This window comes from Paenibacillus sp. 2TAB23 (assembly GCF_052115165.1).
Lineage (GTDB): Bacteria > Bacillota > Bacilli > Paenibacillales > Paenibacillaceae > Pristimantibacillus.
In genome coordinates this window covers 1-115,343 of sequence record NZ_JBFRGD010000020.1, presented here as the reverse complement: position 1 = coordinate 115,343, position 115,343 = coordinate 1, and the positions used below count along the sequence as shown (strand labels likewise).

At 49.1% G+C, this 115,343-nt stretch carries 105 protein-coding genes (1 of these 105 running past the window's edge); 23 read left to right on the top strand and 82 right to left on the bottom strand.

Translation table 11 applies throughout. The annotated features are described in order from the left end of the window. From AB4Z29_RS24395 to nfsA, 13 genes are all read right to left on the bottom strand, one after another. Positions 1–672, bottom strand: partial view of an FtsX-like permease family protein gene (locus AB4Z29_RS24395; RefSeq protein ID WP_441945586.1) — the beginning only. Its footprint begins 2,208 nt before the window's first position; only the first 672 of its 2,880 coding nucleotides appear in the window; the start codon lies at positions 670–672; the stop codon falls past the left edge of the window. Positions 673–729: 57 nt separating this feature from the next. Then, positions 730–1,764 carry an efflux RND transporter periplasmic adaptor subunit gene (locus AB4Z29_RS24390; protein WP_441945585.1) on the bottom strand — a complete coding sequence of 345 codons (1,035 nt, stop codon included), beginning with the start codon at positions 1,762–1,764 and terminating at the stop codon, positions 730–732. Then, positions 1,739–2,431 (bottom strand): ABC transporter ATP-binding protein, encoded by a 693-nt coding sequence (locus AB4Z29_RS24385; RefSeq protein WP_441945584.1) that lies wholly within the window; start codon positions 2,429–2,431, stop codon positions 1,739–1,741. The genes AB4Z29_RS24390 and AB4Z29_RS24385 overlap by 26 nt, the downstream gene beginning before the upstream one ends. A 143-nt stretch (positions 2,432–2,574) precedes the next feature. Further along, positions 2,575–3,522 (bottom strand): AEC family transporter, encoded by a 948-nt coding sequence (locus AB4Z29_RS24380; RefSeq protein WP_441945583.1) that lies wholly within the window; start codon positions 3,520–3,522, stop codon positions 2,575–2,577. A 199-nt stretch (positions 3,523–3,721) separates the two neighbouring features. Next, complete coding sequence (gene cysK / locus AB4Z29_RS24375; RefSeq protein WP_441945582.1) at positions 3,722–4,666, bottom strand: cysteine synthase A; 945 nt, start codon at positions 4,664–4,666, stop codon at positions 3,722–3,724. Positions 4,667–4,740: 74 nt separating this feature from the next. Further along, a complete protein-coding gene (locus AB4Z29_RS24370) occupies positions 4,741–6,624 on the bottom strand; it encodes an ABC transporter ATP-binding protein (RefSeq protein WP_441945581.1) in 1,884 nt (627 codons plus the stop codon). Beyond that, entirely contained in the window at positions 6,599–8,362 is a 1,764-nt protein-coding gene (locus AB4Z29_RS24365; RefSeq protein ID WP_441945580.1) for an ABC transporter ATP-binding protein, read from the bottom strand. The genes AB4Z29_RS24370 and AB4Z29_RS24365 overlap by 26 nt, the downstream gene beginning before the upstream one ends. Before the next feature lie 33 nt (positions 8,363–8,395). Then, entirely contained in the window at positions 8,396–10,222 is a 1,827-nt protein-coding gene (locus AB4Z29_RS24360; RefSeq protein WP_441945579.1) for an ABC transporter ATP-binding protein, read from the bottom strand. Beyond that, a complete protein-coding gene (locus tag AB4Z29_RS24355; protein WP_441945578.1) occupies positions 10,219–10,809 on the bottom strand; it encodes a PadR family transcriptional regulator in 591 nt (196 codons plus the stop codon). Before AB4Z29_RS24355 ends, AB4Z29_RS24360 begins: the two co-directional genes overlap by 4 nt. A gap of 213 nt (positions 10,810–11,022) precedes the next feature. Further along, on the bottom strand, positions 11,023–11,997 hold the full coding sequence (locus AB4Z29_RS24350; RefSeq protein WP_441945577.1) for an aldo/keto reductase family protein: 975 nt from the start codon (positions 11,995–11,997) through the stop codon (positions 11,023–11,025). A gap of 202 nt (positions 11,998–12,199) precedes the next feature. Next, on the bottom strand, positions 12,200–13,570 hold the full coding sequence (locus tag AB4Z29_RS24345; RefSeq protein ID WP_441945576.1) for an LLM class flavin-dependent oxidoreductase: 1,371 nt from the start codon (positions 13,568–13,570) through the stop codon (positions 12,200–12,202). Positions 13,571–13,726: 156 nt separating this feature from the next. Beyond that, on the bottom strand, positions 13,727–13,891 hold the full coding sequence (locus AB4Z29_RS24340) for a hypothetical protein (RefSeq protein ID WP_441945575.1): 165 nt from the start codon (positions 13,889–13,891) through the stop codon (positions 13,727–13,729). 98 nt (positions 13,892–13,989) lie between these two features. Further along, positions 13,990–14,742, bottom strand: coding sequence for an oxygen-insensitive NADPH nitroreductase (nfsA, locus tag AB4Z29_RS24335; RefSeq protein WP_441945574.1), 753 nt, complete (start codon positions 14,740–14,742; stop codon positions 13,990–13,992). A 290-nt stretch (positions 14,743–15,032) separates the two neighbouring features. Between nfsA and AB4Z29_RS24330 the strand changes: the two genes are divergently transcribed. Beyond that, entirely contained in the window at positions 15,033–16,181 is a 1,149-nt protein-coding gene (locus AB4Z29_RS24330) for an NAD(P)-binding domain-containing protein (RefSeq protein ID WP_441945573.1), read from the top strand. A 351-nt stretch (positions 16,182–16,532) separates the two neighbouring features. Here AB4Z29_RS24330 and AB4Z29_RS24325 read toward each other — a convergent pair whose 3' ends face one another. The 18 genes from AB4Z29_RS24325 to AB4Z29_RS24240 all read right to left on the bottom strand — a co-directional run bounded on the left by AB4Z29_RS24325 (position 16,533) and on the right by AB4Z29_RS24240 (position 39,941). Then, complete coding sequence (locus AB4Z29_RS24325; protein ID WP_441945572.1) at positions 16,533–17,918, bottom strand: ABC transporter substrate-binding protein; 1,386 nt, start codon at positions 17,916–17,918, stop codon at positions 16,533–16,535. Between the two features lie 79 nt (positions 17,919–17,997). Next, positions 17,998–19,320 (bottom strand): LLM class flavin-dependent oxidoreductase, encoded by a 1,323-nt coding sequence (locus AB4Z29_RS24320; RefSeq protein ID WP_441945571.1) that lies wholly within the window; start codon positions 19,318–19,320, stop codon positions 17,998–18,000. Positions 19,321–19,346: 26 nt separating this feature from the next. Continuing rightward, positions 19,347–20,717: an ABC transporter substrate-binding protein gene (locus AB4Z29_RS24315; protein ID WP_441945570.1), complete on the bottom strand. Its 1,371-nt coding sequence runs from the start codon at positions 20,715–20,717 to the stop codon at positions 19,347–19,349. Between the two features lie 43 nt (positions 20,718–20,760). Then, complete coding sequence (locus AB4Z29_RS24310; RefSeq protein ID WP_441945569.1) at positions 20,761–22,077, bottom strand: LLM class flavin-dependent oxidoreductase; 1,317 nt, start codon at positions 22,075–22,077, stop codon at positions 20,761–20,763. Continuing rightward, positions 22,074–23,411, bottom strand: coding sequence for an LLM class flavin-dependent oxidoreductase (locus AB4Z29_RS24305; RefSeq protein WP_441945568.1), 1,338 nt, complete (start codon positions 23,409–23,411; stop codon positions 22,074–22,076). The genes AB4Z29_RS24310 and AB4Z29_RS24305 overlap by 4 nt, the downstream gene beginning before the upstream one ends. Before the next feature lie 216 nt (positions 23,412–23,627). Beyond that, a complete protein-coding gene (locus tag AB4Z29_RS24300) occupies positions 23,628–24,602 on the bottom strand; it encodes a carbohydrate ABC transporter permease (RefSeq protein ID WP_441945567.1) in 975 nt (324 codons plus the stop codon). A 22-nt stretch (positions 24,603–24,624) separates the two neighbouring features. After that, complete coding sequence (locus tag AB4Z29_RS24295) at positions 24,625–25,491, bottom strand: carbohydrate ABC transporter permease (protein ID WP_441945566.1); 867 nt, start codon at positions 25,489–25,491, stop codon at positions 24,625–24,627. Next, entirely contained in the window at positions 25,488–27,758 is a 2,271-nt protein-coding gene (locus tag AB4Z29_RS24290; RefSeq protein WP_441945565.1) for a DUF5696 domain-containing protein, read from the bottom strand. The genes AB4Z29_RS24295 and AB4Z29_RS24290 overlap by 4 nt, the downstream gene beginning before the upstream one ends. Next, positions 27,755–29,911: a YIP1 family protein gene (locus AB4Z29_RS24285; protein WP_441945564.1), complete on the bottom strand. Its 2,157-nt coding sequence runs from the start codon at positions 29,909–29,911 to the stop codon at positions 27,755–27,757. Before AB4Z29_RS24285 ends, AB4Z29_RS24290 begins: the two co-directional genes overlap by 4 nt. A gap of 16 nt (positions 29,912–29,927) precedes the next feature. Further along, a complete protein-coding gene (locus tag AB4Z29_RS24280; protein ID WP_441945563.1) occupies positions 29,928–30,737 on the bottom strand; it encodes a carbohydrate ABC transporter permease in 810 nt (269 codons plus the stop codon). A gap of 42 nt (positions 30,738–30,779) precedes the next feature. Beyond that, on the bottom strand, positions 30,780–31,676 hold the full coding sequence (locus AB4Z29_RS24275; RefSeq protein ID WP_441945562.1) for a carbohydrate ABC transporter permease: 897 nt from the start codon (positions 31,674–31,676) through the stop codon (positions 30,780–30,782). After that, a complete protein-coding gene (locus tag AB4Z29_RS24270; RefSeq protein WP_441945561.1) occupies positions 31,666–34,623 on the bottom strand; it encodes an extracellular solute-binding protein in 2,958 nt (985 codons plus the stop codon). The genes AB4Z29_RS24275 and AB4Z29_RS24270 overlap by 11 nt, the downstream gene beginning before the upstream one ends. A 36-nt stretch (positions 34,624–34,659) precedes the next feature. Further along, a complete protein-coding gene (locus AB4Z29_RS24265) occupies positions 34,660–35,769 on the bottom strand; it encodes an ABC transporter ATP-binding protein (RefSeq protein ID WP_441945560.1) in 1,110 nt (369 codons plus the stop codon). A gap of 99 nt (positions 35,770–35,868) precedes the next feature. Continuing rightward, positions 35,869–36,837, bottom strand: coding sequence for an aldo/keto reductase (locus AB4Z29_RS24260; RefSeq protein WP_441945559.1), 969 nt, complete (start codon positions 36,835–36,837; stop codon positions 35,869–35,871). A gap of 104 nt (positions 36,838–36,941) precedes the next feature. Then, on the bottom strand, positions 36,942–37,250 hold the full coding sequence (locus AB4Z29_RS24255; RefSeq protein ID WP_441945558.1) for a hypothetical protein: 309 nt from the start codon (positions 37,248–37,250) through the stop codon (positions 36,942–36,944). A 39-nt stretch (positions 37,251–37,289) separates the two neighbouring features. Beyond that, the gene (locus AB4Z29_RS24250; protein ID WP_441945557.1) at positions 37,290–37,475 is read right to left on the bottom strand and encodes a YezD family protein; all 186 of its coding nucleotides are present in this window, start codon (positions 37,473–37,475) and stop codon (positions 37,290–37,292) included. A 352-nt stretch (positions 37,476–37,827) separates the two neighbouring features. Further along, positions 37,828–39,312: a methyl-accepting chemotaxis protein gene (locus AB4Z29_RS24245; RefSeq protein WP_441945556.1), complete on the bottom strand. Its 1,485-nt coding sequence runs from the start codon at positions 39,310–39,312 to the stop codon at positions 37,828–37,830. A gap of 50 nt (positions 39,313–39,362) precedes the next feature. Beyond that, positions 39,363–39,941: a GNAT family N-acetyltransferase gene (locus tag AB4Z29_RS24240; protein WP_441945555.1), complete on the bottom strand. Its 579-nt coding sequence runs from the start codon at positions 39,939–39,941 to the stop codon at positions 39,363–39,365. A 309-nt stretch (positions 39,942–40,250) separates the two neighbouring features. Between AB4Z29_RS24240 and AB4Z29_RS24235 the strand changes: the two genes are divergently transcribed. Continuing rightward, on the top strand, positions 40,251–40,607 hold the full coding sequence (locus AB4Z29_RS24235) for a YtxH domain-containing protein (protein ID WP_441945554.1): 357 nt from the start codon (positions 40,251–40,253) through the stop codon (positions 40,605–40,607). Between the two features lie 4 nt (positions 40,608–40,611). Further along, on the top strand, positions 40,612–40,752 hold the full coding sequence (locus AB4Z29_RS24230; protein ID WP_441945553.1) for a hypothetical protein: 141 nt from the start codon (positions 40,612–40,614) through the stop codon (positions 40,750–40,752). Between the two features lie 77 nt (positions 40,753–40,829). Here AB4Z29_RS24230 and AB4Z29_RS24225 read toward each other — a convergent pair whose 3' ends face one another. The 3 genes from AB4Z29_RS24225 to AB4Z29_RS24215 are packed head-to-tail and all read right to left on the bottom strand — an operon-like array spanning position 40,830 to position 42,516. Beyond that, positions 40,830–41,612 (bottom strand): sigma-70 family RNA polymerase sigma factor, encoded by a 783-nt coding sequence (locus tag AB4Z29_RS24225; protein WP_441945552.1) that lies wholly within the window; start codon positions 41,610–41,612, stop codon positions 40,830–40,832. Continuing rightward, positions 41,609–42,049, bottom strand: coding sequence for an anti-sigma B factor RsbW (rsbW, locus tag AB4Z29_RS24220; RefSeq protein ID WP_441945551.1), 441 nt, complete (start codon positions 42,047–42,049; stop codon positions 41,609–41,611). The genes AB4Z29_RS24225 and rsbW overlap by 4 nt, the downstream gene beginning before the upstream one ends. A 38-nt stretch (positions 42,050–42,087) precedes the next feature. Further along, on the bottom strand, positions 42,088–42,516 hold the full coding sequence (locus AB4Z29_RS24215) for a DUF948 domain-containing protein (RefSeq protein ID WP_441945550.1): 429 nt from the start codon (positions 42,514–42,516) through the stop codon (positions 42,088–42,090). Between the two features lie 172 nt (positions 42,517–42,688). On the opposite strand from AB4Z29_RS24215, the gene AB4Z29_RS24210 reads away from it, so the two are divergent. Together AB4Z29_RS24210 and AB4Z29_RS24205 are read left to right on the top strand one after the other, a co-directional pair. Continuing rightward, positions 42,689–45,448, top strand: a complete 2,760-nt coding sequence (locus AB4Z29_RS24210) for a response regulator (RefSeq protein ID WP_441945549.1) — start codon at positions 42,689–42,691, stop codon at positions 45,446–45,448. Beyond that, positions 45,445–46,311 (top strand): CheR family methyltransferase, encoded by an 867-nt coding sequence (locus AB4Z29_RS24205; protein WP_441945548.1) that lies wholly within the window; start codon positions 45,445–45,447, stop codon positions 46,309–46,311. The genes AB4Z29_RS24210 and AB4Z29_RS24205 overlap by 4 nt, the downstream gene beginning before the upstream one ends. Before the next feature lie 82 nt (positions 46,312–46,393). Here AB4Z29_RS24205 and AB4Z29_RS24200 read toward each other — a convergent pair whose 3' ends face one another. The 6 genes from AB4Z29_RS24200 to AB4Z29_RS24175 all read right to left on the bottom strand — a co-directional run bounded on the left by AB4Z29_RS24200 (position 46,394) and on the right by AB4Z29_RS24175 (position 49,894). Next, on the bottom strand, positions 46,394–46,831 hold the full coding sequence (locus AB4Z29_RS24200) for an ATP-binding protein (RefSeq protein ID WP_441945547.1): 438 nt from the start codon (positions 46,829–46,831) through the stop codon (positions 46,394–46,396). Then, positions 46,828–47,160 (bottom strand): STAS domain-containing protein, encoded by a 333-nt coding sequence (locus AB4Z29_RS24195; RefSeq protein ID WP_441945546.1) that lies wholly within the window; start codon positions 47,158–47,160, stop codon positions 46,828–46,830. The genes AB4Z29_RS24200 and AB4Z29_RS24195 overlap by 4 nt, the downstream gene beginning before the upstream one ends. Before the next feature lie 80 nt (positions 47,161–47,240). Then, positions 47,241–47,855, bottom strand: coding sequence for a hypothetical protein (locus AB4Z29_RS24190; protein ID WP_441945545.1), 615 nt, complete (start codon positions 47,853–47,855; stop codon positions 47,241–47,243). Positions 47,856–47,979: 124 nt separating this feature from the next. Next, positions 47,980–49,122: a PP2C family protein-serine/threonine phosphatase gene (locus AB4Z29_RS24185; RefSeq protein WP_441945544.1), complete on the bottom strand. Its 1,143-nt coding sequence runs from the start codon at positions 49,120–49,122 to the stop codon at positions 47,980–47,982. 149 nt (positions 49,123–49,271) lie between these two features. Continuing rightward, positions 49,272–49,670, bottom strand: coding sequence for a general stress protein (locus AB4Z29_RS24180; RefSeq protein ID WP_183559488.1), 399 nt, complete (start codon positions 49,668–49,670; stop codon positions 49,272–49,274). A 59-nt stretch (positions 49,671–49,729) separates the two neighbouring features. After that, entirely contained in the window at positions 49,730–49,894 is a 165-nt protein-coding gene (locus AB4Z29_RS24175; protein ID WP_138755342.1) for a DUF1328 domain-containing protein, read from the bottom strand. A gap of 220 nt (positions 49,895–50,114) precedes the next feature. Between AB4Z29_RS24175 and AB4Z29_RS24170 the strand changes: the two genes are divergently transcribed. The 6 genes from AB4Z29_RS24170 to AB4Z29_RS24145 all read left to right on the top strand — a co-directional run bounded on the left by AB4Z29_RS24170 (position 50,115) and on the right by AB4Z29_RS24145 (position 55,269). Next, the gene (locus AB4Z29_RS24170) at positions 50,115–50,996 is read left to right on the top strand and encodes an alpha/beta fold hydrolase (RefSeq protein ID WP_441945543.1); all 882 of its coding nucleotides are present in this window, start codon (positions 50,115–50,117) and stop codon (positions 50,994–50,996) included. A 109-nt stretch (positions 50,997–51,105) separates the two neighbouring features. After that, positions 51,106–51,276 carry a hypothetical protein gene (locus AB4Z29_RS24165; protein WP_441945542.1) on the top strand — a complete coding sequence of 57 codons (171 nt, stop codon included), beginning with the start codon at positions 51,106–51,108 and terminating at the stop codon, positions 51,274–51,276. A gap of 165 nt (positions 51,277–51,441) precedes the next feature. Then, complete coding sequence (locus tag AB4Z29_RS24160) at positions 51,442–52,119, top strand: GntR family transcriptional regulator (protein WP_441945541.1); 678 nt, start codon at positions 51,442–51,444, stop codon at positions 52,117–52,119. A 21-nt stretch (positions 52,120–52,140) separates the two neighbouring features. Then, positions 52,141–53,232, top strand: a complete 1,092-nt coding sequence (gene uxuA, locus AB4Z29_RS24155; protein WP_441945540.1) for a mannonate dehydratase — start codon at positions 52,141–52,143, stop codon at positions 53,230–53,232. After that, positions 53,229–54,083 carry an SDR family oxidoreductase gene (locus AB4Z29_RS24150; RefSeq protein ID WP_441945539.1) on the top strand — a complete coding sequence of 285 codons (855 nt, stop codon included), beginning with the start codon at positions 53,229–53,231 and terminating at the stop codon, positions 54,081–54,083. The genes uxuA and AB4Z29_RS24150 overlap by 4 nt, the downstream gene beginning before the upstream one ends. Before the next feature lie 220 nt (positions 54,084–54,303). Then, positions 54,304–55,269 carry a serine hydrolase domain-containing protein gene (locus tag AB4Z29_RS24145; RefSeq protein ID WP_441945538.1) on the top strand — a complete coding sequence of 322 codons (966 nt, stop codon included), beginning with the start codon at positions 54,304–54,306 and terminating at the stop codon, positions 55,267–55,269. Between the two features lie 14 nt (positions 55,270–55,283). On the opposite strand, the gene AB4Z29_RS24140 is transcribed toward AB4Z29_RS24145, so the two are convergent. Further along, positions 55,284–55,571, bottom strand: coding sequence for a 4a-hydroxytetrahydrobiopterin dehydratase (locus tag AB4Z29_RS24140; protein WP_441945537.1), 288 nt, complete (start codon positions 55,569–55,571; stop codon positions 55,284–55,286). 112 nt (positions 55,572–55,683) lie between these two features. Between AB4Z29_RS24140 and AB4Z29_RS24135 the strand changes: the two genes are divergently transcribed. Next, a complete protein-coding gene (locus AB4Z29_RS24135; protein WP_441945536.1) occupies positions 55,684–56,169 on the top strand; it encodes a YfbM family protein in 486 nt (161 codons plus the stop codon). Positions 56,170–56,208: 39 nt separating this feature from the next. Then, a complete protein-coding gene (locus AB4Z29_RS24130; protein WP_441945535.1) occupies positions 56,209–56,721 on the top strand; it encodes a hypothetical protein in 513 nt (170 codons plus the stop codon). Between the two features lie 11 nt (positions 56,722–56,732). On the opposite strand, the gene AB4Z29_RS24125 is transcribed toward AB4Z29_RS24130, so the two are convergent. Then, positions 56,733–57,089 (bottom strand): DUF3221 domain-containing protein, encoded by a 357-nt coding sequence (locus AB4Z29_RS24125; RefSeq protein WP_441945534.1) that lies wholly within the window; start codon positions 57,087–57,089, stop codon positions 56,733–56,735. Between the two features lie 143 nt (positions 57,090–57,232). Between AB4Z29_RS24125 and AB4Z29_RS24120 the strand changes: the two genes are divergently transcribed. Next, positions 57,233–57,757: a hypothetical protein gene (locus AB4Z29_RS24120; RefSeq protein ID WP_441945533.1), complete on the top strand. Its 525-nt coding sequence runs from the start codon at positions 57,233–57,235 to the stop codon at positions 57,755–57,757. On the opposite strand, the gene AB4Z29_RS24115 is transcribed toward AB4Z29_RS24120, so the two are convergent. Then, a complete protein-coding gene (locus tag AB4Z29_RS24115) occupies positions 57,754–58,317 on the bottom strand; it encodes a nucleotidyltransferase family protein (protein WP_441945532.1) in 564 nt (187 codons plus the stop codon). The two genes, AB4Z29_RS24120 and AB4Z29_RS24115, sit on opposite strands and share 4 nt — an antisense overlap. Positions 58,318–58,624: 307 nt before the next feature. On the opposite strand from AB4Z29_RS24115, the gene AB4Z29_RS24110 reads away from it, so the two are divergent. Next, positions 58,625–59,170 (top strand): TraR/DksA C4-type zinc finger protein, encoded by a 546-nt coding sequence (locus AB4Z29_RS24110; protein ID WP_441945531.1) that lies wholly within the window; start codon positions 58,625–58,627, stop codon positions 59,168–59,170. Positions 59,171–59,477: 307 nt separating this feature from the next. On the opposite strand, the gene AB4Z29_RS24105 is transcribed toward AB4Z29_RS24110, so the two are convergent. Beyond that, positions 59,478–60,008, bottom strand: a complete 531-nt coding sequence (locus AB4Z29_RS24105; protein ID WP_441945530.1) for a hypothetical protein — start codon at positions 60,006–60,008, stop codon at positions 59,478–59,480. 526 nt (positions 60,009–60,534) lie between these two features. Between AB4Z29_RS24105 and AB4Z29_RS24100 the strand changes: the two genes are divergently transcribed. Beyond that, positions 60,535–61,554 (top strand): Leu/Phe/Val dehydrogenase, encoded by a 1,020-nt coding sequence (locus AB4Z29_RS24100; RefSeq protein ID WP_441945619.1) that lies wholly within the window; start codon positions 60,535–60,537, stop codon positions 61,552–61,554. Positions 61,555–61,762: 208 nt separating this feature from the next. On the opposite strand, the gene AB4Z29_RS24095 is transcribed toward AB4Z29_RS24100, so the two are convergent. After that, positions 61,763–62,635: an SDR family oxidoreductase gene (locus AB4Z29_RS24095; protein WP_441945529.1), complete on the bottom strand. Its 873-nt coding sequence runs from the start codon at positions 62,633–62,635 to the stop codon at positions 61,763–61,765. A 169-nt stretch (positions 62,636–62,804) separates the two neighbouring features. On the opposite strand from AB4Z29_RS24095, the gene AB4Z29_RS24090 reads away from it, so the two are divergent. Beyond that, positions 62,805–63,209, top strand: coding sequence for a winged helix-turn-helix transcriptional regulator (locus tag AB4Z29_RS24090; RefSeq protein WP_441945528.1), 405 nt, complete (start codon positions 62,805–62,807; stop codon positions 63,207–63,209). A gap of 157 nt (positions 63,210–63,366) precedes the next feature. Continuing rightward, positions 63,367–63,624 (top strand): hypothetical protein, encoded by a 258-nt coding sequence (locus tag AB4Z29_RS24085; protein WP_441945527.1) that lies wholly within the window; start codon positions 63,367–63,369, stop codon positions 63,622–63,624. A 172-nt stretch (positions 63,625–63,796) separates the two neighbouring features. Here AB4Z29_RS24085 and AB4Z29_RS24080 read toward each other — a convergent pair whose 3' ends face one another. From AB4Z29_RS24080 to AB4Z29_RS23960, 25 genes are all read right to left on the bottom strand, one after another. Continuing rightward, positions 63,797–65,044 carry a M20 metallopeptidase family protein gene (locus tag AB4Z29_RS24080; protein ID WP_441945526.1) on the bottom strand — a complete coding sequence of 416 codons (1,248 nt, stop codon included), beginning with the start codon at positions 65,042–65,044 and terminating at the stop codon, positions 63,797–63,799. A gap of 4 nt (positions 65,045–65,048) precedes the next feature. Beyond that, positions 65,049–66,383, bottom strand: a complete 1,335-nt coding sequence (locus AB4Z29_RS24075; RefSeq protein WP_441945525.1) for an LLM class flavin-dependent oxidoreductase — start codon at positions 66,381–66,383, stop codon at positions 65,049–65,051. Positions 66,384–66,429: 46 nt separating this feature from the next. Continuing rightward, positions 66,430–66,966: a GNAT family N-acetyltransferase gene (locus AB4Z29_RS24070; protein WP_441945524.1), complete on the bottom strand. Its 537-nt coding sequence runs from the start codon at positions 66,964–66,966 to the stop codon at positions 66,430–66,432. Positions 66,967–67,012: 46 nt separating this feature from the next. Then, on the bottom strand, positions 67,013–67,507 hold the full coding sequence (locus AB4Z29_RS24065) for a DinB family protein (RefSeq protein ID WP_441945523.1): 495 nt from the start codon (positions 67,505–67,507) through the stop codon (positions 67,013–67,015). Positions 67,508–67,546: 39 nt separating this feature from the next. Next, on the bottom strand, positions 67,547–68,710 hold the full coding sequence (gene solA, locus AB4Z29_RS24060) for an N-methyl-L-tryptophan oxidase (protein ID WP_441945522.1): 1,164 nt from the start codon (positions 68,708–68,710) through the stop codon (positions 67,547–67,549). Next, a complete protein-coding gene (locus AB4Z29_RS24055; RefSeq protein ID WP_441945521.1) occupies positions 68,667–69,857 on the bottom strand; it encodes an amidohydrolase in 1,191 nt (396 codons plus the stop codon). Before AB4Z29_RS24055 ends, solA begins: the two co-directional genes overlap by 44 nt. Continuing rightward, positions 69,854–70,864, bottom strand: a complete 1,011-nt coding sequence (locus AB4Z29_RS24050; protein ID WP_441945520.1) for an LLM class flavin-dependent oxidoreductase — start codon at positions 70,862–70,864, stop codon at positions 69,854–69,856. The genes AB4Z29_RS24055 and AB4Z29_RS24050 overlap by 4 nt, the downstream gene beginning before the upstream one ends. A 21-nt stretch (positions 70,865–70,885) precedes the next feature. Beyond that, a complete protein-coding gene (locus tag AB4Z29_RS24045; RefSeq protein WP_441945519.1) occupies positions 70,886–71,638 on the bottom strand; it encodes an amino acid ABC transporter ATP-binding protein in 753 nt (250 codons plus the stop codon). Then, positions 71,635–72,345: an amino acid ABC transporter permease gene (locus AB4Z29_RS24040; protein ID WP_441945518.1), complete on the bottom strand. Its 711-nt coding sequence runs from the start codon at positions 72,343–72,345 to the stop codon at positions 71,635–71,637. Before AB4Z29_RS24040 ends, AB4Z29_RS24045 begins: the two co-directional genes overlap by 4 nt. Continuing rightward, entirely contained in the window at positions 72,335–73,129 is a 795-nt protein-coding gene (locus tag AB4Z29_RS24035) for an amino acid ABC transporter permease (protein WP_441945517.1), read from the bottom strand. The genes AB4Z29_RS24040 and AB4Z29_RS24035 overlap by 11 nt, the downstream gene beginning before the upstream one ends. Positions 73,130–73,157: 28 nt before the next feature. Continuing rightward, the gene (locus AB4Z29_RS24030; RefSeq protein WP_441945516.1) at positions 73,158–73,988 is read right to left on the bottom strand and encodes a transporter substrate-binding domain-containing protein; all 831 of its coding nucleotides are present in this window, start codon (positions 73,986–73,988) and stop codon (positions 73,158–73,160) included. Between the two features lie 301 nt (positions 73,989–74,289). Then, on the bottom strand, positions 74,290–75,192 hold the full coding sequence (locus tag AB4Z29_RS24025) for a LysR family transcriptional regulator (RefSeq protein WP_441945618.1): 903 nt from the start codon (positions 75,190–75,192) through the stop codon (positions 74,290–74,292). A gap of 187 nt (positions 75,193–75,379) precedes the next feature. Further along, positions 75,380–75,913, bottom strand: a complete 534-nt coding sequence (locus AB4Z29_RS24020) for a DoxX family protein (RefSeq protein WP_441945515.1) — start codon at positions 75,911–75,913, stop codon at positions 75,380–75,382. A gap of 24 nt (positions 75,914–75,937) precedes the next feature. After that, entirely contained in the window at positions 75,938–76,852 is a 915-nt protein-coding gene (locus AB4Z29_RS24015) for an L-lactate dehydrogenase (protein WP_441945514.1), read from the bottom strand. A gap of 2 nt (positions 76,853–76,854) precedes the next feature. Continuing rightward, positions 76,855–77,637, bottom strand: a complete 783-nt coding sequence (locus tag AB4Z29_RS24010; protein WP_441945513.1) for a formate/nitrite transporter family protein — start codon at positions 77,635–77,637, stop codon at positions 76,855–76,857. 282 nt (positions 77,638–77,919) lie between these two features. Next, on the bottom strand, positions 77,920–78,207 hold the full coding sequence (locus AB4Z29_RS24005) for a HesB/YadR/YfhF family protein (RefSeq protein WP_441945512.1): 288 nt from the start codon (positions 78,205–78,207) through the stop codon (positions 77,920–77,922). Positions 78,208–78,413: 206 nt separating this feature from the next. Beyond that, positions 78,414–80,669, bottom strand: a complete 2,256-nt coding sequence (locus AB4Z29_RS24000) for an FAD-dependent oxidoreductase (RefSeq protein ID WP_441945511.1) — start codon at positions 80,667–80,669, stop codon at positions 78,414–78,416. An 8-nt stretch (positions 80,670–80,677) separates the two neighbouring features. Further along, on the bottom strand, positions 80,678–81,508 hold the full coding sequence (locus AB4Z29_RS23995; protein WP_441945510.1) for a carbohydrate ABC transporter permease: 831 nt from the start codon (positions 81,506–81,508) through the stop codon (positions 80,678–80,680). A gap of 12 nt (positions 81,509–81,520) precedes the next feature. Further along, complete coding sequence (locus AB4Z29_RS23990; protein ID WP_441945509.1) at positions 81,521–82,402, bottom strand: carbohydrate ABC transporter permease; 882 nt, start codon at positions 82,400–82,402, stop codon at positions 81,521–81,523. Between the two features lie 959 nt (positions 82,403–83,361). Next, the gene (locus AB4Z29_RS23985) at positions 83,362–83,976 is read right to left on the bottom strand and encodes a TetR/AcrR family transcriptional regulator (protein WP_441945508.1); all 615 of its coding nucleotides are present in this window, start codon (positions 83,974–83,976) and stop codon (positions 83,362–83,364) included. Positions 83,977–83,995: 19 nt separating this feature from the next. Then, positions 83,996–85,351, bottom strand: a complete 1,356-nt coding sequence (locus tag AB4Z29_RS23980; RefSeq protein ID WP_441945507.1) for an MATE family efflux transporter — start codon at positions 85,349–85,351, stop codon at positions 83,996–83,998. Between the two features lie 180 nt (positions 85,352–85,531). Continuing rightward, the gene (locus tag AB4Z29_RS23975) at positions 85,532–87,313 is read right to left on the bottom strand and encodes a sensor histidine kinase (RefSeq protein ID WP_441945506.1); all 1,782 of its coding nucleotides are present in this window, start codon (positions 87,311–87,313) and stop codon (positions 85,532–85,534) included. An 80-nt stretch (positions 87,314–87,393) separates the two neighbouring features. Then, positions 87,394–88,719, bottom strand: coding sequence for an ABC transporter substrate-binding protein (locus AB4Z29_RS23970; protein WP_441945617.1), 1,326 nt, complete (start codon positions 88,717–88,719; stop codon positions 87,394–87,396). Between the two features lie 162 nt (positions 88,720–88,881). Next, a complete protein-coding gene (locus tag AB4Z29_RS23965) occupies positions 88,882–89,628 on the bottom strand; it encodes a response regulator (RefSeq protein ID WP_441945505.1) in 747 nt (248 codons plus the stop codon). Between the two features lie 124 nt (positions 89,629–89,752). Then, the gene (locus AB4Z29_RS23960; RefSeq protein WP_441945504.1) at positions 89,753–90,694 is read right to left on the bottom strand and encodes a VanW family protein; all 942 of its coding nucleotides are present in this window, start codon (positions 90,692–90,694) and stop codon (positions 89,753–89,755) included. 168 nt (positions 90,695–90,862) lie between these two features. On the opposite strand from AB4Z29_RS23960, the gene AB4Z29_RS23955 reads away from it, so the two are divergent. Further along, complete coding sequence (locus AB4Z29_RS23955) at positions 90,863–92,053, top strand: hypothetical protein (RefSeq protein WP_441945503.1); 1,191 nt, start codon at positions 90,863–90,865, stop codon at positions 92,051–92,053. A 103-nt stretch (positions 92,054–92,156) separates the two neighbouring features. Here the strand turns inward: AB4Z29_RS23955 and AB4Z29_RS23950 are convergent, their stop codons facing one another. Further along, complete coding sequence (locus AB4Z29_RS23950) at positions 92,157–93,578, bottom strand: aminotransferase-like domain-containing protein (protein WP_441945502.1); 1,422 nt, start codon at positions 93,576–93,578, stop codon at positions 92,157–92,159. Between the two features lie 111 nt (positions 93,579–93,689). On the opposite strand from AB4Z29_RS23950, the gene blaOXA reads away from it, so the two are divergent. Next, positions 93,690–94,490, top strand: coding sequence for a class D beta-lactamase (blaOXA, locus tag AB4Z29_RS23945; RefSeq protein ID WP_441945616.1), 801 nt, complete (start codon positions 93,690–93,692; stop codon positions 94,488–94,490). A gap of 341 nt (positions 94,491–94,831) precedes the next feature. On the opposite strand, the gene AB4Z29_RS23940 is transcribed toward blaOXA, so the two are convergent. Beyond that, positions 94,832–96,121, bottom strand: coding sequence for an FAD-binding protein (locus AB4Z29_RS23940; protein ID WP_441945501.1), 1,290 nt, complete (start codon positions 96,119–96,121; stop codon positions 94,832–94,834). Positions 96,122–96,299: 178 nt separating this feature from the next. Continuing rightward, positions 96,300–96,521, bottom strand: a complete 222-nt coding sequence (locus AB4Z29_RS23935) for a hypothetical protein (protein ID WP_441945500.1) — start codon at positions 96,519–96,521, stop codon at positions 96,300–96,302. A 210-nt stretch (positions 96,522–96,731) separates the two neighbouring features. On the opposite strand from AB4Z29_RS23935, the gene AB4Z29_RS23930 reads away from it, so the two are divergent. Next, on the top strand, positions 96,732–97,514 hold the full coding sequence (locus AB4Z29_RS23930) for an alpha/beta fold hydrolase (protein WP_441945499.1): 783 nt from the start codon (positions 96,732–96,734) through the stop codon (positions 97,512–97,514). A 340-nt stretch (positions 97,515–97,854) separates the two neighbouring features. Here the strand turns inward: AB4Z29_RS23930 and AB4Z29_RS23925 are convergent, their stop codons facing one another. From AB4Z29_RS23925 to AB4Z29_RS23900, 6 genes are all read right to left on the bottom strand, one after another. Next, positions 97,855–98,601, bottom strand: coding sequence for a methyltransferase domain-containing protein (locus tag AB4Z29_RS23925; protein ID WP_441945498.1), 747 nt, complete (start codon positions 98,599–98,601; stop codon positions 97,855–97,857). A 378-nt stretch (positions 98,602–98,979) separates the two neighbouring features. Next, positions 98,980–104,172: a discoidin domain-containing protein gene (locus tag AB4Z29_RS23920; protein ID WP_441945497.1), complete on the bottom strand. Its 5,193-nt coding sequence runs from the start codon at positions 104,170–104,172 to the stop codon at positions 98,980–98,982. Positions 104,173–104,267: 95 nt separating this feature from the next. Then, positions 104,268–105,314, bottom strand: coding sequence for a glycoside hydrolase family 130 protein (locus AB4Z29_RS23915; RefSeq protein WP_441945496.1), 1,047 nt, complete (start codon positions 105,312–105,314; stop codon positions 104,268–104,270). A gap of 31 nt (positions 105,315–105,345) precedes the next feature. Further along, a complete protein-coding gene (locus tag AB4Z29_RS23910; protein WP_441945495.1) occupies positions 105,346–106,878 on the bottom strand; it encodes a DUF3502 domain-containing protein in 1,533 nt (510 codons plus the stop codon). A 75-nt stretch (positions 106,879–106,953) separates the two neighbouring features. Further along, the gene (locus AB4Z29_RS23905; RefSeq protein WP_441945494.1) at positions 106,954–107,838 is read right to left on the bottom strand and encodes a carbohydrate ABC transporter permease; all 885 of its coding nucleotides are present in this window, start codon (positions 107,836–107,838) and stop codon (positions 106,954–106,956) included. Between the two features lie 10 nt (positions 107,839–107,848). Continuing rightward, complete coding sequence (locus AB4Z29_RS23900; RefSeq protein WP_441945493.1) at positions 107,849–108,787, bottom strand: ABC transporter permease; 939 nt, start codon at positions 108,785–108,787, stop codon at positions 107,849–107,851. Positions 108,788–109,074: 287 nt separating this feature from the next. Here AB4Z29_RS23900 and AB4Z29_RS23895 point away from each other — a divergent pair, with 287 nt between their 5' ends. Continuing rightward, positions 109,075–111,414, top strand: coding sequence for a helix-turn-helix domain-containing protein (locus AB4Z29_RS23895; protein ID WP_441945492.1), 2,340 nt, complete (start codon positions 109,075–109,077; stop codon positions 111,412–111,414). A gap of 171 nt (positions 111,415–111,585) precedes the next feature. Next, complete coding sequence (locus AB4Z29_RS23890) at positions 111,586–111,771, top strand: transposase (protein WP_441945615.1); 186 nt, start codon at positions 111,586–111,588, stop codon at positions 111,769–111,771. Positions 111,772–112,042: 271 nt separating this feature from the next. Here the strand turns inward: AB4Z29_RS23890 and AB4Z29_RS23885 are convergent, their stop codons facing one another. The 3 genes from AB4Z29_RS23885 to AB4Z29_RS23875 all read right to left on the bottom strand — a co-directional run bounded on the left by AB4Z29_RS23885 (position 112,043) and on the right by AB4Z29_RS23875 (position 115,070). Further along, entirely contained in the window at positions 112,043–112,525 is a 483-nt protein-coding gene (locus AB4Z29_RS23885; RefSeq protein WP_441945491.1) for a peptide ABC transporter substrate-binding protein, read from the bottom strand. 588 nt (positions 112,526–113,113) lie between these two features. Beyond that, positions 113,114–113,830, bottom strand: a complete 717-nt coding sequence (locus AB4Z29_RS23880) for a hypothetical protein (RefSeq protein ID WP_441945490.1) — start codon at positions 113,828–113,830, stop codon at positions 113,114–113,116. A gap of 658 nt (positions 113,831–114,488) precedes the next feature. Continuing rightward, positions 114,489–115,070, bottom strand: coding sequence for a GNAT family N-acetyltransferase (locus tag AB4Z29_RS23875; protein ID WP_441945489.1), 582 nt, complete (start codon positions 115,068–115,070; stop codon positions 114,489–114,491). Between the last annotated feature and the right edge of the window lie 273 nt (positions 115,071–115,343).

Genomic DNA, 115,343 nt, shown 5'->3' with positions numbered 1-115,343 from the left:
GAAGCTCCCGCTTAGCTCGCTTAAGTCCGTATCCCTGAAATAGGGATCATCATCCAGCGTTTTTTGGAATACGCCTACCGGCTTGAATTTTATTTCCCCGGCAATTTTATCGTCATCGACAGCAAACGCCAAGTCCAGCACCGTTTTGAACTGAATCAATCCGCGCTCCGTTACGAGCACCTCGTATACACCGTCAACAGGCTGCTGCTCCGCGGGCATTCTTCCGTCAATGAGCTTAATATGCTCCTCCAGTCCGGAGAATGAACGAAGCGACATCGTTTTAAGCGATTTTTTGGAATCGGGCTCGGGATCATTCTCCGGTCTAATCTTCATCGACTTTGATTGAAAATCTACGACAAGCTCCTGTACGGGAATTTGAAAGCCGGCTTGCGCTTGCTCGTGAATGTATCGATCCACCTTCGTATAGATCGCATTCATTTTCTCCGGCGTTTCTTTCGTGTAAAACAATTTATTGTATTGGTTTCCAGGATATACGTTCCTTTTTGTCTGCATGGTCTCCAGGTCCTTAACCAGCATCCGTGATAAAATGGCTTCCGAATAGATCGGCATGCTGCTGACGAGCGCAACGGAGAGAACCAAGCCGATGAACAAGCTTGTCACTAACCACTTGTTTTGAACCATTTTACGTATAATCATGACAAACAAAGCCACTTCACAACCTCCCAAGCTTAACGGCTGAAGATAAGCAATCGGCAAAATCCGTTATCATTATTGAAGCACGACGATTGCGCCTTCCTCTAGGCCCTTCGTTATTTCCATTTCAGTCGAGCCTTTAATCCCCGTCTCAACATCGATTTCGCGGATTTTATTGCCCTCCTCAAGCGTTCTGACGAACGTTCTGCCTAAGAAGCTGCGCACGCCGCTGCGCGGTATTTTCAATATATCGTCTCGCTGCTGCAAAATGATTTTGACATCGGTAAATGCACCAATTGCTGCATCGCTTGGCAATTTAGCCACTTCGATAAACAGTGTTTTGGAATATCGCTCCTTCAGCTGTTCATTTAAAGTAGTCGGTGCTGAAGACGGCGTCTGCACAACCTTCCCTTGTACCTCCTGCGAGCCAAAGGTAACGATTGCCGGATAGCCAACGTCTACGCCGCTAATTTCCGATCCAGACTCGACCCTAAGCGCAACACGAAGCTTCGAAGGATCCGATATAATGACGAGTGTCTGATAGGCTTCTACAAAATCGCCTTCCTCCAAATCCTCGACAAAGGTTACCTGCCCATTCATTCCTGCAACCAGCTGCTTGCTATTAAAGGTTTCCATGAGCCTTGCCAGCTTTAAATCCTCAATTTCCATTTGAAGCTTCGCAATTTGGATCGCATCGTCGTCAGCACCCGACTTCGCTTGCTTCAATGCCAGCTTCGCCCTTGCAACCGACAGCTGCTGCTCCTTTAATTGAATATCCAGTCCGTCCACGTTCAGTTGAACGAGCACATCGCCCTTTTTCACCTGCGCCCCGGAAGCGACCAGCATCTTCGCGATCCGTCCGCCTTGACCGGTAAACTGCGCGATCTCCGATTTCGTTGATTCAAGGCTTCCGCTGCCTTTAATCTCTTGCGTTATCGTGCCCTTCTCTACCGTTACCGTTCGATAATTCTCTTGCGCGGGCTTGACGAGCGGGGGCTTTAGCGATTCCTCCTCTGCGGGAAGCAGCGAGCAGCCTGTAAGTGAAGCGCCAAGGAGCAGCGCGAATGACCAGCCGAGCAGCGGCTTAAGCTTTTGCGGCAATTTGTCCATCCTCCAATTCATAAACATGGTCAACGATTTCCATAATAGCGGAGTCATGCGTCGTCATAATGATAGTCATTCCAGCCGTTTCTACCAAATCTCGAAATACTTTCATAATTTGCAAGCCCGTTCGAGTATCGAGCTCGGCTGTCGGCTCATCGGCAAGCAGCAGCTTCGGCTTATGGGCAATCGCTCTTGCGATGGCGGTTCTTTGCTGCTCTCCGCCTGAAAGCTCGAAGGGACGATGATGCATGCGTCCTTTCAATCCGACCTGCTCCAACGCTTGAATGGCTGCCTCTTTGCGGCCGTTCGCCGGCATGCCGGAAACGCGTAATATGAATTCCACATTCTCATAGGCGGACATGAGAGGAATAAGCGCAAAGGATTGGAAGATAAGCCCCATCTCCATGCGGCGTACCTGATCTCTCTCTTGATTCGACATCGCTGTCAGGTCACGTCCGGCAAACGTGATTTTCCCCTCGGTCGGTCGATCAAGCGCGCTTAGCAGATTGATTAGCGTCGTTTTCCCAGAGCCTGACCTTCCTTTAAACGCGATTAGCTTCCCCGAGGGAATGGATAAGTCTACTCCCTTTAAAACGGTGACTGCGGCGCTTCCCCGGCCAAACGTTCTTTTTAAAGCGCTTGCATGAATCATATCATGCGTCGTTGGCAGCATGTAAAAGTAAACCTCCGTTTCCATTTAACCATTTCCATATAAACCGCTTACACGTATGTCTTTTTCCATTTTAACCTTGCTCCTGTTGATGTACAAGCGGAAAATAAGCCTATCAGATCAGCTAATCTAATAGGCTTTCTTCTCTATCCGATTTCCAGCTGCAAGAAGAAGATAACAGCCGTTACCGTAATAATGCTCAAGATGGTAGAGACGAACACCGATTGCGAGGCAAACTCCGCCTCATTATCGAACTCGACCGCAAGCAGGACACTGCTTAGCGAGGTCGGAACGGCAGAGGAAACGATTAGCGCCGCGGCTGTCAGCCTGTCGATCGGCATCGCATAACCCATTAGCCACACAATCAGCCAGGCGAGCAGCGGTCCTGCGACAAGCCGCAGCATCCCCGATAAGCTGACGTCTATAAGCAGCGAGCGTTTGATCCTCCATTCCATATTCCCAAGCTGGACGCCTAGCGTAATAAGCGCCGTTCCAATAAATGCGGAGGACAAGTACTCAAGCGGAGTAGCCAGCGGCTGAGGAATCGTAACCTCGAAGCCTCTTAATAGAAAGGCAACCGGTATGACATAGATGATCGGCATCGACAATATCGTCCGCCAGATGGCCCGCATATCAGCCTTATGCGCATTGACATTATAAATGCCGTATGTATTAGGCACGAGCGATTGCACCATCATAATCAATACCTGAATAGCGAGCGTCTTCTCATTTCCCGCAAAAGCAAGCTGATTGAGCGGAATGCCGTAATTGGCGCTGTTATAGAATAGGACGCTGTTGCGCATTGCGCTCTTCATGCTTGGACCGTAGCCTCTGATACGGATAACGACCTCGACGATTATATATTGGGTAATCATGAACAACGCGAAGAAAAATAAAATCTTTCCGATTACGGAAGCCGAAATATCGGTTTTATAAAGCAAATCGAACATAATGGCCGGTGAAAACAAATAAAAGTTAAGCTTCGACAACGTTTTGATATCAAGCTTGAACGCCCTTTGAATAACAATGCCGAGACCGATCATAATGACCATCGGCAGTACATTAGTCATGAGGATATGAAGGAAAATACTCATCGCTGCATCTGCTTCTTTCTATTATATAGTGTGAGCCTAGAAGAACGCCTCCTACTATCGCTTCACCCATTTTAATAGGATATGGATTCATTAGGCAAGCACGCGCATCGTTTACTTTCGCATGGCATGCTTGCTTTAAAAGCAAAAACGAACAGCTCGCGGCATGATACCCCGGAAGGCTGTTCGTTTTTCGCTTTTACTAGAGCTGCTGCTCCTGTTGATATAGCACAGTGGACAGATAGCGCTCCCCATTGCTCGGAATGACCGCAACGACGCGTTTGCCTGTGCCTAGCTTCTTGGCTAATTGAATCGCGGCGAATACCGCTGCTCCTGAAGAGATTCCGCCTAGGATACCTTCCTCCTTGGCCACTCTTCTTGCGGTTTCGAACGCATCCTCATTGGTCACCTGAATAATTTCATCATAAACCTGGGTATCCAGAATCGACGGTACAAAACCTGCTCCGATGCCTTGAATTTTATGGAGTCCAGGCTGCCCTCCAGAGAGTACGGGCGAAGTAGAAGGCTCTACTGCCGCGATATGGATGCCGGGGAAGCGCTCACGCAATATTTCGCCTGCTCCCGTAATGGTGCCGCCCGTGCCCACACCTGCAACGAAGCCGTCCAGCTTGCCATCCAGCGATTCAATCGCTCTTACGATCTCGGGACCTGTTGTTTCGCGGTGAATCTTTACATTCGCGGGGTTATCGAATTGCAAAGCCGGGAAATATTCCGGGTGCTTCTCCTGAAGCTCCTGGGCTGTCCGAATGGCGCCTTTCATTCCTTCCGGACCTGGCGTCAGCACCAGCTCGGCACCGTATGCCCGCAGCAGATTGCGGCGCTCGAGGCTCATCGTTTCCGGCATGACAAGAATCGCCTTATACCCTCTTGCCGCTGCGACTAGCGCAATGCCGATGCCCGTGTTGCCGCTGGTTGCTTCTATAATCGTATCGCCGGGCTTCAGCTTGCCTTCACGCTCCGCCTCTTCAATGATACTGATCGCAATTCGATCCTTTACGCTGCTGCCAGGATTGAAAAACTCCAGCTTCAAGTAAATTTCTGCGCTGCCCTCCGGCACGACCTTATTCAGGCGAACAAGCGGCGTACTTCCTATCAGTTCAGTAATGTTGCTTACCACTAGACTCATAACGATCTACCTCCTGCTATTATAATGGCCTTGCGGCTCGTGCCGATGAAGTAAGATGCAGCCGATCCTTCGATCTAAACTGCGACGTTGCCCTGGGAATGCTCATACAGCTCTTTGTAATGCCCGTCATGCTCCAGCAGCTCCTGATGGTTGCCTTGCTCCACGATCTCGCCGTGACTCATGACGATGATGCGGTCGGCTTGCATAATGGTGGACAGTCGATGCGCAATCACAATCGTCGTCCGGTCCTGCGAGACGACCTGCAGCGCATTCTGTATCAGCTGCTCCGTATGCGAATCCAAATTCGCGCTCGCTTCATCCAATATGAGCACCTTAGGCTTAAACACGATAATTCTGGCGAAGGATATGAGCTGCCGCTCGCCTGCTGATAGCCCGCTTCCCCGCTCCGACAGCTTTGTCTCGTAGCCGTCCTTTAGCTTATTGATAATCGTATCCGCTCCGACGAACTCGCATGCGCGAATAACATCCTCGCGGGATATCGACTTGTCGAACATCCTAATGTTTTCGATAATGCTGCCCGAATAGAGATAAGGCTCCTGCTGCACCAGCCCCACAAGCCGGTGCAGTGTCGCTTGCGGAATATCTCGCACATCCGTCTCGTCGATCAGAATGCTGCCTGCTTTTACATCGTAGAATCGGCACAGCAGGCTGATCAGCGAGCTTTTGCCTGCTCCGGTCGTCCCCACCACGCCAATCAGCTCGCCGGAATTAATGTGCAGGTCCAGGTCGCGAATAATCGGAATTCCCTCTTCATAAGAGAAGGAAATGCGGTTGAAGTCGATTCGGCCCTTTACCTGCTCCAGGCTGAAGCTGGACAGCGAGGCTTGGCGCTCATCCTCATCTTCGTTCAGGTCATCTTTGCGAAGATCGACATGCGCCAGCTCGCGATCCGTTACATCGGGCTTGTTGGCGAATACGCTCCATATTCTCGTAATCGCAACCGTTGCGGATTGCAAGGTATTCCATTGCTGCGTAATCGTATTAATCGGCTGGAAAAACTGACGAATATACGTAATGAACGCGTACAGCACCCCGAACTCCAGATGCTGGCCCAGCACCGCGTTTCCGCCGATCCAAGTCACAAATGCAATCGATAAATTGCTCAAAATATCAAAGGTCCGGCCAAACACGACATTCGTGCGAATTTCTCTGAGATTCGCTTGAAAGTATTGGCTATTGCGTTCATTGAACTGCTTCTCCTGCTCCTTCTGCTGATGGAAAACCTGCACCAAATTCATGCCCGACAAGTTTTCTGCCACAAACGCGACCAATCGCGACAATCTCGTTCTCGCTAATTGATAGGTCGTGCGCATGAAAGAACGAAACGCAATGGCAATGGCCCATATTATCGGCAGCAGTATCAAGCAGTACAGCGCAAGCTGCGTATCCAGCTGGAACATCAATATGATAATGAAAATGAGAGTCAAGCCGTCGCGGAACAGGCTTAGCAGCACCTGATTGAAAAACTGATTCAGCGCCTCGGTGTCGCTTGAGACATGAGTGATGAGACTTCCGCTCGACATACGGTCGAAATAGCGCATCGATTGCTTCAGAATATGGCCGAAAAGCTGTTTGCGAATGCGTGAAACGATGCTTTGCCCAATATTTTGCAGCATATTGCTTTGCAAATAAGTAAAAAGCAGGCTTGACAGCGATAGCCCCAAATAAACCGCGCAAATCGTGAGCAGCCCTTTATAATCGTTTTTACCGGATAATAGATTATCGTCAATCGCGATTTTCATCAAAAAAGGCTGAAGCAAATCAGAAAGAATCGCGATCAGCGTACAGCAGAACACGCCGATAAAACCCCACATATGAGGCTTCGCGTAGCCGTAAAGTGTTCGAAACGCCGATACGTATTCCGGTTTCTGTTCAGGCAGGTTCGGATCGCCCTTCTGATCCGCCTGCCAATTATGAATGGCTTGTGCCGGTCGCATGTTGACTCCCCTCCTCCTGTATCGCATGAAGTGTCGCATAGAGTCCCTGCTGCGTAAGCAGTTCGGCATGCGTGCCGCGCTGCACGATAACACCGTCATCGAGCACGACGATCTCATCCGCATGCTTGATCGCACTAATGCGATGGGCGATGATAATCGTCGTTTTATCCTTCCGCTGCTTTTGGAGCGCATCGATGATATCCTTTTCGGTCACGGCATCTACCGCACTAACGCTGTCATCCAAAATCATAATCGGGGCATCCTTAATGATCCCTCTCGCAAGGCTCGTTCGCTGGCGTTGACCACCTGATAGCGTTAATCCTCGCTCTCCAAGCCTCGTTTCGAATTGATTCGGCAGCTCGGCAATATTGTCATAGATTTGTGCATGCTTCGCGGCGGCTTCAACGGTGCCGAGCGGAAGCTCCCGATTGGAAAAAGCGATATTTTCTCTAATCGTCGTACTGAACAGGAATCCGTCCTGTGGAACATAGGCAAGCTGACTGCGCAAGCTCGCAAGCGTAAGCTCTCTTACATCTGTTTTTCCGTACCGAATCGATCCTTGAGGAGGATCGATCGTGCGCAGCAGCAGCTTCATCAAGGTCGTTTTCCCGCTGCCCGTTCGTCCGATGATACCGAGCGTAGCGCCTGCATTGACGTTCAGGTTAATATCCTTCAATACCGGATTCGAGCCTTGCTCATATGCGAACGTAAGACCTTGAATCGAAATGCTGGCTTCAGCCAAATCCATTTCCTTGGCATTCTCCAGCTCAGCGATATCCGATTGCTGCGAGAGCAGTCCATTCAATCGCTCAAGAGAAGCTCGCGAGCGCTGGATCGTATTGATCACGTTGCCAATTTGCTGCAGCGGATTCATCAGCATTCGGATATATAGCGTCAAAGCGACGAAGTTCCCCAGCGTAATTTGCTTCGTAATCGTTAAATATCCGCCGAAAGCAAGCGCCACGACCAGCGCAATCGCGCCAAGAAACGGAATCAACGCTTGGAAGAAGGAAGAGACCCGCACCAGCCGTAATTGGTGATGCCTGATTTGATCGACGGTTTTGCCGAACCGCTCGTTCATAATCGTTTCTACCGCGAACTTCTTGGTAACCCGAATGCCGCCGAATTGCTCCTCGGCGGTTTCCGTCATTTTGCCAAGCGCCTCCTGCACCTCCAGCGATCTTCTGCGGATAACCGGGCCTAGGTATACGACGATAATCGGGATGAGGAGCAGCGGGAATACCGATGCCAATATTAGATAATAGGGAATATGGCTCAGCAGCATCATGGTGACCGCCGCAATAAGCAGCATGGTAGCATTCGCAGTTGCGTTGAAGCCCATCGAGATCGACTCTCGGACTGCCGTTACGTCATTCATAAAGTAGCTCAGCAGCTTGCCGACACCGTTCTTCGAATAGAACCGCTCGCCCATTTCAGTGAAATGCTTGAATAGGCCTCTGCGTACAAGAAACTCGAACTTTCTGCCGACATACATAATCAAATACATCGCAATGCCGTTGAACAGTACATGGCCTATCCCGATGACAAGCAGCAGCAAGCTATAGTCAACAATCAGGCTGCTTGTCAGCCCGTTCACCTGCAGCTTATCCGTAAACTGTCCCAATACCTTCGGATAAAAAACATTGATTAAATTAGATAGCAAATGAAATGTAATAGAGATCAGGTAAATCGGCCACGTTTTCCGAAAAAAGTCTGCCAGTATCCGTTTTGGTTTCAAAAAACGATCACTTCCTACAATGAAGGATTTGTCTTAAGATACATCCGTTTGCGGGAACTGCAGCTCATACAGCTGGCTGTAGCGCCCTTCCAGCCGCAGCAGTTCGTCATGCGCGCCAAACTCGACGATTTGCCCCTTCTCCAGCACATAGATCCGGTCTGCCTTCTGAATCGTAGACAAACGATGGGCAATAACCATGCAGGTACGCCCCTTAAGCAGCAATGCCAAAGCGTCTTGAATATGCTGCTCCGATTCTGTATCCAGCGAGGCGGTCGCTTCATCCAGAATGATGATGCGCGGATTTTTCAAAATGGCCCTAGCTATCGACAGCCGCTGCTTCTGCCCGCCGGACAGCTTTACTCCCCGTTCGCCGATCTGCGTCCCATAGCCGTGAGGGAAGCTTTCGATAAAGCTTGCGGCATTCGCCGCTTCGGCCGCTGCCATGACTTCCTCGTCCGTCGCCTGCAGGCTGCCATAACGGATGTTCTCCGCGATGCTACCGTTGAACAGCACGATATCCTGCGAGACGATTCCGATCTGTTCCCTTAATGAAGCCAAGGTAATATCTTTGATCGAATAGCCGTCAATCGTTATTTCTCCGTTCTGCGGATCATAGAATCTAGCGATAAGATGTGCAATTGTCGTTTTGCCTGAACCCGATGAGCCGACAAGCGCCGTTACTTTACCAGCTTCAAGCTCCAAGTAAAAACGCTCAAGCAAGGTTGAATCACTGGAATAGGCGAAGTCGATATGATCGAAAACGATATGTCCGTTCACCGGCGGGAGGATGGCTGCGTGCTGCTTCTCCACGATTTCCGCTTTGGTGTTCATGACCTCCATTATTCGCTCATACGCGGCTGCTGATTGCTGGACCGTATTCATGATGCGGCTGAAGTGGCGGATCGGATTCTGTAGTAGGCGCAAATACGCGATGAACGCGACGATTGTGCCGACTGTCATTTGATCCTTCATCGCGAGCCACGCGCCGAACACGAGCACGATCGCAAGGCCGAGAAAGTTTAAAAAATCAATAATAGGTTCATAAGCTGCCCGCAAGCGAGTCACTTGAATGTTCGCATCCATATTCTTTTGGGTCCGTTCCGAGAAACGTTCCGATTCGTACTCTTCGGCAGTAAACGCTTTAATAAGCCGGATACCGGTCAACGTATTCTGGAGATGATCGCTGACGTCTGCCACTGACTCCTGTACCGTACGGAAGGAGGAGCGCATCCTTTTGCCAAACACCTTCGTCGTGAGCAGCATGAACGGAAAGGTTGCAAGCAGCATAAGTGTGAGCTTCCAATCGATCCACAGCATGTATACGGCAATAGCGGTAAAGGTGAAGAAGTCAGTAAATAATTGCATCATGCTCGAGGAGATCATCTGCTGAAGTATGCTCACGTCGTTCGTAACGCGCGACATGAGATCTCCCGTTCGGTTGCGGTCGAAGAAGGATACATCCAAGCTTTGCATATGACGGTATAAATCATTGCGAAGATTATAAAGCACGCGCTGGCCGATGGAGGCCATCAGCGAGGTGCTTGCATAACGAAGAGCGCCCAGCGCAACCGCAGCACCTAATACGCCGCCGCCGATAAGCAGCAGCTTGTTAAACAACAGATTCGGGATGATATGGTCAATCGTATAGCGTGTTAATTGCGGGACGATGAACTCGAGGAGCGAGATGGCGATTACGCAAAGGACTGCACCGATGAGCAGCGGGAGCTGCGTCCTTGCATGCGTATATATCCGGGCGAACATATTGTATATGCTGGCCGGCTTCGCCTTTTCCCCGGTCCCGAATCTTCTTGCTCCGCCTCCTGGTCTAAAGGTAGGTGCCGGGGTGTATGGATCGCTCATGAGCCGTCACCTTCTACGCTGTCACCTTCCGTGTCAACCGCGATTTGCCGAAGCGATACGCGCAAATGGTCTAGCACGGTACGTAGCTGGGCTGCCTTTCTGCTGTCGCTGACGACAGCGCGCTCCGCCGCCTTCAGCAAATGCAGCAGCTCCTTGCCTGCTGGTGTTAGACGGCGGTTCGGTTTGCGCTGCTCGCATGGTACGCCTTCCTCATCCGGAAAGATATGCTCGCGCCGATCCGGCGAAGGGATTGCATTTTCCTTCTCCTCAAGCAAATAATCGCGGCCATTATCGGTAATTTCGAATATTTTCTTGCCGTCCTGCTTCGAGGATTCCACCAGGCCTTGATCGCGCAGCATCTGAAGCGTCGGATAAATCGAGCCGGCGCTCGGCTTATAGGTTCCTCCCGACTGCTCCTCCAGCGCCTTCATCATCTGGTAGCCGTGCATGCTCTCCTGCTCAAGCAGCTCTAGCAGCGCATATTTCACCCCGCCGCGGCTAAAAAAACGTCTGCCGGAGCCGTTTGCTTCTCTTCCGTGACCATGATGTAGAAATAATCGTTCCTCTTGCTGCCATTCATCCGTCATTGTGATATCTCCTTCGTTAACGATATATCGTATTGTTTTAAATTCTATACGATATATCGTTAACTTGCAATATCGACTTGCAGAAGAAACCATTTCCTATTTCATGAAAGGCGGAAAACGCGGCGAGTCCCGTCATTTACACATGGCAAAATCCAGTAAATAATCGTACTTTACTGGATTCTGCTTGCTTTAGCTGAGTTGGCTGAGTCTTGCTTAGAACCTGCCTTTGGCAGCTGCGGGATCATTATCAATGACAGCGGCGATACGTGCCAGCGTCTCTTCCTCCAGCTTAATGCCCGAGGCCTTGACGTTTTCCTCCACCTGCTCAGGCCGGCTTGCACCGACCAAAGCGCTTGATACATTATTCTGCCGTAATATCCACGCAAGCGAGAGCTGGCCAACGGTAATGCCTACTTCTGAGGCGATTCCCTTCAGCTGCTCCACTTTAGCAAGCTTATCCTCCGTAATTTTGTTTTTGAAGTTCTCATGCTTCGCCGCGCGTGATTCACCCGGCACTTCGTTGTCTGCTGCATATTTACCTGTTAGCAGCCCCTGTGCAAGCGGCGAGAACACGACCTGTCCGAATCCTTTCTTGAGGCCAAGCGGGATGATTTCCTTCTCTATGTAACGCTCGAACAGGTTATAGATGGGTTGGTTGACTACGATTCGGTCGAGCAAATATTTGTCCGCAATCGCGTAAGCCTCCGTAATTTGGGCAGCCGTCCATTCGCTGACGCCGACATAATGCACCTTGCCCTGCCGGACTAAATCCTCGAAGGCGCGAAGCGTTTCTTCAAGCGGCGTCTCTGTATCAAAGCGATGGCTGTAAAAAACGTCGACATATTCGAGGCCTAGACGCTTCAAGCTGGCGTTCGCCGATTCAATGACATGCTTGCGGGACAAGCCGCGGTCATTCGGCCCATCGCCGATCTTGCCATATACCTTTGTCGCCAGCACGTACGATTCGCGCGGGTAAGCGCGCAGTGTCTCGCCGACTACCTTCTCCGCCTCACCCTTCGCGTACACGTTAGCTGTGTCAAAAAAGTTTATGCCTAGGTCATACGCTGTTTGAATGGACTTCACCGCATTTTCCCGCTCGACGTAACCTCCGTAAGTAAGCCAGCTGCCTAAGCTGATCTCGCTGACCTTTAACCCGCTGGCACCTAAATTCCGATATTGAACGGACATATCAAAAACCTCCTCTGTATGGTAAAAACGAATGAATGATGCATGGGTTGATAACATTGCTTGTTATCACTGCTTGTTGTCACTGCTTGTTATCACTGCTTGTTATCACTGCTTGTTATCACTGCTTGTTATCACTGCTTGTTATCACTGCTTGTTATCACTGCTTGCTAGCATGGATTGCTAGCATGGCTTGCGCACAGCGCTAACCGTTTTGCGCCTTTAGCTTCTCTGTTTCCTCGCTTCTGAGTGCCCATATTGCTTTATGCTGGTTCTCCGGCCTAACAAGCCCGAGGTTCTCACGCAGCGTCTTCCCCTCGTATGCGGTACGGAACAAACCCCGGTTCTGCAGCTCGGGAATGACTTTATCTACAAATGTTTCAAAGCCGCTGTAATAGATATGCGGCAATATATTAAAGCCGTCCGCGCCGTTATTCCGTATCCAGCTCTCAATGAAATCCGCCGTCTGCAGCACCGAGCCAGTGAAGGATACATGTCCATGGGCGGCGGCGCTGCGGGCCAGAAACTGCCTAATCGTCATTTTGTCGCGTATCGCCGCGTCGACGACAACCTCCTGCCTGCTCGTAATACCGGTCGTTATCGTTCCGTAAGGCTTTGCCTTGTCGATCGGCACGGGACCATCGAGCGGATATTCGGATAAATCCACCGTAAAGTAATTCGACAGACGCTTTAAAGACTGCTTTGTGTTCAGCAGCGCATTGAATTCATCCTCGATATCCCTCGCCTCTGCCTCCGTATCCGCAACGATCGGGCTTAGTCCCGGCATAATCAGCAGCTGCTCCGGCGCTCGGCCATACTTATTCAAGCGTACCTTCACATCCGCATAAAAAGCTTGAGCCGCCGCAAGCGTCTGCTGCGCGGTGAAGATCACGTCTGCCGATTTGGCAGCAAGCTCCTTCCCGCTCTCCGAGGAGCCTGCCTGAACCAATACGGGGTAGCCCTGCGGCGGACGGGGAATGTTAAGCGGTCCCTTCACGGAATGAAATTTACCCTTGAAATTAATTTCGTAGACCTTGCTCGTATCCAGCGTCACCTCGGAGGTTCTATCGTAAATGAGCGCATCCTCTTCCCAGCTATCCCACAGCTGCTTCGTCACTTCGACGAACTCATCACCGATTTCATAACGCTTGGTTACCTCGGGATGCTCGGATTTATTAAAGTTTTCCGCATCTGCTTTGGAATGCCCAGTTACGATATTCCATGCAGCTCTGCCTTTGCTAATATGATCGAGCGAAGCGAATTTGCGAGCGACGTGATAGGGATCGTTATAGGTTGTGCTGACCGTCGCAATGAGTCCGACATGCTTCGTCAGCGCGGCCAGCCCCGCGAGCAGCGTGAACGGCTCCAACCGTCTGCCAAGTCCCGAATAATTGTCCGCGGTGAATAAGGAGTCGAATAGCCCTCTTTCTGCGATTCTTGCAATGTTCGCATAATAATCAAGATCCAGATCCTCTTTGGGTGCCGAGGACGGATGCTTCCACGCCGCTGCATGATGCCCCGCTCCGCGCAGGAATACGTTGAAATGCGCTTTCTTGTCCTCTCTTGTACCGCTCATCGCTTTCCCTCCTGCTTCATATTTGCCCATAAAAAAAGGAGACTTAGCTAAATTGCGCTAAATCTCCGGTGGTCCGGTCGTATAATACCAATTATTTTTAGTTGTTTACTATGAATTAATACTAATACGGCCATTAGCCAATGTCAATCCGTCAATTCAGATTCCAACGGCTGACGCATTTCTCCGCTGCTCCCACTTTGCGCGAAACACCGGCAGCAGCACCTTTCCCGGTATGCTGGTTTCCTCCAAATTCGGATAGCCGGATAGGATAAACGAGGTTACTCCGATATCGGTGTAGGGCCTGTCTCTCCTAGTTGGCATATACTAGCCGAACTCCGACTCTATTTCCCCTCGCTGGCTCATCCCCCTCCAGAGCGTTTCGAATACCTTGATTTTCCCCGTGCACGCCCTGAACGAAATCATTTCAACCGAAAGCCCTGCGAAGTAAGAAAATCATGCAAATGCCCGCGCAGCCGGCCCGAGCTGAATCTTCTAAGCATTTCGCGAGACCATTTTGTTTCCTGTTCGCCCCCCTTGCCTCCACCCTTCCGAGAAGCATAGTAAACGCGGGTAATATCGTCATAGGCTTTAATTTCGTCTACCAAGCCATCTCCCCTGTATACCTCTTTGTGATAGACAGCACCGATCGGCAGGCGAGGACGGATATCGGGCTCCTGATCCGGAATGCCGACACAGAGTCCGAATACCGGGTAAACGAGTGGCGGCAGCTCCAACAGGTCGGTAACGCCTTGCGGATTATTGCGAATGCCGCCGATATAGACCGTTCCGTAACCGAGCGATTCCGCGGCGATCGTCGCATTCTGGGCTGCCAAGGTCGCATCTATCGTACCAAGCAGAAACAGCTCAACGTTCTGCTGCAGCTCCGTCTCCTCATGCAAATTAGTTGCGAGCGTAATTTTATTCAAGTCCGCACACCATACGAGAAATACCGGGCTTTCTGCGATATGCTGCTGGTTGCCGGCTAGCTCAGCGAATTTGTGCTTGCGCTCGGGGTCAGTAACCGCTATGACGCTGTAAGCCTGAATATTCGAGGAGGTTGGCGCAGCTTGCGCGGACAAAATAATTTGCTCCAGGTGCGCGTCCGGCACAGCAGTCTCTTTGTATTTGCGAATAGAGCGGTGCTTTTTCAATAAGTCAATCACGTCGTTCATTTCCATCATCTCCTTCGTTCTGTTTGGGGCATAAAAAAAACCGGAGACACAGCAAGCTGTTGTCTCCGGTCGTCCGGTAGAGTTAATTCATACTATTCCAAGAAACTTAGTAAGTAAAAGATCACTGAAAATTTAACATGTAATTTTTTATTTGTCAATGTTCGATTGTTCCGAAGATCTTTCCGAGTATCATATCGAAGTTCATTCCATAAAACTTGCATTTGCAATACCTATTTTTCCCAGTATAATGCTCGGTATAAATTGAATTGTACGATAAGGAGGTTATTTCATTGGTTGATCTTGTCATTGTCGGCGCTGGACCTTACGGTATTTCGCTCGCTGCCCATGCGGCTGCCTGCGGGCTGTCCTATGTTCTTCTAGGCGATCCCATGAAGTTCTGGAAGGCTCAAATGCCTCAGAACATGTTCATCCGAACGAATCCACGTTATATCAGTCTCTCAGATCCAGAGGATCGCTACACAATTGAACGATACAGCAGCGAATCAGGTACACCGTTAGCATCGCCTTTTCCTAGGCCGGCTTTCGTCGATTACGCCTTTTGGTTCGCCGAGCATACCTCTGTTTCCTTCACGACTGAGCTTGTGGCGTCGCTTGACCACGCAAATGGCTGTTTCCTCGTCACGACGGATAATAACAAACGTTATTTGGCTAAACATGTTATTGTCGCGACGGGCCTGCAGCATTACAGCTACATCCCCGCCGTTCTCCGTGAGCTCTCGCCGGAGCTAGTCACGCATACCTTCGGACAAACGAATTTCCACCGTTTCGCAGGCAAGCAAGTTGCTGTTATCGGCAGCGGCCAAAGCGCCTGGGAAGCCGCGGCGCTGCTTCACTTGGCTGGCAGCAAGCCTGAGCTCCTCTATAGGCGGGAAACCATCATGTTTGCGGGCGAGGACAATACCGCCTCTGGTCAAAGACTGATCGACTCCTCGGAGCAATTCTATTCCCAACCGATCGAGCTCAAGCTAGAACGGTGGAACACGCCGCGTCAAGGCAGCGTCGCCGCATTTTTAAGGCCGTACGTAGAGGGCAAGGTAACCGCAACCGGGAATTCGGTCATTGAGCGGGCCGAGCCTACCGAAGATGGAAAAGCTAAACTCACCTTGGCGAATAAGCAAATACGGCTCGTCGATCATATCATTTCGGCAACGGGCTACCGGATTTCACTGGATAGGATTCCGTTCCTGCCTCTCTCATTATTGCTAGCCCTCAAGCGCGAGCAAGCTCCGTTTGATGGTTTCCCTCTTCTCGGGTCTCGGTTCGAAAGCAGCGTCCCCGGCCTTTATTTCGCTGGACCATTAGCTTCGCACACCCACGGACCCGCCTTTGGTTTTGTTGCAGGTATTCGCCAAGCTTGCAGAACGATCATCCCGGACGTTAAAAAAAATAAACACAACAAGCAGGAGCAGGGGACCTGACAGTCCCCGCTCCTGCTTTTATTAGAGTCAAAGCATAACAAGAGCGCAGCACAAAGCAAAGGGGCCGCTTGGACTGCTGCACCTTTGCCTCGCTCTGTTTGTTCCGCTCGCTATGCTAAGCTTCCTGCTTGCTTTGCCCTGCTTTGCCTTGCTCTGCTTGTACTTGCTCTTCTCGCTCCGCTTGCTCGGCATTCCCTGCTTGCTTTGCCTTGCTCTGCTTGCCCTACCTGCTTTGCTTGCTCTGCTGCTGTGGCTTACTCAGCATACCCTGCCTGCTTTGCTTGTGCTTGCTTTGCTAGCTCTGCTTGCCCAAGAAAGCGGCAGCGAACCCAGCCGCCGCCTCCTCACCTGCTATTTATCGCCGATCGTCGTTCTCAGCGTTTCGACATCTTTATTAATCGCTTCCGTCGCTTTGCGAATTGCGGAATTCACGTCAAGACCGTTAACGGCCAAATCCTCGGCAGCCTCCGTCAGCCTAGTCGTAATTTCCAGCTCGTACGGATGGATATAGTGCTCCTGCAGCGGCTCCCCAATGAATACGTTCTGAACCGACTTGCCCTGCAGCACCGGAATATCAAGCCCGTATTCCTTCTCCAGCTCGGGGTTGATAACGGCAGGAACACGCCCGTTGCGGGCTAGAATCTTCTGTCCCTCATCGGACAGAATTTCCGCGATGACCTGAAAAGCCTCATCCTTATGCTCGCTTTGACTATTGACGGATAGGGAATGGATTTGGGCTTCCCTTGTTTTACCCAGCAGGTCACTGAAGTTCGGCGCTGGTGCGATGTCCCAGTTAAACTCTACCCCTTGCTGACGCAGCTCCTCCAGCGGTCCGACCATGTTCGCCAGCCATGTGACGCGCATGCCGATGACTTGATCCTTCATGAACTGATCGCGTCCCCAGTTCCATGTATTTTCCGGCGTCACATAACCTGGGATCTCAAAAATCCGCTTGTTCAGCTCGAACACGCGCAGCCAATCCGGCGTATCGAGCGCGGCATTGCCGGTTTCACGATCCACATACGGCAGGCCAAGTCCTTTCGCCAATCCGGTAAGATTATCAACGGACAGGCCGATATAATTCACGCCGTTTTCGGTACGTGTCAGCTTCGCCGCGATTTCCAGCGTCTCATCCCACGTCAATTGCTTCTCGGTCGGATACGGAACGCCGAACTTATCGAAGATATCCTTATTGTAATAGAGTACATGCTGATTGGCGTTGAAAGGAATCGCGTAGATCTCTCCGTTCTTATCCTTCGTTATGTCTTTGATGTAATCGTATAATATCGGTTTAATGCGGCTCTCGTCGAAGTTATGGCGTTTAATCAGGTCCCTTAAGTCCTCATACGCGCCTGTTCGAATAATTCGCTGATGCGAGGAAGAGGAAGAGTAGATGATGTCCGGCACATGAGTGGACAGCACTTCTTCGTTGGTCGTTGTGGCAGCCGGCGTAATGCGTTCAATCGTTACATTCGGAAATTTCTTCTTAATCGGATCCGCGATCAGCGTATTGAACTCGACGTCTGGGAACGTACCGCTCGTACTGAAGAAGGTCAGCGTAAGCGGCTCCTCGCCCAGCTTCTTAAACTCCGGCTGCACGTTATCCGCCTTAACATTGGCTGCCGCCTCCTGACTTGCGCCAGCTTGATTGTCAGCCGGTTTATTGCCAGCGCTCGCGCATGCTGCTAATAATGTAAATACGGTTAATACGACTATGCTCAAACTTAACTTTCTCATTTTTCTTTTCTCTCCCTTTGCGAGCAATAGTCAGCCTACGACGCGCCGTTGCTGAAGCGTTAGCATGCATCCCAATCTTTTACAAAACAGCATTCGCCTCATGGCGAACATTCGCTGGCCGCTTTAATCCTAGGTTTTCACGCAGCGTGCTGCCCTCATACTCCGTACGGAACAAGCCTCGGTTTTGCAGCTCAGGTATGACCTTGTTCACGAAGGCTTCAAGTCCGCTCGGGTAAATTTGGGGCATCACATTAAACCCGTCTGCAGCTCCCCCATGGAACCATTCCCCAATCGTATCCGCCAGCTGCAGCGGCGTACCCGTAAAGGTAAAATGACCTCTGGCTCCCGCCAATCGGTTAATCAGCTGCTTCAGCGTCAAATGCTCATGGYGGACGAGGTCCAGTATAAGCTGGTGCCTGCTTTTGTTACCGTTTACCTCAGCGGTTTCTTTTGCTCCGTCAAGATGGAGCGGCTGATCCAGCGGATGCTCCGACAAATCAATGCCAAGCCGCTCGGAAAGCCGTCTAACCGCGCCTTCGTGATTGACGTATTCGAACAGCTCATTCTCGATTTCCTGCGCTTCCGCAAGCGTATCGGCAAGAATAGGGCTAATGCCTGGCAATATTTTCAACTGCTCGGCGCCTCTTCCGTATTTCAGCAGTCTGGATTTAACATCCTTGTAGAAAGACTGCGCGCTTTCGATGCTCTGATGTGCCGTGAATATTACCTCCGCCACCTTGGCGGCAAATTCCTTGCCGCTCTCCGACGAGCCAGCCTGCACGAGCACGGGGTAGCCCTGCGGCGGGCGGGCGATGTTAAGCGGCCCCTTTACGGAGTAATAGTTCCCTTTGAAATCAATTTCGTGCACCTTCGCTTTATCGATAAGGGCACCTGCCGTTTTATCGCTGAGAACAGCGCCGTCCTCCCAGCTGTCCCATAGCTGTTTGACGACCTCCACGAACTCATCCGCTTCTTCGTAGCGAAGAGCATGGTCCGGATGCTCCTCGCGGCCGAAATTATGTGCGGCCGATCCCGCTCCCGTCACGATATTCCAGCCGGCCCTCCCCTTGCTGATATGGTCAAGAGACGCGAATTTCCGTGCAATGTGGAACGGCTCGTTATAGGTGGTGCCGACCGTCGCGATAAGCCCAATATGCTTGGTTCGGCTTGCCAATGCGGCCAGCTCCGTGAACGGCTCCAGCTTGTTCGAGCGCCCTGAGTAGCCATCCGCCAGAAACACGGAATCCATCAGCCCGCGCTCCGCCGTCTGAACGATCTCGAGCACATGCCGGAAATCGAGATTGCGCTCCGGCTCGGCCGCAGGGAGCCGCCATGATGCCTCATGGTGGCCGGTCCCGAACAAAAAGGCATTCAGGTTCAATTTACGCTGAGATTGATTCATCTTATATCCCCTCTCGTATCGGCTCGTTATTCCCCGATCGTCGTTTTTAATGTCTCGACATCCTTATTGATTGCATCTGTCGCTTTGCGGATAGCCGAATTCACGTCCAGTCCATGAATCGCCAGATCCTCGGCAGCCTCGGTCAGCCTGATCGAAATACTTGATTCATAAGGATGAATGTAGTGCTCTTGAATGGGTTCCCCGATAAACACGTTCTGCACGGTTTTCCCTTGCAGCACGGGGATCTCCGCACCGTAGTCCTTCTCCAGCTCCGGGTTGATAATCGAAGGGACGCGTCCATTCTTGGCAATGATGCGCTGCCCGTCATCCGATAAAATTTCCGCGATAACCTGGAACGCCTCGTCCTGATGAGGGCTTTGGCTGTTAATCGCAATGGAATGAATTTGTGCCTCTCTTGTGTTGCCAAGATTGTCGCTAAAGTTTGGTGCTGGAGCGATGTCCCAGTTGAATTCCACGCCTTGCTGGCGCAGCTCTTCAAGCGGTCCAACCATGTTCGCAAGCCAAGAGACGCGGATCGCAACGTTCTGGTCCTTCATAAAATGGTCCCGTGTCCAGTTCCAAGTTCCGTCAGGCGTAATATAACCCGGTATTTCATAAATTTTCTTCTGCAGCTCGAACACGCGCAGCCATTCCGGTGAATCCAGCGCGGCTTGGCCGCTCTCCCTGTCCAAATACGGCAAGCCCAGCGATTTGGATAAGCCGGTCAGGTTGTCAACGACAAGGCCGATATAGTTCACGCCGTTTTCCGTACGAGTCAGCTTCGTCCCCAGCTCTAAAGCTTCATCCCATGTCAGCTGCTTCTCGTCCGGGTAAGGAACGCCGAATTTATCGAAAATATCCTTGTTGTAATAAAGTACATGCTGATTGATATTAAACGGCAAGGCGAGGACGGCATCCCCTTTTCCTTTCGTAATATCCTTAATATAGTCGTAGCCGATCGGCTTCAGGCGGCTCTCGTCGAATTGATGGCGTTTAATCAGCTCTCTTAAATCCTGATAGACGCCGGTGCGGATTACGCGCTGCTGCACGCTGCCGAATATAATGTCGGGCACATGCGTAGACAGCACTTCTTCTGGGGTAGTCGTGGCAGCCGGCGTAATGCGTTCAATCGTGACATTCGGATATTTGGCGTGGATCGGGCCAGCAATCATCGCCTCGAATTCTACGTCGGTAAAGGTTGCCCCTGTGGAGTAGAAGCTGAGCTTAAGCGGCTCGTCGCCAAGCTTCTTGAAGCTTGCCTGCTCCGATGCGCTATCCGTCTTAGCGGGCGTATTGGATGCAGCAGTCTCTGCTGCCGGCGCGTTGTTCCCGCTTCCGCAGGCAGTAACGAGCAAAACGATGAATAGGATAATAACGGTAGACTCCAGCTTTTTCATATGATTCCCTCTCATTTCTCTTTAAAGTTGGCTCAATCCGTCCTTAGATCTTTTGGAATTGGCGTGTGTTGGCCGGCCGCACAAGGCCCAAGCTTTCTCGCAGCGTGCTGCCTTCATACTCGGTGCGGAACAAGCCGCGGTTCTGCAATTCAGGAATGACCTTGTCGACAAAGATTTCAAGACCCGTCGGGAAGAGCTGCGGCAATACGTTGAATCCATCAGCCGCATGGTTCCTGAACCATTTCTCGATGAGGTCCGCCGTCTGCAGCACAGACCCCGTAAATGTAATATGGCCATGTCCCCCATTGCTGCGGTACAGCAGCTGGCGAATTGTGAAGCCTTCGCGGCGAGCCGCGTCCAGCACGACCTCCTGCCTGCTGCGAATGCCGTTAAACTGCTCAGAAGGCTTCGCTTTATCAAGCGGTACCGGTGCATCCAGATCATAATCATTCAAATTAACGGTGAATCTATCGGATAAGCCGTCTAGCGCGCGTTTCGTATCGACAAAGGAATGAAGCTCCGCTTCAAGCTCGCGCGCTTCCGCCTCCGTGTCAGCCACGATAGGCGCAAGACCTGGAAGGATAACCAGCTGATCGGCCGTTCTGCCGTACTTCGCTAAGCGGCCCTTCACATCGCTGTAAAATTCGCGTCCGGCATCGAATGTCTGCTGGGCCGTAAAGATGACCTCGGCGGTTTTTGCTGCCAGCTCCTTCCCTTGCTCCGAGGAGCCCGCTTGAACGAGTACCGGATAGCCTTGAGGCGGCCGCGGGATATTGAGCGGCCCTTTTACCGAATACGTATGTCCTTTGAAGTTAATCTCGTGCACCTTGCTCGTATCGACGAGCTTGCCAGCTGCTTTATCGAAGATGAGCGCGTCATCCTCCCAGCTGTCCCACAGCTGCTTCACGACCTCCACGAATTCCTCACCCGTCTCATAGCGCTCGGCATGCTCTGGATGCTCATCCCTGCTGAAATTATGGGCTGCGGAGCCAGCGCCTGTTACGATGTTCCAGCCTGCTCTGCCTCCGCTTATGTGATCTAACGACGCGAATTGCCTTGCAACGTGAAACGGGTCATTGTACACGGTCCCTACCGTCGCGATCAAGCCGATATGCTCCGTAAGGGACGCGAGCGCTGACAGCAGCGTGAACGGCTCAAGCTTGCTCCCTCCGCCTGCATAGCCATCGGCTAGGAAGATGGAATCCAGCTTGCCGCGCTCCGCAATTTGAGCCAGCTTGCCTAAATACTCGATATCAAGTTCGAGCTCCGGATGCGAATCCGCATGCCGCCATGCGCCTGCATGATGCCCGGTTGCGCGTAGAAATACGTTTAAATGAACCTTGCGATTAGCTTCACTCATGAAATATGCACCTCTTTTTCTGGATTTGGGTTGATAAATGCATTCTCTGGGCGAGCCAGCCCCAGATTGCCGCGCAGCGTCTGCTCCTCGTAGGAGGTGCGGAACAAGCCTCGGTTTTGCAGCTCGGGAATTACCTTGTCGACGAACCGTTCCAAGCCGCTTGGATAAATTTGCGGCATAATGTTAAAGCCATCGGCAGCGCCGTTTAAAAACCACTTTTCAATGACATCCGCCAGCTGCAGCGGTGTACCCGTAAAGGTAAAATGTCCTCTGGCTCCTGCCAGCCGGTTGATTAATTGCCTGACCGTCGGCCGCTCCCTTTCGATCAGGTCGAGTATCAGCTGATGGCGGCTTTTCATTCCGCTGACCTGGTCCGTTGTTTGAGCTCCGTCCAGACTGACGAAATCATCCAGCCCATGGCTGGATAAATCGATGCCGAGCCGCGAGGACAACCGGTTAATCGCGCCCTGATGGTCGATCAGCTGGAATAGCTCATCCTCAATATCTTTGGCTTCAGCCTCCGTATCTGCCAGCACCGGGCTTAATCCCGGCAGTATCTTCAGCTCATTAGCTTCCCTGCCATACTGCGGAAGCCGTGACTTTACATCCGTGTAGAATGTCTGCGCCTCTTCAAATGTCAGCTGGGCAGTGAAGATAACCTCTGCTAATTGCGCGGCAAACGCCTTGCCGGTCTCTGATGAGCCCGCCTGCACCAGCACCGGATAGCCCTGCGGCGGCCTTGCAATGTTCAAAGGACCTTTAACCGCGAAGTGTTTCCCTATGAAATCAATTTCGTGGACCTTGGCGGCATCAACAAGCACTCCGCTTCCCTTGTCATTGCGAACCGCATCATCCTCCCAGCTGTCCCAAAGCCGCTTCACGACGGCAACGAATTCCTCTGCCGATTCATATCGCTCGTGATGCTCGGGATGATTCGAGCGGCTGAACTGCTCAGCGGCAGGTCCCGCCCCCGTCACGATGTTCCAGCCTGCTCGCCCTTTGCTTATATGGTCGAGGGAAGCGAACTTCCGTGCGACATGGTAAGGCTCGTTATAGGTCGTCTCCACCGTTGCGATAAGCCCGATTCTCTTCGTTGCCGCAGCCAGCGCGGACAGCAAGGTAAACGGTTCGAGTGAACCGGAATGCGCCCAATACCCATCTGCCAGAAACACAGAATCGAGCAAGCCGCGCTCGGCAATCCGGGCAAGCTTCAAATAATGCTTAATGTCGACTCCCCGTTCCGGGCTCGTGTCCGCATGCCGCCAAGATGCCTCGTGATGCCCTGATGCTGCCAAAAATGCATTAAGATTCAGTTTTCGTCCTGTTACGCCCATCGCCAAGCTCCTTTACGGTTTTGTTCAGCGCTCCATTTCCGCTGTGTGCTGCAGCCTGCAGCACAATCGAGACATAAAAAATAGCCGGAGCTGCCCTAAGGCAATCTCCGGCTATCCGGTCGATAATAACCAAGTATTCTTATTGGTTTATAACAATATATTTTCTGTTTCATGAATTTATCATCATCTATTTCATCTGTCAATTCATTTTTCTGCCTATTCCACCAAGCCGGTGCGCTCCACCCCTTCGATAAACCAGCGCTGGGCGAACAGGTATACCGCCAGTAGCGGCATAATGATGAGGAAGGATGCCGCCATTTTGATAGCCTCCGCATACACGGTAATTTCACCCGCGCCCTCGGCAAGCTTCATCTCGCCTGCCATTCTAGCCAGCGTGATGGATAAGGGGACATTCTCCGCCGTGAACATGAACAGCGACGGGAAGTAGAAATCATTCCAGTTCCATACGAAAGAGAACAGTACGACCACGACCGTAGCTGAGCGAGAGATGGGGAACATCACACGGAAGAACATTCGGAAAGGCCCTGCTCCGTCCATTCGCGCTGCCTCATCCAGCTCCTTCGGCAGCGTAGAGTAGAAGGATCGGTAAATAATGACGAACATGGCCCCCTTCAGGCCATGGCCAAATATTGCGGGCACGACCATTGGCAGAAACGTATTCAGCCAACCGAATTCCTTGAAAAGCATGATTGAAGGAAGAATCGTAATTTGCGGCGGCATAATAAACGTGAACAGCAGCAGCGCTCCCCAGACCTTCTTGAACGGGAAATCCAGCCTTGCGAACGCATAGCCCGCAATCGCGCAGGAGAAGACCTGCAGCACCGCCACTGATGAAGCAAGCGATACGCTGATTAGAAAGCTTTTGCCATAGTTCAGCATTTCGCTCGCTTGCTGCAGATGACCCCAGAACAGCGTTTTCGGTACCCAAATGACCGTCGGATCTAGAATGTTTCTAGCATCCTTGACCATCGTCGTCACCATATACAGAATCGGTTTTATATAAATAAATGCGACATTGATCAGGATGACGTAAACAAACAGCTTAAACACCAAGCCCTTGTCTATTTCCGCTCCCAGCAGCCTGTATTTCAGTGCGAGCAGGCTCTTCCGAACCCGGTCATCCGAATAAACTCTAGCAACGGCTTCGGTGCCTCTTTTGGCCAACTTCATTTCAGCATCCTCCTCACTATGGTTATCGTTTGCCTGAAAGCGATTTGTCTACTCTGCTGTAAATAAATAAGGTCAAGAGCACAAAAGTTAATATAATCGAGAAATAAATCCAGGCTAGCGCGCTGGAGCTGCCGTAGTTGCTCGTATTCACTCGGCTGATAATCGGATTGGACGGGAAAGTGAACAAATCGACGACCGTATACATGAGATTCAAGAAGATATAGGGAACAAGGCCCGGCAGCGTAATTTTCCAGAAGGTGTTCCATGGTCCAGAACCGTCGATGCGGGAAGCCTCATAGACAGAGGCGGGTAGTGTCTGCCTGCCCGCAAGAAATATGAGAATTTGAACGCCTGAATACCAGAGCACGAGCACGAAAGAGCTCATCACCTTTTGAATCGGAGTCACCCAGGCTCCCGGCACGTATTCCCGCAAATAATAGTCGATGCGCAGCGTCTCCATAATGCTAAGCGAGCCCTCCCCCTGCGCGATAAACTCCTGCACGATTTGCCCGGAAGAGAAAATAACCGGAAGAAAAAAGATAACCCTGAACAGCGTTCTCCCAGGAAACCGCAAATTAAGCAGGATGGCTACAAGCAAGGAAAAAACGAGTATGATCGGAATCATCATCGCGGACTCCCGCAAAAACGGAAACAGCTCCTCATAAAGCAGGCTTCCGTTCGCGACCAGTATTTCTCGGTAATGATTAAGACCGATAAACGTATAATTGACGCTGTTCACCGTGATTTTGACCTGATGAAAGCTCATATAGAGCGAGTATCCAAGCGGAAACGCCACAAATACAAGAAATCCAAACACCCATGGCGCGATGAAGAGCGAGCCTTCCAGCTTACGTATAGTCGTACTCTCAAGCTTCCTGCCCAGCTTCATGGCTTCGTTCCCCCTTTGATGACGGCAAAGTCTTTGGCTGGAACGAAAATACCATCCTTGTTGTAATCCGTGTCGTTATAGTTGACAACGATTCGATAATCGTTGCCATAAGTCGTTTCCTTCACGTTTGGCGCGATCGTCCGGTGCCCTGTAATATATTGCTGCTGCACGGGGGCAAGCGCCTCGTTGCTTCTGGCATACTCCTCGCGTATGTCGCCTTGCCATTCCTTGTAATTCAAGCTGTAGTACCATAACGAATACGATCGCTTCAAATTGTCCGACTTGTCGCTGCTGAGCACATACGCCGGGTATGCGCCATACTCGATGCTCCGCAGCAATTCATCGCCGAATTCATCGCGCAGATTGGACCAATCAAGCGTGTAAGTACGCAAGCCGTGCAGGACGATTTGCGCAAAGGGTATCGCCTCGCTGATAAAAACGTCATACGAATAGTCATCGGTTAAGCGGTGAACATGATCGATTTGGTCCAGCGCGTAGAAATTGACGTTATTCGCAGCGGCAGATCCAAGCTCCGTTTTCGATTGCTCCAATATGCGGGACTGAATGCCGACAACGTCGCTTCGGCTCGCTTTATAGCGGCCGTTAAAGTCGGTATTTACCTGCTGTCCAATGCCGTCTTCGAAATAAATGCCGTCCGCTCCCAAGCTTTTGTAATTCTGCAGGTCGCTTGTCACAACCTTCTCATAGAACCTTGGGCTTACGAAGGAGGCTGCATCCTGACCGTCATTCTTCTGTTCCTCGAGCACCGTTCCCGCCAAATTGCGCAAGCCGTCCCGTCTCCACCAGAAGCGATCATCTCCGTTCGTGTTCAGCGTGTATTTGGCCGTCAAGTAGACGGGAATGTCCAGGCTATGGGCAAAAGCGATAAATGTCTTCATGCCGTCGTTGCCGCCAAGGCGTTTGTCCACCGGGAAATATCCCCCGTGCGTACTGAATCCATCCTGCTGCCAGCCTGAGAAATGAACCTGCATTCGGTGGATGCCCTGATTATAAAGCTCACGAATAAGTCTCTCCGCCTCCGACGTCGTCGTCGCTTTTAGGTAAGAGTCGGCAAATAGCCCCTTCTCGATGTCGGCACCTACGATATCCACGAACAGCGGCACATCCTTTTCCACCGTCTCCAGCGGTTTAACACCCTGCTCATGGATCAAATAATCCCTATACACCTTCGCCATGCCCGCATAGTCGCTTTCCTCCGCAATCAGCGGATAATAGCGGGTCGCGCGTGCATCCGTCAGAAACTTCTCGCCGCTGTAGGTATAGAATCCCTCGCCCGTGCTCTTGCTTACGCTTTGAAAAAACCGCTTGCGGTACTGCCACTCCGTCGTTGCCCAGTTCGATCGACCAACTGCGCCAGATGGCGCCGCATACACATTTGCGAACGGCTCGCCTTCCGAGATAATGGCAAGAAAGCCCTGATCGCCCGATTTGATGCCATATACGGGCATAGCGATTCTTTGCCTGCCCGTATTCTCGTTATAATAGGAAAGATCCTGGCCGTATACGCTCTCGTTATAAGTAAGCTGCTGCATCGTCCTATCCGCCGCGAAGCGGATAAGCGATCCCGATCCATCGGGCAAGAGAATATAGCCATCCTGCCCGACAGAAGGCTGCGCCCCGAACAAGGGATACAGCTTGATGTTCAGCAAACTTAATGCACCCTCTACGATGCCCGAATCCACGATCCGGGTCTCCACGTAATTTTCGCGAAGCCTCACTTCAATCGGGATTTTGAATTCCACCTTTGGCAGTACAAAGGTCACATTGAAGCCGTCGTCGACCGGTTGATAATTTTCCAGATAGCCTTGGTTTTCAATCAAACCAGCCGTTACGGAGGAGGATTTGTAGTTTTTGGCATTCACAAACTCCACCATAAGCGGCGATGTCAAATTATTTTTCCATGTATTCGGAACGGTCTCCTCCTGCCAATACGCTGGGTCCGGATACGAGCGCCACAACTTGCCGGTCGTTTTGTCCACCACCTGAAAGTGTGCGGTCGTTTTGTCAACCAGCAGCTTGAGCGCGCCCGAATCTGCAACCTGCTCGAAGCCGGCATCCGCGGGCAATCCAGCTTTGTAAAGCGTCTTGCCGCTTGGCTCGAACAGTGTGGAGACAGCTGTCGAATTAGGCACCGGACTTCCAATGCCCCCCCCGATCAACAGGACGATCCATCCGAGTCCCGCCAGCAAAGCGGCGAAGAATACGAGCTTCGCTAGAAGCTTTTTATTGCGTAAACGGATCGTCATCGGATGACCACCTCCTGATACAAGGAATTGATAAAGTTAATGAGCTCAATGCTCAGGCTGATTAAAATGAAAATTAATACAATAATGATGGCCAGCGCGATTAAAGACAGAACGATAATAAATAACGCTTCAATAAAGGTATAGTTATGTATGCCTTGAACCATCCAAACGAACAGCAAAGCGGCCCATACCAAGATCAGCAGCTTTAAAAAATTAAAAATGGCCAACTCATTCAGCGTCAATGCATGAGAAAGAAGTGTAACTGGTATTCCAATCAGAATAATCGGAAATAAGGCGTAGGAGCTGCCATAAAAAACGTCACGGAAGCGTCCTTCCCCTCGGAGCAGCGAGCTGATCAAATAGTTGGCAACGACCCAGCCGAGCCATATGCCGGTAAATTGAATCGTAATCGGAAACAAGTCAATGCCGACAAGCACGGATGGATTAAATATAAAGCTCGTGCCCGCCTGCATGTAAGCAAAGGATGCCAGCGCCGCCATAAATACAATTAAGCTGCTTAGCCAGCCTGCTTTATACTCATACCTGATCGCATAGAAGCCGTCGACCGGATGCTTGATCAAATACCAAACATGACCGAGCTGCTCAAGCAGGAGATGCTTCGGAACTCGCTTCACGCGGTGCTCTCCATCCCGCCTGAGCCTCTTCGCCAGCGTATTCCAGAGCAGATAGACGATGCCGGCAGCAAATGCGATATTCATAATTAAGCCGAAGTGGGATTGGAACCATTTCAACCTATTTTGCCAGAAGGATTCCGAGTAGCCGTTTACGACCCCTGCCTGATAGAATAGCTTTTCCGCTCTCTCGTAATCCTCTTTCTTGTACGCAGCCTTTGCCAGTCCGATAATGGCCGGCGTATACTGCGCATTCAAGCGGTGAACCTCGCTCCAAAGCGGCTCGCTCTGTTCATATCTGCCTTCCTGGGTCAATTGGTTCGCTTCATGCACTAAGGCTCCGAACTCTGACAGCCTAAGCACTTGAATGAAGTTGTTGACGCTATCGAGCACGAGCAGGTCGCCCTTCGAATTATTCGCGATGGCAGCAGGCGTCTTCACGACGCCCGTCTTCGAGGTCGCCGTTATCACATCCCCGCCCCAGAAGAACAGTAAATTCCCATTCAAATCATATTGGCTGATAATATTTGATACCGAATCAATGATCGTGATATTGCCCGCGACGTCCACCGTTATGTCATTCAACTGGGGGCTTATGCCCTGCTTCGACGAGTAATGAAACAGCTCGCCGTATGATTTAACGGGCTGCAGCGCCGCAAATTCCCCTTTGCCCTTTAGCTGGTCCAGTCCGGCAATGTTGAGCTTCTTGACCTGATCCGACTGTATCTCCTTCGTAACGGTATAAATAAAACCGTTTCTGTCGATCGTCGAGTTCGCAATCGCTCCAGGAAGCTTCTTAAGCTCCCTTTGGTACATTTCCCTCGTATAGACGAATCGCTTGAAAGAATCAAATAAGGAGAAAGCAACGCGGTTAGGCCCGAAGAAACTAATGAACTTTCCTTCGGGATCCAGCTGGACCAAGCCTTGGAACGCTCCCAGCGTAGTCACATAGATGAATCCCCGCTTATCCACGATAAGATTAACCGGGTCGTATTTGAAATCCGCAGGCAGATAGCTGGATTCAGGACGGGCAAAAGCCTTAAGCAGCTTGCCTTCCTTATCCAGCCGCACAACGCGGTTGTTTCCCGTGTCCGCAACATAGATCTCGCCCGCATCATCCACATATAAGCCGCCGGGCTTCTTGAGCGGGCTTTCCTCCACCTTTATTTCGCGGATGTATTGTCCTTGCTCATTCAAGTGGACGATACGGTTATTGCCCGTATCGGCAATATAGATCTGATCCTTGCCGTCTACAAATATATCCTTAGGCTGATTAAGCTGCAGCTTCTCCGCCTTCTCTGTGTTGGACGCTTGGCGATCCATGGGAATATGCACGTTCGTGCCGATTACGCCGGAAGGTATATACGCCGCCTGCGTTTTGACCAGCTGTCCGAATCCATCCTTATAATAGGTCTCGTACGGAAGCCGCGAGGCTGCAGCCTGCAAGCTGGGCCACGCGATGTAAATCGCCGTAATCAGGACTATGATGATCGGAACAATCCGCAGCCTCCTGTTCTTCAAACGACTTCCCCCTTCCTTATTTGATACCTGAGTGCGCCATTGTAGAAATGACCTTGCTTTGAAGAATAATAAAGAAAATCAAATTAGGGACGAGCATAATTAGTGCCGCTACGGCAGCAGCGCCTTGACGCGCCACGTTATTCGCCAGATTGCTCGTTAGTGTGGAGAGGAAAAACGGAAAGTTCTTCATCTCATCGTCCTGCATGAACAGCATAGAGGTCTCCGTATTGCTCCATGAGTTCTGGAAGGACAGAATCGCCACTGTCGCAATCGCCGGCATACACATCGGAATAACGATTCTGGCAAACACAATAAATTCATTCGCGCCGTCAATTCTCGATGCCTCCAGCAGCGAATCAGGAATTTGATCGACGAACTGCTTAAGCAGGAATACACCGACAGGCAGTGCCAGCACCGGGAGCAAGTGTCCCCAATACGTGTTCATAATGCCAAGCTGGCTGACGACCAAATACCTTGGAATTTGAATGACCTCCGGCGTGAACATCAGCATTAGAATAATCGTTGCGAATATGAGCTTGCGGCCCGGGAACGGATGCTTCGACAACGGATAGGCGCAAAGCGCACTCACAATCGTAACGCCCGCCACGCTCACGGCCGATATGAACAGGCTGTTGAACAAATAGCGGGACACCGGAACGATAGAGTTCGAGGTTACCCAGAACAGCTCTACGAAATTTTGGACGTTCGGCTCTTGTACAAAAAACCTCGGCGGATAAATGAACAGCTCATGGTAAGGCTTAAAGGCATGATTGAAAATATAAATGATTGGAAGAATCATGACAATAGACAGCGCAAGCATGAACATGTTAAAGCTGATTCTCACAGCAAGGCTTGATTGTTTCAGGTGTTATTCCTCCTTCGTCCCGAACAATCCCCAGCTAAGCTTGTTCGCGAAATAAATGAGTATAAGAAGAAACACGGAAACCGTCGCCGCGTACCCCATCTCGAAACGGATTAGGCCATAGTCGTTAATATGGTTGACGATCAAATGGCCGGCATACTCCGGCGTAGGGTTTTGCCCGGAGAGCTCCACGCCGATCGATCCCGTCTTGAAGGTCGTAACGATCGCCATTACAGCACCGAAAAGCATTTGCGGCTTCATGGACGGAATCGTTATGAACCATAGCTCCTGCAGGTTGTTTTTGATGCCGTCTATTTTCCCTGCTTCATATAAAGTGGTATCCACGTTAAGAATGCCAGCAAGCATTGCTAGGAAGCCTACTCCCATACTCGACCAAAGAGTAACGGCAATCATCGCATTCATCAGATAGTCCGGACTGGTCACCCACAGCTTTGGAATGTCGATTAACCCCAGCTTTAGAAGAAAGCTGTTCAAATAGCCGATCCGGTCGCCCGATAACAGCGGCAGCCATATAATCGTCATCGCAATTCCTACCGTAAGCGAGGGCGTATACATCGCAAGCGCCACCCATTTGCGKTAGCCGCCCCGCAGCCGTGAGATCAGCCATGCCAGCAGAAATGCCGCGGCATAACCGCCCGGACCTACGATAACGGCAAATTTGAACGTGTTCGGCAGCGCATATTTCAAGAACAGCAAATCCTGTGCGATCAAATATTGAAAGTTGCTCCAGCCGATAAACCGCGGCGGCTCAATACCGTTGTAATAAGTAAAGCTTAATCCGACCGCAGAGATGATCGGGATGACGATAAACAGCGCGAAGCATATCAGGAATGGCGCGATGAATAAGTACGAAATTCGAAATGCCCAGATTTTAGTCCACATAGCGGTCAATCCCTTCCCAAGGCTGATCCACAACTGGAATCTCCAATTTCTGAACCTGTTTCCCCTGCTCGTCAATAAAACCGAATTCCTGCTGCTTTCTGAGCAGCTCGCGGTTAATATCCCTTACGGCCTGCTCCAGCGAGGACATATAATTCGTCGTCTTAACCACGGAGCGAATCCATGCATTGTTGATCTCGCGCTCAAGGAAATAACCTCCGGGGACGTTCGGAATGTCCTTGTACCACTTCCATTGGTTCAATATGGTAGCCGCATCTTCACTTTTCCATGGGAGCTGCGTGAACGCCTCCACATTGGACGTATTCCAGCGGAAAGCGACTCCGTTAATGGCTTCGAGATCAGAGCCATATTGCTCCTGCGTTTCGGTTGAAAGCCACCATTTTAGAAATTGCCACGCTTCATCCTTTTTGTTCGACTTCTCAAAAATAACGCCAGTGCGCTGGCCTCCGCCAGCCCAGCGGTTGATCCTGCCGTCTGCTTGCTTCGTTCCCGGAATAAGCGCAATGCCCCACCGCCCGTTAAGCTCGGGAGCAGCTGCCGAAAGCTGCACGTACATATTGTAATCCGAGATGCCGATCGGCATCGTTCCCGTGCGGAAATGCTGGTAGAAGCTAGGAACCTCCCGCTCAACGGCATATGTATTGAACAAATCCGTCCATTGCTTGAAAGCCAGATACGCTTCCGGTGTATCCAGTCCGGACTTCATGCCGCCAGGCTCATAGAAATCCACGCCGTTTTGATAGAAGTAATGGGTGAACTCCTTCGGATTCACATAGAAGTTCATGAAGTTCTGCTGCAGCGTCGGCAGAAGCTGATACACCTCATCCCAGGTTTGCGGAATGCCGATTCCGAGGCGATCCAAAATATCCTTTCTATAATAAAGCACTTGGAACGACTGCGTTTCCGGCACGCCATAGTATCCGCCATTATAATGAAGCGGAAGCCATGAGCCTGGGCTGAACTGCGGATAGAGCTGTTTGAAATCTTCGAATTCACTCAAGTTTTGCAGTGACCCGCGAATCGCGTAATCAACAGGCAGATCCTGGGTTAACCCAAGCGCAATATCCGGTTGAACGCCCGCGGCGTTGGACATCAGCAGAAGCTCCGGATTCGGCAGCAAGTTTACTTTCACCTCGATGCCCGTATCCGACGTGAAGGACTCATCGGCTAGCTGCTGGAGCTGATCCACGTAATCCCGCCCCCGCTGCACCCAGATGTTCAGCTTCTTGTCATCCAGCTCCTTCAGGCTGTCTCTTGCGTCGAACGAATACACAAAGTTTTGGGCTCCGCCCCATACGCGATTGAAAAAACCAGCCTCCATATCGGGAGCATCCGATTTCTCCGGAATGATGTACACCTCGTCGAGCTGAAGCGACTGCTTCACGAGCGTATCAATAAATGTCGCGAACTTTTCTCTCATAGAAGCGATTTCCTCGACCTGGTAGGGGATCTCCTCCGGCTTGCGGAGCAGCGACCGCAAATCCTTTGCGGACGTATCCAATCCTTGACTGATGGAGTCCTTGTTCCCATTGGCCTGAACGACCCGTTTGGACAAATCGTTCATAACCGCTGCCGCCAGCTCCATCTGATCTGTAAGACCCGGGAAGTCTCGATCCATATCCCAAGTACGATTGCGGTCGATCATTTTTTTGGTGCTGGCTCCGGTAATCGTGCGCAGATCCCAATCAATTGCGTCAAGGTGGGCAATCAGCTTCTCTAGGTCGACGATAATGGGCTTGACTGGCGACTGCGTCACAGCCAGCGATAACGTATGCGTTCCTTTCTCCAGCTTGAGCAAATACGGCTCCTTGCTTTTATTTTGCAGGATCATGCCGTTCCAGCCTGTTGAATAAGGGAAGCCGTATGCAAGCAGCTCTTGAAAAGGCACCTCTCCGTCTACCCGTATAGTACGGTAGGAGGTTTTCTGAGCAATCGTATTCTGCAAAGCACGGAAGCCGATTTTGTAAAGACCAGTCTTCGGCACGTCGAATGACCAGGTAATTTCCTGATTCTGCTCCAGCCAGCGCAGTCCGCCTACCGTATTGTATATAATTCTGCCTTTGTAACGCGGAAGCGTGCGGGCGTTTTTGTCCGAAAACAGCTTAATCGCCGTATCGTTTTTCATTGCGAAATCCTCCGCCTGCAGCGTTAGCGTATCGCCTTCTATTTCCGCCACGCCGCTATTGTCTAGGATAGTCTCCTCATACGCCGGTATCGTCTTGCTAGGGCGAAGCTCGATCCGCTCAATCGCAACCGGATCGAAGCCTTCCAGCCGAATCGAGTGCGTCCCTTTCGCGAAATGCCATTGCAAAGGCTGCGCATATGCCCCTCCTGAATCAATGAAAGGCTGCTCGCTCCAGCCTGATACATCAATTGACCGAGGGCGGATTTCATCGCCATCCGAGTTTCTCAGAATAGGCCTGGCATCCTCCCAGGTACGGTAAAGCGCGATAGAGGATGCCTCTCTGAACGGCCTTTTGCCGTCTATGGTTACTGCCCACCTGATCGGTCCCTTGCTCCCTTCACCCTTCAGTGGATTATAGGAAACGTAGATCTCATACAGCGCACTCTCTGCAACGTCAACCTCGTATTCAACCCACCCCGAGCTGCCGGACTTCCATAGCAGCACATCCTCTCTCCCTTCATAATCACCGCTCTGAATCGCTGCCGCATCCGATACATTGGACGGCTGCGCTCCATTCACCTGTATGGCTGAAGAGGCATTTCCAATCCCCTGCTCCAGCCATACCGCGAGCGCCTCGCTGAAATAAGGATCAACCTCGTAATCGAATGTAGCAATCAGATCCGCATAGTCCACGTCAGCCGTTTCTTCTCCCGATACGGAAGTGACCGCTGTGCCTGATGAGAGCAGCCATGCAGCGATTACGATACTGCTGCTGTAAACGAACCATTTGGTTTTCTTTTTCATAACGAGCAGCCGCCTCCCTCCTTTGCACATATTCCGTTATTCAGCAAATCGCACGCCTGTATCCTTATGAAAGAAATGGGCTTTCGAAATGTCCAGCTCAACTTTAACCTTCTCATTCTCCGCAAACCGATTATCCGGATCGACACGCGCAATTAGCAGCTTTTCCTGACCGATGTCCAAATACAGGAAGCGGTCCGCACCCATCAGCTCATTGTCCTTATATGTGCCGGTAATAATCGTTTCGGAGAACAATCCCTCCAGCTTCACGTTCTCCGGCCGTATACCTAATATAACCAACTTGTTTACTTGGTTATTTGCGCGCAAAATATCCTCCATTGCCTCATTAATCTTCAGACTAAAACGATTCGTTTGGAACACCAGCCTGCCCTGAGGATTTTCCTCAATTCGGCCTTGGATGAAATTAATTTGCGGTGAGCCGATAAAGCTTGCCACGAACGTATTCGCAGGCTTGGAGTAAATCACCTCAGGCGTGTCGCATTGCTGAATGACGCCGCCTTTCATCACGACGATGCGATCAGCCATCGTCATCGCTTCCACTTGGTCATGCGTCACGAAAATAAAAGTCGTGCCGAGTTTTTTGTGCAGCTTCGTAATTTCCATCCGCATCGTCACCCGAAGCTTCGCGTCTAGATTCGATAACGGCTCATCCATTAAGAATAGCTTCGGATCGCGCACGATCGCTCTTCCAAGAGCTACCCGCTGGCGCTGGCCGCCTGAGAGCTCCTTTGGCTTCCGGTTCAAATAAGGCTCGATCTCCAGAATGCGGCTTGCGTTCTTAACCGCCAGATCAATCTCATGCTTGGGCAGCTTCCGCATGCGGAGCCCGAAGGCAATATTCTCATACACGCTCAAATTCGGGTACAGCGCATAGTTTTGAAACACCATGGAAATATCCCGGTCTTTTGGAGGAAGCTTGTTGACCAATTGTTCCCCAATATAGATTTCACCCTCCGATATGTCCTCAAGTCCGGCAATCATCCGCAGCGTCGTCGATTTACCGCAGCCGGAGGGGCCAACGAATACGATAAATTCCTTATCCTTGATTTCCAGCTGGAAGTCCTGCACAACCGCGTGCTTATCTTTGCCGTACCGTTTATACAAATGGTTAATGGTTACTGCTGCCACAATATAACCTCCCGTCTTGACCTGCGTAAAAAAAACGAGGATATCATGTGCTGCTCTGATATCCTCCATTGATACGGTAGAATGTATGAAGCTGTCGCTTTAGCTTAGCACCGGCTCCCTCGTTGATAACAGGCTGGAGGTTGCTGCATCGACCTTCGCCAGCTCCTCGGCGCTCAAGCGCTCATGCCAGCTTCGCGCGGCTTCCGTAATATGCTCCGGCTTGGATGCACCAAGTATAGCCGATGTGATGCCTGGTCGGCTAAGCACCCAAGCAAGTGCATATTGCGCCTGCGATAGACCGCGCTCCTCCGCTAGCGGCCTAATGGCTTCAGCCAGCTGAATCGCGTTTTTCTTCAGCAGCTCCTCCAGCCTTGGCTCTCCTGCCGCAAGACGGGAGCCCTCCGGCGGCGCTTCTCCCGCACGGTATTTGCCAGATAGCACGCCTCTTCCAAGCGGGCTGTAGACGATCACGCCCACATTCTCCGATTGTACGAAAGGAATAATCTCCTTTTCAATTTCCCTCGATATGATGCTGTATTCCGGCTGCAAGCTCTCAAAGCGATGCAGCCCGTGCAAAGCGCTGACCCCATGCGCCTTAGCCAGCTGCCATGCGGCGAAATTGGATGCCCCTATGTATCTGACCTTGCCTTGCGTGACCAAATCATCGAGCGCGCGGAGCGTTTCGTCGAGCGGCGTATTCGGATCAAAGCGATGCACCTGATATAGATCCAAATAATCGGTTTTCAAACGCTTCAAGCTGTCCTCAACCGCTTTGAAAATGTGGTAGCGGCTTTGTCCCGCATCGTTAATCCCTTCTCCTACTCGGCCGTGTACCTTCGTAGCCAGCACGATCTGCTGGCGCCTCTCTTTCAGCAAATTGCCAAGAATACGTTCCGATTCGCCGGCTCCGTATACATTTGCCGTATCTACCAGATTAATTCCGTTGTCCAAAGCCAAATCCAATATCGTTGCGGATGCCTCTTCATTAATCCAGCGCCCAAATGCCATCGTGCCTAAGCTTACCTCCGATACTTGAAGTCCGGTTCTTCCTAATTTGCGATATTTCATAGCTTTTCCCTCCGATAGTTTGGTTTATTGGCAAAAAAAAACAGAGACATCTCTCCAAGCATGTCTCCGGTTATCCGGTCGGTCTAGAATATAGCCATATACAATTAGTAAGCTGCCAATACGGCACTTGCTTCTTTGTCATATTGGGCAACGAAGCGGCTTAACTCCGCAACGAGGTTTCCCCTGCCGAAGGATAGAAATTTACTTTCTCCCTTCGCCTGCTCGGCAGCCATCACATCGAGGAAACGGATAATCATCCTCCTCCTGCGTTTAATTTCAGGATAGCCGTTATCATACAGCCACTGATCGATCGTATTGTAAGTGCCGCGGTTCAAGCGATACATCTGCAAGCAATAATGATGAAAGGCTAGATCAGGCCATTCATACAAGCTCATACTCAGGTTATCCTTCATACGCTACCTCTCGTTTTTCCGGGAAATGGGAATCGATGATTAGGATTTGTGCCGCTTAACGGAGGAAGGGGATTTCTCCGTATCAAAGCGGCTGCGCTCGGTCCGATCGATTTGCACGATTTGACCATTGTGAATCGTGATCTGAACAACGCCATACTGAACGCCTACCAATTGCTCTTTAATCCGTTGCAGCCATTCATCAGCAACCTCAACCGTTCGGGACATAATCAACATCCTCTCTAAAGTAATGGGTGAAGCTTATAGAAAATAAAGGAGGCGCACGTCAAACGAATGTAGCTTCGATTGGCATGCGCCTCCAGTTTTCTAGCGGGCGCAACTTGCAGAGCCTATAGCGTTCGTTATGCCATAAAGGCTTATGCAAGCAATAATATTTATTTCCGACTAATTCAATAGGATAAATTAAATTTAACATGATGTTTTTCATTCGTCAACACTTATCCAACTTTTTTTAGCGGGCATTTCCTTAAAACAAAACAAAAAAGCGCCAGTGCTGCGAAGTGAGGCTGCTGTATGCTTAAGCAGTCTCGCGTCGCCCTTGGCGCTTTCCTTCATGCTTCTATGATTTGGTGCCTGCCAGCTGCTTAAGCTCTATCAGCAATTGATCAAGCTGCTCATACTCTTCTACCATCGTATGAATTTTGATATCCTGCGTTTCCATGCTCGCATGCACCTCTTGCACGGAAGCCATGTTTTGCTCGGTAGTAGCAGCAATATTGACCATTTCATCCGCCATGCTGGAATAACGGCTGTGAAGCTCGTTGGCAGAGCTGCCTACCGCGTCAGAGTGTCGTTTCACAAGCTCTGTGTTTTCGTTAATGCGATCAATGAGCTGCTCCACTTGATTCGATACGTCACGGCTTGTCGTGACTGCTGCTTGTCCATTCTCTACTTGCTCATGCACGGCGCTGATTTGGTAACGGATATCGGTTAAAATATCCGTTATCTCCTTTGTGGCAATTCTCGAGTTGTCCGCCAGCTTCCGGACCTCGCCGGATACGACTGCGAACCCGCGGCCATGCTCACCGGCGCGAGCGGCTTCAATAGCCGCATTAAGTGCAAGCAGGTTGGTTTGCTCGGCAATATCGCTTATTGTGCTCACGATGGAGCTAACCTTGTCATTTTGTTCGTTAAGCTGCTTCATCATCTCAACGGTATGTGTAATGATGGTGCGGACGCTCTCCACCTCTTTGGACAGCGTTGACATCTGCTCACGATTTTGCACGGTCAACCCAGCGTTGTCAGCCGAGTATTGCTGCAGCAGCTCGGTTCCCTCTAGAAGCTGCTTGACTGAAGCATCAATAATCTGCGAGGATTCGCTAATGTTCAGTATGGTGCCGGTTTGCTTCTCAATCGCTGCCGACATCTCGGAGAACGTAACCGTAACTTCCTTAGAAATTTCACCTGTGGAGCGTACGGTCGATTGTTGGCTGCTGCTGAACTCCGATAACACGGCAATCGAAGAATTGAGTTTAGCCAGCAAAGCCTCCGCCATATCTTTCGAGGCCAGCGCCTCTCGCTGCTTATCTGTTACCTGGCGTTGGAGCTTTCCGCTGAAGCCGGCTGAGAAGGCAAGCGCAACCGTAGCGAATATTAAATACAAAAACAAATAAACGAGTGATTCGTTAGGGAAGAGCTTCGGTTGAAGCACTGGCTCTAGAAATAAATAGGTGCTCAGCGCCGCTCCGAGTATGCCTGTAAAAATGATAGGCCTATGATCGGCATATAACGTAATAATGGCTAGATTCACATAAACTAAGAAATAGGTGCTTACGATCGGGTTCGGATCAGACAAAATTAATAGACTTACGATTATGGTTAGAATTATCGGCACGAAAAACTTGATGTAGGCCGTCAGAATGCCCCGGTATGTCATGAAAGTGGCTGCCCCGCACAAAAATGTACCGACTCCGGCAAGCAAGAGAACCATGTTTGCCCCAAGCCCGATAGCAAGATCCGTTGCGATTCCAAGAGCTAGAAGGCTCCATAGAATTTTGATTAACAATCGATTGCGTTTGTCTAGTTCTGTCAATTCTCTTTTCACGACATTTCCGCCTTTTCTGATTAAACTATTTGTTGCGCAAGCTTAACCGCCTATCTGTGCCCTGCTCCTCCTGCTCCATTTGCAGCAAGGACAGCCTCTTGCGGATAAACAAGCCACTCGTAGCGTTGTTTGTTGCGATACATCTGCTCCATGTCGAATAAAACCGGAACAACGTCATCGCCCTTATAAAATATTTTCTCTCCCACCTTCTCTAAAGGAACCTGGTAAGAAATGCGAAGCGCCCGCAGAAATATCGGCTCAAGCAGCGAAACGAAATATTTCAGCTGCAGCTTCTCGGCGATATAAACAGCCGAAGAAAGCAAATCCGAAAGATAATGACCGCGGTATGGTCTGAGCAGCGCCAATTTGTCAATTTCCGCGACGGCACTGCCAGCATCGATAACCTTTTGGTTCTTTTGGAAAGGCCATGCCTCATTAATAACGCTCGAGGTTAAGCTGTACGGCTTAATCTCAGACGTCCCTACATAATGTCCTTCTGCCGTCACAACGATGAATTTCTCAAGAGTCTGCTCGGAAAATTCAAGTTCAAAGCCCTTCTCCATCCAGACCGTAGTCCAGATGCCGTTAAACATAGCCAACTCCAGCTCGTTCTCCACTTTTTTAAACATGATTTTTCTCCTTTATCTCTCTAATTTCTCGCAGGTTTCTAGAAGTTAAATTAGATGTAGGCAACCTTTTTATCGGAATAACATACGCAATAATTTACCATTTTCACAGAAATAACATATGGAGCTCCCCTTATTATTCCTAGTGAAAAAGTGAGAATTTGAAACAGATCGTAACATTCCCATTAGTTAGTTGTCAATAATTTCCTGTTTACTTTGTTTCAAAAATCGACCTTTCGTTTATATATAACTAAGAAATCCATAAACGTTGATCATTCAGATCGACAAATAAAAATTGAGGAGAGATGACAAATGTCACGAGAAAACTCTAGTAACGGCGTATTGGTAGGCGCAATTGTAGGAGGTGCAATCGGTGCCATTTCGGCTCTGCTTTTTGCGCCAAAAACAGGCACGGATCTTCGCGAGGATCTTGCAAGCAAGTTTAAGGCGATTAGCGAGAAAACAAGGGATATCGCCACTACGGTCGGTCATACGACCAAAGACCTGGCAGCCACTGTCGGACAGAATACGAAGGATCTGGCAACCAACATTAAGGATGAGGCGGGCGATCTAATCGACCATGCCAAACAATCGAATCAAACAATCATGGACAACTTCTCCTCTAAGAAGGAAGATGTCAAGGACGAACTTGCCACCACTGGGAGGTAATGAGATGAAAGCCGATCTTGATGCAACGACAAACACGATGGCCCCCACAGAGGAAGAAATGATTAAGCTCGGCGAGGATATGGACAACATGGACACAAACGCTGAGGTTATCGAGAAAGGGTTGGTTCCTGACCCGGCTCAATAAATACACAGTAAAGCACCCTCTCCATCATCAAGATGGAGAGGGTGCTTTTTTGAAACCTATTAGAACAAAATGAACGTTTACGTTCCAAATTCCGGCTGATGATCGGCCAGCAGAAGTTTAAGCTTCTCGATTGCGCGCTTTTGGATACGAGAAACACTCATCTGCGATACCCCTAGCTGGTCAGCGATATCACGCTGCGACTTGCCATTGTGATAGGCCAGCAGCAGCACCGTCTTCTCTTCCGACTTCAATTGGTCGAGCGCCTCCTCCAGATCAAGACGATTATCAACGTTCTGATAATCGTCTTTGTCTGAGCCGATAAGATCGCCTATCGTAGCGGCGCTTTCCCCTTCGCTCGACAGCGGCGTATCAAGCGAAACATAGTGATAGGATTCACGGCAAGAAAGCACTTCAATCGTCTCTTCCACCGAGAGTCCTAGATGAGCAGCAATCTCTTCCATCTTAGGCGAATGCCCAAGCTCAACGGTTAAGTGATCGATAGCCTGCTGGATGAGCAGGCCCTTTTCTTTGATGCGTCTAGGTACCTGGATATACCAAGATTTATCTCGCAAATAGTTTTTCAGATGCCCAATGATACTCTTCATCGCATAGCCCTCAAACGGGATTTCCCGCGAGCTGTCAAACTGCCTGAATAAGCGCAGCATGGACAGCTGGCCGACCTGATACAAGTCCTCGTACAGGTCGGGACGGCTGCGTGACATTTTGGAGGCTGCCATCTTTACGATCGGTTCATAATGCTGCAGCAGCTCCGTTGCGATATCATTGCAATTCGTTTCTTGATAGATCTTCATCTTGACAATTGTTTCTTTCGGATCCAGGAAGGATGAATTCGCGTTCATGCCATCTCCTCTTTCCTACCAAATAGCTTGGTGAGAATCACCTCTGTACCTCTCTCAGAGAACACTTCCACCTTGTCCATCAATGCGTGCATCATGAAGAGGCCGAGTCCGCCTGCTGTTACTTCGCTTAGCTCCTTGTCATGGAGCGTAGCGCCTTTGCTATCGGCAGGCTTATAGTTAAAGCTGCTTCCCTCATCCTTGATGCGGATGGAGATTCCGTTATGCTCAAGCTCGAAGCTCAAATCGATTACGCCGGGCTGTGCATTACTGTAGGCATGAAGCACAACATTCGTGCAAGCCTCCGTTACCGCTACCTTCATATCTTCGATCTCCTCGTAGGAGAAACCTGCTTTGTTTGCGATGCCAAACAATGTAAGTCTGACAATATCGATAAATTCGGCTCTTGCCGGTATCGTCAAATGAATAAATGAGTTCATAGTTTCTTCTGTCCTCTCTTGTATGTTCCTATTATACCTCATATTTTTTTAACTTTATTCCACACCCTAATCGTTGATATGACACCATCGTACAAAGAACTAATCATGCTGGGCTCGCCTGCTGGTTTTTTGCCATGTCCCTTGATCGTAGCAACTACGCTTGCAGCCGATTCTTTCGCAGCGCCCGTAAACGAATGAAGAGCATGTCCCAGATCGTTAACCGAAGCAAACAATATATCCAACGAGCTTAGCTTTGTCCGCACATCCAGCGTCATTGCGTTCGTATTATGAATAGCCTCCTTTACTTCAACACTAATTTGAGTTACCTCTGTCCGGAGTGAGCCTACTGTCTGGCGCATCTCATCCAGTGCTCCACGAAGAACCTTCAACGTTTGAATGAGAGAGTATAGAAGAACTAGAAAAGCAACTGCTATGACTGCAATACTGATTTGCATTAACAAATCCATTCTCATCACTTCCTTACTTTCTTTTTTTCATTAGTTACCCGCTCCTGGGCCGTTTGAAACAACCAGGTCGATTATCGTTTTATTGGGACGAAAATTGTCCTTTCTCTTATTCATGGTATAATGATAGAGATAGCAAAATTGATATTCAATCATACAAAAGGAGCCTATTAAATTGCGCAATCTACGGTTAAATATTAGGTGGAAAATATTAATCGGCTATTTCTTGATCATATGCTGCGTCGGCGCTTCAATCCTAGTCGTCAGCAACCGAATTTCTTCGTTGCAGCTCGAGATTGAGACCATTACCAGCCGGGACATAGAAGTTCACAATCTTATTACTACCCTCAGATACAATGCAGTGAGTATGGAGACAAGCCAGCGCGGATTTGTCATCACCGGAACCGAGAATTACCTCGAACCTTATACCCGGGGGAAAGCAGAATGGGAAGCCAACTATAATACGCTCTACCAATATCTCTCAGATGACCCGAGCTCTCGCAAAAGCTTGGAGGAAATCAAGATTACGATACAAAATTGGATTTCCGAGGCCGGAGAGCCGACGATTGCCATGAGAAAAGCGAATAATACGCAGGGTATCATCGACTTTTTCAATGAAGACACAGGCAAACAGCAAGTTGATGACCTTCGTATTCAATTGGAGACTCTGCGACAAAAGGAAATAACATCAACTAAAAACCATATTCTCGACCTGAAGAACCGCAATGATATGTTAATCATTAGCTTATATCTGATGTTGATTATCGTTTCCATTATTTCTTTTATTATCGTGTCGTACGTTTCCGGCACGATTGTCAAAACCATTAAGGATGTCGTAAAGACCATTTCCGAAATTGCCTCCTCAAGCGGTGATTTGTCAACGAGGATAAAGGTTAACACACGAGATGAAATTAAGGATCTTGCCGAAGCAACCAACCATCTGCTTAGCAACCTAAACGACCAATATTGGATTCAGGAAAAAGTGGCTGAAGTGGCCACGATGAACCAAGGCATCAATGATATTCCAACATTAGCGAAATCCTTCCTGACTAAGCTTGCTCCTATGCTTGATGCTGCCTATGGCGTGTTTTATATCCGTACAGGCACGGGTGATCAGCAGCGGCTCGTGAAATCCGCTTCCTACGCCGCGTTCGGTGACGAGACCGGACATGCAAGCTTCCGGCTAGGTGAGGGCTTAATCGGTCAAGCAGCACTTGAGAAACGGACATTTTTATTAAATGCTGCTCCTGATCATAAGGTAAGCTTACAATCTGGGCTCGGCAAGCTAGAGCCAAAGAGCATTCTCATCATCCCTTTTGAGTTCGAAGGAAAAGTGGTGGCAATCGTTGAGTTTGCATCTGTGGAATCGTTCACCTCACAGCATTTGAAGCTGCTTGAGCAGCTCGAAAGCCATTTCGGCGTTGCGATCAACAACGTACAAGGCCGTATGGAGGTCGAGAGGCTGCTTAGCGAGTCGCAAGTGCTTACGGAGGAGCTTCAAACCCAAACGGAGGAGCTCCAAACACAGTCCGAGGAGCTCCAGATGCAGCAAGAGGAAATGCGCATGACTACCGAACATTTGGAGGAGCAAAACCTATTCGCCGAGCAGAAAACAAAGGAATTGGAAAAAGCGAAGGAAGAGCTTGAAACGTATTCGGAGCAGCTGCGACGCAGCTCGCAATACAAATCGAACTTCCTTGCCAATATGTCGCATGAGCTTCGTACGCCGTTGAACAGTATTCTAATACTATCCCAAATGCTTGCCGAGAATGGGAACAACACGCTTAATTCGGATGAAGCAGGGTATGCTAAAGTAATCAATACGTCAGGCAATGACTTATTAGCGCTTATCGACGATATCCTTGATTTATCTAAGGTCGAGGCAGGTAAGATGATATTGACGATGGACGAAGTGAATATCAGTGAAATACCTGAGCATATGCATCTTCTCTTTAATCCCGTAGCTGATAATAAAAACTTATCATTTGATATCCATGTAGACGCCAACGTACCACCGGTTCTCTATACGGACGGTCAGCGACTGCAGCAGATTCTGAAAAACCTATTGTCCAATGCAATTAAATTTACGGAAACAGGCTCAGTAGCCATGAATATTCAAAACGCTGACCGTAAGGACATACAGAAGTATATCCCGGATCAAATCGACAAGACTGTATTAGCAATTTCCGTTTCCGACACGGGAATAGGCATTCCGCTGGACAAGCAGCAGCTTATATTCGAAGCCTTCCAGCAAGTAGACGGCGAAACGAATCGCCAATATGGCGGCACCGGTCTCGGCTTGTCCATCTGCAACGAGTTTACGAAGCTTCTGCGCGGACGCATTATTCTGGACAGCACCCCGGACAAGGGAAGCGTCTTTACGCTCTTTGTCCCAAGTCTTCCCGATATGGAGAAGGAGCAGCTCGTTACTCTTAATCAAGAGGTTGCAGCGGCTGTGGAGACTAAGCTTGAACGTCCAGCAGTTGTATCTGCACCGGATATTGTGGATTATACCGTGACGGAAGCTACTGAATATGAAGGCCAATTGTTCAAAGCCAAAAAAATCCTGCTCGTTGAGGATGATTCACGCAATATATTCGCGCTTGTGAAAGCATTAGAGAACAAGGGCATGAACGTAACTGTAGCCAATAACGGCAAACAGTGCTTGGAATTAATTAGCAAGCAGACCGATTTTGACTTGATTCTTATGGATATTATGATGCCGATTATGGATGGTTATGAGACGATGAAAGCTATACGTCTTGATTCAGCAATCAAACATACGCCTATTATCGCGCTCACAGCCAAAGCCATGAAGAGCGATCGTGAGAAATGCTTGGAAGCCGGAGCATCCGATTATATTAGCAAGCCTCTAAATATGGACCAGCTCTTCTCGCTTATGCGAGTTTGGCTGACGAAGCAGGTGGAACATTGAATCAAGCATCACATGAAGATACAGAAGGAATAGAGGATTTATCTTATAGCGAATTGGAGCAAATCGAAATCGGTCTGCTCCTCGATGGCATATACCAAGTGTATGGCTTCGATTTCAGGAATTACTTGCGTTCTTCGCTAAGGAGGCGCATCCAGCACCGAATGAACCTAGAAGGCCTGAGTACGATTACCTCCTTGCTGGAAAAGGTTCTTCATGTACCGGGTTTTATCGAAAAACTACAAAATGATTTCTCCATTAAAGTAACGGAAATGTTCCGAGATCCAAGTTTTTTTTCCGCTTTTCGCAGCCAGGTTGTCCCTTTTCTACGAGACCTGCCTGAAATCCGTATATGGCATGCCGGCTGTGCGACCGGAGAAGAGGTTTATTCGATGGCTATCCTGCTGCTGGAAGAAGGCTTGCTGGAGAAGACAAAAATTTACGCGACAGACATGAACGAGCAGGTCATTCAGAGTGCAAAGACAGGCAAGTTCCCGCTTAAACGCATGCAAACCTTTACGAAAAACTATTTGCAGGCTGGCGGCAGCAAGGAGTTTTCCTCTTACTATACGACAGATGCAGAGCATGCGATGTTCCACGCATCTATCAAACAGAACATGATGTTCGCACAGCATAATTTGGCTACGGATCGATCGTTTAATGAATTCCACGTTATTTTATGCCGCAATGTCCTTATTTATTTTGATTCGCAATTGCAAAGCCGCGTTCATGATTTGTTTTTTGAAAGCTTATCTGCCCAAGGCTTCTTAGCTTTAGGCAATATGGAATCGATTATCTCCCTCCACAAATCGCAGTATGAGGATATCAACACCTCAGAACGCATTTTCAGGAAAATGATTGGATAAACTCAAATATGCTTAAACAACAAAAGGGAAATGACGTAATAGCGTCATTTCCCTTTTGTTAAAATAAACAGCAATGCATGGTCTAATGCTCTGCCGCAACATCCAAATATTTGGTTAGAACGACCTCGGTGCCGCTCTCTGAGGCGTTTACCTCCACCTCATCCATCAGCGCCTGCATAAGATAGATACCTAACCCGCCTACGCGGAGCCCGCTAACATCAACGTCTGGAAGCGGCGATGCTTTCTCAAGCGCTTCACCGACACACGTAGAGACACCGTTGTTTTTCACTTTTATGGTAAGGCCGGAATCCATAGGCTCGAAGCTGATGTCGATCACATTGTCCGTTTCACGAAATTCTCCGTGAATGACTGCATTGTTACAGGCTTCCGACACAGCAACCTTCATATCTTCCATTTCCTCATATGGATAGTTCATTTTTGATGCGATGCCAAAAAGACAGATTCTGACCATATCGATATAGTCTGCATGGGCCGGTATTTGTAAGCGAATGGCATTCATGCTTGGGCCTCTGTCCCCTCTATTAGATATCGTGAAATCCCTGTCAAATCAAATAACCGTTTGACGGAAGGCGGTATTTCGCGTACGAAAAAAGGAGCCTTCAGCTCATCGCGCAGCTTCAGCACCGAAACGATAATGCCGATACCCGTACTGTCGATATATTTTAAATGTTTGAGATTTAGGATCAATGCTTTGTCCGTGCGGTTCATAACCGGTTCCAAAGCCATTCGCAGCTGCGGAACCATGGACAAATCCAACTCACCGCTGACATGTAGAATAAATTGGTCTAATGATTCTTCCTGTACGACTTGAAATTGCTCAGCCTTCATTTTCATTCACTCCGCTCGCGTTTGTTTAATAAATAGCTTATCAAGTTCCTGCTGATTGTACAAGCTGTACAAACGAATACCTACATCGAGGCACGATGGAAATAATGAATGGACGTCAGCTTATTCGAATCGACATCGATGAATAGCTTCAACAAAGCATCGCCGCGTTCAAATACGATTCCATCCTCCGTCTCATAATCCGGTTGTCCCAGTGCTTCTTCTAACGCTTTAATCGTCGCAGCAAGCTGGATGCCATCAATGATTATTGTCTGGGCATTTTCCGGAATTTCTAGCGAATAAAGCATTCCGTCGCTGAAGACAATCGCCATATTCGGATACTGGTACGTGTACAATTCATTGAGATAAGGATCCTCTACGATTTGCTCAGGCTTCCCCAGCTTCTTGATTACTGCGCTAGGGTCATCAAAGAGAGTAATATCATTTACACTTTGAAGCTTAAAGCTTGGTTTCACTGCTTCCTTGACCTTCGTTGCTTCTTCCGAATAGGTCGTATTAGCTACGGTTGCGGGAGGCATAGAAGCTATTTCTATTTCATGAACTGACTGCACAGAGGACGGCGCTTCAACGGCGTTCGTAACCATCGCTTGCTTATAACTCGAAGCAATTGGGGCCAAGTTACCTGAGTAAGCAACAATTCCTCCAATCAAACAGCCAATTAAAATAAAATTCTTCATATGGTCTCCCTCCTATGCGGGAATATCCTTATTGTTTCACTTATTTATGTATAAACCAATCCGAAGAGTTTGAAACAGGAAATTGATATTTAATTAAATAGAAAGATGAACCCGCTGAGCAGGCTCATCCTTCTTTGGTTGTAATCATGACGACGCAAATATCATCCTTCTGGCTTTCATTGTTAAATTCCGAAAGAAAATCACTTACAATTGCCGTATGCTCACACACTTCTTCTCCGCGCAACCGTTCAACGAGCATATGAAGCTTAACCTCTTCATTATCCCCAAGCGCTTCACTTAATCCATCCGTGTATAGAAATAGCTTCATTTGCCCTTCGTACGCAAAGGTCCCTTTACTGATGTCAATATTCTCGAATAACCCAATCGCACAACAGCCCTCCGTCAGCAAAACCTCATCGCCGCCCGCTAGCACTTTTCCTGGCGGGTGTCCCGCATTAACGTACTCGATCACTTTCTTATCCGTATCGATAACCATATAAATAGCTGTGAAATAATAGTTCAGCAGCTCTTCCTTTTTATAGAGCTGGTTCATGTAGCGGTTCAGCTCATGCATGACTAGGTCAGGCTCCGTAATGCGCATAATCGTATCTTTGAGCACCGACGATATGTACATGCATACAAGTGAAGAAGAAATGCCATGGCCCATCATGTCGAGTAGGATGACACCATATCGGCTCTCATCGATGCGGTACCATGCATAAAAATCGCCGGCCAGCTCTGAGGAGGGCTGGTAGACCGCGCTTACCGTTATTTGGTCGTCATTGATAGGCTGGCTCAATACATTCCGCTGAACTTTTTTGGCAAGCTCCAGCTTCGTCTTCATCTGCATGTCTCTCTCTTTGTGCCAATCAATCTCCCTCTTCAGCCGAAGAGAGGAACGAATACGGGCTAAGAGCTCCATCTTATTGATCGGTTTCATGACATAGTCGCTTGCCCCAGCATCGAGCGCTTCTGCCATCTTGTTCGAATCGCCCAGCGCGGTAACAAATATAATGGGTACATCTTTATATCTCTCTACCTGCAATATGCGCTTGCATGCCTCCAGACCGTCGATCTCAGGCATCATCATATCCATGAGAATAAGATCAACGTTAGTTTCTGCCGTACTTGCGCTTTCTATGTCCAGCATATCGTAAAGTTCCATTGCCGAGGAGGCGATTTTCAAATCCTTATAGCCCTCTTTGTTCAATATGGCTTTAATAATAATCTGGTTGGTAGTGTTATCATCTACGATTATAATACTCATATCTAGGCTCCTTTAACTCCAATACCATCTACTCATATTTTGAGCGTAACTGCAAGGAGAGTCAACTTTTTATAGGAAAATAGACCAATAAAGACCTACCCTCGCGGATAGGTCTTGAATTGTCGTTATTCAAGCAGCGTTTCTAGCTCTTAAACAACGTAATGAGGATAGTAGTATACGGCCGGGTCGAACTCTTCGCCCGTATACTCCTTGCCGCCCCATGCGATAACGAGAATTTTATCTTGATCCAGCTCGCGTTCAAGCCGCTGCGATTCTTGCTCAGAAATGCCGAGCGACCTCATCTTAGCGCGGAGCTCATCCCCATTGGATCGGAAAATGTTCGCAATCGCCGAACCGAAGCCTTCCTCAGCTACCCCTATTTTTTCGGCATCCGTGTTTTCCACGATCCGTTTCGTCCGATCCTTGTCATGAGTGAGAACAAAGATTTTGTCCTTGTGGTAACCCTCCGTTTGGAATTTATAAACCTGTTCCTGTACCTCAACGACATTATTTACAGTGTGCACCTTCGTATTGGATAGATTATTCATGTTAATTCCTCCTATTATTATCATATTATTATTGCGTTTACTTCATTTCAGGAGCGTCGTTAACTGACTCGTCTTCTGCCTACGATAAGCGATACGATAAAGAGTACGATAAACACGACAAACAATATTTTCGCTATACCAGCTAACGCGGAAGCAATTCCGAGAAAGCCGAATATGCCAGCGACAATTGCAAAGATAAAAAATAATAATGCCCATCCTAACATTGGAATCATCCTTCCCTCTTCATTGTGTTTTTTGCTAACTTGTCATGTTATTAACCAGTGCCAGTACCTTTGAAACAGCCTAATAGCAAGCTTCACATGCTTATGCACAGCTATTAATGAAGAAATAAATATATGTTTTTTTATACTGTTTCAGATGCCTTGGATGAGGTTAAGAAACTACACCAAACAAATCGATAATAGAAAAGGCTGGTGATGATCGATGGAAAAGCAACGTGTTCACGTTAACGGCATCGATTTAGTCTATGAAGAATGTGGAAGTAGTAATGGGAAAGCGATCGTATTGCTCCACGGCTTTTGCGGCTCATCGGGGTACTGGTCAAAAATATGTCCTTTGCTTAGCGAGCAATATCACGTCATTATACCGGACCTTCGCGGTCACGGCGGTTCCTCGGCACCCGAAGGAACGTACACCATGGATCTAATGGCTGATGACATTGCAGAGCTCTTGGCAGCGCTTCATATCGAGAAGGTAGTCATGTTCGGCCACTCCTTGGGCGGTTATGTCACGGCTGCCTTTGCCGAAAAATATCCAGACAAGCTTTCCGGCTTCGGCCTTATTCATTCCACCGTCATGCCGGATTCCGAGGAAACGAAAGAGAAGCGCTTGGCTGATATTGAAGCGATTCGCGAGAAAGGCATTTCCAAATACCTTTATGGCATCATCCCTAATCTCTTTACGGACGAAAAGCTTGCCGAACTGCGCAGCGAGGTCAACGATCTCATTGGCGTAGGCCAAGAGATGGAAGCTCGCGCCGTCATTGCGACATTAGAGGGCATGATGCAGCGTCCCGACCGAAGCCATGTGCTGGCAGAAGCTAAATATCCGGTACTGCTTGTCGCAGGTGCCGAGGATGCCGTCATTAAGCCCGACGATACGTTCACGGTGACGAGCCTTGATCAGCCCGAAACCACCTACAAATATCCCCATATTCTCGAAACAACCTTCGAGGATGTGGCGCATATGAGCTTAGTCGAGGTATCCGATCAGCTTGCCCGGGTCATGTCCACTTATTTGAAAACATTGGATGAGCGTGAAAAGACGAGAACCGAAGGAAAAAAAGAGCTGCAAACGGAGAAATAAAGGAAATGAAACTACTGTCCTGTTTCATAATCGCAATTAAAGGGTAAATAACAATGTACGGATAACCCCCTATCTATCCGCTACCAAATAACTGGAGGTGCTAGATACTATGAGCCAGACAAAGAATAGTACAGATACTTCTTATCGAACGGGAGAAATTGTAAAGCATGCTGGGACTTACATTTCAGAATCAGGCAAGGAAAATAAGCTGCAAGAGGGAGAAAGATTCCCTGCTTGTCCTATTAGCGGTAATGAAACAAATTGGAGTAATGCCAATTAGCGTTAAATAACGGAAATGAACGATATTGAAGGGCTGCCCAAAGAGTAGAAATTCTACTTTCAGGGCGGCCCTTCCTTCGTTTTTATGAATATTTTATTTGTTTTCTATTTCCCAGCCCTAACTTGTATGGTAGTATGGTAGTGTAAATCCGAAAGGAATGAGTACATGAATTTCAATCATCGCCCTCAGCCGGTTTCTACAAGAGATGCTGTCTATATGGAGCTCAAGGAACAAATTTTAAAGCTTCAGCTGCCACCCGGCACGCCCCTTTCGGAGAATGAAACCTCGCTTTTGTTCAAGGTTAGCCGCACGCCTGTCAGGGAAAGCTTTCTTAGGCTTGCCCAAGAAGGCCTTGTACAGGTGCTTCCACAGCGCGGTACCTTCGTTTCGCTGATTGATACGGCGCTCGTAGAGGAAGCGCGCTTTATGAGGGAGCAGCTGGAGAAAGCTGTTATCCTTCTTGCTTGCAGCCATTTTCCACCGGCTTCTCTGGATGCCCTTGAACAAAACCTGCTTGAGCAGCAGGCATGCATCAGCAGCAAGGATGACAAGAGCATGTTCGAGCTTGATGAGGCTTTCCACCGCATTATGTTTGAAGGGTGCAGTAAAATGAATATTTGGTCGATTATGCAGCAAATGAACGCGCATTTGAACCGCAGCCGCATGCTAAGGCTCGTTGACGACCACGATTGGAAGGATCTCTTCGAGCAGCATGTCCGGATGGCTGAAGCCATTAAGAAGCAGGACGGCATGGAAGCGCAGAAATTAATGGTCGAGCATCTCAGTTTGAACATCGCCGATCAAGCACTGCTGAAAGAGAAATATCCGGGCTATTATAAGTAACCACTAGGAGGATCACCAAGCATGCAAATGACGTTCAGATGGTTTGGCGAAGGCAATGATACTGTACCGCTCAGCTACATTAAGCAAATTCCCGGAACGGACGGCATCGTCTGGTCGCTGCATGATGTACCGGCAGGCGAGGAATGGCCGCTTGAGCGAATTATGGAAGTAAAGCAGCAAGCCGAGCAAGCAGGATTGCATATCGATGTCGTTGAAAGCGTTAACGTACATGAAGATATTAAGCTTGGGCTTCCCTCCCGCGACATGTATATCGACAACTATAAACGGACGATTGAGAAGCTCGGAAGCGTCGGAGTCAAAGTGATCTGCTACAACTTCATGCCGATTTTCGATTGGCTGCGAACTGATCTTCATAAGCCGATGGGCAACGGCGCTACGGCATTATTTTATGAGAACAGCCGTATTGCTAACGCCGACCCTTTTCAATTAGTAGAGGAAATCAATGCGAACTCCGCCCTTACGATGCCAGGCTGGGAGCCTGAGCGGCTGCAGCATCTGACTAGTCTATTCGAAGCGTATAAAGGCGTAACAGAGGCGCATTTATGGGAAAATCTACGTTATTTCCTGAATGAAATTATACCCGTCGCTGCACGCTGCGGCATTCGAATGGCCATTCACCCGGACGATCCGCCATGGCCTGTGTTCGGCTTGCCGCGAATCATGACCTGCCAAGAAAACTTCAGAGCCTTTTTGAAGCTTTATGACAGCCCTTACAATGGAATTACACTGTGCAGCGGCTCGCTTGGCGCCAATCCGAGCAACGATATTGTCTCGATGATTCATGAATTCGGGGATCGCATACCCTTTGCCCATATTCGCAACGTGCGGGTATATGAAAACGGCGATTTTATTGAAACCTCGCATCGTACGCAGGACGGAACAGTCGACATCGCCGGCATTGTAAAGGCTTATCACGACATCGGTTTTACCGGTTATGCACGGCCTGATCACGGCCGCCATATTTGGGATGAGCAATGCCGTCCTGGCTACGGTCTTTACGACCGTGCGCTAGGAATTATGTATTTGTGGGGATTATGGGACGGTTATGTGCATGCAGCCGCTTCGTGCGGCGACAAGGAGGCACGTTCATGACCCTATTTCCGAAGCATGAGTCCTACAAGGGAAAAGTTGTTGTCATTACCGGCGGCGCTGGCGTGTTATGCCGGGTTATGGCGCTTGAGCTTGCCCGTCAGGGAGCAAGCATTGCGATTCTAAACCGTACGTTGGAGAAGGGCGCGGCAGTTGCCGAGGAAATTAAAGCAGCCGGCGGTACAGCAATCGCTGTGGCATGCGATGTAACGAGCACAGAAAGCACCCAAGCAGCTGGTGCTGCCGTTTTGGACCAGCTTGGCCCTTGCGATATATTGATCAATGGCGCCGGCGGCAACCATCCGAGTGCGAATACGACGAATGAAACCTTCAAGCCCGAACAGCTTCATGCTGCGAATACGACTACTTTTTTCAATCTCAGCGTGGAAGGTTTCCGCAGCGTCATGGATTTAAACTTCGTCGGCACGCTTATACCAACCCAGGTATTCGCAGAGCAGATGCTGGGTCGACAAGGAGCGGTTGTCATCAACATATCTTCCATGAGCGCTCCTTCTCCAATGACCAAAGTGCCGGCCTACAGCGCAGCCAAAGCAGCCATCGTCAATTTTACCCAGTGGCTGTCTGTGCATTTCGCGGAATCGGGCATTCGCGTCAATGCCATTGCGCCTGGCTTCTTTCTAACGGAGCAGAATCGCAAGCTGCTCTTGAACGAAGACGGCTCATTGACCGAACGCTCGGATAAAATCATTTCCCATACGCCTATGCGCCGCTTCGGCAAGCCCGAGGATCTTCTTGGCGCATTGCTATGGCTCGCAGACGAAACGACGTCCGGATTCGTAACGGGGACAACCATTCCCGTCGACGGCGGGTTTCTAGCTTATTCCGGCGTCTAAGCATGACGAACAGCGGTAGCCCTAGACTTGAAATGAAAGCCTTTGGCTTCCGCAGTTTTATTGTAAGTATGTTACTTCCATTCGAATAAATAAGGACCACACAAGCCTCCCTTTCGTGCAGGCATTCGCATAACGCTCCCCCAAAGAACTTGATCCTATATCTCCTTTAAGCTATTCTTAATTTACTTTTATATAAAACGAGATTAAAGGAATGGCATGCATGAATTTATCAGAACTATCATCTGCGCTTGAGCCTATAAACTTAAGAAGCTGCCTGATCACCCAAAACGACCGGATGCTGTTTGAGCATTATCGAAATTCATCCATTCCGGCAGAAATCGCCAAAATTAACTCCTGCACCAAAAGCTTTTTGTCCGCCTTGGTTTGTATCGCTATGGATCTTGGGATCATACCAGAACCACAAACTAAGGTCACCGAGTTTTTCCCGCAGCTTCTCGCGGATTCCGATCCAAGGAAACGGGAAATTACGCTGGAGCATCTTTTGACGATGACATCTGGCATGAATTGGACCGAGTTCGGCGGCCAAAATTCGTTTCCACGAATGACAAGGTCCGATGATTGGGTTGATTTTGTATTACAGCAGCCTATGGCCTACTCTCCTGGAACGCACATGGAGTACAGTTCCGGTGCATCCCAGCTGCTGTCTGCCATCCTTGTGCAGAGATCTGGCATGCCTACTGCCCGTTTTGCCGAGGAGCATCTGTTTTCCCCGCTGGGCATCGTAGACTATCAGTGGGAAGCCGATCCCCAGGGCATTCATACAGGCGGTTACGGATTACGGCTGCGTCCCGCGGACATGCTCAGCTTCGGGCAGTTATACTTGCAGCAGGGACGTTGGGGACAACGGCAGCTGATTTCCAGTACCCGTGTCATTCGTTCCGTGCAGCCATCCATACTCGTAAGTTCGCTAAACCCATGTTTTTACGGGTGGCATTGGTGGACAGAAACCATTAGCGCGGGAATGGACGAAGCAATTGCCAGCTCCTCACCGTCGAATTCTTTTGACTGCTATTACGCTAGAGGATATGCCGGTCAGTTCATTTATAATATCCCCAGCTTGGATATCGTTGTCGTTCTCACCGACGATAAACGGAAGAAGGATCGGCATCCATCCAATGTGTTCCGTGAATTGATCGCTCCGCTGCTGATTAGGGATATGAAATAAGCAACTCTAATCACTTATTCCCAGGCATAGGCGTTGTTGAAAGCTTCAGCAGCCTGGAAATCCAGCGCTGTTAGCCCGCCTCCGCGCCATGTTGTCAGACGAAGCGTAACTATTTTATAATCGATGGCAATAAAGGGGTGGTGGTTGAGCAGCTCGGAAGCTTTCGCTACCCTATCTACAAACGCAATGGCGTCCATGAATGCGGTAAAACGATATTTCTTCGTTATCCACTTGCCATCCTCACGCTTCCATCCTTCGTTTGCCGACAAGCCTTCCTCTATTTCAACATCCGTTAGCCTCATGTCCAGCTATCCCTCCTTCATTTAGGTCTATTATACGATAAGCGACTAGATTCAATATGGTATAATTCGGATATTAATAAATGGATCCATTTTTGAAAGAGAGGTATTTGAAATGGGAATGATAGGATACTTGCAGCAGCTTCCAGTCACACAGCTGAATTCGCTTATTGCTCGGGTTGACGAGCTTGGAGGCGTCATCATACACGAGACGTTCGAGGAAGAAGTGCTCGACATCGACAAAGCTTGGCACGGCATTCATTTTCTGCTTAATGGCAGCTCTTTCGGGGGAAAAGAACCCTACGAGAATGTCATACTCGGAGGCGCTCCTATAGGAGCGGACGAGGGCTACGGACCAGCTCGGTTTTTAACGGCAGAGCAAGTGAAGGATGTCTCGGAAGCTCTCGCACAGCTAAGCAGCGATGAGCTTGAATCGCGTTTTGATCCCGCGGAACTTAGCGCCGAATCCGTTTATCCATCCAACTCGGACTGGAATGATGAGGATGATAAAGAGTATGTGCTCAGCTACTACGCAGCGGTCGCTGACTACTATAGAAGCGCGGCGAGCAAAGGCTATGGGATGCTGCTCTATCTGCTGTAAGCTCTTTGATTATCGCATTGAGGAAGAGGAGGAAGCGCTATGCCTGAAATAAGCCATGCCGCGTATTATTTCGAAGATGACGGACGCATACCGAACCATCCGAGCTTGCCGCTTGTTGTTTATAGAGGCGCTCTAACCGATCAGACCGATGAAATAGAAGCTATTTTCAACAGAAACAACTGGAGAAACAGCTGGATCAATGGCGTGTATGACTTCCACCACTATCATAGCAACTGCCATGAAGTGCTCGGCATATATAGCGGCAATGCTGATCTTCTCATAGGCGGCGAGCAAGGCCGGACCTTTGCCGTGCAAGCAGGAGATATTATTCTGCTTCCAGCCGGGACTGGCCATAAGAGATTGAAAGCGAGTAGTGACTTTAAAGTCATTGGTGCTTACCCGAATGGAATGAGTTACAATACCAGGCGAGGGACGCTTGCGGAACGCTCTGCTGACTTAATCGAAATCGAAAAGGTGCCGCTTCCTGACCTTGACCCCGTATATGGAACGGTCGGTCCTTTATTTGAATTATGGAGCAATAAGCATCGATAGTCATAAGCGCATCATTCCTTTTGTACTTCTATTTCACCAGCTACAATCTGAGGCGGATATGATTGCATCACAACATATACACCTGTATCATCCGTTTCCGGCGTTACTATGACTCTGTCGCCTTCTTTAAGTTCATTATAGAGCTTGATATCTTCAACAATATAGTTGATTAATTCGACGTTATTCTTTTTGAGGGCAGCAAAGGTCTTCGTTTCAGAATCCTTTTGAGAGATCTGATTCGCTACTAAGACTCTTTGATCTTCCTTCGAAATAATATAATTCCCCTTTTTGGCTTCGGACGAAACACTGCAACCACTCAGCAGGCATATGGCAAGTACGGTAGCTGCTCCTATCGTTAATTTTCGCATGATTTACACTCCGCTTCGCAACTGAAATTTTCAGTAAACCTACTTTAGTAGACGAATTCCGCGTACATTTGTTGCATTTCCCTGATTAACTTGACGATAAAGAAGTTAGACGTCTACTTTCGGAATAAAGGAGCGGTTGAAACATGTTAGCAACCATGCAACGCGAGGTTTTTGATAAGATGGATGATCAATCATTACTAACTGCCTGCTTTACACCACTGATTCACACATACAAAGAAGTAAGCAGCAAAAATGAGGATATAGCCGACTTTTACAATAGATTGACTTCCGGTCAACAAACCTTATTTATTTTCAAAACCTATTACAGCCATGTGATAGAGTCGGTTCAAGAGCTATACTGGTGGAGCGCTTATTTTCTCGCTCACGAGGCGAGATGGACTGCGCTTAATGAGAAGATACGCGAGCTTGGAGCTCTCGAATTCGTCTCATTCTTAGAAGACGTTGAAGCTACGCTTCGCACCCGCAATCATCCTATTCCTCCAGCTCGTCTCCCATACGTATCCCGTGATGACCTGGAAACGGACACCGAGCTTCGTATTTTCTTCGAGTCGGCCTATGTACGTCTCGCCCTAGTCAGCGATAGAACAATTGAGCGCTTAAGTGCTTCCATACGCCATTCACCAGACTCATTTGTAATCTGGAGCTAGATGATCGTTACCCTATTCCATTTGTCTTTCAACTTCTTTTGAATGATTCGTTTCTCATAAATAGCTAAACGATCCTTGCACGCCGAGAAAAAAGGGGTCGGTTTAATAATCATTTGAAGCACATCGTCTATCCCATGCGGTGCAGTCAGCACAATATGATCTTGATCGTCCAGCTTAAGGCCTAATGCTGTTGCTGTCTCGGGGAACTTTGAAATCGCATCAACAGAAGACAAATAAGGCGGGATATGGTTGATTAGATGCATGCGCGCCTGGTTTTTGACGGACCAAGGCACGTAAGGCAGCATTCGTTTCAATTGGATTTCAAGTTGTTTCTCGGCAGCTTTGTCTATATTGGAAGCATCATAATAAATGAAATCCACATCTGAGAGTGGCGTACGTTCAGAGAATCCGTGAAGTGTATCCCATATTTTAGAACGCACAAAACCTGCACAAACCCACCAATCAGGTAGGTTCAACGATTGTGATGCCCTCAGGATATCCATCATCCACTCATCAGCACGAATAAGACGAATAATATCCTCCCTACTTCTAAGCAACACATTGCCACCCCCTTTGTAAGAACATATATTCCCATCATAATAAAGGTGACCGCCGTTGTAAAGCTAGTCCTACATTCCATTCTACCATTATACAGCTAACTTCCCCCAAGAGATTAAGTCTCCGATTGTTAGTGCGAGAACTGTTCAAGCAATGGATCTGCTGTAAGGCCAGGATTCCGTTTAGCATCAAGCTCCGCTATTTTTGCAGGTTGGTTGATTATATAGGTGTCACCTAATCCCCATCCCCTGCTTCATTTCTCGGCGTCCGTGGTAAGTAAGAGAATGAAGCTTGAAGGGAGCGATTCAAATGGAACTACTGACAGATAAGCAATTGAGAGATTTGAAGCATATGCTCATGGAAGAAAAAAACGAGCTGTCTGCTCATTTCGCAGGAAATGACGGAACAGGGGGCAGCATCAACGGCTTGTCTGCCGATGATACAGGCGAGCTCTCATCCTATGACAATCACCCTGCCGACCTTGGAACCGAGACGTTCGAGAAAAGCAGGGATATGGCCATTGATGAGACGCTTAGCGGACAGCTTGAAGAGGTGAACCGTGCACTCGAGCGGATAGAAGAGGAGCAATATGGCAACTGCGACGTATGCGAATCAGCTATTCCTTTCGAGCGGCTGCAAGCCGTTCCTACCACGACACGCTGCATAGAGCATGCCGAACATCCTGGAATTACAGACGCTAGGCCGGTGGAAGAGCAAGTCATGACCCCGCCACCAGCCGGTGCTGGGGCGGGAAGGCAGCAGGCAGCGGGCCACTTCGATGAAGCCGACGCATGGAGCTCCGTGCAGCAGTACGGAAACGCTAGCGACACTGTGAAGGGGCCGTCCCAGAAGTAAGCATGGAATAAATAGTCCCAGACACAAAAACAATCGCTTAATAAATGAAAATGGGATGAATCAGGTGTTATTGCTGCTCCATCCCGTTTCTGTTTTGTATGTTCTACAGTAGCGACAGCGGTCGCCTTTGTATCCGGATTCCACCCTATGGAAATGGTTCAAGGAATCTGGACACGACAGCGATCGGAAAAATATTCCTTGCGCAGTTGATACTTAAGGAATGGACTGAAAGAAAGAAGAGCATCCCACGTCAATTTGGATTGACTTTTGGGGCAATCTCTTTTCTTGCCATTGGTGAAAAAGCGAGCTATATCGAAAAAAAACGAACGAGTCCAAGAATCGCAAAGCCAAGGAGCACGGTACCGCCGCCGATTCCTGTAATGGCGCTCGGAGCCACACCAAGTCTTTTGGCTAACCATAAAGATAAGATGGATATTACCACAAGAAGGGTACCTAATACGTACAGGCTTGAATCCTTGAATACATCCTTTAACCAGAAAAAATGAATGCCGACGATAAATAGAATCCATGGCGCTACATAATCGGTTTTTTTGAGCTTAATCAAAAGAACAGCGCCAATTGCAGCTAAAAAGAACTCGATGAACACGAATATTAAATAGCTCCTGAATGTGTCGGACCCGGATAATGCCGTAGCCTCCTGCCAGTTTGTCACGCTCAAATAGATACCTGCCAGACTGACTAACAACGGCAATGCAGACGCGATTCCAATATACTTGCGCCAGCTGCTTCTTGGGTTCTCCTGCGCCCAGCCAAACCAGCAAAAACCAAACATGCCGAAGATCGCCGCATACATAGCATAATCCCTCAAGTAGTCCATATATACACTCCTCTCACTCCTTAGTTTTAACCTTTGCCTTGCAGCATTTCCTCAATCATGCCTAACAGCCAGGCTTGCTCGCCTAGTATATTTTCTCGAAGCCTTGCGGCAGCAACAGGCATCATTCATGCCTCTACCTCAGCCAATGAAATGACAGACAGCTCCATATATTGTTTGATGTAGGCTCGGTGCATCTCATGTTGCACAGCTTTTATCCCTTCGCCTGCTATTTCAGACACGAAAGGTGAACGCAGCATTAAGCTCGTTCGCGCGACATTACTGGCTGGTTGACCGCTAGTCGCATTATTCCAATTTCTCTCCCCATCCCAAACACCTCAGCGGTCATTCCCTTGCCTATACGTTCTCCCTTAACCATATTCGCAGCCCCCTCTCAGAATGCTTGCTCCTCCTAACAGCCTGCGATAACGCAGGTCGTCTATCATGTGCCATCGACCGCTAGGCTTGAATATGCTGAGAGCAGGAAGCACGGCAAACCTGCTTCAAAGGAGGAGTCAACTTGAACCTAATGAATCAAAATTATGAGCAGCTCATCTTCCTCCAAGACCGTTCAATCGGATTTAAAGCCATTATCGCTATTGACAATACGACGCTTGGCCCTGCCCTCGGCGGCTGCAGGATGTGGCATTACGCAAGCGACGAAGCCGCTGTCTTGGATGCGCTTCGGCTTGCACGAGGCATGACATATAAATCTGCCGTATCCGGCATTCCATACGGGGGCGGCAAAGCTGTCATTCTCTCCCACTTCGATCAAGGACCTCGGCAAATGCTGTTTCGGGCATTAGGACACAAAATCGACGAGCTGCAGGGCACTTATATTACAGGCATGGATTTGGGGACGACCGTCTCCGACATGGACTGGGTTCGCTTTGAAACCTCGTTCGTTACGGATACATCCGGCTCACTCGGCGCAGTGAACGAGCTTACCGCCAAAATGACAGCATATGGCGTGTTCCTAGGCATACAAGCATCCCTTAAGCGTGCTTATGGCAGCGAATCCATTCAACACAAAATCATTGCCGTGCAAGGTCTCGGGAAAGTAGGGTTCCAGCTTTGCCGCTTTTTGAAGCATGCCGGGGCCAAGCTCATTGTCTCGGATATTAATCCTGCAAGGTTGCGGAAAGCCGTTGAAGAGTTCGGCGCAGATCCGCGCAAGCCCGGCGACATCCTATCTGTGCCTTGCGATGTGTTAGCCCCTTGCGCGCTCGGCGGCATTCTGAATGATACTACTATTAGTAAGCTTAAATGTACGATCATTGCAGGCGCTGCCAACAATCAACTGCTGGAGGCCCGGCACGGCAAGCTCCTGCATGATATGGATATTTTGTATGCTCCCGATTATGTCATTAACGCGGGAGGCATAATCGTCACCTCCGTTGAGCTCGAAGGCGGCAATTCGGCTGCAGCACAAAAGATAGTTGAGCGAATTGGCGATACCCTTACGCATGTGTTCCATACGTCAGATGCGCAAGGAATATCTACAGCAGCTGCCGCAGATTGGATCGCTGAGCAACTGCTCGGGCGCTAAATACATGAAGCTGTACTAGCAATCATGTCACTGCGACAGCCGTAATTAGACTTGTGCGCTAGCAAGGCTGTCGCTAAATGATTAATGCCTTATTCCAGCACCCAATCATATGCTTACATAATCATCCAAATAAAACAAGGGCTCAGCTCTAATTGGAGCTAGGCCCTTGTTTTATTTGGTCATGAAAGCTTCTGCTAACCAATTGGGATTAAGCTTGAAGCGATTGTCTCACAATATCCTCAAGCGGGGTGAATGTTCCGACCAGCTCCCTCAAGTCATCCGAAGTTTGTGACGTCTCCCCATCCGCTACGCTTTGATTGATGGCAGCTACCATGATGGCTACGCCCTCTGGCAAACCTGCCTGAAGAAAAAGAGCTTTCTGCTCATCGAATGAGATCGGATTATAAACGACAGCCTTGCCAGATACCTTAGCAATTGCTGCAGCAAGCTCTTCAAAGCTCCATGTCGTATCCGTTGCAAGGTTATAGATTTGATTCTCATGTCCTTCTTCCGTCAACACAACTGCGCCTGCAAGTGCTAAATCGTCACGGCTTGCTGTATGTACGCGACCAGCTCCTGCATTCGCAACTAACGCTCCGAATTGAACCGCGGCACCCACGCTTTGCGGACTTACGAAAACATCCGTATAAAGTGGATTTCTCAGGAACGTAAACGGAATGCCCGTCGTACGGATGATGCCCTCCGTAAGCAAATGGGTCGCAGCGAGTGAAAGCTTTGAAGTCTCAGCGAATGCATATCCATAATACGCAATATGGCCCACGCGAGCGTCCTTTGCCGCTTTAGCAACATTCGCATGCTGAAGTATTCGAAGGGTTTCGTCATGAGCATCCGGGCTCGGTACGAATAGCAGCTTGGACGCGCCTGCAAAAGCCTTTTCAAGTGATTGGCGGTCATTGTAATCACCATAGCGAACCTCTACTCCAAGCTCGGCTAGGGCAGAAGCTTTCTCCACGTTTCTTGCAACAGCTATAATTTGGCTTGCAGGAACCTGCCGGGCAAGCAAATGCTTGATAACGAGACCTCCTAGTTGTCCAGTAGCACCCGTGATAACAATTGACATAGATGAATCATCCCTTCATGTATGGATTGGAATGCCAAGCACAATAAAGATATACGGCTCGGCAGTTTTTTGTTAGACTCTAAATATATTAGATACTAAGGATATTAACAAGTACGCTTATTTTTCGTATATAGTACTAAAAAACATACTATTGGAGGCATACTCACACATGGCTAAGTATGGAGAAGATTTCATGAAATGCCCGATGTTCACGGCGCAAAGCCTGATCGGCGGGAAATGGAAGGTTTTTCTTTTATGGGCGCTGCATGACGGTCCAAAGAGGTTCAGCGAAATGCAGAGACTTCTGCCAGAGGTAACCCAATCGATGCTTACGAACACGCTTCGTGATCTGGAGAAAGACGGATTGATTCATCGCGAGGTTTATCGCCAAGTACCGCCGAAGGTTGAATATTCGCTCACCCCGATTGGTGACAAATTAATGCCGATTCTGCAGCTGCTGCTTGGTTGGGGCACGGAATACATGGAGGATATGGGGACGCTTGACCTCGAAAATAGCGGTCTAGATCCTGACCGTTGGGCAGCGATTAATAAAGGTATGGCTCAGTTAAAATAACTTGTATACCGACCGCAGATTCTCTCTCCCTTTCTGCTTTCTTTGAAAAAATAGAAAAAGGCAGTTGTTACCCCTGAAAGCGCCGATGCATAGGGAACAAGCCAATCATATAAATAGATGTACTGGTTTTTCGCTATGAAGGGACGCTGAGGCATCTATGGGCTGCTGCATCGGGTATGTCATTATTATAAAAAACGAAGGTAGCGTTAATTTTGGCAATGCAAAAATTTTGGAGACGAACGTAGAAGAGCAGGCCGAGGAAACCGCATCCGGAACTGAAGAAACCGTATCAAGCGAAGAAGACGTTGATACGGCTATTTTAACAGGGAGGCGGTCGAAGAAAAAGAAGCGAAGCAGACGCAGGAGCACGGCAGCAGGCCTAGTGCGCAGACAGCGTCTGAAATGGAAGCGCTAGAGGCCGATCAAGCCTTGGACCGGATTAGGCCAATTAGGCCAGATACTCCGAAACCATGACCACAGTATTCTCTCGTATAATCGCGTAGAATGACTTTTGTCACGCAGCGATACCGGCATACTCATGTTTAATCCATCCTATATAGCCTAAATACGGTTGGTGCTGCTATCGCTCAGATGTCAGTGTTCAGCCATTCATCCTCTATGCCGCCGGCAAGCGTATCTGCCACAATTTGTACAAACAGCTTCGCGCCAATGACAAGTGTGCTCTCATCCAGATCAAACTCCGGGTGATGAAGCGGATGTATAATCCCCTTCTCCTTGCTGCCTACGCCGATCAGTACCATTGCTCCAGGCGCATGATCCAAATAGTAGCTGAAATCCTCACCGGCAAGGCTAGGCTTATCCAGCAGAATGGACCTGCCCTTGCCGGCTACTTTTTCACCGGCATGCCATGCGAGCTGTACCGCCTTAGCGTCATTGATCAATGCTTTCCCCATTCGGAACCTTACCTCGCATTCACCTCCGAACCTTGCGGCGCATGCTGCAGCACAGCTTTCAATAATCTCCCGTATTCGTTCGACCGTTTGCGCCTCAAAAGCACGATATGTTCCTTCAATTTCACTCGTTTCAGCGATTGCATTAATAACGGTGCCAGCCTGCAGTCTGCCAAACACAAACGCGGTCGGCTCGAATGGGTTAACTGCGCTTGCTACTGCAGCGCGAGACTCTATTGCAAAGTGTGCGGCCATCAGCAGCGCGTCTGCGGCAAGATGCTGCGCGCCGTGATGACCCGAACGGCCTTGAAACGATACACGGAAATGCGTCGATGCAGCCATAGCATAATGACGGTGAACCGCGATTTGTCCGGCAGCCAGCTCCGGCCAGACGTGGAACGCAAAGACAGCGGACATATCATCCGCCGCCCCGCTCTCTACCATATCACGGCCCCCGCTTAACAATCGGCCGTCAAGCGGACTTTCGGCCGCTCCCTCCTCAGCAGGCTGAAACACGAAGCGCACCGTTCCCGCAAGCTGGTCCCGATGCCGGCTTAAGCCATAAGCTGCGGCCAGCAGCATCGTCATATGGGCGTCATGGCCGCAGGCATGCATCAATCCATCAATGCTTGAACGGTACTCCGCATCATTCCGCTCCTGGATGGGAAGAGCATCCATATCAGCGCGCAGCAGCAAGCTTTTTCCCGGCAAATGTCCGCGCAGCTCACCGATGACGCCTTTGCCGAAATGGTTGCCGACACTCCGCTGAACCTCCAGGCCATACTGCTCCAGAAGCTCAGCGACTCGTTCAGAGGTCCGAGCTACGTCATACATCAGCTCAGGCTGGCGATGGAATTCCCTTCTAAGCGCAATCCATTCCTCTTCCCTTTCGTCGAGCAGCTTATAAATCGGATTCGTATCCATCCGATCAGCTGTTTACTTTCTCGGCTTCCTTTGAGTAACGGTTGGCAGGAATCGGCAATCCTAGGTTGCCGCGAAGCGTATCCGCTTCATACTCCGTACGATACACGCCTCGCTCCTGAAGAATAGGAACGACCAGCTCAACAAAGTCATTCAAGCCGCTTGGAATGGAAGAATGAATAATGAAGCCGTCTGCTGCTCCCTCTTCATGCCACTGCTGGATCAGATCCGCTACCTTCTCCGGCGTGCCGATGAATTGACCTCGCGGCGTAGCCGATTGCAGCGCAACCTGGCGAAGCGTCAAATTGTGCTCTTTGGCCGTTTGTTTTATTTTATCCGTACCGCTGCGGAAGCTGTTATGTCCGAGATCACCTAGCTCAGGAAACGGCTCGTCAAGCGGATATTGGCTGAAATCATGATGCTCGAAGAAGCGTCCCAAGTAGTTCAACGCATTCTCGATCGTTACGAGAGCCGCAAGCTCCTGATACTTAGCCTCGGCTTCTTCTTCCGTGCGGCCGATTATCGGTCCGATGCCTGGGAGAATCACAATATCATCTACCGAGCGTCCTTCTGCAACCGCCCGATCCTTTACATCCTTATAGAACGCCTTTGCATCCTCGATGCTCTCATGGCCCGTGAATACCGCATCCGCCGCTTTGCCAGCCAGCTTCTTGCCGCTCTCCGATGAGCCGGCTTGGAAGATAACCGGATGGCCCTGCTTGGAGCGCGCAATATTAAGCGGACCTTGCACAGCGAAATACTCGCCTTTATGGTTAAGCGTATGAAGCTTGGTAGGATCAAAGAATACTCCCGTTTCTTTATTTCTTACGAATGCGTCATCCTCCCATGAATCCCATAGGCCGCGTGTGACTTCCAAATATTCTTCAGCGATTTTGTAGCGCTCGTCATGCGTCGGATGGTCGGTTTTGCTGAAATTGCTTGCCGAGCCTTCGAGCGGTGACGTCACGACATTCCAGCCTGCGCGTCCGCCGCTAATATGGTCAAGCGATCCGAACTGGCGCGCAACCGTAAACGGCTCGCTGTACGAGCTCGATAACGTGCCTACCAGCCCGATCTTGGACGTAACGGCAGCAAGCGCCGACAAAATCGTTAAAGGCTCGAAGCGATTGAGGAAATGAGGAATCGATTTTTCATTAATATAAAGGCCGTCTGCTATGAATACAAGATCGAATTTGCCTGCTTCGGCAGTCTGGGCTTGCTGGGTGTAAAACTTGAAATTAACGCTTGCATCTGCCGGGACCTCCGGATGCCGCCATGCCGATACGTTGCCTCCCACGCCATGAATCAATGCACCGAACTTAATTTGTTTGCGATTTGCCATAATAAACGTCCTCCCTGTTCACATTGTTTTATATTTCCAGCGCACGCTACTGCACCTGCAGCAGCGACGTTTCTTTTAACGCAAGACGATAGCTCTTTACGAGTGTATCCCCGTTCTGGAGATCCTTATCGAACGCCCGCTCAAAGCCAAGCCGCTCATAGAGCCTAACGGCAGAATCCATCATATCCGAGGTATGGAGATGCAGCGTTTCGGCTCCCCATTCTGTCGCAAGCTTGGCGCTTGCACGAATGAGCTCGGTCGCGACACCGTAACCGCGTGCCTTCCTCGACACGGCAAGGAGGCGAATAATCGGTGAATGAATATTCAGATCAGGCAATCCGTATGCCGCTTCAGAGGAATCAAACAAAAATACGCTGCCGACTACCTCACCGTTCAGCACGGCTGCCAGCCGAGCCTTTGTCGCTGCTCCGTCGATTGCTTCGAGAATGCTTTCTTTGTAACGGCTCCACGCTTCCTCAGGCAATACCTGCTCATATTGCCCGTAAGCATCCAGCAGCACCTCCCGGAGTGCCTCGCGATCCGCGGGTTCGGTATCCCTTATCACAACTGCATTGTCCGACATGCACAATCACCTGCTTCCTTTAACTATGATTACAAGCGTCAACCGTTTAAATGGCGCGGTTCGCTTTTGCCGACTCTGCCTCGCTTTGCTTTACCCGTCGAATTTGTCCCAAATGGCCTTGAATATGAGCAACGAATGCCGGAACGATAGCCGCAATCGCGACATGCTCGCCTTTGAAGTTAACGCCTGTTCTGCTCCATTCCTCGTCAGTAAGACGGTTGAACAGCAGGCTGTTATATTGAACAAGCGCACGGGCCGCTGTCAGAATATCTTTTGCGTCGCCCTCGTTTGCCTTCTGGCCACTCACCCATGCATCCTGATTGAAGAGGGGCAATCTCGCTTCTGAGCCCGACAATATTTCACGAACGCGGAAGGAAACGACGATGCTGTGATCCACGAGATGAGTAAGAACCTCGGTTATGCTCCACGATTCCGGCGCAGCCTTCCATTTAAGCTGCTGCTCGGTTAGTCCTTCTATTTCTTGCTCGATTTGATCATACGCCTGTACATACGCTTGAACATTGACAGTTGACTGGCTCATGTAAGCTCCTCCTTGTGAATGGGGCCAAATGGTTCCTCGTTATTGATTGGTGAACCGGCTAAGCTCGAATAGGCGCAAATCATAGCCCGTTTGTTTTTTTTCTAGTTTATTAGCCAAAATCTCGCCGACCACGCTGGCAAACTTAAAGCCATGGCCGGAGAAGCCTCCAGCAAGCAGCACATTCGGATGCTCCGGATGTGCATCGATAATGAAATCCTCATCAGGTGTGAACTCGTATTTGCACACTGCGCTCTGAAGGAGCTTGCCTGCTGCGCCTGGCACAAAAGCTTGCAATGCCCGGCGCAGGTCCTCCTCGTCCTCCGGGTAAGCGCCGAACGGCGCGATGGGCTCTCCGGGCAACCATTCTACACCCGTATCATGCCTGCCGATCTTAATTCCCGCGCCGCTAATGCTCGGGAAGCCGTAATACCCGCCTAATGCTCCTCCCCATGTGAAGCCGGGGAACGTACCCGCGTCGAATGCAGTCGAGCTTGTTTCAAACCATCCGACAACCTTGCGTACGGCACGGATCGGTAGCTTTACATGATTGGACAGCATATGGAACCAAGCCCCTACGGTAATGACAACCTGTGAAGCCGTATAGGCTGCTTCCTTCGTATATACAGTAACGCCACCTTCATTGGCCTTGATATCTGTCACAAAGGTATCGACGAGCAGCTCCGCCCCAGCGAGCAGCGCCTGCTGCTTAAGTGCCGCTACACATTTCTCGCTGTATAAGTAGCCGGCGTTCGGCTCATACATCCCTTGGAACGAATCGTCCAGCCGAATGCCCGGAAATCGGCGATTGATCTCATCCGCTTGCAGCAGCTCCACCTGTACGCCATTCCTAATTGCATCGTCAAGCCTGCCCTCATACTGGTAAAAGCTCGTTTCTGCCATGTTCAGCACACCTGATCGCTCCAACAGCTTCTCGCCGGTGGCCCGCTCCAGTGCCAGCCACTTCTCGTCCGCTCTTAGCGCCATCTTCACATAAGTGTCTCCTCCATGGTAAGCATGCCGGATTAAGCGCGGCTCCCCATGATGGCTGCCCATGTTATGAGGCGGATTGAAAGCATCGATGAGCAGCGTCTTCGCACCGCGGACCGCAAGCTCATAACCGGCACTCATCCCCATGGAGCCCGCTCCTACGACGATGACATCATATGATTTCGAGATGCTCTCGTCCTCCCGGCAAGCGTTCATCCGCCAGCTTGCGCAAAGCGTCTGAAGCAAGTGCTGCGAAGAACGACGCTGCGATCGGCAATGCTGCCTCATCCAAATCAAAGGCTGGATGATGCCATTCCTGCGGCCCCGCCGTACCGAGAAATACGAAAACCCCAGCGGTTTCCTTCAAATAAAAGGCGAAATCCTCGCCAGCCGGAGACGGCTTTGGCTTCACGACGGTAAGTCCCAACGCTTCTGCCGTTACAGCTGCCTGCTCCGCCCAGCTCTCGTCATTGACGACCGCCGGCGGTCCTTCTATCCATTTCACGCTCGCCTTCGTCGCGAAAGCAGAGGCGACTCCGTTCACAACCTGCTCGAAGCGCTCCCGCACCGTAAGGCGTACCTGCTCGTCGAACGTCCTTAGCGTTCCATCAAATACCGCTTTATCCGAAATAACGTTCCATGCCGAACCGGCATGAAGCCTGGTAACGCTGATGACCGCACTGTCCAGCGCGCTTACGCTGCGGCTCACGATCGATTGCAGCGCCGTAATGATATGCGCAGCCGTCACAATGGGATCGAGACCTGCTTCCGGTACAGCAGCATGGGTTCCGCGTCCTTCTACTTCGACAACGAAGCCGTCCGCGGCCGCCATGAGCGGGCCATCCTTGATGCCGATCGTCCCGACCGGCAGGTCAGGCTTATTGTGCATGCCGAACACGGCTTCTACGCCTTCAAGCGCACCGCTCGCAATAATCTGGCCTGCACCTTTCGCCTTTTCCTCTGCGGGTTGGAATAGAAACCGTACGGTTCCGCGCAGCTCCTGCTCGCGCTCCTTGAGCAGAAAGGCCGTTCCAAGAATCGAAGCGGTATGGAAATCGTGGCCGCAGGCATGCATTTTCCCGGGGGTTTTGGATGCAAAAGAAAGTCCCGTTTCCTCCTGAATCGGCAGTGCGTCTATATCCGCCCTTACTGCAACAATCGGTCCTCCGTGCAGTCCTCCAACCTCCGCAATGACGCCGGTCTTTAGTCCGTAATCGACAATACGGATACCTGCTTCGGACAGCCAGCCGTGGATGGCAGCCGTTGTCTCGAATTCCTCATGGGAGAGCTCCGGATGCTCGTGAAGCTGCCTGCGGATCTCCACCAGCCTCGCCTCGATTGCTCCCGCCGAGAAGCCGCTCATACCAATTCCCCTTCGAACGCTTCCTTCAGCAGCTCGAACGAACGGATTCGTTTCGCGAAATCGGGAATAATCGTCGTAAATACGAATTCATCCACGCCGTATTGCGCTTGAATTTCAAGGAGCCGCTTGCGAACCGTCTCTTTGGTTCCTCGCGTAATGTCGGCGTCTCTCTCTTCCGCCGTGAAGGTCTCACCTGCTTGGCGGGCAAACTCCTTTGCCTGGTCAAGCGAGCCAACATTGACGGTTTTGCCGCTCGCAAGCGTAACCCGGACGCTCTTAAAGTGGCCTGCCAGCGCATTCGCTTCCTCCTCCGAATCCGAAGCAATAACGGACAACGCCAGAATCGTTTTGGGCTCTCTCCCAAGCGAGCGGTTAAAGTTGTTTCGGTACGTTTCTATCGCCTTGCGGGCCGTTTCCGGATCATTGTTGATAAATAACGCGAATGCATACGGATATCCCTTCTCGGCAGCCAGCTCCGCACTGGATATGCTCGTGCCGAGCAAATAAATGTCAGCCGGTTGAACCGGCAGCGGACTTGCTTCCAATCCGGCAAGCGGATGGTCTTCGCCCGTCTTATCATGCAGCAGCTGCTCCAGCTCCGTCAGCTTTTCCGCCAAGGTCGCAGCCTCCGCTACACCTTTTTGCAAAGCTTTAGTCGAACGAGGCAACCCTCCCGGTGCGCGACCGATGCCAAGCTCCACCCGTCCAGGTGCCAAGGAAGCGAGCACATTGAAATTTTCCGCAACTTTATATGGACTATAATGTTGGAGCATGACCCCGCCCGAGCCGATACGGATCGTCTTCGTCTGAGCCAGCAAATAAGAGATAAGCACCTCTGGCGATGAGCCTGCCATGCCTGGGGAATCATGATGCTCGGATACCCAGAAGCGTTCGAAGCCCAGCGTCTCTGCGAGCTTCGCCAGCTTGACGGTATTTCCGAGCGCTTCCGCAGCCGTCTGTCCGGGAAATATAATGCTTTGGTCTAGAATGCCGAATTTCAGTGACATATCGATCCGCTCCTCTATGCGTTAAATAGAATAAACACCCTCTGGCGTGATTCGCTTCAAAAATTGCTTGGTGCGTTCTTCCTTCGGGTAATTGAATATCTCATTTGGCTTTCCTTCTTCCACGATAACCCCGCCATCCATGAACACGACATGATTCGCTACATCCTGAGCGAAACCCATCTCATGCGTGACGATAATCATCGTAATGCCTTCCTTGGCGATTTTGCGGATAACGCTAAGCACCTCGCCGACAAGCTCCGGATCCAGCGCGGAGGTCGGCTCATCGAACAGGATGACCTCCGGATTCAAAGCGAGCGCACGAGCAATGCCGACACGCTGCTGCTGTCCGCCAGACAGCTCGCTCGGATAGGCATCCAACTTGTTGCCAAGCCCCACCTTCTCCAGCAGCTCTGCGCTTTTTTTGCGCGCTTCATCCTTCGGTAGCTTCTTCACGATAACGAGCCCTTCCATAACGTTCTCAACGGCTGTTTTATGCTTGAATAGGTTGTATTGCTGGAATACCATCGCGCTCTTCTGACGGAGCGTATGGATATCCTTCTTGTCCGGACGCTTGCAATTGACGGTGAAGTCATCAATCGTAATCTGGCCGTCATTTGGCTTCTCCAAATAGTTGAGGCAGCGCAGCAGCGTCGTTTTCCCCGAGCCGCTTGGCCCGAGTATGGCTACGACCTCGCCCTTCTTCACAGTAAGATCGATGCCTTTAAGCACCTCGTTGCGTCCAAAGCTCTTCTTGATCTGCGTCAGCTTAATCATGAGACACCGCCTCTGTTGTAAAGGTTAAACCGCTTCTCCGCTAGTGCAGTAAGCCGCTCGATAATAAAGGTTAATCCCCAGAATATAATGGCAGCAGCCAAATACGCCTCAAAAAACTTCCAGTTCGTCGTGGCGACGATCTGCGCCTTCGCGTTGATTTCCACGACCGAAACGGTAAAAGCAAGCGTTGACCCGTGCAGCATTCCAATAACCATGTTCGATAGGTTCGGCAGGCTCGCTGAGAAAGCTTGCGGCAGAATGATTCTGCGCATCGCCTGCGAGGTTGTCATGCCGATAGAGTAAGCCGCTTCGATTTGTCCGCGATTGACAGCCAGCAAGCCCGACCGCACTACCTCTGACATATAGGCTCCCGCGGTAATGGAGAATGACAGGTAAGCAAACCCGATCATTGGAATGGAGACCGATCGGAACGATAATCCGAGTGCTTCGGCAATACCGTCAACGATGATCGGAAGACCAAAGTAGATAAGCAGCAAATGCGTCAGCATCGGTGTTCCACGGATAAAAGTGACATAGGAGGCTGCGATCTGGTACAAGACTGGAACCTTGTAGAGCCTGACAATTGCAACGGCAGTACCAATAACGAGGCCGCACAGCACAGACACGACGGTTATCGCAAGCGCCGTTGGAATCGCAGTCAGAAGCTGCAGGAATGCCGTCCATATGAATGCAAAATCAAGCTTCATTTTCCCTTCCTCCTCTGCCAAAGCCCGGTCCTGCTATAAACCTGAATCGTTTGGTTTTTCCTTTGTGCAAGCGCGGTTCCTTATCCTCGGCCGCTAGGCGGCGTTCATGCCGGAGCAGCTTCTTCTCAATGAGGTAGAACAGCTTCTCGAGTCCAAAGCTTATGACGAAGTAGATCAATGCGAGCGAAATGTATGTTTCGACGAAATGTCTCGACATAACAGCGAGTGTCTGCGACTTGCCGGTTAACTCCATAATGCCGAGCGAGAAGGCAAGAGAGGTGTCCTTCAGATTCGCGATGACCAAATTGGAGAATACCGGAATTGATATGGCCATTGCTTGTGGAAGAACAATTCGGGTGAAGGCTTGAAAGCCGGTCATCCCTACGGAGTAAGCCGCTTCAACCTGACCTCGGTCAACCGCTCCAACGGCTGCTCGAATCATTTCCGCCAAGTAAGCACCGCTGTGCAGCGCATAAGTTAAAATAACGAAGTACAAGGCCGGCAGTTTGGCGACATCTACATTTACGAGCTTCAGAATCTCAGGCAAACCGTAATAAAACAAAAAAAGCTGGATCAAAATCGGCGTTCCCCTGAAAAAAGAGAGATACACCTGCGACAATCGCCTTAGAATCGGAATCTTATAAAGCTGGGGAAGGGCGACGATAAACCCGACGCCCAGCCCAATTACGATGGAACTCACTACGATAAGAAGAGTGACTTTCAAGGTAGGAAGCAGCTTTACTAGATACTCGAACACATAACTGATATCAAATGGTTCTCCCATCCAGCCATCTCACCTTTCTTGCACTCGCTTATTTTTCTTCGGAAGTAAAATCATCGCCCAGCCATTCCGAACTTAGCTTCGCCAAGGTACCATCCGCTTTCAGCTCTTTAATCGCGCCGTCTACTGCATCGGATAATTTCTGCTGGTCTGGGTCATTCTTGCGGAACATGAAGAGAATGTCCGCTTCGCTAAGCGCTGGCCCTACCGCTTTCAGCTCTTGCTTCGTATCTACCAGCGATAGCGTGAAATCCGCTGCAAGGAAAGCATCAACGCGCCCCGAGGTTACTTGCGCAACAGTATCGTTAGCGCCGCCGTTTTGGTACACGATTTCAATCGCATTGTTATTTTCTTTGTTGTAGTTTTCCAGAATCGTCGCTTGTGCGGTCGTTGCTGTCGTCAATACTTTTTTGCCCTTCAGGTCATCAAGCGTTTGAACCGAATCATTGTCTTTCGCTACGATGATTTTGTTTCTCCAGTGTGCGTAAGGCTCCGTATTGAACAGGTATTTCTCTTCACGCTCTGGATTTTTCTCCATTTGGTGAGCAATGAGATCGATTTTTTTCGTTTCAAGGCTAAGCAGCAGGTTCGTGAATTCAAGCGTTTGAATATCAAATTCATAATCAGCCAGACGTTTGTCGATTTCTCTGACCAGCTCTACGTCGAATCCAGTCAGCTTGCCATTCTCGTCAATAAAGCATACGTTAGGGAATTGTGTTCCCGTGCCCACGACGATCTTCGTCACTGCCTTCGATTCGTTCCCGCTTGCCGCTTCCGAGCCGGTATTATTTTTGTTGCTGCCGCAGCCTGCAAGCGTAAGTGTCAATATAATGGCAATGGATAAAAAGAATGCTTTTTTCATGTTCATTTCCCCCAATAAAGTCATTTTTATAAATCCTTATAATTCCTACCTGTTAAGTAAGGATTAGCGTTGAATTCACTTTACCACCTGACTGTCATTTCCGTCAATCCCATTTCTTATAGAGATCTTCTATAAGCAAATTGATTTGTCTGATTGATCCATTCGGCTAATAAAAAACCGCTGCTTCAGCAGAAGCAGCGGACAAAGGCTTTTAATCCCACTAATTCGATCGGCTTTGCTGTCCATGTAACTTTAACATGCCCGCAGCCGTTCGGATAATAGAGCTTTTCTATAGATGCTTTCAATTTGCCGATAAGCTGAGCTTGGCAGCTTCTAGCTGCTTGCCTATTTCTGTAATGGCTTCAACGAATGGGAGGTGCTCGCCGTGATGGGAGATGAGATTGGTCTGCAAGGAAATGCCTTCCGTTTCCGGCACTCGAATTTGATAGAGCTTGCCATCATGAATTTCCTGCTGAGCGCATAGGTCCGGCAGAAAACCGATGCCTGCTTTTTGAATGACCAGTTTTTTGGCCATTTCGGAGTTATCCGTTTGAATTTGGATATTTGGAGGCAAATCGAGATGCTCGAATATACGGTGTATACGCAGCCAATCCAATGAGCCGCATTCAAAGAAAACGAGCGGCTGCTCCGCTATCGCTTCAATCGTTAAGTTGTTTGTCGATAGAAAAGGATGGCCGTCATAGGCGTACAGCCTGATCGGATCCTCATAAAACTTGCTAGACTGCAGGCTTGGATGGTTCACATTGCGGACAAAACCGATATCAGCATCCTTGCCTAGCACCTTATTCATAATTTCATCCGTAGTGCCGGTAACGATCTTATAATGCGTATTCGGGAATCGCTGCTTCAAACGGGGCAATAGATCAGGAATGATATAATTGGAGACGGATACGGTACAGCCGATCCGGAACTCATTCGGCAGCGACTTCTTCTGATTGATATGCAGCTTGCCCTTCTGATAAATAAGCAGCAGCTGCTGCGCATAAGGTAAAAAACGTTTGCCATCCTCCGTTATTTGGATCTGTTTTCCCTGCCGGTCAAAGAGCTTGCAGTCGAGCTCCTGCTCAAGCGACTTGATCCGGGCGGTTACAGAAGGCTGTGACAAATACAACGCATCGGCAGCTTTGTTAAAGCTTCCGCAATGAATGACGTAGACGAATGCCTCAATATTTTCAATGTTGATTTCGTACACCTCCCCGTCCTTTTAAACCAACTAATCCAATAAGAATATATTAATTTAAAATAACAAATGATTGGCCTTTCTGTCAAATGGCAATAAAAAAACCGGGCATGAACAGCATTCACGCGCCGGTTTCCTTATGGTTAATTGATGTTCGTCTGTTGTCTAAGCCATTGCTGCAAGCTCACGCTTAGCGCGGAAATCCGCTGTGGCCGATCTCAGGCGCTTTTCCGTCTTTTCTTAATTTCCTTATCAGCGTCCGCAGGTACGGGATGACCCAGTAATCCAAACCGAATTTGCCAGCGTTGGCTCCTGCGGCGAAAACGAGCACCCCGATCAACAGCAGCCATGGATTTGTCGATACCGTTCCGGCAAACATGAACATGAAGTTCATGAGAAGTCCGAAGAAAGCGGCGGCAGTCGTGAGCGCTCCTACAATGAGGCCAAACCCTACCAAACACTCGCCAATGGGAATCAAAACGTTGATAATTTGGGCATTCGGCAATGCGACATGCTCCAGAAACGCGGTAAACGTTGGATAGATGAGTTCATTCGTACCTTTGTCTATGACTGGATTGCCAATGGCGCCTTTCAAGAAACCGCTGGCATCGAAGCCTCCAAGCTTATGCCAGCCAGCGCTTAGCCACTGCCAGCCTAGATATACGCGCAGCACCAGCATTAAGCCTGCAGCATACTTGTTTTCACTTAGCCATTTGATTACCATGACGATCAGCTCCTTTGCATTTGACTAGACCGAAATCGTTTCAATTAGATCCTTCAGCTTGCCTGCCGAACGATGCAGCAGCGCTTTCTCTTCCTCCGTAACCTTGATATCCAGCACCTCTCTTACGCCCTGACGGTCTACAACGCAAGGCACGCCCATGTAAACATTGGACAATCCGTGGTAGTTTTCGACCAGCGTAGATACGTTGAGCACTGCCGACTCGTTGCGCAGAATGGCCGTTACAATGCGATCCAGAGCGAGTGCAATGGCGTAGTACGTTGCGCCTTTTGCTTCTATGATTTCATAAGCTGCATCTCTCGTATGGATAAATATATCCGACTTTTCTTCCTCGCTCAGTGCGATAGACGAGCCTGCTACATTCGCCAGACTCCACACCGGAAGCTCAGAATCGCCATGCTCCCCGATAATGTGGGCATGAACGCTGCGCGGATCCAGCTGCAGCTTCTCGCCTATTAAATAACGGAACCGTGCACTGTCGAGCAGCGTGCCGGAGCCAATAACGCGATTAGTCGGCCAGCCCGACTTTTTCCAGCAGAAGTAGCTCATAATATCGACGGGATTCGTTGCAATAAGAAGGATACCGTCGTCGTTGTATTTCAGCACTTCGGTTACTATGCTTTCATAGATGGCGACATTGCGCTTTAGCAGGTTGAGCCTTGGCTCTCCAGGCTTCTGCGCGGCCCCGGCGGTAATAATTACAATATCCGCATCCTTACAATCCTCGTAGGTGCCGGCCCATACCTTCGTATGACCTAGAAACGGCATGCCATGATTCATGTCGAGCGCATCCCCTACTGCCTTGCCCGCGTTTGCATCAATCAGCACCAGCTCATCCATCCGGCTGCGCAGCAGCAGCGTATATGCTGTCGTAGATCCTACCGCGCCTACGCCTATAACGACTACCTTTGTTTTTTTCATGTTTATTCCACCTCTTCAAATGGTTTATTTACGAAATAATACATAGCACCCATGAGGACCGAGCCGCCGACCAGATTGCCGAGCGTTACCGGCACCAAATTATGAATCATGCCTCCGAGCGATATCGTCCCAGGGTGATGAAGAACGAGCGCAATGGCGAAGGTGCAAAGATTGGCAATGCTGTGCTCGTAGCCCGAGATAAAGAAACAGAAGACGAACAGCATCATGGCGAACAGCTTAGGACCGTCTCCGCGCAGCGACATTGGTACAAAGAAAGCTAGGCATACGAGCCAGTTGCAGAGCACTCCTCGAAAAAACAATTCCAGAACCGGAGCGTGAAGCTTCTTCTCCACCACGCTGAGCAGAAACCCATTGACCGACGCATCCTTGAACAATCCCGTCGACCAGATGAGAAGCGCGAACGCGACTGCGCCCAAGAAATTGCCTGCATAGCTGGCGCACCATAGCTTCAGGGCATTTGCCCATCGCATCTTGCCCCGCAGCGCCGTAAAGGTGTAGTAAAACGTATTGCCTGTGAATAAATCTCCTCCGCCGTATGAAATGAGGATGATCGCTGCGCCGAACGTAATGGCTGCCATCGGGTACGTTAGCGGACTGTGCGTGATGTAGAAAAAGCTGCCCGTCTTGAAAGCCACGATAACTCCGAATCCGATAAACATGCTGGCAAGCATGGCTCGCAATATATATCTCAGCTTGCTTTGAAGAAATACCTTTTGTTTCTTCAAAGCGAGCTGCTCAACCCTTCTCAAAGGAATATGTTCCATTATTCAGCCCTCCCGCTTCCGCTGCTTTCTGCTGCACTTGGCTGCTCTCTCTATACCTTTATTGTAGAAGCTTCTCACTCGTTTGTATGTCGGGGTTCTCCCTGAACTATTGCTCAGGGTTTATCCGTAATGTCTGCTTGAGCGATAGGGAACCTCCCTGAGCGCCCGTTACACGATAAAATCCCCCTTATGCGAGAACGAATAAAGAGCTCTCCATGACGCATGCAAAAAAATGCCTCTTCGCCGGCTTGGCTCAGAGGCATTCGCTATTTATCATTCTTATCATTCCACGATCATTTTAATTTCTTCATGCTGCTCGTCATACGAAATCCGGAGCGACTTATTGTCCAAATACCAAAGGTTGTCTTGTTCCATATAATACGTAATGCCGTCTACTACGGTTTGAAGCCCGATCTGTATGGGCTCATCCTTCGTCACGCCAAGCGATAATCCCGGATGAACGCTGCCGCATCCGCCTAGTCTGACGTAAATGCGAATCGCCTCGCCATTGACAAGCCCCATCGCCTGTTTATAAAAACCGCCCGCTGCATCCTCTACCTCTAATTTCATTGCGGTCATCTCCTTCCACTGCTTACTCTATTCCATCATTGCGAATAAGCAGGGCGGTGTCAACCTTTTGCTTAGGATGCCTGTTCCGTATTACGGCGTCTTTAGCTAAAATGCCTGTTCCGTATTACGGCGTCTTTTTGCTAAGATGCTTATTCATACTTGCAGCGTCTTTTTGCTAAGATGCTTGTTCCCTCTTGCAGTGTATATTAGCTATATACGCTTACCCTTACAAGCTGGGCGAAGCTTGCGCCGTGCGTTTCCATAATGACGACTCGCAGCGCCTTTGTGCTCACATCCTGTTCCAGCCTCAGCACATTCAAGCGCCTGCGATTATTCCGTTCCGAAGCAACAGTCACCCATTGTCCCGCCAGCATCGCCTCAATCCGGTACGCCTTAACCACATCCGGCAAAACCTCAAACGGCGTGCGGTGATGGTGCAGATTGATTAAATCCTCGTTTACGTCAGCATTCCAAGTAAGCCGCAGCTCCGCAATGCGCTGGTCCCGTTCCCAATCTAGTCTCAGCCATTGTTCACCGAGCTCCGTTATTTCCTCCGACATCCATAAATGAGGGCCGCCATATGGACGCACGATGCTGTCAACGGCTTTGGCCGGCGCATAAGCGCGCGTTTCAGCATTCGCTTTGAAGCTAAACAAACGACCCGCCATATGCTTCATGCTCCACTCGATGACAGGCTGCCCCTCATCATGATCCTCCAGATCCTTGCTTGCGTTCGGAGCAGCTTTCCGCTCGAAGGCAAGCACGCCTGGTATCGTCTGCTGTACGCTATGCAGCTTAACCGCTTCATTCTGCAAGATGACTAGAAAAGCATTTTGCGGCAGCTCCGGCAGCCAGCCAAGCTCAAGGCTCACCCATTGCTTCTCTCCTTTGCTCAAAGCTGCCCGCGCCTCCAGCTGCTTGCTAGCAGGCACATAGTTCTCCATCCGGCCGGTATCCCACACTTCTACACACAGCTCCGTATCCTGAATCGCGTCTACTAGAAGCTCTACGCTATCCAAGCCCCCATCAACGGGAAGCAGCATGCCTACATCATTAACCAGCGCATACTCGGTACTACCGCTTGTCTGGACTGCCGCGATATGCCGGAAATGGGACGATGCAGTCACAGTCGCTTGCTGTGCGATATCCAAGCCGTCCGCAATCGGGAGTCCAATTATCGATGCATCCTGCTTAAGCAGCGTTTGCTGAAGCTCTGCCAGCCGTTCAGCATGCAGTTGCCGCGGCGTCACGCTGCTCCGAACGCATAAAGCGGCGGCTGTTCCTGCTGCCTCGCCCATAACCGCACAGGTTGCCATCACGCGCGTTGTACCGAAGGCAACATGACTTGCGCTGACATTGCGCCCTGCGAACAGCATGTTGCGAACATTGGCCGAATACAAGGAGCGGTAAGGAATATGGTAGATGCCGTCAGCATGCATATGCTTCGAACCGCTTTCCGCCGCATACATCCCTTGAGGGGGATGAAGATCGATGGACCAGCCGCCGAAAGCAATCCGATCCTCAAACGGCGTTTGGGCGATAATATCGTTCTGGTTCAGCACATAATCACCGAGAAATCGACGATACTCACGTTTCCCCGGCAGCGAGCCGACCCACTCCAGCGTCATCGAATCCGCTTCGAACTCTCCCGAGTTTTTAATATAATCCCAGATGCCGTATATGACCGACCACAGCTCATCGCGAATCTGTTCATTCGCATGAACCGTATCAAGCTCCCCGCCCCATTCAATCCACCAATAATGGCAGCCAGAATCCCCGCTTCGAATGACCCGTTTAATCGGAATGAGCGTCTTCGTAATATCCTTGGCAAAGCTCGGCGGCACGAACTTCACTGGATGTCCCGCATCCTTCGTATAAAACAGCAGCGTGCTGCCAAGCGTTATGTCATCCGCGATCTCAGGCGCCCATTCCTCATCATGCTCATGCCTTGCTTCCCTGCCAATGCGATATTTCGCGCCAGCTAGAAAACCAACAAGGCCATCTCCCGTGCAATCGAGATAAATCGGGCTTTCGAACCGGATTTTACGCTCCGAGCCCATCATCCAGCCGGTTACGCTCTTAATAAGCCGGTCATCCTCTGGTCCATTCGCCTCTGCCTCATGCACATCGGTGTGCAAAAACAACTGGATGTTCGGCTCTGCCTTAACCAGCTCCAGCACGACCAGATCCCACAAGTATGGGTTGCCATCGGGGTTCTGATATTGATTCTCCAAAAACAATTCACCCATAATGCCCGTCTCTCTGGCATAGCGGTTCGTCCCGTGGGCGGTTGCCCCGCATACCCATACGCGCACCTCGCTGCTGGAGTTGCCGCCGAGCACGCCGCGGTTGTTGATCAGCGCAACTTTGCTGCCCAGCCTTGCCGCCGCTACAGCCGCGCATACGCCGGCTAGTCCCCCGCCTACGACGGTGATATCCGAATAAACCGTCTCTTCTTTCATGCTGCCCATCATCCCTTCACTGCTGAGTTGGTAATCCCTTGCACGATAAACCGCTCTCCGATTATGAATACAAGAAGCATCGGCACGATACCCGCTGAAGCCGCAGCCATCATCCCGTTGTAGTCCACATTATTTTCTAGAATGAAATTTTGCAGGCCGAGCGGCACCGTGTATAAGCTCTCGTCAATTAGAAAGACAAGCGCGTTCTCATAATCATTCCAGTGCCATGAGAAGTCGATAATGGCAAGGGTAGCAAGCGCTGGCTTCGCAAGCGGAAGAATAAGCCGGAAAAAGATCCGAATATGTCCCGCTCCATCAATAAACGCCGATTCCGTAATTTCCAGCGGGATCGACATGAAAAACTGCCGCATCATGAATACTCCGAATATCGTGAACATTCCCGGCAATATAAGCGCCCAATGCGTGTTATAGATGCCCCAGCTGTCGAACATGAGAAACTTCGGAACGAACAGCACTTGAGGGGGAACCATCATCATGGACAGGTATACGACAAACAGCGCGTTTCTGCCTTTGAATGCGACTCGTGAAAAGCCGTATGCCGCAAGTGCAGAAAGGAATGTTGCACCTACCGTGCTGATCAAGGACACCTTCAGGGAGTTCAAATAATACGTGGCAAAGCTTTTCGGACCCGTCCACACCTTAATGTGGTGATCCCATATCCATTGAGACGGAATCCAGCGAATCGGATATTCGAATACCTGGGCAGCCGTTTTGAAAGAGGTACTGAACATCCAAACAAAAGGCAGAATCATAATAATCGCAAAAAACGCCATAAGCGCCGTCAGCCACCAGCGGCTTGTCTTCGTTAATAATTGCATGCGTTAGCCTCCTCAGTAGTGAACCCAGCGTTTTTGCCCCCACCATTGCACAAGGGTTATCAGCATGATAATAAAGAACAAAGCCCATGATATCGTCGCAGCGTAGCCCATCTCGTAATAGCGGAACGCGTTCTTGTATACGAATAGCGAGAGAATCATCGTGCTGTTGCCAGGTCCTCCTTGCGTAATCGCCTGAATGATGCCAAACGTCTTTATCGTCATGATCAGCCCCGTAATCATCAGCAAGAAGGTCGTCGGGCTGACCAAAGGCCATACGATCTTATAAATGATTTGATAAGACTTCGCTCCGTCGATCTTCGCCGCTTCGAGCAGCTCGCCCGAGATTTCCTGCAAAGCAGCCAGATAAATGATCATGTTGTAGCCGAGCATAAACCATATCCAGATGATGTCGATTGCCAGCATTGAATACTCCGTTGTGGAGAGCCAGCCGGGCGGATTGTTGACACCAATTGCCATCAATACCGCATTAATTGGCCCTTGCTTAGGATGAAACAGCAGCATCCACACGAATGCAACTGCGACTCCGCTCGTAATATACGGCATGAAATAGAGTGCTCTGAGCGTTTTTTTGAAGAATAGCTTACGGTTCAAGGCTAGCGCGACGAGAAACGCGAGACCGATAGATACAGGCACAGCAAGCAAGAATACGACCGTGTTCTGGAGCGACACATAAAAAATATCATCATGAAACAATCTCTTAATGTTATCCAGCCCAATGAAGCTCATTTGTGGCGCCATAAATTTATAATCCGTGAAAACAAGGTACAGCGAATAAATAGCTGGCAGAATAAAAAACAAGACAACGCCGAGCATATTGGGACCAATAAATAAATAACCGAGAAGCTGCTGCCGCTTCATCCAATTCCGTTTCATGGTTACACCTCACAGTTGGTTGATAGGTTCAGTCTACCAGCAAGGCATTCGGATTTGAGGTAACAGAACAACCGACTTCATCCCACAAAACCACTCAATCCCGAAGTACGCATTCGGCTAATATCGTAGAAATGTTCTATTATGGTATTTAGGCTAAACACCAAACTGTACATAAACTACACATAAACAGCACATAAACTGCACATTTAAATGTTCTTCCGATCGCCATTGCTCAGGGATTCCTTTGAATCAACGAGGTAAGGCCCAAATCCCTTCACAAAAACGACCGCTGACGCTTCTCCAGAATCATTTAAACGCTCCGTTTACCATCAACCTGTTCATTAGATACTCAAACAAAAAAACTGTCCTTGTTAGCATGGAAGTGCGACCAACCATCAACAACGGAGAGACTTTCTAAATATGGACCTTTTCCGCAGAAGCCTGCTTCGAGCCATACCCAAAGTTAGCCTTATGGCCCGGTGGCTTTCGCTTGCCCACCATTTGCTGAGAAAAGCAGCAAGAGACCAAAACCCCATGAAAAAAGCGGTGCAGAGATAGCTATCTGCACCGCTTTTTCATGGGATTTTCTTCGTTCTTTCGATTGTGCGAGCTGTTTCTTCCGCGAGCGAACCCCTTTTGAGTCCGCCCCTTCAGGCGTGCTTGTTTTTCTTTCAGTCTTTCAGTCTTTCAGTCTTTCAGTTTTTCGGTCTTGCGGTCTTGCGGTCTTGCGGTCTTGCGGTCTTTCAGTCTTTCAGTCTTTCAGTCATTCAGTCATTCAGTCATTCAGTCATTCAGTCTTGCAGTCTTGCAGTCTTGCAGTCTTGCAGTCTTGCAGTCTTGCAGTCTTGCAGTCTTGAGGGCTTACATCTTTACGTTCTTGCGATCATAAGTTCATACGCTCTAATGGTCCTCTTATCGCACTCATAAGGCATTCTTACGCATCTATCGCATGGCAGTGGTTAATGCTTTTTATTTGGGTTAGCGGCAGTCGTGCCGCGAAGAAACACGCTAACCGCTTTCCGATAAATCGCAAGCGTCGATTCATGGATAGACGCGCGTTTGGATATTTCACCAATGCCGATAAAGAGCCCTTCCAGAATAAAACTGAGCATGCGGGCATCGTCTGGATTTAATTCGCCCGAATCCATCGCTTCCTTCAGAATTCTCTCATTAAATTGCAGATGCTCCGCGTAATAGCGGCTGACCTCCTCTTGAACCTCACTCCGTCCCCACTCGCTGGAGAAAAATTCATCCATCGCTTTCGTAAGCGGATGATTCAAGTCATTGGCATCGAGATGCTCGGCATAGCCGTTCAGCTTCTCCTCGAACGTCACATAGTTTTTCTCCTGCTCCAGCCACTGGCTTTCCCATTCACGGCTCCATTCATCCAGCAGATGGAGGAATAAGCCTTCCTTGCTTTGAAAGTGATAATAAATGTTGCCTTTACTGCTTTCGGTTGCCGCGACGATATCCTCGATCGAGGTGGCCGCATAACCTTTTTGCGAGAACAACGCTCTTGCCGCATCGGCTACTCGTTTTTTGGTCTGTTCGCTTTGCAGCTGCTTCTTGTTCATTGATACGTTCCTCCCTCCATCAGCTACTCATGGGCAGCACACGCTCCCGCATTGCTTGCTTCTTATAATAAATAACAATCGTAATCAGCACAATGCATTCAGCGAGCGGGACGGACAGCCAAACACCGTTTACTCCTAAAAATCTAGGAAGCACGGCGATGAAAACCAGCATCAGAATCATTTCACGCGCTGCCGTAATCCATACTGCCATCTTAACCTTGCCAATGGATTGGTAATACGTCATCATCACGAAATTAATACCCATGAATAGGTACGCCATTACGAATATCCGCAAGCCATTCTCCGCATGCCCCGTCACGCTGTCGCTGAAATTCCCAAACAGGCTTATGATCGGCATGGCTGCCAACTGCATGATTAACAGCAATACGGCTCCCGCTCCGAGAGCTGTCGCAGTGGCAATTCGAATCGTACGCCGCTTCTTCTCCTCTTGCTTCGCTCCGTGATAGTAACTGATGAGCGGCTGGATCGCCGAGCCCATTCCGAGAAAGGTCAGCAGCACTGTACTGTGAACGTAATTCAAAAGCGCGAATGCCGATACTCCATCCGTGCCGGCTATCGTTTCCAATGTCCGGTTATGCGATATTGTAAATACCGATAAGCCTACCTCGGACAGGAAGCTTGGAAAACCAATAATAATAATGGCTACCACTATTTTTTTATTCCATCGGATACGGATTAGCTTTAACCGATTCGATTTCTTGAAGAAATGCGAAAGCAGCACCATTAGGCCAAGAAACGCGGCAAGGATCGTGCCGTAAGCCACGCCAGCTACACCCAGGTCAAGCACGTACAGAACGACGAAATTAATAACCACATTGGACAAAGCGAATGTGATCTGCGCCATCATCGCCAGATTGGGGTTGCCGTCATTGCGAACAAATACGCTCAAAGCATTCTCTATCGTAAACACAAAGCCAAACAACAGCATAACGTTCAAGTAGTCTGAAGCAAACGGATACGTCTCCGCGTTTGCGCCAAGTGCGTATACCAATGCGTCTCGAAAGACAAAGGCAGTGACGCCAATGGCAAGCGTTGCGATAAAAATAATCGTTAGTGAGTAGGAAAAGGCCGTGCGTGCTTGCTGCGTATCCTTTGCCCCCATATTTTGCGAATATAAGGTGGCGCCTCCGAGACCTACCCAGAGCGACATCGCCACAAACAGCGTGTATACAGGGCTTGCGATCCCGATGCCTGCTAGCGCAGTAGAACCGAGCTTATTCCCGACCATAATGCCATCGATCGTAATATTAAGCGCCACTAGCAGCATGCCCAGCATGGACGGGATTAAATACTTGAGAAAGGATCGGCCAACGGGTTGGTCATCTAACGGGTTAAGGGAATGTTGATTATTCATAGGTGTACTCCTACTCGAATTTATTTATACTGACCGTTCGTTCTATATAATAGCATGGAGCTGGAATTGTTTCAACTATACGCGACAAGCCTCATTTGCGCAGAACCAGCCCCACCCGTCCTCTTACGCCACTTCGCCTCAAAGCGTATAAAAAAAAGAGCTATAAGCATCATAACCTGCTTATAGCTCCGTATCTTCAGCTTGGAATGGCCTAGACAGCAAATATGGAAATTGAAGCCGGACTAGCGTACCGCTCTCCGAAGATTCGATATACAGGCTGCCTTTATCCTTGAACAGGAGCCTCAGTCTCTCCTTGATGTTTTTCAGGCCTATGCCTTTTCGTTTCCTGCCGCGCTGCAAAGCCGAAGACTGCTCGCAGCCAACTCCATTATCCTGTACCTCAATCACTAAGCTATGCTGCTCATGCTTATAGATTCGAATCCGGATGTTGCCTCCCGCGGTCATATGGGCAATGCCGTGCTGTATCGCATTTTCAATCAACGGCTGCAGAGCCAGCTTCGGAACGAGCACATATTCAATCGATTCATCGTATTCGTACTGAATCGTGAAACGATGGTTGTAGCGCATCTGTTGAATATAAATATATGCCCGAATAAGCTCCATTTCATCGCGCAAATGAATCAAATCGACATCGGCATTCAAGCTCGTTTCCAGCAGTTTTCCGAGCGACATGCTCATCTCTGCAATTTCATCCTGCTCATTGCGAAGAGCGATCCACTTCATCGTATTCAGCGTATTCAACAGGAAATGCGGATTCAGCTGTGCAAGCAGCATTTGGAAATGGACCGCGTCCTTCTCCCGCTCCTCCGCCTTCAAACGCCGGATCAAGCCGTTCATATCAGCCAGCATCGTATTAAAGGTGCTTGCGAGCTCAAGCACCTCGCCCTTATAGCGCTTCTCCGGCAGCCGAATGTTCAAATCCATGCGAACCGCTTCCCGCATTTTCTTCTGCATATGCGATAATGGCCTCGTAAAGCCGTAGGCAATCATAAAGGCAATTAATATAAACGCGATTATAAAGAGAAAAAAGGTTAGAAAATATTGCTGCTTGAGCGTATACAGATCATCAAACAATATTGCAGAAGGAATTCGGTTGGCGATGTACCAATCGAGCGACTCCATATAGCTGTAATTGATTAATGCTTCTGAGCTGGAATCTATGAGGTAACCTTCCGGCTCCTTGCTCGCAACAATCTGCTCCATCACCTCTGCCGACAGCTGCTCGCTGTCAGCACCTTGCGCGACAGGCTCGCCGCCGCCAGTCATAAGAAAATATTCCTGCCCGCCGGAGGAGTTGTTCAAGATCGACTTGAACCAATACGAATAATCAATGCTAACCCTGGCCAGCCCATAGGGCTTATGCTGTGAATCTCTCAATACGCCATAGAGTGACAACAGGGTAGCGCTTCTCGAGAGATCCGAGAACAAATAATTGTCGTCGTTCGGCACCCATTGGTAAGGCGTGCCCTTCTGCAGCGTTTCATCGAACCAGCGGCTTTTCCGCAGCGCCTCGTAATCGAGTGTCGCATTGGGCTGATAAGAGGTATATACATGGCCTTGAAGGTCAAGCAGCGTGAAATAAACAGACGGATTGTACAGGAAAAAGCTGTTGTTGATGCCTTTGAATTTTTCCTCCATAACATCCTTGTTCTCCAGCAGGCGATTAGCGTCAGGTGTCTTTAGCAAATTCCGGACGACTGTATCCTGTTCCAAAAAAATAAGCGCTTTGAACGCAATGCTTATCTGATCCTGAAGCGTACGCTGCAGATTCTTAAGCTGCTCATGGCTCTGGTCGCTGATTTTCTCTTGAATGACCGACTCTATGCGTTGGAAGTTGTAAACATTCAATATGCCGAACGGCAGCAGGATAAGCAGAAAAAAAGCCGCAAACAGACGGTATTTCAGCTTATGCGGTATTAGCTTTTGTAACCATTCTCCCATACTGCCTTGTGCCTCCTTTTGCAAAAAACCGTCCCCAAGCGCCATTCGGCGATTAGGGACAGCTATTACGAGCTATATGCTTATTGGGTTTGTTTCAAATAATCATTATGCCGCTTGACCATATTAGCCGTCGTCTGCGAGGCATCCTGGTTGCCCAAGAAATACTTCTCGTACTCTTGCGTAATCAGGTCCGTTACCTCTTGTGGAAGCTCGCGAACATGAGTAGGCGTCTTGTCCTCGAACAATACGTACATTAGCGATTCCTTGTCATACGTATCCGCTTTATCGCCCAGCAAATTAGTGAGCATTTCCGCTTGATCGGCATCCTTGGACGCTGGCAGCCTGCCTCCTGAAGCCATCGGCGCCATCCCGCCGTCTGCGTACCATTTCAGAAACTCCCAAGCTTCCTTCGTGTAGGATGATTTGGCATTAATCGATATATAATCGCCCAGCCCGCCGCGAGGGATATAGTCTGCTTGATTCTCAACCAAACGAGGAACCGGGGCGAAAGCGATCTTAAAGTCACGCGGGAAATCGGTGAAATTATTCGAGCTTCTCAGCAGCCAAGCACCGATATTAAGCATGGGCGATTCGCCTGCAAGAAACACATTTTCGACCGGAATTTTGGACGTGATTTGCTCGCCAAGCGGTGGAGTTGTTTGATCAGCAGTCATCATGCCGTTCATCGTCTCCAGCCATTTCGTTACGCTAGGCGAGTCCAGGTTCGATGTTCCATCCGCTTTGATGTACCCTTCCTTGGTCAGAGCAGCGTCGATCGGATCGATAAACGGCTCCATATGCTGAACGAGCCCATAGCCATTCGCTGGCTTAAGTGTTTTGGCATACTCTCTCGCTTGATCCCATGTCCAGTCTTTCGGTACAGGAAGGTTCGCCGCATCGAGCGCGTCCTTGTTCAAGGCTACAAAAAACGCGCTTCTCGTCGTAGGCATGCCATAAAACTTGCCGTTCACCTGCCAGCCTTCCGCGTTGCTGCCCATTTTCTCTAATATATTGTAGTCGGTGAACCCGCTCAAATCGAGCGCAACCCCCGCATCAATGCGCTTCTGGGTTTGCGTCAGCGTGTAATTCACAAATAAGTCGACGTTCTGGCCTGTGAGCAAAGCCGTATCGAGCTTCAAGTTCCCGTCATCGTCATTAACGAAACGCACGTATTCAACCTGTACCTCAGGATGCTCTTTATTCCAAGCGTCAACGACTGCCTGCGGTCCCGACTCCGGCGGTACGCCGCCCCACATCATGAGCTTGACTGGCGCAGCAGAGCTTCCATTCTCCTTTGTCCCGCCGTCACCCTGCTGATTGTCTCCTTTTTCATTGCTTCCACCAGCGCAAGCGCCCAGTATCCCGATCAGCATGACGAATGTAAGTGAAAGCGTTATCCATTTCATTGTTTTCAATGCATTGACCCCCCGATTGTTCATTCGATTTTGGTTGCATATCAAGAATAGCAAGCCGGAGGTTCTTCTTTTAAGGAACAAAACGATTGAATTCATGGAACAGATATATGCATAACCGTTTCCGGCAATCAAGGTTGCCATGACGGTTTTGTTCTATCTTTTGCGGTACTGGCTTGGCGTTGTGCCTGTGATTCTCTTAAATATTTTGATGAAATAGTTATCGTTCATAAAGCCTACCCGCTCACCAATATCCGTCACGGTCAGGTCGGTTTGCATCAAATACTCGGTTGCCTTTACAATGCGATACTCGTGCAAATAGCTTATCAGCGTCTGGCCTGTCTTCTTCTTGAACAGCGCGCTTACATAGTTCTCACCCATCATGACATATTGTGATAACGACTTGACCGAAATATCCTTTGCATAGTTTTCTTCGATATAGAGAAGTATTTTGCGTACTTCAGGATGGGGCGTTTTATCGAAGGGAATGGTCGCGGCAACAACTGACGGCTCCACTGCCTTCGCCTTCTGCAGCTCTACATTGATCTTAAGCAATGTTTCCCGCAAGTCCTTAACGCTCATCGACAGCTTCAATATATAGTTGGATGCACCGAACTCCATAGCTTGACGCATGTATTCGAAGTCTCCCATACAGGTCAGCATGACGAACTTGGACGTGCAGCCTGCCATTCTCGCTTCCTTCAGAAGCTCAATTCCATCCATGCGCGGCATGATAATATCAGTCAGTACGAGATCGGGTGGATTCTCTTTGATCAGGGAGAGCGCTTCCAATCCGTCTCCGGCTTCGCCAGTCAATGTAAAGCCCATTTCTTCCCAACGAATAATTTCGCGAATGGATTCGCGAACGAATACCTCATCCTCTACGAGCAGAACCTTCCACATTGGCGCGCCCCTCCTTTTGCACTCATTATAGCATTAGAGTTTTGGGAGCGCGCTGCTAATATGCAAAATGTATAGTTCTGTTCCATCCATTTGCCTGATCTGGCTGCCTATAGACAGATATGTTCTATTCCCGTTTCCCGTCCGTGCTGCCTGCTCCCACCTCGGGATGCACTTCCTCCGGCAGTTGTTTGGAAGCGCTAGGAACCTGGCGCGGCTTCAGCTTGATATCATCAGATGAACAGATGACGATGCTGACTTGTCCGCCATGAGCGTAAGCTCTTATGAGAACCGGATGATCGTATTTGTTCTGGAATACAAAGTCCGGGCCATCCCAACTAACAGTAGCGTCACGCCCGGATGGCACATATTTGACGTTACGGCTATGGGAGTATCGTTCGACTATTTGCAGTCCCGCCCGGTCTGCCGCATTAAAAAGCGTGGAAGAGATTTGGCAGATGCCTCCGCCGATATCCTCCGACATCTCCCCTCTCACTATGACGGGAGCACGCAAATATCCGCTTTCTTTGGTTCGCTGGCCCACGACCTTATTAAACGAAAAACGTTCATTCGGGAAAACGACATAGTTATTGATCGCTTGGGCCGCTAAATGGACATTATGAGTGCGGTTTTTGTTATTCGGATTGTAATAGGTCGCATAGTAACCGATTTTTTTCACCTTAATTGCGGAGAGAAGCTCACTGTCGACTTTCGGATAAACAACCTCCATTGGCGCTTCCAGCTGCGCGAATCCGCCTTCAAAGATAAAGCGGTAAAACTGTATCTTTAGCGCGTGACGATTCAGCTTGCTGCCTGCTTGCTCTGGTATAATTCTTCCCGCTCCGTCAAGCGTGGCGTTCACTGCCGGCTTTTGCACCCTTTTATCGATGGCTGCTATGCCTTTCTCCAGCTTGATGTGATCAATAAGAGGTATGCCGGCAGACGAATCGCTGTATTCCACGCGCCTGAGCTCGGTTAATGTTTGTCCGCCTTGTTCAATCACAAGCGAATCGGCATAGCCTCCCTGTTGAAGCATCATCATAATCGCTATAATCCAGTGCAGACCCATTGTCTATAATCTCCCCCAAACCGCAGTATTCGTGGTAGTATGATTCATTTCGTGAACCTGCATACATGTCGATGCGGATGGCTCCTTGATAAGCAAAGAGGTTTCTTACATAAACAAGCGGCATCTAGCCAAAAATAAAAAAAATCAAACAAAAGGCGGAGGCCGCATATGAAACAAGCAAGAACTAGCTTCATGGTCATTTTCCTAATCGCATTCTTGTTGCTGCCGCTCTCGGAGCGAGGTCATGCGCAGCAAGGCAGCAGCATGCTGCATCACAAGCCTAAAAAAACAGAACGGTTACACGATGTAAGCAGCATAATTATGACGGTAGGCTCCTCACGTCAAGCGGCCTTCGTAAGCGAGCTCTACATGGAGCGCCGCGAGCTCGATCAGGCAATTCGCCAAGCTAAGCATAAGCCGACTGAAAAAGCGGACTTCTACCCCGATATTTATATCACCCATCTGACTCCAGCAAGAGCGCAATACCGGCTTGAGCGCAGCGGCCAGCTCTGGAATGAAGCACAAGCAGTAAGCTTAGAGCTGCCCCCCAAGCTTGCCAAGCAGCTGACTGCACTCGCGGAAGGACTGCGAATGCAGCATTACGGCAAGCTTCTAACTTGGCGGCAGTCCACCGACATACTGCCTAATAAAGCGATTTTTTCGGTGACAGAGCTCGAATCTGGCCTTACCTTCCGCGTACAGCGGCGTGCGGGCAGCGATCATGCAGACGTTCAGCCCATAACCAAGGAAGACTCTCGCATTATGAAGCAAATCTATAACGGAAAATGGAGCTGGAAAAGAAAAGCGGTGCTAATCCGTGCGGATGGCCATTGGCTTGCTGCCTCCATGAACGGCATGCCTCACGGCGGTGACGGCATTCCAGAGAACGGCTTCTCCGGGCATTTCTGCATCCATTTTCTCGGCAGCTCAACGCATAAATCCGATCATCCTGACCCTGCCCATCAAATGATGGTGCACAAAGCAGCCGGCCTCCTAAATCCGTATTTGGATTCGGCTGACCCGCAGCTGCTCGCGCTCACTTTCGTTGAAGCGTTGTATCATAAAGACAATGAAATCATCCAGCTGCTTACAGATAAGCTTCCAGAAGAAAAGCAAGCAGCCTTTATCCAGCAAATGCAGCAATGGGTTTCAATCAGGGTGCAGCTGCCTTCCAAAGGAAAACAGGCACGCTTGCCGGAGAGCAGCAGCTTTGGCGATGCCCTGTCAGCCGAAATAAAGCTGCCCGTCACGATTCATACGGTTAGCGGCCAACGCCGCAACGGCAGCTATATTTTCCAATTCAATCGTGCAACCTCCCAATCACCGTGGTATATCCAAGAGGTGATTGAGCAGTCATAAACCAAATAACGAACAGGAGAAGGGAATAAGGAAATGGAGCCTTAAGTAAGGGCTAGATTCGGCAAAATAAACCCTTTTGAGCTTAGCTTATCATGTACGCAAGCTACCCCCGTTCCACAAACCTTACTCCCGTGCGCTGCCGGAGCAGCTCCCGAATTCCGTCACCGATAGCCCGGATGCCGGGCTCGATGAGCCCTTCCTCCACCTGTGAGACGCTCAACCGGAGAACATCCTCCTGCTTGAACTCTGGCAAGTACATGCGCTGGGCCGGATCAACCAGCACTCCGCGCTGCAGCAGATGTTCGGCCGCTACCTGCGCCCGGAGTGGGGCTGGCAGCCTAATCATGGTATAGAATCCGGATAAGGAGTTGGTGTAAGCAGTTCCCGGCGGTAGATGCTTACGGTATGCTTCCTGCAGCACCACCGCTTTGCGGCGATATATCTCCCGCATATGGCCGATGTGGGCGGCGAACATGCCGCTCTCTAGGTATACCTCGAGTGCTCCCTGCGTCAACAGGGGCGAATGTACGTCTGCCGCAGCCTTCGCCCGCAGGAACTCTTCCCGCAGTTTGACCGGCAGCACTGCCAGCCCTAGGCGCAGGCCGGGAAGCATGACTTTCGAGAAGCTTTTTACATAGATGACCCGCCCGGACGAATCATAAGCGAACATGGGGTCATTCCTCGGATCGCCATCCAGGTCACCCATGTAATCATCCTCAACAATGTACACGTCATAGCGCTTCGCTAGCTCTACCATGCGCTTGCGGGCTTCGTTCGTATGGCTGTACCCGGTTGGGTTGTGGAACCGCGAGACGGTGTAGAAGAACTTAACCTCCCCATCCCGGAACAGCGCCTCCAACCGCCCCAAATCCATGCCGCCTTCCTCGTATGAAATGCCGTGTACGTTGCCCCCATATCCCCGCAGCGATTCGACCATGCCGGGATGTACCGGCTGCTCTACGACGATGCTCCTCTTGCCGTTCGGGAAAGGCAGCCCCACCAGCAAATGCAGAGCCTGCTGAGAGCCAGTCACCACATAGATACGGTCCGGGGCCGTGAACACCTGCAAATCCCGCAAATGCCGGGCCAGCTGGAACCGCAGCGAGGCGAGGCCCTGCCCCTCCGAATACGTAAACATATCCTCGCGGTAGCGCTCGATGGCCTCATTCATGCAGTGCTGGAAGTCACGGTATGGCATAGCGCTCCGGTCCGGGCCTGCCCACTGGAAATCAATGACGTCTGGCACCTCCATTGCACCTCTCGTATCCTCCCCACCGGGGCTGCGGTGCACGATGTAATAGCCGCTCTGGGGCACCGAATAGATCCGGTGCCTCTTCTCGAGCTCCCCATATGCCCGAATCACCGTATTTCGGCTGCAACCGAATGCTTCCGCCGCTTCCCGGATCGACGGCAGCTTTTCCCCCGGCTTCAGCTTCCCTTCCTTAATGTCCTGCAGGAGCTGTTCCACAATCGCTTCATACAGCATCTTCCCTTTCACTCCTTCCAGCCAACTGTACGGGTACAATCACCGTAAACGCCGATATTGCCTAGTCRCACATTCCTATATTCTCAATGTTGTCGACACGAGCCTTACTGTTTTGCCATTATGAAGAAGACCTAGGAGGAATGCAAATTGATTACCTGGAGAAAGAAAAAAAGAGTCGTCCTGGCGCTCACCGCCCTGCTGTTTGCCAGTGCATCTGGAATTTCCGTACTTCCCGTAAATGCTGTCCCCAAAGAGACTAAGCTCCCTTGCAACGAGCTGTTTCATGACGTGCAGGGTACCCTGATCGTCAAAAACCTGAAGACAGACCGCGTCTACGTCTGCAATTCCAAACGCAGCCAGCAGCGGTTCACGCCGGAATCGTCGTTCAAGATTCCGAACGCGCTCATCGGTCTCGAGGTAGGAGCGGTGCGGGACGAATATGACGTGAAGCGGTGGGACGGCGTCGTCCGGCCGTTCGATGAGTGGAATCGCGACCATGCGCTTGGTTCGGCAATGCGTGCATCCGCAATCTGGTATTACCAGGCGATGGCCCGGGACATCGGGGCCGATCGGATGAAGAGCTTCGTGGATCGTATTCGTTACGGCAATATGGATATTAGCGGGAGCATCGATGCCTTTTGGCTGGACAGCACGCTGAAGATCTCGGCGGAAGAGCAGGTCGGCTTCATGGAAGACCTGGTGGAGGAGACGCTGCCCTTCCAGGAACAGACTATGAAGACCGTCAAGCGCATCATGATTGATAACGACCAGGACAACTACACCGTGCATGGCAAGACGGGCACGAGGCTGTCAGACATGGGCCTCGGCTGGTATGTGGGTTATGTAGAAAACGGGAAGACAGACTGGGTGTTCGCCGCTAACGTGGACAGCAGCGGGACGGCCGCCAAGACGGTCACGTTGGAAGCCTTGAAGCGCCTCGGTATTTTGTAAGCACATTCTACGTTATCACTCAGATGCTGTTCGTCCGATGCAGCACGTTCAAGCTGTGGGTGAACCGGTTGGATTATTTCATACAATCGCTCACTGCCCCAGTATCCAAGTTGCGCTGTCATTGCTTTAGCCTGTCCTTTAGCGAGGAAAAGGCAGCCATATCGAATGAACTGCACCCCATTTGTTAGACATGACTAACAAATGGGGTGCAGTTCACGAATCGGCTGCCTTTTATTTTGTAGTTATCATCGTCTTTTATCGCAGTGCTACTTATATCTGTCTGATGCGGTTCTCCGCGCTGTATGCGTAAAAAGGATGAGGCTTTGTTGGTATTTCAGCTGCTATCGCTGATTTGGTGACGATGAATAGCTATCCTTAATATATGTTTTCAAGAAGCTATTGCAAAACTTTCCTTGGGGGTCGCATTGAAGGAGCAACTGCTGAAAGTCGGGCAATTTCTCATATAATGATTGTATATGGACGGGCGGCATGGCAAACAACTTTCCCCAATGTGGACGGGCACGGAAAGGCGCAAGCTGTTCCTCAATTAGTGGCAATATTTTTCCAACTGCATTCCAATCCGCTTTCCACGTAAAGTGAATAGCCACCGAGTCCTGCATGTAACAAGGGCTCATCCACAGATCGTCTTCCGCAATCGTACGAATCTCGGACACATAAAGGTGTGGCGATATAGAGTCCCGTATTCGGTCAATCGCACAAAGCGCTTGATAGGCATAGTGCCGCGGCACGAAATATTCGCTTTGTAGTTCCTCACCGGCGCTTGGCGTGAAATCCATGCGGAAGTGCGGCAGCCGTTCATGCCATGGGCCGGGGATGCCAAGCTGCTCGCTAGTATTCTCCGCTGAGTGTCCTGGCACTGGATGACGATGCTCACTTGCGTGCATGGCTCCAAAAAAATCGGATTCCTCCCCGGCAGAGTCATAATCTGATATTTTGCGCTTTAACCAGACTTGATTGAAAGCGTTTGTCTTCCAATCCGTGAACAGACTAACACTGTAAGCACTAGAGAAAATATCGTCAAACTGATCATGAAGCTGCGCTAAAGGCAAATTTTCAAAAACATACTGACTCATCTGAAATGTGGGAATGACATCTAGAGTGATTTGTGTGATAACCCCCAGTCCCCCAAGCCCTACAACCGCTCCGGCGAAGAGCCCATCTTGTTGATCACGCGAGAAAACGATCCTCTCCCCATCCGCTTTGACAACTTCCATGGAATGAACCGCTGTAGCAAGATTGCCGTTCCGGTCACCAGAACCATGTGTCGCCGTTGAGCACGCACCAGCAATGGTAATGTGCGGCAATGACGCCAAGTTGTGCAAAGCATAGCCGCATCCGTGCAAATAATCACACAGTTCTCCGAATCTAATACCGGCCTCAACCGTAACCTTATTTCGTTTTTGGTCTAATTCAATGACTCGGTTAAGCTTGTGAAGAGAGAGGAGGCTCTCGGTACAATCAGCGATTCCATTGAACGAATGACGAGTGCCAAGCGCCTTTATTTTACTGCTACGAGCTACTAATTCCTGTATTTGTTCAACGGTTTCCGGAACATGGAGCTCCGAAGCGCTATACTTATAGTTGCCTGCCCAGTTTCGATTATTTTCCAAACACATACACTCCCGCTAAATCGAATGATAGATCTGTCCAAATGGATTGATAGGTTATAAAAAATATTCCACATCATTTAGGAGTATCCTGCCCGATAGATTAATAAAAATGAGCAGGCCACCGTAGGAGCTGCAAGCAAGAAGCTCCTCATTATTTTATTTCTCAGCTCAAGCTCTGCTATAATCTACTCGTGTTTTCGGCATATTCACGCAGTATCCAACCGCATTGGCCGCAAAGGAAAAGAATCCGGTCGCTAAGGTTCCGATATTCCGTACGCTCCGGTCTTTTCATCGGTGTCCGCGAATATATGCCGCCTTCGAGGCCGCTATAACCGATCTTGATCTCGCTTCCCGGGCAATCAGGACATGACAATGTTGTTTTAATCTTTTCCAAATCCATAGTGTTCTCTCCTCGTATTTCAATTTAAAGTACATATTGAGCTCTTACTATTCCTCAAAAATGAGTAATAGGCTCGTCTACTGCAGGTGTCGATTACTTGAATGCGGCGGATGAGTATGTTATCGCTAGTCCAGTTGAATAATTAGGTATAAAGTTACGATCGTTCCAATATAATTCTGAGGTGTTTCATTTCAAGCTAGGAGGAACATCGTGGAATACTTTATCACAGTAGAACCCGGAGTACGGGTATTCGTACAGGATTTAAATCCGACGGGAAACAAGACGATCTTGTTTATTCACGGCTGGCCTTTAAGCCATAAACAGTTTGAATACCAATTCGATATTCTTCCATCTCTGGGCGTCCGGTGCATCGGCATGGATTGGCGAGGGTTCGGGAACTCGGATAAGCCTTTCACCGGGTACAGCTTAGATAGATTATCGGATGATATCCGCGTCGTAATCGAGACGTTGAAATTACAAAATATAACGCTGGCGGGGCATTCAGCAGGCGGAGCGCTAGCGATCCGATACCTGGCAAGACATCAAAGCTTCGGGGTATCCAAGCTTGTTCTAATCGACGCCCAGTCTCCGGGTTCCGTACCGCAGCAAGATGCTAATAGGTTCATTGCAGGAACGTTGTCCGACCGGCCTCAGATGCTTGCAGGATTAACAGATTCCTTTTTTTTCAAATATATTACCGAGCCTTTCTCGAATTGGTTCTTTCAAATCGGATTGCAAGCAGCGGGCTGGTCGACTGCGGCCGTCATGGTTACGTTAAGAGACGAGAACGTGCGAAACGACCTTGGGAAAATAAACGTGCCGACACTGATTATTAACGGCGTCCATGACAAAGTCGTTCCGTTCCCCAATGCCCAGGAAACCAATAAGCTCATCCGCAATTCGTACTTGGTCCCGTTTCAATATAGCGGCCATGTTCCTTTCCTCGACGAACGCGATAACTTTAACCAAACCTTGATGCAATTTATTCAATGATTGCCCCTACAGCGCCAGCTCTTTCGCTTATCTCGAAACTCTCAATAATTCTGACACTTTACAGTGATTGGTACACGTTGAACTTCTCCAAATGGATGACATTGCTCGGCGACATTAGGTATATTTCTCCGCGATGGGTACCAGACAAGATCATAGTCCGAATTATACAGATCGGGATTCATTTCAGCTAATTGCCCTTACCACAAACAGGCTGCCGAGATTATCGGCAGCCTGTTTGTTGAACTAAAGTTCCCAGTCAGTTTAATCCGAAATGCATCGGGTGAACCGAGGGAGAATGGATCCAAAGAGTGAATAGGGTGTTATCATAAGTACCTGACTTCTATGATTTCGTTCCGACATAAATATACATCGTTATGCTATAAAAGAATTGATCGCTCTTATTTAATAATTCAATGTTGTCCAAAAATCCTTTATAATCCTCTGCTCTTAGCATATCTCTTCTTACTAACGATTCAAAATCTCGAATCATCATATGTCCATAATATGGTTCTTCAAACTTTGTATTCGTTAGTACATATGTTTCAATCTTGCCAGTAAATAATCTTGATTCTTGGAATGTTCTCCATAATCTTCTACCCATCCATGAATCGATATCATCCATCCAATCTTGCTTCCAGTCATTAAAAGTCTGTGTGATTGTTCTTATTAGTGTTTTATTGTCTCCGTCTATCAATTGTGAATCCCAATCAAAATGCGCAAAAACCACTTGTCCTTCTGGCTTAAGTACTCGATGTACTTCTCTGAGAAAATGTTGTTTATCCTTAATGCATTCCAACATATTATTTGAAATGACAAGATCATAACTATCGTCATTACACGGAATATTCTGAGCAAAATTGTGAGTTATGAAATTGATTCTTGAATCTTGTTCATAATTTTTTTTGGCTTTAATAATGGAACTCTCAATAGAATCAATACCGAAAAGTCTGCTTCCATCATCAACAAGCTCAGAAATGCGGGATAAATCATATCCCTGACCGCACCCTAAATCCAGAATAGTTATGTTGGGTTTAATATCGATAAGAGAATAAATAAACTCTCTCATTCGAATGTTATTGGGATCCATCGTTGTTCCTCCGTCCGCAGGGTTTCAGATAACGTCTTTTTTGCGAATTTCTTCAATTCTCCATACTTATGATATTCGCGAAATGATAATGCTAACCTGCACGTTTAGCGTAATGAAGCAGCCGATCATTGTGGTCGGCTGCTTCCGTGTTTTTATTAAATAATCGTTTCCCGTTAACTTAACAAAGAATAATTTTTTATAATATCAATGCGAACCATTCTTAAGGTAGAGCAGAGTAACCATACGAAGGTTGGAAACGAGGTCGGCATGGACTCTTCCGATCCATTTTCTTATATCACCGTACCGATCTCTCCGTCCTCCTCCTTATTGCTTCAATTTCCTTCGTGCGGGTTCTCCCGTCCGAATTTGTTTTGCCTTTTATTCTTCATCCTTGGTTGCAAGCATCCGGAGCAGAACCGTGACCGTTTCCGCCCTCGTCGCGACATTATTCGGGAAGAAGCCGTTGCCGCCCTTCCCTTGCATAATCCCTAACTTTTTCATCTCGGCTGCCGCCCCGACGGCCCAGTCTGGAATGTCGCGATCATCAGCGAATCCGGCGGAATCGGTTTCAGATGCTAGGTTTAATGCTCTCGCCAGCATGACGGCCATTTCTGATCTCGTAACTGCCGCATCCGGACGGAAGTTGCCGTTCTTGTCGCCCTGGATAAGACCTAAGCTTACAGCTTGCGCAACGGATACCTGAGCCCACTTCCCGATTCGGTCCGCGTCTTTGAAGGACAGAACTGCTTCTTCATTCTGAAGCTTCAATGCTTTTGCCAGCATCACCGCGAATTCAGCGCGCGTCACCGTACGATCAGGCCGGAACGAACCGTCCGTATAACCTGTAATCATTCCTTTCTTTTCAGCTTCCAAGATATTTGCTTCGGCCCAATGACCGTCAATATCCGCGAAGGTATGGCCGGGTACCGGCACGTTCGGATTATCGGGATCTACCGGCGGGGTCACGGGAGTATCTCCTCCCGAATTGCCTCCGTCGCCTCCGTTTGAACGCGCTTGTACGGATACGTTTATTCTTCCCGTAACAGTCGGATTCGCGGTCAAGACAGCTGTAATCGTCACTTCTCCGGCAGCGGACGGCGCCGTAAAGATGGTGCTGAATCGACCGTTTTCGTCCGTTACTGCTTTAGCCGTTTCGATGCTGCCCCGTGAAGACGAGACTTCGACCTCTGCGCCGGAGACCGAAAGATTGTCGCCGTCGTAGACAATTCCCGCAATGGACACGTCGTTTCCGACCATCACAGAAGACGGCGTAGCCTGGATTTCGATTAGAACGGGCACTTGTACAGCCTTAATTATGGAAACGGTAATCGTATCTTCCACGATCGGATTCGCGGTCAAAACAGCTGTAATTGTCACTTCTCCGGCAGCGGACGGTGCCGTAAAAACCGTGTTGAACTCACCGTTCGCATTCGTTACGACATTAGCGGTTTCGATGCTGCCTGACGAAGCCGCAATTTCGACCTCCACGCCGGGAACCGGAAGATCGTCGCTATCGTAGACAACTCCCGCAACGGACATGCTGCCTCCGAACGTTACGGAAGGCGGCGCCTCACGGAATTCAATCCGAGCGGGCACTTGCACGGTCTCGTTTACATAAACGGCAGTTGTCTCTCTAACGGACGGATTCGACGTCAAAGCTGCCGTAATCATCACTTCTCCGGCAGCGGACGGCGCCGTAAAGAGCGTGCTGAATCGACCGTTCACATCCGTTACCGCACTGGCGTCTTGGATGCTGCCCGATGCTGCCGTGATCTCGACCTCCATACCGGATACCGGAAGATTATCGCTATCATAAACGGCTCCTGTAACGGTCACGTGTTCACCGAACTTCACAGAAGACGGCGTCGCTTGCAGTTCGATTCGAGCGGGCACCTGTGCAACTGGGCTCACGGACACAGTAATCGTATCCGTCAAGGACGGGCTTGCTGGCAGAACGACCGCGAACGTCACGTCTCCGGCAGTAGACGGCGCCGTAAAGACTGTGCTGAATTGGCCATTCTCGTCCGTTACTTCCTTAGCAGTTTCGGTGCTGTCCCACGAAGCCGCGATCTCGACCTCTACGCCGGATAACGGAATATCGCCGCTGTCGTAGACGGCTCCCGCAACTGTTACTTCGCCGCCAACCGTCACGATAGACGGCGTTGCTAGAAGCTCGATCCGAGCGGGAACCTTTTGTGCCTGTTCGATACCGTACACTTTAAACTCCCAGAGCGAGTAGCCGTATGTGGTCGCTCTTTTTGTGCCATTCATCTTAACGTATCTTGCCTTCACCGGTTCGAAGGAGATTTTATCAATACCGCCTGCTCCGGTTGTAGTACTGTATACCGTAGTCCAATTCGTCGCGTCGTCGGAAACCTGGATTTGGTACTCCTTGCCGTACGCGCTTTCCCAATGGAGATCGACCTTCTGGATGGGTTTGCTATAGCCGAGATCGACGTAGATCCACTCCGAGTCGGAATAGTTAGATCCCCAGCGGGTGCTCAATATGCTATCGACAGCATTACCGGGAGCCACGTCCGAGGCTCTGACCGAGCTTGCCACTGCCGGCACGCCTTCCGCAAGGTTAGGCGATAGAGATTCATACACTTCGAATTCCCAAAGCGAGTAACCGTATGCGGTCCCTCTCTTGATGCCATCCATTTGAACGTATCTTGCCTTCACCGGTTCGAAGGAGATATTCTCGGTTCCGCCCGCTCCGTTCGCGGTGCTGTAAACCGTAGTCCAATTCGTCGCGTCCTCGGAAACCCGAATCTGGAACTCCTTGCCGTACGATTCCCAGCGCAGAACGACCTTCTGAATGGTTTGGCTAGAGCCCAGATCGACGTAGGCCCACTGCGAATCGGAGTAGTTAGATCCCCAACGGGTATTCACGATGCCATCGACAGCATTACCGGGCGCCACGTCCGCGGCTTTGAACGAGCTTGCCACGATTGGCTTGCCTTCCGCAAGATTGGGCGATAAAGCTTCATACACTTTAAACTCGTAAAGCGAGTAACCGTTCTCGGTACCCTGCTGAACACCCTGCATCCGAACGTACCTGGCACTGACCGAATGGAAGGAGATGTGGTCGATTCCTCCGTCACCTGTCGTCGTCGAGTAAACGTCCTTCCAGACGACAGCATCGTCCGATACTTGAATTTTATAACTTTTTCCGTACGCATTCTCCCAATTCAGCCTAACTCTATTGATCACATATTGATCTTGCAAATCAACGTTTATCCACTCATTGTCCGAATGATTCGAACTCCAATACGAAGTTCTATAAATATCTGTTGCATTCGAGGAAGCATGGTTATTCTTGCTGGATGAAGCGGCCGCTCCTTTATCGTAAGCGAGATCGAACTCTCTATCGTCGATGGAGACGTTCTCGTTCAAAGTAATGCTTCGGCCTGTGAACGTATCTTTGCCAAGCTTGTAGCTTGTCGTGGATGTTTCCCCATTGCGATTCAACGTCACGTTCACGATAATCCCTGGCGTTTCGGGATTGGACACCGAAATACGGACAGGAGATACGGATTCGTCAACGATAACCATTGCGGGTTGATCTACTTTGACGGTCAAACCGTCTCTCACCGTCACCGTTCCGGCTTTATAGAAGAGCATTTCCGCAATTCCCAGCGTATTATGCCGAACAGCCTGAACCGATGGTGTATTCGAAAGAATATGGATCGGATTGTCGCTCGCGTAGCTGCCGACCTCCTCGGAGGTTTTGTTCGGCAATACGATGTATTGGTAGGAAGCGTTTGTTGGTTTCACGCCATGGTCGAGCCAAACCGAAAAAATCGATTGGGTTATCGGCGCCGTAGAGCTTCCCGTGATGACGTCGCTCCATTTCCCGGTCTTCGTCTCCCTTTGCACTTTAAAATCCGTTGGATTCGGGAATACGTAGCCGATATTATCGTTATAGGCCCATCGACCGTTCGTTTGCATCGGTCCGTCCGCGAGCGGATTGCCGTCTACGAGAACTTCTCCAACCGCTTGGCTTTGATTTAATGTCGTGTGTATGGAAGCCGCATTCGTCGAAGTGATTCCCGCGCCAAGCGCCACCATTTCATCATCAAAGAAGAAATAGCCTTTCTTACCGCTTGTGCTCAGCTTGTTGAAATCGAACGCGGTGGCGCCATAACGCTCATCGGTCACGCCGCCTACGAATGTTTTGGGGTTGTTGAAATTCCCGTCTTTCGTGAGCGCGTACGGGGCCGTCGTACCTGGAACGTGAGCCCAATCCATCAGCGGGTAGATGGGTCTGTATTCATCGCCTGTTCTCTGAATGGCAGTGGCTCCTTGCGGCGTCCAGTACAACAGATTATATCCGCTGGGATGAATCGTTCTCCATTCGCCGCCTTTGACCGTGCTCGAAGACATTTTGACCGTAATTCCATAGTCATTGCGCATATGGGAGGATACCAGCGTCTGCCATTGCGTCATATTGTTGGCGTCCTGTCCGTTGCTCGTGCTTGTGCCAACTTGGCGAATATTGTTAAGGAAACTCGCAAACTCCGCCGCCCTCGCTGGGTTGGCCGCTAGCATCCACTGCAACGGATCTTCATAGAAGGTTAATGCCGCGCTTTCATAATCCGGCCAATCGGGTCCATTCATCCCCATGCCCAGATCGGCAACATCGCCCCTCACGAGATACCTGGTGCCGTCCAACAAGTAGGATGATAACGAATCGATCGCAACCTTGCTGTAAGAAAAAAGGGTGCCCGAGGTAACGTATGCCCAAAAGGACATATCTCTGGCAAAGCTTCTTCCATAGCCCGTCGTATAATTCGTTTTGCCATGCATGAAGAAAGACATGTCCGACTGGATTCCCGTCACGGTCGTCGTCACGTTCGACAGCACATTAAACGCATTCACTGCCTTGCGAACGATCTGGGCATCTTCCAGCAATAAGCCGCGGAACATATAATTTTGATTGTACCAGGACGAGTTGGCGCCATCGACCGTGTTCGGCTCGCTGTCTAACGTGGCGATAATATTGGCGAATTGCGTTTCAGTTAAATAGCCCTCGCACAAAATCGCGATTTTCTCCAATCTTAGTTGTTTGCCGATTCCGGTCTCCCACCAGTTGGTTGAAGTCGGCTTTACCGTAAACCAGTAGTCCAGCGCTTTTTGAATACCCGCTATCATGGTTTCGCTACGATAGTATGGACTACTCGGGTCAGCGAACGCCTGAGCCATCGATTGCATCCGATCTAATGCAAGGTATGGCGACCACGCTCTTCCATTGGCGCTGGAGCTTGTATTCGCGTAATCGACATCCCCCCAGCTCCCATTAGCGTTTTGACTCAATAAGTAAGTGCCAGCCTGTGAATTGAAGGTCCATTCTACCCGACCGTTCGTTCCGTCGTTTATAATATCTCTTGAGATGTAGAAGGCTACTATCCGTTCTTTCATCAATCTCATTTCGGCGATTTCTTGAGCATCGTTCGTCACCTCGGGAGAACTCGCCGATGCGGGCGAGTAGAACCAAATGGACGATATCATTGAACAGACAATAACAAGACATGTCCACCTCCTTGCAAGCCTTTTCATTTTGTCAGTCATACACATGCACTCCTTTGCTCTTCTAAACTGAAAATAATTGACAACGCTTTCAGATCAGGAAATTGAAGGAGGCAGTTCGCACTGCCTCCAACCTTTTAAGAAAGCGTATTAAATATATCCTCCAACGGTATGTCCACTACGGCCATCACTTCGTCCGCTGCACCGTAATACATGCGGACTGTTTGTTCCAACAACAGGGCTCCACACGAAAATACGACCTTGCCGAAAAATCCATTCACCTCATATGCAGCTTCTGGCTCCAATACGGGGATACGAGATCTCGCGATAACCTTGGCCGGATTCTCCAAGTCGAGCAGCGCCGCGCCCATACAATAGCGATGTGTGCTGTCCGCTCCGTGATACAACACAAGCCAGCCGCGTTCGGTTCGAATCGGAACCGCGCCGCCGCCCATACGAGCGGAATCCCAGCCTTGCTCGCTTAGCCCCATCAAAAAGCGGTGGTTCCCCCAATGGTCGAGATCAGGTGATTCGGCGATCCACATTTCGGGAGAGCCGAATGATTTCGGCACCGGACGGTGCAAGGCGTAGTATTTGCCGTTTATTTTTTCCGGGAATAGCATGACGTCCTTATTTTCAGGAGCTAACATAAGCCCGCGACGCTTGAATGTTCGAAAATCTCGGGTTTCCGCCAAGCCGACGCCAACGCCGTACGCGGACGCGGCGCTGTAAGTGATATAATAGATGTCCCCCAATTGAGTCACGCGCGGATCCTCAATTCCCCAAGCTTCAAGAGCATTCTCCGGAAACAAGGCCGGCTGCGGTTCGATGTCGAAATGAACGCCGTCCTTGCTTCGCGCCACCCTGAGATGGGATAAAGATGTGAGCATGACCGTGCGTCCGTCCTTTGCGATAAAGCGGGAGTCGGAGAAATCATAGCTCGGATCGGTCTTGTCGTAGCATTCTACAGATACATCGGTACCCGCTTCGTTCAGCAGGGGGACAAGCACCTCGTCCGCCTTGTCCGATACCGGCGCTTCCGAAATACGCAGTAAAAGGATAGTTTCATCCCGCAACTGCGCAACGCCTGCATTAAACACACCCAGCACTCGAAAGTCGGGGCGGGAAGGCACAACATCCTCGACACGGATAATAGGATTTTGCGAGCTGCGTTTTATGTTCATGTGAGATACCTCCTTCCGTATTTAAGTGCTGTTATTTACCGGATATGACGGCGTCGATTTGCGCTTGAATTTCATCGATTACTTTTTGTCCGCCGAGGCTCGCCATTTTCTCCTCCAGCATCGTCTTGCCTTGATCGGCAGGCAGCACGCCTTGGCTGAGCGGCAAGAAGATCGAATCGTGAAGCGGCGTAATCTTCGCATATTCCGTCTTCACCTTCTCCGCGTTGAAGTTGAAGCCCGAAGTTGGACTAAGTGTGAAATTAGCCGGGTTGGTAGAGAAGTCGAACCACTTCTTGTCGTCTGCCATCATCGTGTCCGCCGTGCGGGTCAATGTTGGCCGCCAAGTCAGTACATAGCCTGGGAAAGTATAGCTCGACAGAATCTTATAGCTCGATTCACCGACAGGTTCCCAGTCCTTGCCTTGAATACCGTATTCCATCAAATCGTGGTTTTCCTTAATCGACAGCCAATTAGCGACGTCCAAAGCCAAATCGGCGTTCTTGGATGAAGTCGGGAAGCAAAGGAAATTCCATTGCTGGAAAGCGGTATACGGCTTGGCCTGATCACCGTTCGGTACGAACACCTCAAGTTTGTCGCTGCCGTCTTGCAGCATTTCCGAATATTTCAATCCTTCCACACCATCAGTCGAATAATAGGTAGCCGCATATTTGCCTTGCTTGAACAGCGTTTCTGCATTTTGCTCCTGCGCGATATTTTTGGAAAGTATGCCGTCCTTGTAGTATTTGGTGACGCGTTCATAAGCATCGGCAATCATCGGGCTTGCCCATTGACCGACCACTTTCTTGTCCTTGGTTGAATAGGCGAACATGTTGACACCGATTTCGAGCACTTCATCGAGCGCCTGGTTAGCAGAATCGCTCAGGATAAACGGAAGCTTATCGGCTTTGATGCCGTTAATGACGAAAGGTTTGACATCCTTCTCGTTTTCCTTGACCGCATACAAAAATTTCTCTAAATCGTCGAGCGTTTTCAACTCAGGAAGCCCATATTTCTCGCGCAAATCTTTGCGAATAAGCATGCCATAGAGCTGTCCCTGTGTGGTACCGAGCGGAATGCCCATAATTTTTCCATCGAATTTGTTATACTCCCACATCTCACTCGGAATAGATGCTTTGAGTTCCGGACGCTCGGCCACCATGGCATCCAGTTCCTTCAAAGAATTGCTGGCAATCATCTGATTCATCGATAACCATGGTGCATCCAGATACATATCGAATTCTTCCCCGGCAGACATCTTCACGGATAGAGCGTTCCCATAATCCGACCACGGCAAGAAATTGATATTCAAGGCCGCTCCGACGTTGTCCGCTTTCAATTTGTCGTTGACCGCCTGCAGCACATCATCAAAGCCCGCAGGTTTATCTCCTGGGAAGTAAGCTTTCAATGTCACCGTTTCCTTCGGAGCGGATGTAGCGCTATTTGAATTCGATGGCGAATTCTCTTCCTTGCCGCCATTCTCCGAATTGCCTGCGCAGCCCGCCAACATTAGTGAAGAAGCCAATACCAATGACGTCGTCGCACCAAACCATTTTTTAAAACTCATTCTGTTAACCCCCTTATAATTTGAGAAAACGTTTTTGATTGACCGGAGAATCCGGTTAATACCGATAATCCTCACTTACCCTTTAACGGCGCCTACTGTTAGACCTTTGACGAAATACTTCTGAAGCATGGGATACAGCAAGACAATCGGGCCAATAGTCAGTACAGTTGTCGCCATTCGCACGCCATAGGTTGGCGGTGTTACGGAAATGGCTACTGCAGAAGGAATGAGATTTTTAGCGGCTTCCATATTGGATACCATCCGACGCAGAATCAACTGCAGCGGGAACAACTTCTCATTGTCAACGAACATCAATCCCATAAACCAGTCATTCCAATAGTTTAGTGCATAAAAGAGACCGACGGAGGCTAGAATCGGCTTCGAAATCGGGATCATGATTTGGAAGAAAATTCTCATTTCATTCGCTCCGTCCATTTTTGCGGCCTCCTCTAATTCTTCGGGAATCGTACGGAAGAAACTAACCAGCAAAAAGACGAGGAACGGTTGGCATAACATTGTTAAAATGAGTACCCATACGGTATTCTGCAAATGCAGCCACTGACTGACCACAATGTAGAACGGAATGATGCCTCCGGAAAAGAGCATAGGTAAATAGACAAAAATCAGAAAAGGCGATCGCAAGACATTCCGCTTGTTGGCCAGAGAATAACCGAGCATAGCGGAAATGCACAACGCGCTTAATGCGCCTACGGCGGTTATAAAAATCGTGACCGCATAGCCGTTGAACAACACATCCGACTGCAAAACCGCTTTATAAGCGTCCAGCGATAATTTTTGCGGAAATAAAGTATACCCGTGCGCAATCAGTTCTCCTTCGTCCGTAATCGATCCGATCATCATCAGCAGAAAAGGAAACAAACAAAATAAGGTGAACAATAAAATGAACGTATAGGCAAATACCGTAAAAGTACGATCTGCAGCGCTTTGTTTCTGTCTCATCGTTATTCTCCTAAAATAAAGCGGATTCTTTAGACACCCTTCGGGTTATCCAGTTGGCGGCAATGACGAAGACTAGACCCATAACCGATTGGAACAGGCCAACTGCCGAAGACATACCAAAGTCGTGCAACTGTCTCATGGAGCGGAATACAAAGGTGTCGATGACATCGGTAGTCGGATAGAGCAAGGAATTATCACCGATGATGGCATAAATCATGGCAAAGTCCCCGTTGAAAATTTTACCTACAGCCAGCAAAGTCATGATCATTATGGTTGGGACGAGCAACGGCAATGTAATGCGCAGCACAATCTGCAGCTTGGATGCCCCGTCAATCCGGGCAGCCTCATACAAATCCTCCGGTATGCCGGTAATCGCGGCCAGAAAAATAATAGAAAGATAGCCGGCTCCTTGCCACACGCGGATCACCGTCAGAATGTAAGGCCACAGCTTCGACTCAAACATCCAGTTGACCGGTTCCAAGCCGATATTTTGCAGCCAGGCATTGATCATTGGCTCTTCCCCGCCGAATAAGGATTGGACAATCATGCCTACCACAATCCAAGACATAAAATAAGGAAGAAAAATGAAAGATTGCGAGATTCGTTTGAAATAGACGTTGCGAATTTCATTGAACATCAGCGCAATTAATACCGCAGCCGCCGTAGTAAACACGATGAACAGCACGTTTAACGTCAGCGTGTTGCGCAGAATGACCCAGAAATCATCCGAAGTAAAAAAGTAATTGAAATTTCTAAAACCGACCCAATCGCTTCCCGTAATTCCTTTTGCATAATTGTAATCTTTAAAAGCGATCATAATCCCGTATATGGGGAAATAACTGAATACGAGAAAGAACAGCAGTCCCGGTACGGCCATAGCATAGAGAAAAGGATTTTGAATAATATGCTTCAGTTTGGACCCACGCCTTGCATTAAGTTGGTATGGCATCGTTTTGTTTCCCTCCTTTCAAGTTGTATGGCATCGTTTTGTTTTCCTCCTTTCATCGAGACTATAGTCACATCATCGTCCCGTTCTATGCCGTAACCTTACCAAGCCCGCGCCGCAGCGGCAATTCCAGCAAACTCCGATTTTTCCTGCAAACGCAGATTTACGAACTTCCTAAAAACAACACTATATCGAAAAGAAACGATTCTGCTTACGGAAATGAACGTTATGCTATACTTAATCCACCATTTTATGAAATCGGTAATTCTGATTACGGGGGCTCTATTGCAATGAAATTCAGACTTCCACTCCTCGCACCGTTGAAGCGGCATCCTACCTATATGAAGCTTATTTTTTATTTTGTCAGCGCAAACATTCTGGTGCTGGGTATATCTTTTGTGCTGCTCTATTGGCAGTCTTCCAAAACGCTTCTGGAAGAGATCGGCGATCATTCTGAATCCTTGCTAGTGAACGGCGCCCGCAACACATCGCGACTGATGGAATGGGCTTTGGAATTCAGCTTCTCCTCCAGCGATGACAGCACCCTCAAGGTGTATGCCCTTTCGGATCAATATAGCGATTTTGAAACCTTCGAGGTATGGAGCCGGCTTATGGATATTAAGAACGCCAATCCATCCATTGATTCGGTATACCTAATTAACGATTATACAAATACCGTAATAGATTCCAGGCTTGGATTGAATGATGCGGAAGCTTTTTACGATCAGGACATCATTAAGCGGTTACGGGATCCGGTTACAGCGGACCACAGTGTTCTCATACCAAGAACCTTGTCCATTCCTCTTATCGGCAATAAACCCAAAGATGTGATTACTATCGTAAGATTTTACGAAAAGGGCAGTTCCATCTCCGCTCTCGTTCTGAATGTGGATACTCATAATTTAATGACCCTGCTTCAAAACAATTCGAATTATGCCAAACGGTTGATTACGGTTCTGAATGATAGGGATGAGACGGTTTTTAGCAGCACGCCTTTGAATCAAGAACAAATTGCAGAGTTCAGGAGCCACAGTAGTAAGGGAGAAAGCGGATGGAAGATCTTTCAGCCTCGAAATCAGGGAGAGCAACTGATGGTATATGCAGACTCCTCCATCAAAGGAATTCAGGATTGGACCTTTATCGAAACAATTCCGATGCCTGTTATATTGGGGAAAATTACGGTTCTCCGCAACACAAGCATGATCCTGTTCCTCATCCTGTTCGTAGCATCTTTAATCGCCATCGTTCTGATTTCCAAACGGGTGTACTCGCCTATTCAAGAACTGATTAGCAGAATAATGCGGCAGCATCAAGCTGAAAAACCCGGCGAAGGATATAACGCAAACGAACTTGACTACTTATCCAATGTGTTTACATCCCAACGCAATCAGATTCATGAACTGACCGAACAATGGCGGCATAATAAAATTTTGGGCAGAGAACGGTTTTTACGGGATTTTCTGGGGGATATTTACCATTCGGTAGAGGAAATATGTTCTCAATTTCAAGAATGGGGAATTAATCTACCTGAAGATCATCTATCGGTGGCCATCTTCCGAATCGATCACTTCTCGCAATTCTCGAAAACCTACACGGAGAAAGACCGGCTTCTGCTCCGATTTGCAATATCCAATATCATCGAAGAGTCGCTGCAATCAACTAAGTACGAGCTGCAAACGGTAGACATGGGGAACGATCACGTGGCGGTTATTTTATCGGCTCCATTGTCCGAAGAATTTACGAAGAAGCTGCAGGTAACCCAACAGTTAATAGAGCAGTACTTGTCAATCGGCACGACCGTCGCTTGGGGCAGGACGCTGCCGAGCCTGACCGACATGCATGAAGTATATATGGAGACTTATGAACTGACGCAGGAACGTTTCCGATTGGGCCTCGGATCGCTCTTCGTGAAAGCATGGCTAGCTGACGTGCCCGGAGAACTGTATCATCTGCCTGTGGACAAAGAGAGGCAGATTGCTCAGGCTATTCCCAAGGGTAATGCGGATACGGTTCTGGAGATTATACGCTCAGCTGTAGTCAAGCTGCGGATACTCCCCTATTTTGAATGCAAAATGTCGTTGATTACCTTGTTTATGGACATACGCCGTCTGATGCAGGAGCACTCCAGCCAGCCTCTGCCCAGTTCATGGGGGCTGACTTCCTTCGAGTATCAGATTATACAGCAGGAAACGATGGAAAACGTGGTGCCATGGATGGAAGCGCTGGTAACCAAGACACTTGAAGATATTACGGCTGCCCGCAGTCAGTCCAGAAACGCAGCCCTCATCGAGCAGGCGGATCAGTTTATTGAAGAACAATTAACCGATCCGAACTTGTCCGCCAAAATGCTGGCCGACCATCTGGATCTATCCGTGAACTATTTCCGCAGTTTGTATAAAGCAGAGACAAACCAGTCAATTACCGATATGATATCAGCGAAGCGCCTAAACTACATTTGTCAGGAGTTGCTTGCCTCCGACTCGCCGATCGAGCAGATCATCCATAACTTCGGATTTTCGTCGCTTAACACGTTTTATTCCATCTTCAAAAAGGTATATGGAATGACGCCTGCCCAATATCGAAGGATGTATAAAAATGGAAATTCTGTGGAGCATGAAATATCTCCGTAAGTATCACTGAAGTGCACCCCCTATAATAGACATTGGATAAACCCCCTGGGTAAACCGATGAAATGATAGGGGGTGCATATCTTGTATCGGGAGGGTTGCAGGACAAATACGACGTCATTGATTAGCTAAAGAAGACGAGAAGTGTTAAGGAACTATGAAGAATGAGATAAGATTCTCGGGTACCGTCGCATACGAGATAAGTTATACCATCAGCATAAACTTATCGTTAACCATAAGAAGGTTCTGCGCCTTATGCAGGAGTTAGGCATCAAGTCTATTATCCTTCGAAAGTATATCCACAGAACAAGTTATGAAGCAGCTGTGTCGGATGGGAGAATAGCCGAGAGCCTGCTGTAACGAGATTTCTAAGCGGATCAGCCGAATTAATAGTGGGGTAACCGCTGTCCCGCAATATCGTATTCGACAATCGAATCTACCTATCCGCGATTATCCTGCTGATTTGCTTCACCGCGCAGAGCGCGACTTTTCACAGGGCTTCAACCACCGGATTTCATCGACGTCTGCCTGCTAGCTACGGGGCGGCTTGGTCCCTATCCCGACTGAACTTGCATCAGTAAGTTGTTGTGTCTAGCTATGGCTAGGCGCCCACTGCCAGTTAGTTCATTAATTAACTTTGCCAAGTACCGTCTGCTTGTGTCACTTGCCATTTGCCATTTTTGTATTTGACCATCACTTTTGTTCCAATTGCTCCGTCACCAGCTCTGTACTTAGAGCCTTCAACAACCATTTGCTTATTTGAAATCTCAGTCATTTCGACTCGTAACAAAACACCATTAAGAACCATTGACTGGGGGTCGTGTAACCCTTTGGCTGTTAGTTGCTCATAAGTTGCTTCCATTACTTCAACATTGTATTTATCAAAATGCTTTAGAATTTGATCTTTATCGGTTTCATCAAGGTCTTTAAAGTTACTCATGTCAATTGCAATATATTTCATATCACCATTTAGGCCTTTATCAATTGGCATATATGCATCTAAAGCTAAGCTATACAGTTCCCCCATATCTTTTGTGGGCTTGGTATTCGAACAAGCAGTCGCTAACATGACACAGAATACAGCAAAACATAAAGACAACTTTGTTATCCTCATCTTCATCCCCCCCTATTCCATCAGACGGAAATAATCTATTTATGTTTCAAACTGTACCTGCTATGATTTTTCTATTTTCTCTAACTCCTTATTTCACTATCCTCCCTATTAACGTAATGAAACTATTGATTTAGCCGGTATTCTCGAATTATTTGCGGATTTCATATCTCCATCTAAAACTTAGGACTCCACTTCCTCATATTCCTCCATTAGTTATTCGACCTCACGATCCATTAACTCGTAAAACACCTGAAGATTCGAAATGACTTCTTCTTTATGGAAGATTTAAAAACCCAGCCATGATCCTCCAAGTTGGTAAAGTATAAGATCGTTGCTTTGGTTTAACTAATGTTCGAATAATATTGCCGTATGTAAATTCACTCATTTACTTGCACCTTTCTCTATATAATTCAATAACCAACATGTTTCCTAAAGGAATACTTCATTAATTATTCCTTTCTATGCATCGATATCTGCAAATTATTCCATTATGTTGCCAGTAACCTCAATGAAATAGGGAGCAGCTGCCACGGCAATCTACTCCCTGATCTGATCTAATTATCGTTCACCGTTATTTCAAAGAACCACTCAATGAGTATTGAGGGGATATCGATGTAATACTTCAACATTCTCTTCACTCATGTACCAATCATTTACTACAAACTCCAAGTCGATGAGTTCACTTGTTCCAAAGTTAAAATCTCTATTTTTCTTTAGAAATCGAAGGAATTCATCAGAATTCTTCATGATAGGATTTTGAAAACGGAGACATGTCATATGAGCCGTGTGTGTTTTATATCGTTCGTCCAAGGTGCTCTTAACATCATATTTCTTAAAATTTTCTCTGATTTTTTGTCGTAATTCTTCCAAATTTGATCCCTGAGGAAATCCTTGAATCATTAAGCAATCAGGCGATGCAGTTATTCCGCGATAACTGATTTTGAACGAAGGAATTGATACAATTGACTGGGCAAGAACCTCAACATAAGAAGCAATGTCAATTTCACTTAGCTTAAACTCGGCATTATTTGTAATGATCGTTAGCACAGTCGTGTGGAGCTCGTTAGGTTTATAGTAATACTGGTTAGACACAATCTGGTTAGCTTCATTCAAAAAATTCATTACCGCATCCTGCACGTCGCGTGACGGACGGCAAATCAACGATAAGCCTCTTCTTAAATCAACAGTCTTACTCAAAAGATTGGAATCGATCCTCACTGAGTTAGTCTGAATCGATTGAAGGGCTTGACTCCACAATTTATCATAAGTGAGTTGAATTTCAGAAGCACTAATTTGAATCCCCACCTTCCTTGTCACTTTATTGTATCAAAATGGTTATGAAAAGAAACAGCCTCTAAATCATTGTAAATTCTTCTGCCCGTTATCGTAATGTAAAAATGGAGCAGTTGCAGACTGCAACTACTCCATGGTGCGTTTAACTAACGTTCCCAGTCCCTCGGTTTTAAGGGTTTATCTCACATATATTCACTCATTCGTAGGAATTCGCCACCTTGGATCATGACCATCTCAGGAAGCAACGCAGTTGCTGCCGTTTGAGGTGGTGGGCTAGGCATGCGGTTATAGAGGAACAATCAGGAAATATTCCCCAGAATCCACATCCTTCATCACCACACCACGAGCATACCATGAGGGGATACCTGTACCATATTGTTTCATGTGGTTTTCTAAGTAAAAAATAATCAATCACTTCTCTTTGCCATTCATTACTCATCCAGCCTAGAGAAGGAACCATATTGTACTTTATCAGCATTTTATATAGTGATTTTCCATCTATGATCAGATCAGCAAATTTTGTGTTTTTCTGCCCCTCCTCGATTGATTCAAAATCAGAGCGACTTACAGGTTTTGTTTCTAAAGTATTTATCCTCTTCATTTTTACTATTTACCGTCCAATCTCCATAAATGAAAAGCTAGTCCTTTGTTCGGTTCAACTAATACTGGATTATCGTAGCATACTCTCCAATTTGTCCTTCACAAGCACCCATTCTTGGTCGATTATACTGTAAAAAACAGAGTCTCTTAGATAACCGTCAGGCATAACTACATGATTCCGAAGCACGCCTTCTTTTACCGCACCCAGCCGTTCCATTGCCTGCTGAGACCGCACATTTCGACTATCTGTTTTCAATTGAACACGAATCGTTCCAAGTGTCTCAAAGCAGTGTTTCAAAAGAAGATACTTACATTCCGTATTTATTCTAGTTCGCCAAACAGTTGGCGACAGCCATGTCCAACCAATTTCCAAGTTACGGTTTGGTATGGATATATTAAGAAAACGAGTGCTTCCCACAATTTTCCCCGAATCCTTATCGAAGATAACAAAAGGAAATTCGCTTCCTTGCTCTCTCGCTAGAAGTGCTCCATTCACAAGGTACTTCATATCTTCAATCGATTGAACCTTCATTGGCATGTATGCCCAGACATCTGGATGGTTTCCCGCATCAAATAATTCCTGTACGTGATAATCCTCCATAGGTTGTATCTTTACTCTATCTCCTATTAATACTACTGGTGTTATCTCCATAATTCTTCTCTCCTTTTCTACTTTGGTAGAACTAAATAAACAAACTGTCCTGTATTCAAGTATCAGTTGTTTATTTTTTATAAGGGCCAGATAAAAGGTGGAGGTTAAGCAACTCTTGTTGCACTAATCTGCCAGTTAACATTCCTGTAGGTCTTAGTAGATTCAATTTGCAGAAAAACAAACGCCCCGCTAGGATGAGTATGTACTGGGTTGCAGCCCTCAGAACTCACCTTAGGAGGCGTTATTATGAAGTCTAGACTAACGAAAGCTCAA

What these genes read in the sequence shown, in the direction of transcription:
- AB4Z29_RS24105 (WP_441945530.1), bottom strand. Translation starts at nt 60,008, where the DNA reads ATGGACTACTTGAGGGATTATGCTATGTATGCGGCGATCTTCGGCATG.
- AB4Z29_RS23885 (WP_441945491.1), bottom strand. Translation starts at nt 112,525, where the DNA reads ATGAGGATAACAAAGTTGTCTTTATGTTTTGCTGTATTCTGTGTCATG.
- AB4Z29_RS24010 (WP_441945513.1), bottom strand. Translation starts at nt 77,637, where the DNA reads ATGGAACATATTCCTTTGAGAAGGGTTGAGCAGCTCGCTTTGAAGAAA.
- AB4Z29_RS24350 (WP_441945577.1), bottom strand. Translation starts at nt 11,997, where the DNA reads ATGTCCGTTCAATATCGGAATTTAGGTGCCAGCGGGTTAAAGGTCAGC.
- AB4Z29_RS24390 (WP_441945585.1), bottom strand. Translation starts at nt 1,764, where the DNA reads ATGGACAAATTGCCGCAAAAGCTTAAGCCGCTGCTCGGCTGGTCATTC.
- AB4Z29_RS24040 (WP_441945518.1), bottom strand. Translation starts at nt 72,345, where the DNA reads ATGAAGCTTGATTTTGCATTCATATGGACGGCATTCCTGCAGCTTCTG.
- AB4Z29_RS24380 (WP_441945583.1), bottom strand. Translation starts at nt 3,522, where the DNA reads ATGAGTATTTTCCTTCATATCCTCATGACTAATGTACTGCCGATGGTC.
- AB4Z29_RS24260 (WP_441945559.1), bottom strand. Translation starts at nt 36,837, where the DNA reads ATGAAATATCGCAAATTAGGAAGAACCGGACTTCAAGTATCGGAGGTA.
- AB4Z29_RS24215 (WP_441945550.1), bottom strand. Translation starts at nt 42,516, where the DNA reads ATGGATTTGTTAATGCAAATCAGTATTGCAGTCATAGCAGTTGCTTTT.
- AB4Z29_RS23915 (WP_441945496.1), bottom strand. Translation starts at nt 105,314, where the DNA reads ATGAACATAAAACGCAGCTCGCAAAATCCTATTATCCGTGTCGAGGAT.
- AB4Z29_RS23960 (WP_441945504.1), bottom strand. Translation starts at nt 90,694, where the DNA reads ATGGGTCTGCACTGGATTATAGCGATTATGATGATGCTTCAACAGGGA.
- AB4Z29_RS24295 (WP_441945566.1), bottom strand. Translation starts at nt 25,491, where the DNA reads ATGAAGCTGGGCAGGAAGCTTGAGAGTACGACTATACGTAAGCTGGAA.
- AB4Z29_RS24235 (WP_441945554.1), top strand. Translation starts at nt 40,251, where the DNA reads ATGTCACGAGAAAACTCTAGTAACGGCGTATTGGTAGGCGCAATTGTA.
- AB4Z29_RS23985 (WP_441945508.1), bottom strand. Translation starts at nt 83,976, where the DNA reads ATGAACAAGAAGCAGCTGCAAAGCGAACAGACCAAAAAACGAGTAGCC.
- AB4Z29_RS24065 (WP_441945523.1), bottom strand. Translation starts at nt 67,507, where the DNA reads ATGAGCCAGTCAACTGTCAATGTTCAAGCGTATGTACAGGCGTATGAT.
- uxuA (WP_441945540.1), top strand. Translation starts at nt 52,141, where the DNA reads ATGCAAATGACGTTCAGATGGTTTGGCGAAGGCAATGATACTGTACCG.
- AB4Z29_RS24230 (WP_441945553.1), top strand. Translation starts at nt 40,612, where the DNA reads ATGAAAGCCGATCTTGATGCAACGACAAACACGATGGCCCCCACAGAG.
- AB4Z29_RS23900 (WP_441945493.1), bottom strand. Translation starts at nt 108,787, where the DNA reads ATGCCATACCAACTTAATGCAAGGCGTGGGTCCAAACTGAAGCATATT.
- AB4Z29_RS24325 (WP_441945572.1), bottom strand. Translation starts at nt 17,918, where the DNA reads ATGAGAAAGTTAAGTTTGAGCATAGTCGTATTAACCGTATTTACATTA.
- AB4Z29_RS24000 (WP_441945511.1), bottom strand. Translation starts at nt 80,669, where the DNA reads ATGAAAGAAGAGACGGTTTATTCGGATATCACCGTCGTAGGCGGGGGA.
- AB4Z29_RS24315 (WP_441945570.1), bottom strand. Translation starts at nt 20,717, where the DNA reads ATGAAAAAGCTGGAGTCTACCGTTATTATCCTATTCATCGTTTTGCTC.
- solA (WP_441945522.1), bottom strand. Translation starts at nt 68,710, where the DNA reads ATGAACGCTTGCCGGGAGGACGAGAGCATCTCGAAATCATATGATGTC.
- AB4Z29_RS24195 (WP_441945546.1), bottom strand. Translation starts at nt 47,160, where the DNA reads ATGAAGGCTGAGCAATTTCAAGTCGTACAGGAAGAATCATTAGACCAA.
- AB4Z29_RS24110 (WP_441945531.1), top strand. Translation starts at nt 58,625, where the DNA reads ATGGAACTACTGACAGATAAGCAATTGAGAGATTTGAAGCATATGCTC.
- cysK (WP_441945582.1), bottom strand. Translation starts at nt 4,666, where the DNA reads ATGAGTCTAGTGGTAAGCAACATTACTGAACTGATAGGAAGTACGCCG.
- AB4Z29_RS23910 (WP_441945495.1), bottom strand. Translation starts at nt 106,878, where the DNA reads ATGAGTTTTAAAAAATGGTTTGGTGCGACGACGTCATTGGTATTGGCT.
- AB4Z29_RS23935 (WP_441945500.1), bottom strand. Translation starts at nt 96,521, where the DNA reads ATGGATTTGGAAAAGATTAAAACAACATTGTCATGTCCTGATTGCCCG.
- AB4Z29_RS23955 (WP_441945503.1), top strand. Translation starts at nt 90,863, where the DNA reads ATGAAACAAGCAAGAACTAGCTTCATGGTCATTTTCCTAATCGCATTC.
- nfsA (WP_441945574.1), bottom strand. Translation starts at nt 14,742, where the DNA reads ATGAACGACGTGATTGACTTATTGAAAAAGCACCGCTCTATTCGCAAA.
- AB4Z29_RS24080 (WP_441945526.1), bottom strand. Translation starts at nt 65,044, where the DNA reads ATGGATACGAATCCGATTTATAAGCTGCTCGACGAAAGGGAAGAGGAA.
- AB4Z29_RS24345 (WP_441945576.1), bottom strand. Translation starts at nt 13,570, where the DNA reads ATGAGCGGTACAAGAGAGGACAAGAAAGCGCATTTCAACGTATTCCTG.
- AB4Z29_RS24140 (WP_441945537.1), bottom strand. Translation starts at nt 55,571, where the DNA reads ATGAGGCTAACGGATGTTGAAATAGAGGAAGGCTTGTCGGCAAACGAA.
- AB4Z29_RS24355 (WP_441945578.1), bottom strand. Translation starts at nt 10,809, where the DNA reads ATGACGGATGAATGGCAGCAAGAGGAACGATTATTTCTACATCATGGT.
- rsbW (WP_441945551.1), bottom strand. Translation starts at nt 42,049, where the DNA reads ATGAACTCATTTATTCATTTGACGATACCGGCAAGAGCCGAATTTATC.
- AB4Z29_RS24095 (WP_441945529.1), bottom strand. Translation starts at nt 62,635, where the DNA reads ATGTCAATTGTTATCACGGGTGCTACTGGACAACTAGGAGGTCTCGTT.
- AB4Z29_RS24055 (WP_441945521.1), bottom strand. Translation starts at nt 69,857, where the DNA reads ATGAGCGGCTTCTCGGCGGGAGCAATCGAGGCGAGGCTGGTGGAGATC.
- AB4Z29_RS23980 (WP_441945507.1), bottom strand. Translation starts at nt 85,351, where the DNA reads ATGAATAATCAACATTCCCTTAACCCGTTAGATGACCAACCCGTTGGC.
- AB4Z29_RS24035 (WP_441945517.1), bottom strand. Translation starts at nt 73,129, where the DNA reads ATGGGAGAACCATTTGATATCAGTTATGTGTTCGAGTATCTAGTAAAG.
- AB4Z29_RS24305 (WP_441945568.1), bottom strand. Translation starts at nt 23,411, where the DNA reads ATGGGCGTAACAGGACGAAAACTGAATCTTAATGCATTTTTGGCAGCA.
- AB4Z29_RS24385 (WP_441945584.1), bottom strand. Translation starts at nt 2,431, where the DNA reads ATGCTGCCAACGACGCATGATATGATTCATGCAAGCGCTTTAAAAAGA.
- AB4Z29_RS23875 (WP_441945489.1), bottom strand. Translation starts at nt 115,070, where the DNA reads ATGGAGATAACACCAGTAGTATTAATAGGAGATAGAGTAAAGATACAA.
- AB4Z29_RS24070 (WP_441945524.1), bottom strand. Translation starts at nt 66,966, where the DNA reads ATGTCGGACAATGCAGTTGTGATAAGGGATACCGAACCCGCGGATCGC.
- AB4Z29_RS24100 (WP_441945619.1), top strand. Translation starts at nt 60,535, where the DNA reads ATGAATCAAAATTATGAGCAGCTCATCTTCCTCCAAGACCGTTCAATC.
- AB4Z29_RS24250 (WP_441945557.1), bottom strand. Translation starts at nt 37,475, where the DNA reads ATGTCCCGAACGGTTGAGGTTGCTGATGAATGGCTGCAACGGATTAAA.
- AB4Z29_RS23920 (WP_441945497.1), bottom strand. Translation starts at nt 104,172, where the DNA reads ATGACTGACAAAATGAAAAGGCTTGCAAGGAGGTGGACATGTCTTGTT.
- AB4Z29_RS24160 (WP_441945541.1), top strand. Translation starts at nt 51,442, where the DNA reads ATGAATTTCAATCATCGCCCTCAGCCGGTTTCTACAAGAGATGCTGTC.
- AB4Z29_RS24090 (WP_441945528.1), top strand. Translation starts at nt 62,805, where the DNA reads ATGGCTAAGTATGGAGAAGATTTCATGAAATGCCCGATGTTCACGGCG.
- AB4Z29_RS23970 (WP_441945617.1), bottom strand. Translation starts at nt 88,719, where the DNA reads ATGAAATGGATAACGCTTTCACTTACATTCGTCATGCTGATCGGGATA.
- AB4Z29_RS24005 (WP_441945512.1), bottom strand. Translation starts at nt 78,207, where the DNA reads ATGAAATTAGAGGTAGAGGATGCAGCGGGCGGTTTTTATAAACAGGCG.
- AB4Z29_RS24165 (WP_441945542.1), top strand. Translation starts at nt 51,106, where the DNA reads ATGAGCCAGACAAAGAATAGTACAGATACTTCTTATCGAACGGGAGAA.
- AB4Z29_RS23995 (WP_441945510.1), bottom strand. Translation starts at nt 81,508, where the DNA reads ATGCAATTATTAACGAAGACAAGCCGCTGGTGGCTGACGGCGCTTATG.
- AB4Z29_RS24125 (WP_441945534.1), bottom strand. Translation starts at nt 57,089, where the DNA reads ATGCGAAAATTAACGATAGGAGCAGCTACCGTACTTGCCATATGCCTG.
- AB4Z29_RS23990 (WP_441945509.1), bottom strand. Translation starts at nt 82,402, where the DNA reads ATGAAACGGAATTGGATGAAGCGGCAGCAGCTTCTCGGTTATTTATTT.
- AB4Z29_RS23925 (WP_441945498.1), bottom strand. Translation starts at nt 98,601, where the DNA reads ATGGATCCCAATAACATTCGAATGAGAGAGTTTATTTATTCTCTTATC.
- AB4Z29_RS24300 (WP_441945567.1), bottom strand. Translation starts at nt 24,602, where the DNA reads ATGAAGTTGGCCAAAAGAGGCACCGAAGCCGTTGCTAGAGTTTATTCG.
- AB4Z29_RS24200 (WP_441945547.1), bottom strand. Translation starts at nt 46,831, where the DNA reads ATGAATGCCATTCGCTTACAAATACCGGCCCATGCAGACTATATCGAT.
- AB4Z29_RS24280 (WP_441945563.1), bottom strand. Translation starts at nt 30,737, where the DNA reads ATGTTCATGCTTGCGCTGTCTATTGTCATGATTCTTCCAATCATTTAT.
- AB4Z29_RS23905 (WP_441945494.1), bottom strand. Translation starts at nt 107,838, where the DNA reads ATGAGACAGAAACAAAGCGCTGCAGATCGTACTTTTACGGTATTTGCC.
- AB4Z29_RS24050 (WP_441945520.1), bottom strand. Translation starts at nt 70,864, where the DNA reads ATGTCACTGAAATTCGGCATTCTAGACCAAAGCATTATATTTCCCGGA.
- AB4Z29_RS24370 (WP_441945581.1), bottom strand. Translation starts at nt 6,624, where the DNA reads ATGCGACCGGCACAAGCCATTCATAATTGGCAGGCGGATCAGAAGGGC.
- AB4Z29_RS24030 (WP_441945516.1), bottom strand. Translation starts at nt 73,988, where the DNA reads ATGAAAAAAGCATTCTTTTTATCCATTGCCATTATATTGACACTTACG.
- AB4Z29_RS24290 (WP_441945565.1), bottom strand. Translation starts at nt 27,758, where the DNA reads ATGACGATCCGTTTACGCAATAAAAAGCTTCTAGCGAAGCTCGTATTC.
- AB4Z29_RS24085 (WP_441945527.1), top strand. Translation starts at nt 63,367, where the DNA reads ATGGGCTGCTGCATCGGGTATGTCATTATTATAAAAAACGAAGGTAGC.
- AB4Z29_RS24145 (WP_441945538.1), top strand. Translation starts at nt 54,304, where the DNA reads ATGAATTTATCAGAACTATCATCTGCGCTTGAGCCTATAAACTTAAGA.
- AB4Z29_RS24190 (WP_441945545.1), bottom strand. Translation starts at nt 47,855, where the DNA reads ATGAAGAATTTTATTTTAATTGGCTGTTTGATTGGAGGAATTGTTGCT.
- AB4Z29_RS24270 (WP_441945561.1), bottom strand. Translation starts at nt 34,623, where the DNA reads ATGAAAAAGAAAACCAAATGGTTCGTTTACAGCAGCAGTATCGTAATC.
- AB4Z29_RS24170 (WP_441945543.1), top strand. Translation starts at nt 50,115, where the DNA reads ATGGAAAAGCAACGTGTTCACGTTAACGGCATCGATTTAGTCTATGAA.
- AB4Z29_RS24020 (WP_441945515.1), bottom strand. Translation starts at nt 75,913, where the DNA reads ATGGTAATCAAATGGCTAAGTGAAAACAAGTATGCTGCAGGCTTAATG.
- AB4Z29_RS24175 (WP_138755342.1), bottom strand. Translation starts at nt 49,894, where the DNA reads ATGTTAGGATGGGCATTATTATTTTTTATCTTTGCAATTGTCGCTGGC.
- AB4Z29_RS24120 (WP_441945533.1), top strand. Translation starts at nt 57,233, where the DNA reads ATGTTAGCAACCATGCAACGCGAGGTTTTTGATAAGATGGATGATCAA.
- AB4Z29_RS24185 (WP_441945544.1), bottom strand. Translation starts at nt 49,122, where the DNA reads ATGAGTATTATAATCGTAGATGATAACACTACCAACCAGATTATTATT.
- AB4Z29_RS24240 (WP_441945555.1), bottom strand. Translation starts at nt 39,941, where the DNA reads ATGTTTAAAAAAGTGGAGAACGAGCTGGAGTTGGCTATGTTTAACGGC.
- AB4Z29_RS24180 (WP_183559488.1), bottom strand. Translation starts at nt 49,670, where the DNA reads ATGAATAATCTATCCAATACGAAGGTGCACACTGTAAATAATGTCGTT.
- AB4Z29_RS24360 (WP_441945579.1), bottom strand. Translation starts at nt 10,222, where the DNA reads ATGAGCGATCCATACACCCCGGCACCTACCTTTAGACCAGGAGGCGGA.
- AB4Z29_RS24135 (WP_441945536.1), top strand. Translation starts at nt 55,684, where the DNA reads ATGGGAATGATAGGATACTTGCAGCAGCTTCCAGTCACACAGCTGAAT.
- AB4Z29_RS24225 (WP_441945552.1), bottom strand. Translation starts at nt 41,612, where the DNA reads ATGAACGCGAATTCATCCTTCCTGGATCCGAAAGAAACAATTGTCAAG.
- AB4Z29_RS24310 (WP_441945569.1), bottom strand. Translation starts at nt 22,077, where the DNA reads ATGAGTGAAGCTAATCGCAAGGTTCATTTAAACGTATTTCTACGCGCA.
- AB4Z29_RS24255 (WP_441945558.1), bottom strand. Translation starts at nt 37,250, where the DNA reads ATGAAGGATAACCTGAGTATGAGCTTGTATGAATGGCCTGATCTAGCC.
- AB4Z29_RS24150 (WP_441945539.1), top strand. Translation starts at nt 53,229, where the DNA reads ATGACCCTATTTCCGAAGCATGAGTCCTACAAGGGAAAAGTTGTTGTC.
- AB4Z29_RS23895 (WP_441945492.1), top strand. Translation starts at nt 109,075, where the DNA reads ATGAAATTCAGACTTCCACTCCTCGCACCGTTGAAGCGGCATCCTACC.
- AB4Z29_RS24015 (WP_441945514.1), bottom strand. Translation starts at nt 76,852, where the DNA reads ATGAAAAAAACAAAGGTAGTCGTTATAGGCGTAGGCGCGGTAGGATCT.
- AB4Z29_RS23965 (WP_441945505.1), bottom strand. Translation starts at nt 89,628, where the DNA reads ATGTGGAAGGTTCTGCTCGTAGAGGATGAGGTATTCGTTCGCGAATCC.
- AB4Z29_RS24075 (WP_441945525.1), bottom strand. Translation starts at nt 66,383, where the DNA reads ATGGCAAATCGCAAACAAATTAAGTTCGGTGCATTGATTCATGGCGTG.
- AB4Z29_RS24340 (WP_441945575.1), bottom strand. Translation starts at nt 13,891, where the DNA reads ATGCCAACTAGGAGAGACAGGCCCTACACCGATATCGGAGTAACCTCG.
- AB4Z29_RS24045 (WP_441945519.1), bottom strand. Translation starts at nt 71,638, where the DNA reads ATGATTAAGCTGACGCAGATCAAGAAGAGCTTTGGACGCAACGAGGTG.
- AB4Z29_RS23975 (WP_441945506.1), bottom strand. Translation starts at nt 87,313, where the DNA reads ATGGGAGAATGGTTACAAAAGCTAATACCGCATAAGCTGAAATACCGT.
- AB4Z29_RS24130 (WP_441945535.1), top strand. Translation starts at nt 56,209, where the DNA reads ATGCCTGAAATAAGCCATGCCGCGTATTATTTCGAAGATGACGGACGC.